This window comes from Brevibacillus nigriterrae, from assembly GCF_049846925.1.
Lineage (GTDB): Bacteria > Bacillota > Bacilli > Brevibacillales > Brevibacillaceae > Brevibacillus_H.
This window is the reverse complement of record NZ_JBNCMT010000026.1, coordinates 1-82,323: the sequence shown is the minus strand read 5'-3', so window position 1 is coordinate 82,323 and position 82,323 is coordinate 1. Positions and strand designations below refer to the sequence as shown.

General features: G+C 44.0%; 66 protein-coding genes, 8 tRNA genes, 4 pseudogenes, 2 riboswitches and 1 other annotated feature. Of the genes and pseudogenes, 61 read left to right on the top strand and 17 right to left on the bottom strand.

Annotated elements, in window-relative coordinates; translation table 11 throughout:
- Positions 1–20: 20 nt before the first annotated feature.
- The 9 genes from ACPW7N_RS18620 to ACPW7N_RS18580 all read left to right on the top strand — a co-directional run bounded on the left by ACPW7N_RS18620 (position 21) and on the right by ACPW7N_RS18580 (position 2,510).
- Positions 21–97 (top strand) — tRNA-Asp (locus ACPW7N_RS18620).
- Positions 98–150: 53 nt separating this feature from the next.
- A tRNA-Phe gene (locus tag ACPW7N_RS18615) sits at positions 151–226 on the top strand.
- A gap of 11 nt (positions 227–237) precedes the next feature.
- A tRNA-Trp gene (locus tag ACPW7N_RS18610) sits at positions 238–311 on the top strand.
- Positions 312–329: 18 nt separating this feature from the next.
- Positions 330–405, top strand: a tRNA-His gene (locus ACPW7N_RS18605).
- Positions 406–418: 13 nt separating this feature from the next.
- Positions 419–493, top strand: a tRNA-Gln gene (locus ACPW7N_RS18600).
- A 3-nt stretch (positions 494–496) separates the two neighbouring features.
- Positions 497–572: transfer RNA gene (locus ACPW7N_RS18595), tRNA-Gly, on the top strand.
- Between the two features lie 37 nt (positions 573–609).
- Positions 610–683 (top strand) — tRNA-Cys (locus ACPW7N_RS18590).
- 272 nt (positions 684–955) lie between these two features.
- Positions 956–1,038, top strand: a tRNA-Leu gene (locus tag ACPW7N_RS18585).
- A gap of 161 nt (positions 1,039–1,199) precedes the next feature.
- Positions 1,200–2,510 (top strand): purine/pyrimidine permease, encoded by a 1,311-nt coding sequence (locus ACPW7N_RS18580; protein ID WP_425652599.1) that lies wholly within the window; start codon positions 1,200–1,202, stop codon positions 2,508–2,510.
- 74 nt (positions 2,511–2,584) lie between these two features.
- Here ACPW7N_RS18580 and ACPW7N_RS18575 read toward each other — a convergent pair whose 3' ends face one another.
- Positions 2,585–3,259: a B3/B4 domain-containing protein gene (locus tag ACPW7N_RS18575; protein ID WP_425652598.1), complete on the bottom strand. Its 675-nt coding sequence runs from the start codon at positions 3,257–3,259 to the stop codon at positions 2,585–2,587.
- Positions 3,260–3,386: 127 nt separating this feature from the next.
- Between ACPW7N_RS18575 and rnhA the strand changes: the two genes are divergently transcribed.
- The 8 genes from rnhA (at position 3,387) to yhbH (ending at position 11,610) form a co-directional block, all read left to right on the top strand.
- Complete coding sequence (rnhA, locus tag ACPW7N_RS18570) at positions 3,387–3,821, top strand: ribonuclease HI (protein WP_425652597.1); 435 nt, start codon at positions 3,387–3,389, stop codon at positions 3,819–3,821.
- Positions 3,818–4,978, top strand: coding sequence for a tRNA epoxyqueuosine(34) reductase QueG (gene queG, locus ACPW7N_RS18565; protein ID WP_425652596.1), 1,161 nt, complete (start codon positions 3,818–3,820; stop codon positions 4,976–4,978). Before rnhA ends, queG begins: the two co-directional genes overlap by 4 nt.
- The gene (locus tag ACPW7N_RS18560) at positions 4,978–5,520 is read left to right on the top strand and encodes a methylated-DNA--[protein]-cysteine S-methyltransferase (protein ID WP_425652595.1); all 543 of its coding nucleotides are present in this window, start codon (positions 4,978–4,980) and stop codon (positions 5,518–5,520) included. The genes queG and ACPW7N_RS18560 overlap by 1 nt, the downstream gene beginning before the upstream one ends.
- Positions 5,521–5,635: 115 nt before the next feature.
- Positions 5,636–6,706 (top strand): amidase domain-containing protein, encoded by a 1,071-nt coding sequence (locus ACPW7N_RS18555; RefSeq protein WP_425652594.1) that lies wholly within the window; start codon positions 5,636–5,638, stop codon positions 6,704–6,706.
- A gap of 128 nt (positions 6,707–6,834) precedes the next feature.
- Positions 6,835–7,302: a tRNA (uridine(34)/cytosine(34)/5-carboxymethylaminomethyluridine(34)-2'-O)-methyltransferase TrmL gene (trmL, locus tag ACPW7N_RS18550; protein WP_425652593.1), complete on the top strand. Its 468-nt coding sequence runs from the start codon at positions 6,835–6,837 to the stop codon at positions 7,300–7,302.
- A 76-nt stretch (positions 7,303–7,378) separates the two neighbouring features.
- Entirely contained in the window at positions 7,379–8,101 is a 723-nt protein-coding gene (locus ACPW7N_RS18545; RefSeq protein ID WP_425652604.1) for an HAD family hydrolase, read from the top strand.
- A 437-nt stretch (positions 8,102–8,538) separates the two neighbouring features.
- The gene (locus tag ACPW7N_RS18540; protein WP_425652592.1) at positions 8,539–10,437 is read left to right on the top strand and encodes a PrkA family serine protein kinase; all 1,899 of its coding nucleotides are present in this window, start codon (positions 8,539–8,541) and stop codon (positions 10,435–10,437) included.
- Between the two features lie 15 nt (positions 10,438–10,452).
- The gene (gene yhbH, locus ACPW7N_RS18535) at positions 10,453–11,610 is read left to right on the top strand and encodes a sporulation protein YhbH (RefSeq protein WP_425652591.1); all 1,158 of its coding nucleotides are present in this window, start codon (positions 10,453–10,455) and stop codon (positions 11,608–11,610) included.
- 461 nt (positions 11,611–12,071) lie between these two features.
- Here yhbH and ACPW7N_RS18530 read toward each other — a convergent pair whose 3' ends face one another.
- The gene (locus tag ACPW7N_RS18530) at positions 12,072–12,425 is read right to left on the bottom strand and encodes a hypothetical protein (RefSeq protein WP_425652590.1); all 354 of its coding nucleotides are present in this window, start codon (positions 12,423–12,425) and stop codon (positions 12,072–12,074) included.
- 374 nt (positions 12,426–12,799) lie between these two features.
- On the opposite strand from ACPW7N_RS18530, the pseudogene ACPW7N_RS18525 reads away from it, so the two are divergent.
- A pseudogene (locus tag ACPW7N_RS18525) lies at positions 12,800–12,949 on the top strand (sporulation protein YhbH); the annotation flags it as partial.
- A gap of 217 nt (positions 12,950–13,166) precedes the next feature.
- Here ACPW7N_RS18525 and ACPW7N_RS18520 read toward each other — a convergent pair.
- On the bottom strand, positions 13,167–13,934 hold the full coding sequence (locus ACPW7N_RS18520) for a hypothetical protein (protein WP_425652589.1): 768 nt from the start codon (positions 13,932–13,934) through the stop codon (positions 13,167–13,169).
- Between the two features lie 701 nt (positions 13,935–14,635).
- On the opposite strand from ACPW7N_RS18520, the gene ACPW7N_RS18515 reads away from it, so the two are divergent.
- From ACPW7N_RS18515 to ACPW7N_RS18450, 14 genes are all read left to right on the top strand, one after another.
- The gene (locus tag ACPW7N_RS18515) at positions 14,636–16,897 is read left to right on the top strand and encodes an RCC1 domain-containing protein (protein WP_425652588.1); all 2,262 of its coding nucleotides are present in this window, start codon (positions 14,636–14,638) and stop codon (positions 16,895–16,897) included.
- Positions 16,898–17,028: 131 nt separating this feature from the next.
- Positions 17,029–17,595 (top strand): hypothetical protein, encoded by a 567-nt coding sequence (locus ACPW7N_RS18510; protein WP_425652587.1) that lies wholly within the window; start codon positions 17,029–17,031, stop codon positions 17,593–17,595.
- Between the two features lie 11 nt (positions 17,596–17,606).
- Positions 17,607–21,047, top strand: a complete 3,441-nt coding sequence (locus ACPW7N_RS18505; RefSeq protein WP_425652586.1) for a pre-peptidase C-terminal domain-containing protein — start codon at positions 17,607–17,609, stop codon at positions 21,045–21,047.
- 301 nt (positions 21,048–21,348) lie between these two features.
- On the top strand, positions 21,349–22,119 hold the full coding sequence (locus ACPW7N_RS18500) for a DUF4097 family beta strand repeat-containing protein (RefSeq protein ID WP_425652585.1): 771 nt from the start codon (positions 21,349–21,351) through the stop codon (positions 22,117–22,119).
- Positions 22,120–22,459: 340 nt separating this feature from the next.
- A complete protein-coding gene (locus ACPW7N_RS18495; RefSeq protein ID WP_425652584.1) occupies positions 22,460–22,786 on the top strand; it encodes a Gmad2 immunoglobulin-like domain-containing protein in 327 nt (108 codons plus the stop codon).
- A 217-nt stretch (positions 22,787–23,003) separates the two neighbouring features.
- The gene (locus ACPW7N_RS18490; protein WP_425652583.1) at positions 23,004–26,600 is read left to right on the top strand and encodes a bifunctional 2',3'-cyclic-nucleotide 2'-phosphodiesterase/3'-nucleotidase; all 3,597 of its coding nucleotides are present in this window, start codon (positions 23,004–23,006) and stop codon (positions 26,598–26,600) included.
- 218 nt (positions 26,601–26,818) lie between these two features.
- Positions 26,819–27,610 carry a pirin family protein gene (locus tag ACPW7N_RS18485; RefSeq protein ID WP_425652582.1) on the top strand — a complete coding sequence of 264 codons (792 nt, stop codon included), beginning with the start codon at positions 26,819–26,821 and terminating at the stop codon, positions 27,608–27,610.
- A gap of 114 nt (positions 27,611–27,724) precedes the next feature.
- Entirely contained in the window at positions 27,725–28,141 is a 417-nt protein-coding gene (locus ACPW7N_RS18480; RefSeq protein WP_425652581.1) for an Rrf2 family transcriptional regulator, read from the top strand.
- A gap of 96 nt (positions 28,142–28,237) precedes the next feature.
- On the top strand, positions 28,238–29,101 hold the full coding sequence (locus ACPW7N_RS18475; protein WP_425652580.1) for an SDR family oxidoreductase: 864 nt from the start codon (positions 28,238–28,240) through the stop codon (positions 29,099–29,101).
- Positions 29,102–29,305: 204 nt separating this feature from the next.
- Positions 29,306–31,891 (top strand): Ig-like domain-containing protein, encoded by a 2,586-nt coding sequence (locus ACPW7N_RS18470; protein ID WP_425652579.1) that lies wholly within the window; start codon positions 29,306–29,308, stop codon positions 31,889–31,891.
- Positions 31,892–32,009: 118 nt separating this feature from the next.
- Entirely contained in the window at positions 32,010–32,531 is a 522-nt protein-coding gene (locus ACPW7N_RS18465; RefSeq protein ID WP_425652578.1) for an RNA polymerase sigma factor, read from the top strand.
- Entirely contained in the window at positions 32,500–33,531 is a 1,032-nt protein-coding gene (locus tag ACPW7N_RS18460; protein ID WP_425652577.1) for a DUF4179 domain-containing protein, read from the top strand. The genes ACPW7N_RS18465 and ACPW7N_RS18460 overlap by 32 nt, the downstream gene beginning before the upstream one ends.
- 376 nt (positions 33,532–33,907) lie before the next feature.
- On the top strand, positions 33,908–35,158 hold the full coding sequence (locus tag ACPW7N_RS18455) for an MFS transporter (RefSeq protein WP_425652576.1): 1,251 nt from the start codon (positions 33,908–33,910) through the stop codon (positions 35,156–35,158).
- A gap of 133 nt (positions 35,159–35,291) precedes the next feature.
- Positions 35,292–36,077, top strand: coding sequence for a sterol desaturase family protein (locus ACPW7N_RS18450; RefSeq protein ID WP_425652575.1), 786 nt, complete (start codon positions 35,292–35,294; stop codon positions 36,075–36,077).
- A gap of 83 nt (positions 36,078–36,160) precedes the next feature.
- Here the strand turns inward: ACPW7N_RS18450 and ACPW7N_RS18445 are convergent, their stop codons facing one another.
- Positions 36,161–36,841: a response regulator gene (locus ACPW7N_RS18445; RefSeq protein WP_425652603.1), complete on the bottom strand. Its 681-nt coding sequence runs from the start codon at positions 36,839–36,841 to the stop codon at positions 36,161–36,163.
- A complete protein-coding gene (locus tag ACPW7N_RS18440; protein WP_425652574.1) occupies positions 36,841–38,043 on the bottom strand; it encodes a sensor histidine kinase in 1,203 nt (400 codons plus the stop codon). The genes ACPW7N_RS18445 and ACPW7N_RS18440 overlap by 1 nt, the downstream gene beginning before the upstream one ends.
- A 192-nt stretch (positions 38,044–38,235) precedes the next feature.
- On the opposite strand from ACPW7N_RS18440, the gene ACPW7N_RS18435 reads away from it, so the two are divergent.
- The 3 genes from ACPW7N_RS18435 to ACPW7N_RS18425 are packed head-to-tail and all read left to right on the top strand — an operon-like array spanning position 38,236 to position 43,050.
- On the top strand, positions 38,236–38,652 hold the full coding sequence (locus tag ACPW7N_RS18435) for a MarR family transcriptional regulator (protein ID WP_425652573.1): 417 nt from the start codon (positions 38,236–38,238) through the stop codon (positions 38,650–38,652).
- Positions 38,653–38,672: 20 nt separating this feature from the next.
- Entirely contained in the window at positions 38,673–41,810 is a 3,138-nt protein-coding gene (locus ACPW7N_RS18430) for an efflux RND transporter permease subunit (RefSeq protein ID WP_425652602.1), read from the top strand.
- Positions 41,811–41,823: 13 nt separating this feature from the next.
- On the top strand, positions 41,824–43,050 hold the full coding sequence (locus tag ACPW7N_RS18425; RefSeq protein WP_425652572.1) for an efflux RND transporter periplasmic adaptor subunit: 1,227 nt from the start codon (positions 41,824–41,826) through the stop codon (positions 43,048–43,050).
- 102 nt (positions 43,051–43,152) lie between these two features.
- Here ACPW7N_RS18425 and ACPW7N_RS18420 read toward each other — a convergent pair whose 3' ends face one another.
- Complete coding sequence (locus tag ACPW7N_RS18420) at positions 43,153–44,436, bottom strand: adenylosuccinate synthase (RefSeq protein WP_425652571.1); 1,284 nt, start codon at positions 44,434–44,436, stop codon at positions 43,153–43,155.
- A 113-nt stretch (positions 44,437–44,549) separates the two neighbouring features.
- Between ACPW7N_RS18420 and ACPW7N_RS18415 the strand changes: the two genes are divergently transcribed.
- The 9 genes and pseudogenes from ACPW7N_RS18415 (at position 44,550) to ACPW7N_RS18375 (ending at position 54,492) form a co-directional block, all read left to right on the top strand.
- Positions 44,550–45,428: a LysR family transcriptional regulator gene (locus ACPW7N_RS18415; protein WP_425652570.1), complete on the top strand. Its 879-nt coding sequence runs from the start codon at positions 44,550–44,552 to the stop codon at positions 45,426–45,428.
- Between the two features lie 195 nt (positions 45,429–45,623).
- On the top strand, positions 45,624–46,706 hold the full coding sequence (locus ACPW7N_RS18410) for a putative 2-aminoethylphosphonate ABC transporter substrate-binding protein (protein ID WP_425652569.1): 1,083 nt from the start codon (positions 45,624–45,626) through the stop codon (positions 46,704–46,706).
- 29 nt (positions 46,707–46,735) lie between these two features.
- Positions 46,736–47,782, top strand: a complete 1,047-nt coding sequence (locus ACPW7N_RS18405) for an ABC transporter ATP-binding protein (protein WP_425652568.1) — start codon at positions 46,736–46,738, stop codon at positions 47,780–47,782.
- Between the two features lie 15 nt (positions 47,783–47,797).
- Positions 47,798–49,468, top strand: a complete 1,671-nt coding sequence (locus ACPW7N_RS18400) for a putative 2-aminoethylphosphonate ABC transporter permease subunit (RefSeq protein ID WP_425652567.1) — start codon at positions 47,798–47,800, stop codon at positions 49,466–49,468.
- 22 nt (positions 49,469–49,490) lie between these two features.
- Positions 49,491–50,270, top strand: a pseudogene (phnX, locus tag ACPW7N_RS18395) (phosphonoacetaldehyde hydrolase); the annotation flags it as partial.
- Positions 50,265–51,407: a 2-aminoethylphosphonate--pyruvate transaminase gene (gene phnW / locus ACPW7N_RS18390; protein WP_425652601.1), complete on the top strand. Its 1,143-nt coding sequence runs from the start codon at positions 50,265–50,267 to the stop codon at positions 51,405–51,407. The pseudogene phnX and the gene phnW, both read left to right, overlap by 6 nt.
- 6 nt (positions 51,408–51,413) lie before the next feature.
- Entirely contained in the window at positions 51,414–52,577 is a 1,164-nt protein-coding gene (locus ACPW7N_RS18385) for a saccharopine dehydrogenase family protein (RefSeq protein ID WP_425652566.1), read from the top strand.
- 18 nt (positions 52,578–52,595) lie between these two features.
- Entirely contained in the window at positions 52,596–53,381 is a 786-nt protein-coding gene (locus ACPW7N_RS18380) for a DeoR/GlpR family DNA-binding transcription regulator (protein WP_425652565.1), read from the top strand.
- A gap of 232 nt (positions 53,382–53,613) precedes the next feature.
- Complete coding sequence (locus ACPW7N_RS18375; RefSeq protein WP_425652564.1) at positions 53,614–54,492, top strand: GNAT family N-acetyltransferase; 879 nt, start codon at positions 53,614–53,616, stop codon at positions 54,490–54,492.
- Between the two features lie 76 nt (positions 54,493–54,568).
- On the opposite strand, the gene ACPW7N_RS18370 is transcribed toward ACPW7N_RS18375, so the two are convergent.
- Positions 54,569–55,240 carry an MBL fold metallo-hydrolase gene (locus ACPW7N_RS18370; protein WP_425652563.1) on the bottom strand — a complete coding sequence of 224 codons (672 nt, stop codon included), beginning with the start codon at positions 55,238–55,240 and terminating at the stop codon, positions 54,569–54,571.
- Between the two features lie 219 nt (positions 55,241–55,459).
- On the bottom strand, positions 55,460–56,572 hold the full coding sequence (locus tag ACPW7N_RS18365) for a deoxyribonuclease IV (RefSeq protein ID WP_425652562.1): 1,113 nt from the start codon (positions 56,570–56,572) through the stop codon (positions 55,460–55,462).
- A 187-nt stretch (positions 56,573–56,759) separates the two neighbouring features.
- Between ACPW7N_RS18365 and ACPW7N_RS18360 the strand changes: the two genes are divergently transcribed.
- Positions 56,760–57,278, top strand: coding sequence for a methylated-DNA--[protein]-cysteine S-methyltransferase (locus ACPW7N_RS18360; protein ID WP_425652561.1), 519 nt, complete (start codon positions 56,760–56,762; stop codon positions 57,276–57,278).
- A 110-nt stretch (positions 57,279–57,388) separates the two neighbouring features.
- On the opposite strand, the gene ACPW7N_RS18355 is transcribed toward ACPW7N_RS18360, so the two are convergent.
- Together ACPW7N_RS18355 and ACPW7N_RS18350 are read right to left on the bottom strand one after the other, a co-directional pair.
- On the bottom strand, positions 57,389–57,586 hold the full coding sequence (locus ACPW7N_RS18355; protein WP_425652560.1) for a hypothetical protein: 198 nt from the start codon (positions 57,584–57,586) through the stop codon (positions 57,389–57,391).
- Positions 57,587–57,607: 21 nt separating this feature from the next.
- Positions 57,608–57,982 carry a Na-translocating system protein MpsC family protein gene (locus tag ACPW7N_RS18350; protein WP_425652559.1) on the bottom strand — a complete coding sequence of 125 codons (375 nt, stop codon included), beginning with the start codon at positions 57,980–57,982 and terminating at the stop codon, positions 57,608–57,610.
- 139 nt (positions 57,983–58,121) lie between these two features.
- Positions 58,122–58,267: riboswitch (cyclic di-AMP (ydaO/yuaA leader) on the bottom strand.
- Between the two features lie 232 nt (positions 58,268–58,499).
- Positions 58,500–58,646: riboswitch (cyclic di-AMP (ydaO/yuaA leader) on the top strand.
- Between the two features lie 541 nt (positions 58,647–59,187).
- On the opposite strand from ACPW7N_RS18350, the gene ACPW7N_RS18345 reads away from it, so the two are divergent.
- The 5 genes from ACPW7N_RS18345 to ACPW7N_RS18325 are packed head-to-tail and all read left to right on the top strand — an operon-like array spanning position 59,188 to position 65,991.
- Positions 59,188–59,265, top strand: a complete 78-nt coding sequence (locus ACPW7N_RS18345; RefSeq protein WP_425652600.1) for a potassium-transporting ATPase subunit F — start codon at positions 59,188–59,190, stop codon at positions 59,263–59,265.
- Positions 59,266–59,299: 34 nt separating this feature from the next.
- On the top strand, positions 59,300–60,973 hold the full coding sequence (gene kdpA / locus ACPW7N_RS18340; protein ID WP_425652558.1) for a potassium-transporting ATPase subunit KdpA: 1,674 nt from the start codon (positions 59,300–59,302) through the stop codon (positions 60,971–60,973).
- A 25-nt stretch (positions 60,974–60,998) separates the two neighbouring features.
- Positions 60,999–63,038 carry a potassium-transporting ATPase subunit KdpB gene (gene kdpB, locus ACPW7N_RS18335; RefSeq protein WP_425652557.1) on the top strand — a complete coding sequence of 680 codons (2,040 nt, stop codon included), beginning with the start codon at positions 60,999–61,001 and terminating at the stop codon, positions 63,036–63,038.
- 35 nt (positions 63,039–63,073) lie between these two features.
- Positions 63,074–63,631 carry a potassium-transporting ATPase subunit KdpC gene (gene kdpC / locus ACPW7N_RS18330; protein WP_425652556.1) on the top strand — a complete coding sequence of 186 codons (558 nt, stop codon included), beginning with the start codon at positions 63,074–63,076 and terminating at the stop codon, positions 63,629–63,631.
- Between the two features lie 32 nt (positions 63,632–63,663).
- Positions 63,664–65,991 carry a universal stress protein gene (locus ACPW7N_RS18325; RefSeq protein WP_425652555.1) on the top strand — a complete coding sequence of 776 codons (2,328 nt, stop codon included), beginning with the start codon at positions 63,664–63,666 and terminating at the stop codon, positions 65,989–65,991.
- 83 nt (positions 65,992–66,074) lie between these two features.
- Here the strand turns inward: ACPW7N_RS18325 and ACPW7N_RS18320 are convergent, their stop codons facing one another.
- Positions 66,075–66,812: a YheC/YheD family protein gene (locus ACPW7N_RS18320; protein ID WP_425652554.1), complete on the bottom strand. Its 738-nt coding sequence runs from the start codon at positions 66,810–66,812 to the stop codon at positions 66,075–66,077.
- A 56-nt stretch (positions 66,813–66,868) separates the two neighbouring features.
- A complete protein-coding gene (locus ACPW7N_RS18315) occupies positions 66,869–68,551 on the bottom strand; it encodes a GMC family oxidoreductase (protein WP_425652553.1) in 1,683 nt (560 codons plus the stop codon).
- Between the two features lie 192 nt (positions 68,552–68,743).
- On the opposite strand from ACPW7N_RS18315, the gene ACPW7N_RS18310 reads away from it, so the two are divergent.
- The 3 genes and pseudogenes from ACPW7N_RS18310 to ACPW7N_RS18300 all read left to right on the top strand — a co-directional run bounded on the left by ACPW7N_RS18310 (position 68,744) and on the right by ACPW7N_RS18300 (position 71,391).
- Entirely contained in the window at positions 68,744–69,913 is a 1,170-nt protein-coding gene (locus ACPW7N_RS18310; RefSeq protein WP_425652552.1) for a GNAT family N-acetyltransferase, read from the top strand.
- Positions 69,914–70,055: 142 nt separating this feature from the next.
- Positions 70,056–70,247 (top strand): annotated as a pseudogene (locus tag ACPW7N_RS18305) (zinc ribbon domain-containing protein); the annotation flags it as partial.
- 527 nt (positions 70,248–70,774) lie between these two features.
- Positions 70,775–71,032 (top strand) — a binding site (T-box leader).
- Between the two features lie 107 nt (positions 71,033–71,139).
- Entirely contained in the window at positions 71,140–71,391 is a 252-nt protein-coding gene (locus tag ACPW7N_RS18300; RefSeq protein WP_425652551.1) for an ACT domain-containing protein, read from the top strand.
- Positions 71,392–71,488: 97 nt separating this feature from the next.
- Here ACPW7N_RS18300 and cynS read toward each other — a convergent pair whose 3' ends face one another.
- The 4 genes from cynS to ACPW7N_RS18280 all read right to left on the bottom strand — a co-directional run bounded on the left by cynS (position 71,489) and on the right by ACPW7N_RS18280 (position 74,453).
- Complete coding sequence (gene cynS / locus ACPW7N_RS18295; protein ID WP_425652550.1) at positions 71,489–71,932, bottom strand: cyanase; 444 nt, start codon at positions 71,930–71,932, stop codon at positions 71,489–71,491.
- A gap of 160 nt (positions 71,933–72,092) precedes the next feature.
- Entirely contained in the window at positions 72,093–73,403 is a 1,311-nt protein-coding gene (locus ACPW7N_RS18290; RefSeq protein WP_425652549.1) for an MFS transporter, read from the bottom strand.
- 45 nt (positions 73,404–73,448) lie between these two features.
- Positions 73,449–73,769, bottom strand: coding sequence for a DsrE/DsrF/TusD sulfur relay family protein (locus ACPW7N_RS18285; protein WP_425652548.1), 321 nt, complete (start codon positions 73,767–73,769; stop codon positions 73,449–73,451).
- 24 nt (positions 73,770–73,793) lie between these two features.
- Positions 73,794–74,453 (bottom strand): ArsR/SmtB family transcription factor, encoded by a 660-nt coding sequence (locus ACPW7N_RS18280; protein WP_425652547.1) that lies wholly within the window; start codon positions 74,451–74,453, stop codon positions 73,794–73,796.
- A 305-nt stretch (positions 74,454–74,758) separates the two neighbouring features.
- Between ACPW7N_RS18280 and ACPW7N_RS18275 the strand changes: the two genes are divergently transcribed.
- Positions 74,759–74,965 carry a heavy-metal-associated domain-containing protein gene (locus tag ACPW7N_RS18275; RefSeq protein ID WP_425652546.1) on the top strand — a complete coding sequence of 69 codons (207 nt, stop codon included), beginning with the start codon at positions 74,759–74,761 and terminating at the stop codon, positions 74,963–74,965.
- A 114-nt stretch (positions 74,966–75,079) separates the two neighbouring features.
- On the opposite strand, the gene ACPW7N_RS18270 is transcribed toward ACPW7N_RS18275, so the two are convergent.
- Positions 75,080–75,220, bottom strand: coding sequence for a DUF4023 family protein (locus tag ACPW7N_RS18270; RefSeq protein WP_425652545.1), 141 nt, complete (start codon positions 75,218–75,220; stop codon positions 75,080–75,082).
- 301 nt (positions 75,221–75,521) lie between these two features.
- On the opposite strand from ACPW7N_RS18270, the pseudogene ACPW7N_RS18265 reads away from it, so the two are divergent.
- The 7 genes and pseudogenes from ACPW7N_RS18265 to ACPW7N_RS18235 form a co-directional block, all read left to right on the top strand.
- A pseudogene (locus ACPW7N_RS18265) lies at positions 75,522–75,859 on the top strand (EamA family transporter); the annotation flags it as partial.
- A 118-nt stretch (positions 75,860–75,977) separates the two neighbouring features.
- Complete coding sequence (locus ACPW7N_RS18260; RefSeq protein WP_425652544.1) at positions 75,978–76,970, top strand: ABC transporter substrate binding protein; 993 nt, start codon at positions 75,978–75,980, stop codon at positions 76,968–76,970.
- Between the two features lie 254 nt (positions 76,971–77,224).
- On the top strand, positions 77,225–77,782 hold the full coding sequence (locus ACPW7N_RS18255) for a GNAT family N-acetyltransferase (RefSeq protein ID WP_425652543.1): 558 nt from the start codon (positions 77,225–77,227) through the stop codon (positions 77,780–77,782).
- A 182-nt stretch (positions 77,783–77,964) separates the two neighbouring features.
- Positions 77,965–78,975, top strand: coding sequence for an ABC transporter substrate-binding protein (locus ACPW7N_RS18250; protein WP_425652542.1), 1,011 nt, complete (start codon positions 77,965–77,967; stop codon positions 78,973–78,975).
- Positions 78,976–79,027: 52 nt separating this feature from the next.
- Positions 79,028–79,957, top strand: coding sequence for an ABC transporter permease (locus ACPW7N_RS18245; protein WP_425652541.1), 930 nt, complete (start codon positions 79,028–79,030; stop codon positions 79,955–79,957).
- Positions 79,950–80,747, top strand: coding sequence for an ABC transporter ATP-binding protein (locus ACPW7N_RS18240; protein WP_425652540.1), 798 nt, complete (start codon positions 79,950–79,952; stop codon positions 80,745–80,747). The genes ACPW7N_RS18245 and ACPW7N_RS18240 overlap by 8 nt, the downstream gene beginning before the upstream one ends.
- A 146-nt stretch (positions 80,748–80,893) precedes the next feature.
- Positions 80,894–82,138 (top strand): GGDEF domain-containing protein, encoded by a 1,245-nt coding sequence (locus ACPW7N_RS18235; protein WP_425652539.1) that lies wholly within the window; start codon positions 80,894–80,896, stop codon positions 82,136–82,138.
- Positions 82,139–82,323: the final 185 nt, after the last annotated feature.

The window sequence follows — 82,323 nt, the reverse complement described above, 5'->3', positions numbered from 1 at the left end:
ATTACCTGCAATTACATAATGGAGCTGTGGTGAAGTTGGAGTTCACGCCGGTCTGTCACACCGGAGGTCGCGGGTTCGAGTCCCGTCAGCTCCGCCATTATTTTACATAACGGGCGGTTTTTTACCCGGGATTTTTAATTTATACACTGTGGCTCGGTAGCTCAGTCGGTAGAGCAGAGGACTGAAAATCCTCGTGTCGGCGGTTCGATTCCGTCCCGAGCCACCACTTAATTACATAGGGGCATAGTTTAAAGGTAGAACGAAGGTCTCCAAAACCTTTGGTGTGGGTTCAATTCCTACTGCCCCTGCCAGTCAATAGTTAAAGCATGGCGGTCGTGGCGAAGGGGTTAACGCACCGGATTGTGGCTCCGGCACTCGTGGGTTCAAGTCCCATCGATCGCCCCATTTACTATGCTGATGGGATATAGCCAAGCGGTAAGGCAACGGACTTTGACTCCGTCATTCCTAGGTTCGAATCCTAGTATCCCAGCCATTTGCGGACGTAGCTCAATTGGTAGAGCGTCGCCTTGCCAAGGCGAAGGTTGCGGGTTCGAGACCCGTCGTCCGCTCCATTTAATATTAGCTTGATCTCTTTCCTTAAATAAATATGGAGGTATAGCCAAGCGGTAAGGCACGGGTCTGCAAAACCTTCACCCCCGGTTCAAATCCGGGTACCTCCTCCATTGAAAACTAGACCAGATTATGCTGGTTTTTTATTTTTTTACGTCTATTTTTCTTATCACATACATATATCTTTTGATGGGTGTATGTGAAACAAAAAAGAGACACTAATAATTAGTGTCTATGGAAGGGAAAGGTACGTAAGAAACAGAGTGGTAACTACTAGTTAAGGTACGCAAATTTTCAAAATTGTATACATGCTTTAATTTAAAAAAACACTTGATGTATATTGTAATATATGCTATATTTATTTATGTAATCGTCATTGAGACAAGCCGGTATGGCGGAATTGGCAGACGCGCGCGACTCAAAATCGTGAGGGAAACCGTGGGGGTTCAAGTCCCTCTACCGGCACCATACTTCATTAATAATGAAAACAAGCGTTTTTCGTTCATAATAGCGAAGAGCGCTTTTTTTATTTTACTTGATATACCGATTTAATATAGTTTTTGTTACATAAAGTATGTAATAATGGTGATAAAAAATATTTGATTAGTGGTGTAGGAGAGTGAAACTGGATGAAATACGGGCTTTATCAGAAGCCACCACTTGGGATTACTTTTATGACAGCCTTACAGTGGACGATAGTGACACTGTCTAGTACGATAGTTGTTCCAATTGTAATCGGTGATGTGTATGGACTTACTCCAGAACAAACAGGTTTTTTTATGCAACAAACCATTTTCTATGTGGGATTAGCATCTTTATTGCAGGTCTTGTGGGGGCATCATTATCCAATGATGGATGGACCAGCCGGCTTATGGTGGGGAGTTTACATCATTTTGGCTCAAATTGGGATCAGCTTAGGCCAGGACCCCTTTCACATAGGGCAATCGTTTCAATTGGGGCTCCTGATTGCAGGAGGTATTTTTATTATTTTGGGTATGACCAAGTTGATCGGGAAAATTCAGCGTTGGTTTACCCCAATTGTCACGGGAACCTACATGACGTTACTCGCTATCTCGCTGTGTAGTACGTTTATTAAAGGGATGCTTGGGATTGGTTATCATCATTCCGTGCAGGTGGAACCGACTGTTGCTATTGCTTCGTTCGTCATTGTTGTATTGGTTCTTATCTTTATGAAGACCCCGGCGATTTCCAGCTTTGCTGTACTTATCGGAATGATCATTGGCTGGATCGGCTATGCGATACTCGGCTGGGCAGATCAGGTCAAGGCGTCAGAGCAGCTTTTTGTATGGCCTTCGCTTTTATTCTGGGGGCCGCTGCGTTGGGATGGAGGAATTATCTTAACGAGTGTTTTGACCAGTTTTGTATTGCTGACAAATTTAATCACCAGTATGGTCGTTGTTGGTCGAGTGGTCCAAAAAGAAGCGGATAGTAAGCAGTTAGACCGTGGTGGATTATTTACAGGTGTTTCTCATATCATTTCAGGGGCATCTGGGGTTGTGGGAATGATTCCGTTGTCATTGGCAGCTGCGGTTATTGAGACTACAAAAATTGCTTCCCGTAGGCCTTTTATCATCTCCATGTGTGCCATCATGATCATTGGTGTTCTTCCTCCCGTTTCTTCGTTTCTTGCTGCAATGCCAACCCCTGTTGCGTATGCAGCAATGTTTGTTGCCTATACTCAGTTGCTTGGCTTTGGCTTGAAAGACTTCTCTAAAATTCCGTTGGATGAACGGGCGATCACCGTCATTGGCAGCTCGCTATTGGTTGGAATTGGGGTCATGTTCGTGCCAGTCGATGCGTGGAGAAGCTTGCACCCGTTATTAAGCTACTTGTTAGGAAACGGGTTGTTATTGGGCGTGTTGCTTGCCCTATTTCTGGATAACGTTGTTTTTAAGCAGAAAGAGCAGAAAATACAATAATGAACAAACAAACGGCTCTCCGATGGAAGGGCCGTTTCGTCATTTGGTAAGCATAATGTTTTTGCTAGAAAAGTTTATGTATGGGCAACCAGTTTGGTAAGAACAACTTCTCCCCCATTAATTTCAGTAAACATCCGTGCGCTCGATCCAAGGATGGTTTCCTTTTGATTGAGCGGGAGGGTAGGGTGGAAGAATATCACTTGCATGAGATTGGTAGCGGATTCAGTAACCATCGTTCGAGTGGAGTCAACAATCGGGCTGCCAAAAGCACCGGTATCATCCGCAAGAAGCAGCTTACCGTTCATACCTACCTCACGACCATTGATTCCAGCATATTGATCAGCTTCCTGACCAAGCCTGCAAACAACAGATCCAGATATTTTACTCATATCATAAATTCCATATGGCAATGCATGTGTTACAGATAAAAAGTTGTTCACATCCACAGCGGAATTAACCCAATGTAGCGTGTTTCCCTGAAGGATTCGGCGGAGCAACGCTTCCGAGGATGGGCGATACCGGGAAGGATCGATACCTAGTGACTTGAATGCCGCCCGCCATTGAGATACTCCTTCGATGCTGGTAATATCGGACACGTTTTTTTCAAGCCGCAGTGTTTCAAAAAACAGGTTGATGCGACCTTGCAACATTTTCGGAGATTCAGAGACAGATGTATCAGCGTACTGGATCATCCCGAGTGAAAAACCGGGAATCCGATCAAGAACAGAACGATCAATGAGAAGATTCATAGCCACACTCCTTTACGAGATCAAAATGGGAGATTTTAAGATAGTATAGCACAAAAGGAAACGAAATTTTTTTGTGAAACATTCTATCCTTCGGTACAATAGAGGTAAGTATTCAAGGAGGCTGTTTATGAAGGATGTAACGATATATACAGATGGTGCATGTTCTGGAAACCCTGGCCCTGGTGGATGGGGGGCCGTGTTATTTTTTGGTGAGCATAAGAAAGAGATGTCAGGCGCAGAAGATCCTACTACGAACAATCGAATGGAACTTACCGCAGCAATAGAGGCTTTGAAGGTGCTGAAGGAACCGTGCCGAGTCAAGCTTTATAGTGATAGTGCCTATCTGGTGAACTGTTTTCAACAAGGCTGGTATAAAGGATGGTTGAAAAACGGCTGGCGTAATAGCAAGAAGCAGCCGGTAGAGAATCAGGATCTGTGGAAAGAAATTTTACGATTAATGGAGATTCATCAGGTTGAGTATATCAAGGTGAAAGGGCATGCAGATAACGAGTGGAACAATCGTTGTGACGAACTTGCGACAGGAGCGATTAACAGATCGTGAGCAATTCAGCGTATTGGGAGCAAACAAAACAGGCGATTATTGAACATGCCAGCCGAATCGGAATTGATAAAATTGGTTTTGCATCGGCGGAGCCCTTTGTCGTACTAAAGGAGCGACTTTACAAGCATCGTGAAAAAGGGTATGAATCAGGCTTCGAAGAAAAGGACATTGAGAAGCGAGTAGATCCTGGGAAGCTGTTGGAAGGTGCTCAATCACTCATTGCAATTGCAATTGCCTATCCTTACAAGCTTCCTAATCCGCCCAAGTCGTCAGAAGGTGCATACAGGGGAATCATTAGCCGCTCTGCATGGGGGATAGATTACCACCATGTGTTGCGAGATAAATTAAATCAGTTGAAAGAGTTTATTCAAGAACTTATACCTGAAGCAAAAATAGAATCGATGGTCGATACAGGGGCCCTCTCTGATCGGGCAGTCGCTGAGCGGGCTGGTCTAGGTTGGATTGGCAAGAACTGCGCCTTGATCACGCCAGAATTTGGTTCGTGGGTTTATTTAGGTGAGCTGATTACGGACTTGCCTTTTCCACCGGACTCTCCAATGGAAGAGCAATGTGGAGATTGTACGCTTTGTCTGGAAGCCTGTCCTACAAGTGCCTTGGTTCAAGGCGGCCAATTGGATTCGAAAAAATGTGTTGCCTATCTGACACAGGTAAAAGATTTCATCCCTGATGAATACCGCAACAAAATCGGTAATCGTCTATATGGCTGTGATACCTGTCAAACGATCTGTCCGAAGAATAAAGGAAAAAACTTTACCCACCAGCATGATCTGCAGCCTGAACCTGAATTGGTTAAGCCACTGCTCACTTCTCTTCTCACGATCGGAAACAAGGAATTTAAAGATACATTTGGGATAACAGCTAGCGCGTGGAGAGGGAAGAAGCCGATTCAGCGCAACGCCCTGCTTGCCCTCGCACACTTCAAGGATCAAAGCGCTGTACCCGATTTAGTTAAAGTCCTGAATCATGATACTCGTCCGGTCATGCGAGGGACTGCTGCTTGGGCCCTTGGAAAAATTGGCGGCGAGGAAGCGAAGATGGCATTGCTAAAAGCACAGCAAACAGAGGAAACACCTGAAGTTTTGTCAGAGATAGAAAAGGGGCTTAGCATGTTGAAGGTAAGGGAGGAGAACGAATAATGGCGACTGAAACACTCTATTACTCCATGATGGATTCACCGATTGGACCTTTGCTTCTTGCTTCAACGAAAAAAGGACTGTGTAATATTGAGTTTGGACCTGAAGATGAAGCGGTGGCGGCACTCCAGCGCTGGAGCCGTAAATGGGGAATTGACGGGGGAAAACCCATTGCAGATGACACTAAGCTTGCTGAAGTGAAAAACCAGTTAACAGAGTATTTTACAGGGCAAAGAAAGTCGTTTACAATTCCTTTCGATTTGTATGGAACCCCGTTCCAAAAGATTGTTTGGCAAAAGCTGTTGGACATCCCATTCGGTGAAGTATGGAGTTATAAAGATGTAGCTATTGCGATTGGAGCAAGTAAGGCCGTACGAGCAATTGGAGGCGCAAACAATCGCAATCCGATTCCGGTAATCATTCCGTGCCATCGGGTTGTTGGTTCAAACGGTGCACTGGTTGGATATGGTGGCGGAATGTCTATCAAAGAAACACTTCTAACCCTTGAAGGTGTATATGATCCAATAAGCAAAAGTATCGTGTAATTTTGCATCATGAAGCAGAAAAGCTCCCGCATATAATGTCTATAGTGAGCAGACATTTTAACTTGTCGACTTTTGCTTGTACTGGCAAAGGAAGCTCATGGTGCGGGGGTGTGCTGTGAAACATTCATGGGTTGATTATGTGAAGGAGTATTTCCACAAGCTTAACCAGACATATGTCGATGGCAGGCTGGACAGAGTTGTCAGTTTTTTTGCAGACGACAGAACGATTGCACAAGAATTGGATCGATGGTCAAGAGAACGGGAACAGGCATTTCAACGGCAAATAATGCCAGTCGCTTCAAAACTGCAGGTGACTCCCATTCATTACGTAGTTAATCAGGAGAATGAGATTGATGCCACTTTTCTCATTCATCAACAAATGTACTATCGCCAAGGAGACCAGACTTTCCTACAAGAAAACCAGCGGATGCAGCCTGTCCGGATGAAGCAGGACAAATATGGATGGGCTTTTGTGAAACCGTGGGGTTGGTATTTTCATAGCGAGAATTTGCGGGAACAGGCTGAAGACGATGACGATCGTGTTGGAAATGAACTCGATGACGATGCAGGAGAGATACAAGAAGAAATTTCGCAACCTGTGATGGTGAGCCCGGAGATTCCCAACCAGTCCAATTCCGATGATCCGTCTGATGGGAAGGTAATTCCTGTTGCTACACGTCCTCCCTATAACCGATACAAGGCCGTTCAATACGCTGAAGAGCATTGGAACAACTATAACCCTGCTTATCAAAAGTTTGAAAATGATTGTACCAGCTTTGTATCCCAATGCCTGTATGCTGGCGGCATCCCGATGATCTTTACCAAGAACAGAGGGCAGGGCTGGTGGTACAAGGGATCAAACTGGAGCTATAGCTGGGCTGTTGCCCATAGCCTGTACCTGCTGCTCAAGTCGGGGAAGGCTCCTTTTTATACTACACAGGCTTCCTACCCTCAGGAGTTGGAGATTGGCGACGTGATATGCTACGATTTTAATGGTGATGGCAGATTTCAGCACAATACATTTGTCGTTGCCAAAGATTTTTGGGGAATGCCCTTGGTAAATGCACATACTACAGATAGCTATCACCGCTATTGGGAATATCGTGATTCAAGTGCATATACTCCACAAATCAAGTACGCATTTTTTCGCATCTACGGCGATCAGCCACCGGATTTCTTTTTCTAATGGCCAGTTCCTCGGAGCTGGTTTTTTCTTCTCTTGATAAAATATTTCTCGATCTTCCAAAGACTCGGCAATGTTCATTTTATCTACTATAATAAGGTAGTTGAGTAAGCAGGAAGGGAATTTGTTCAATGCCATTACATATTGTGCTACATGAACCGCTTATACCCGCAAATACAGGAAATATTGCACGAACCTGTGCAGCTACAGGGACGCACTTGCACTTGATCCATCCATTGGGATTCTCGACAGATGATCGGTACTTGAAGCGTGCTGGCCTTGATTATTGGCATGCGGTGAACATCCATCATTATGATAGTTTCGAGCATTTCGCAGCAGAGAATCAAAATGGTGGGAATTATTATTTTGTGGAGACTTCCGGCAGCAAGCTTTATTCTGATGTAACTTTTCAGGATGGGGATTACATCGTGCTTGGCAAAGAGACGTCAGGCTTGCCACAAGAATTAACGCAACAATACCCGGATCACATCATCCGCATTCCGATGGGTGGGGCAACACGTTCCATCAACTTATCGAACTGTGCAGCGATTGTTGTTTTCGAAGGGCTTCGCCAGATCGGATTCCCCGGTTTGGACTGAGGATAAAGACGGACAAGCCTTGTGAAGTTGAGCATGGCAATTGCAATGGTAAAGAGAAAGAAGAGGTGTATGGATGATGAAACCAACTACTATTTTGTTTGATCTGGATGGTACGTTGCTGGGAATGAGAACAGAGGAATTTGTTCATAGCTACATGGGCGAAATCGGGAAATTTCTCGGAGGCCGTGAAGACACAAAGTTGATTCTTAAGTCCATTTTGGATGCAACGAAAGCGATGATCATGAGTCAGGATTCTCACAAGACCAATGAACAGGTATTTGAAGAGCATTTTCTCCAGCTAACAGGACTGCCAAAGGAAGAGATCTGGCCGATTTTTGATCGCTTTTACGAAGAGGTTTTCCCGTCTTTGTCCAAGCTCACGTACCCTTCGCCACTTGCCAAAAAGGTAGTGGATGCAGTGAAGGAACAAGGCTATAAGGTTGCTGTTGCGACAAACCCAGTGTTTCCGAAAAGTGCTATTATGAATCGATTGGCCTGGATTGAAATGGATGCGAGTGAATTCGAACTTGTCACTGTCTATGAAGAGTCGCATCACACCAAGCCAAACCTTGCGTATTTTCAAGAGATCTGTGAGAAACTGGGAGTTTCACCGTCTGAGTGCATCATGATCGGAAACCATATGCAAGAAGACATGGTAGCAAGTAAATTGGGGATGAAAACGTATCTGGTCACGGATTACATGGAAAACCGTGGGGAGCCTGTTTATCCGGTTGATCAGGAGGGAAGTCTCGAAGAGTTGTACCAGCAGATCGTCAATCGAAGTGGACTTTTTTCATAGGTAAAATAATAAAAGGCGTTCACCTAAGCAGTTGCTATGGCGAATGCCTTTTGTATTATAAATTCCAAGTTTTGTCCTCGTTGTATCCAGCAGTTAGGATGGCAAACAGGAAACAGCCAAACACTAACGCAACGATAAATGTACCCATTACGGATAACCCCTTTCGCTACATATTACCCTCATTATAAACTAGTCTCTCCTGTTTGAAAACATAGTATCCTCTTTTATTCCTGTGTCTGAAATGTGTACAAATTGTGTCTAGGAAGGAGCTGGTACTTTTCAAATAATTGGAGCAACATGTTTACTCCCCTCGCATAATAATGGAAAAAAGGGGGAATACCCCACCATCCTTTTTACGAATGCTGGTTCGTTCCAAGTCATATACATGGAAGTACATTGTTGAACGAATGAAAAGATGGGCGAGAGGAGTGACATGCATGGATATTTTAAGACGTATCGCCGAGTACAGGGCCCGTGAGGAAAAATTGACGTGGAGAGGCACGTTTGCCGAATATCTCGAACTTGTTCGCAAAAATCCTGCCATTGCACAAACCGCACATTCACGTGTGTATAACATGATTAAATCAGCAGGGATTGAAGAAAATGAAGATGGCACCCGTTCCTATAAATTTTTTAGCCGTGAAATTTATGGCTTGGACCGGGCTGTTGAGCGCCTAGTTGAGGAGTATTTTCACTCTGCTGCCAGACGTCTTGATGTTCGCAAACGAATCTTGCTGTTGATGGGGCCGGTCAGTGGCGGTAAATCGACGATTGTCACAATACTGAAGCGAGGATTGGAAGACTATTCAAGAACAGACGATGGTGCAATCTATGCCTTAGATGGTTGCCCGATGCATGAAGAGCCCTTGCACCTTGTACCACGGGAGTTGCGTCCAGAGCTGGAAGCTGAGTTTGGCATAAAAATCGAGGGAGAACTGACTCCTTATAACCGCATGAGATTGGAAAAAGAGTATGGTGGGCGAATTGAAGACTTCCCCGTACAGCGTGTACTTTTTTCTGAAGCGCAAAGGGTGGGGATTGGAACCTTTAGTCCATCCGATCCAAAATCTCAAGATATTGCAGACTTAACAGGAAGTATCGACTTCTCCACAATCACCAAATATGGCTCAGAGTCAGACCCACGAGCATACCGATTCGATGGGGAATTAAATAAGGCGAACCGTGGATTAATGGAGTTTCAGGAGATGTTGAAGTGCGATGAAAAATTCCTGTGGCATCTCTTGTCTCTTACTCAGGAAGGAAACTTCAAAGCGGGCCGGTTTGCATTAATTTCCGCAGATGAGCTGATTGTTGCGCATACCAATGAAGCCGAGTATAAATCCTTTATCGCCAACAAGAAGAACGAAGCCCTTCAGTCCCGGATTATCGTGATGCCTGTCCCCTATAATTTAAAGGTAAGTGACGAAGAGAAAATTTATTCCAAATTAATTAAACAATCTGATCTGGGGCATGTTCATATTGCACCACATGCATTACGTGCGGCAGCGATTTTCTCCATTTTGACCCGCCTCAAGGAATCCAAGAAACAAGGGGCGGACCTGCTGAAAAAGATGCGCCTGTACGACGGTGAAATCATTGAAGGATTCAAGGGAGCGGATATTGAAGAACTTCGCAATGAGCACGTGGATGAAGGAATGTCGGGAATCGATCCGCGCCATGTCATTAACCGCATCTCCAGTGCGCTAATTCGCAGAGATACCGAGTGCATTAATGCGTTGGATATTTTACGAGCGCTCAAAGACGGTCTGGATGTACATCCTTCTATTACGAAGGAACAGCGTGATCGCTACCTCAATTTCATCTCGCTTGCCCGCAAAGAATATGATGAGCTTGCCAAAAAAGAAGTACAAAAAGCTTTCGTCTACAGCTACGAAGAGTCTGCCAAGACCATGATGGATAACTACCTGGACAACGTAGAGGCTTATTGCAACATGCATAAAATGCGTGACCCGATTACTGGCGAAGAGATGGATCCAGATGAGCGTCTCATGCGCTCCATCGAAGAACAAATCGGCATTTCTGAGAATGCGAAGCGTGCTTTCCGTGAAGAGATCCTCATTCGTATTTCTGCATATGCACGCAAAGGAAAACGATTTGATTACAGCACGCATGACCGCCTGCGTGAAGCGATTGAGAAAAAGCTGTTTGCAGACCTCAAGGATGTCGTCAAAATTACGACATCGACCAAAACACCGGATGAGCACCAGCTCAAGAAAATAAATCAGGTGACCAAACGATTAATTGAAGAGCATAATTACTGCCCGATTTGTGCAAATGAACTGCTCCGTTATGTGGGAAGTTTGTTGAATCGTTAAAAGGGGGGACTTTCTATGGAGGATTCGTCATCATTTGTCGTCTCCAAAGAAGATTGGTCACTCCACCGCAAAGGGCATCAGGATCAAAACCGCCATCAGGAAAAGGTGAAGGAAGCCATCAAAAAAAACCTGCCCGATCTGGTAAGTGAGGAAAGCATCATCATGTCAAATGGGCGTGAAGTCGTGAAAATCCCGATACGTTCACTTGATGAGTATCGCTTTCGATATAACTTTCAGAAAGGTCAGCATGGCGGGCAAGGAAAGGGCAACTCGAAGGTAGGCGATGTGATTGCCAAAGATGGGGACCCTCAACAAGGCCCAGGCAAAGGCCAAGGGGCAGGGGATCAGCCCGGTCAAGATTACTTCGAGGTAGAAATCAGTGTGGAAGAACTGCAAGAGATGCTTTTTGCGGAGTTGGAGCTGCCCAATCTGCAACAAAAAGACGAGACGCACATTGTTGTGGAAGACACAAGATTTAACGATATTCGAAAAAAAGGATTAATGGGCAACATCGACAAAAAACGAACGCTTCTCCAGGCGATTCGCCGCAATGCGCTGGAAGGCTACAGTGAATTGGAGTTAGGAATTTCCAATGAGGATTTGCGATTCAAGACCTGGGAGGATATCATCAAACCACACTCCAATGCGGTCATCATTGCGATGATGGACACTTCGGGCTCGATGGGAGTTTTTGAGAAATATATCGCCCGCAGCTTCTTCTTCTGGATGCTGCGGTTCCTCCGTACCAAGTATGAGAAGGTGGAAATGGTCTTCATCGCCCATCATACAGAGGCGAAGGAAGTCACTGAAGAACAATTTTTCTCCAAAGGGGAAAGCGGGGGAACGATTTGCTCATCCGCCTATCGCAAAGCACTGGAGATTATTGATCAGCGTTATCCACCATCTCAGTACAACATTTATCCGTTCCACTTTTCAGACGGGGATAACCTCACCTCAGACAATGAACGCTGCGTGAAGCTGGTCAAGGATTTGATGGAGCGCTGCAATATGTTTGGGTATGGGGAGGTTAATCAGTACAACCGCCACAGCACCCTGATGAGCGCCTACCGTCATGTCAAAGAGCCAAAGTTTATGCATTGCGTGATCCGTGAGAAGGGTGAGGTGTATAAGGCGCTGAGAGCGTTTTTTGGGAAGAAGGAAGCAGTGACGTAGGGTTAGGGATAGGGCGCGAAGTGATGAAGTTTGTAAAAAGTAATGCAATGCTAGTTACGAATTGAATCTAGGGTAAATACCAGGTCGCTTTATCGAAAAGATGAGGCGACTTTTTCTTTATTTAAGTGGAGAAGTTATTGAAGTAATGGCAGGATACCAAGAAGAACGCAAGTAAGCCTGCTCGACAGGGAGTGTGGTTTTACGGTAGAACAGATTAATTTCTAAGAAGTCTAAAGCATTAAACCATAAATCTTCAAGGTGAGATATTATGAAAATTATTTTCATAAAATGGCGATATTCCTAATAAGCATATTTTTGATAATATTTGTGGAAGATTCTTTCGTCCTCAACGGACTTTTTCATCAACGTGAAAATCCGCCGCGCCGAGGCGGGCGGATTTTCGAACGAGCCGATTGGCATCTTTCAGAACAAGGCAGAATAGTTGCCGCTGCTCATCAATCTTAACATGTCTGGCAATCTCTCACACAAACTTCAGTCATGACGACAACGTCGCAGCAGTCGCCGAATACGCATTTGATCAGAGCACACTTTAATTTGTCTTTCTTGTAGAACTTGACAACTTCGCAGCTTGGGGGGAGAAGTGAATTAAGCAATTTTTTTTGTTCGCACCGGATCGCTCGGGCAACCAATGCGGCGGCTTTAGCGTTTCTCAGACTGTTAAAGAAAGGTGCCAACACCTGACCCGATTCCTGGATTCCCTTCACGGCTCCATTATTGTTATTCTTCCGGCGGCGGTTGCTACGAACGACCTTGGAGTTTTTCACTTTAACTTTCAGTTTGGGGTTCGCTGACATACAAATTCCTCCTTCCTCACTTGAGGTAATATACTCTATGAAAAGGAATGATAGCTCGTATGGACAAATAAGCCCCGCAAGATGCGCAATTTTTACCGGACAGGCCGCCTAAGGAGATGAAGTCTGAAATCAACGTAGCTCTATCCACTAAAGTAGCTGAGCATAACAAAGAAACCATCGAATGACGGCCTTATCCCCTATTATCAAAAATGAAGCCGGTTACACCTTAGCGTGGTGAAAGCCGGTTATTTTTATGGACAAAACTTTTAACCGCAAGTAATGCAAAAGTTATTGAACTAATGGAAATCTATAGCTGAACAAACGAAACCTAGAGACTGTCATCGAATAAAGCACAAATCCGTATATATCCTCGAGAGGTCAACCAGTACAACCGCCACAGCACCCTGATGAGCGCCTACCGTCATGTCAAAGAGCAGAAGTTTATGCACTGCGTGATCCGGGAGAAGGGTGAGGTGTATAAGGCGCTCAGGACGTTTTTTGGGAAGAAGGAAGCGGTGACGTAACGAGATGTAAGGTCGCTTGAAGACCAATAAATGATGGGTAACTGGAGTCGCTTTGTCGTAAAGACGGAGCGGCTTTTTCTTTTGTACATATATTTTACTGGATGCTAGCAAGTAGTTTGTTATTTTCAAATAGATAGGTTTTGTGCAAAAGGGCGTTATTGAGCTAACGGGCAACTTCATAGAGGCATCTTTCTTCAATGAAGACAAAAAATTCTTGTCAGTTCACTTTTGCCGCTGCAGAGGAGGTAATTGACTTTTTGCTTTCTAAGCGAATATCTCCCATTTTTTCAAAAACTTCTTCTACGTCATAATTTTCATTGGAGATTTCCTTGACAATTCCAATATCTTTATGTAGATAGTACTTATAGGTAATTGCGGCATTTCCTTCAATTTCATAAATACTCTCAACGACTAAGCATTTTTCAAATGTGCGCTCAACTGTCTTCACGTCCTCGAAACCCTTTGCTATAAGTTTTTGCTGACCTTCATTAGCGCTCTCTCTTATAATATACTCTTTGTTCAATTCCATTTTTCCCAAAAGAAATGGGTAAGGCATCTCTTCCCAATAGGTTTGATCATTGCTTATCGAGCCTCGGTACAGGATGTCGTTGTTTTCATTCATCGCATACAAATCGGTATTTTCTTCCTTTCCTCCGTCATCCCGAACCTTCGATTTTTTGATGGCATAAACCTCAGTACCATCAATGATTTTATTCCCAAGATGCGAAACAACATATTGCAAATTACTATTGTTATCTTTAACCGTATAAGTGACATTCTTGTCCAACGCCAGATAGTCTACAGTATTTACAGTATGATCCGGGACAACAGCACTCTCTTCTTTCTTCTCTTGAATCGGTTGCTGCATCGGTGTAACATTCTCTTTATTTTCCACCTTCTGTACCGTTTGCTCAGCATCGGTATTCTGACTGCATCCGTACAGTAACGTTAGCAAAAAAAGTGATGTCATAATAGATTTCTTCACTGGAACCCCCTGTTATTTCAGCTAATCGGTCATACATAAAAGCTGTTCTTGCTTGATTCCATTCATTTGTTTCATCCATCAATCAATCTGTATCTCTCCCAAGAAATTACAGTAGTATAGTACCATACACAACATTCTTTTTCTATCAGGACCTAGAGCGAGACACAATTGTGGAGAATTGTGAAATTGGGCATGAAACCACGTGCAAATGACAGATAGGTATAACGGTAAAGTGCCACTCGGTTATAAAGTGGTGCATGATCCAAATAATCCATGGACTGATTCCAGTTTAGAAATAGTACAGGACGAAGCATTACTTTTTTATATACTGAAACTCAAAATTTCGTAGTCTACCGTCACGTGAAAGAGCCGAAGTTTAGCACTGCGTCATCCGGGAAAAGGGTGAGGTGTATAGGGCGCTGCGGACGTTCTTTGTGGAAGAAGGAAGTGGGAACGTAAAAAAAGCTAGCAATGTTCGTATCGGTTGGTTCGATTTCAGAGTCGCTTTGTCGCAAATTGACAGGGCGACTTTTTGTTACGATCTAATCTCAAAAAAGTATACCAAAAGGTATACGAAAGGATAATATGAGCTTTCGATTTTATTTGATAACGTACTAATTGTTGGGAATATTTTTTATCAACTTATCCGAAACAACTGAGTCAGTAGGGTGAAAAAGCACAAAAAAGGAGAATGTGAAGAAATGAAACGTTTGAAAAATTGGGTATTGTCGTTAGCGGTGGCAGCAACGGTATTGCCATCGTCGCTAGCGAGTGCGGCTACCATCGAAGATATTGAATCTCCAGATATTAAAGCGGGTCCAACTCATAGTATCGCACGTAAATGGGATGGTACGGTCTGGACATGGGGGTATAATTTCGTAGGTCAGCTGGGAGATGGGACCACGAACAGCAGTAGTAGTCCTGTTAAAGTGGATGGACTTTCCAAAATTTTGAAGGTTGCAGCAGGATATATGCATTCGATGGCGCTGAAGGAAGACGGATCGGTATGGGCTTGGGGCTGGAATGAATACGGACAGCTTGGAAATGGCACCAATTTGAATCAAACAGAACCTGCCAAAGTACAATATCTCGAGGATGTAGTAGCTATTGAAGGCGGTTATTATCACAGCATAGCTTCAACCAAGGACGGGGAGGTTTATACCTGGGGCCGAAACGATTCCTGGCAGCTAGGACCGAATACAGCATCTACTATTATCCTTCCTTATCGTGTAGAGGGGATTGATAAAGTAGCAGATGTAGGAGCAGGTCTAAATTTTTCTGTTGCATTGAAAAAGAACGGTACCGTCTGGACATGGGGAAGTAATGGCGACGGTCAGTTAGGCGATGGAACCTATTACTCATCTAATGGGGTTCCTGTTCAAGCAACTGGGCTCGAGGATGTAACTGACATTGCTACTGGTGATCGACATATTGTTGCATTGACCGATGACGGAACCGTCTGGGCATGGGGAAGAAATACAGATGGTCAGCTAGGGGACGGATCGGCTAACGCTTCAAACAAGCCGATCAAAGTTCCTGGTATGACTGATGTTGTAGCGATTGGCGCAGGCACTGACTTCAGTTTGGCATTGAAAAAGGACGGAACCGTGTGGGGGTGGGGTTCCAACTATAAGGGACAATTAGGTGGATTTAATCCGAATCCGTACCGATCGCCTATCCAGATTACTAGTCTGGACGGATCAGGCTCCCAACCTAGGGTGGTTGCTCTGACAGGTGGAGAGCACCATACCTTGGTAATTAAAGATGACGGAAGTGCGTGGTCCCTCGGTATCAATATCTATGGACAATTAGGAGATGGAACGACAACAGACTCCTATAAACCGGTGAAAGTAAAGCGAGTATTTGGAAATAATGCCCATCTGAAGTCTCTAAACTTGACAGCTGGTAGCTTAAAACCTGGTTTTAACAGAAAGAATACAGATTACACGGCAACAGTAGATCCATCCGTAGCAAATATTGCCCTAACACCAACGGCATACGAAAACTCCGCGAAAATACTCGTTTCTGTAAATAACGTCACGGAACAAGTTACAAGCGGTCATGCAACCGATCCTCATGCTCTTGTCAATGGTACGAATGCTGCGGTCATTGAAGTGAGGACAGATGATGCATTCAAAATCTATAAAGTAACCATCAAGCGTGAAGCTGGTAATCAAGTTCCTGTGGAAGAAATTACTTTGGATCAAAGCGAGCTGGAGATGCAGCTTGACAGCGACCCGGTAGCACTCAAAGCAACGATTAAACCGACGAATGCGACAAACAAAAATGTCATCTGGAGCAGCAGCAATCCGAAAGTCGTAGAAGTAGATCAGAATGGTCTTGTTACCTCACTAGATTTGGGCGAGTCCACCATTCGTGTTACAACTGAAGATGGCGAAAAATCAGCAGAATGTCTTGTCATCGTGAAGGAAGAGGATGAAGAACCAAGTATCGTAGAACTTGAGGTTTCCGAAGAAGTGGTTTTGCTGAAACCTTCGAAAACCAAAAGCATCAAAGTGTACGCAATCGATAGTAATGGGGAGAAAATGGAGATCACTCGTGATAAAGATACCACCTACACTTCCTCCGAAGCCTCCATCGCCAAAGCAACGAAAGGGTTGATCCGTGCCGGCAACAAACAGGGAACCGCAGATATCACTGTATCGTATCAAGATATCAGCACGACCATTCAGGTAATTGTGACAAAGGCAAGTGTAACGAAATTGAATCCCTCGGAATCCAAGGTAACGATGAAGAAGGGGGAAGAGAAAGAGATTACGCTAACGGCAACCTTGTCAGACAAAACAGAAGTCGATGTCACTTCTCTTGCAACTTGGACATCAAGCAACAAAAAGGTTGTTACAGTAGAGGATGGAAAACTGAAAGCACTCAGCAAGGGGAAAACAGTCATCAAGGCTACATTGGAAGGAAAAACAACACAAATTTCAGTTACTGTAAAATAGGCAAAGATTAGTTGTTCCAGCGAGGATGTAATCCACGCTGGAACTTTTTTTATTTTTGTGAATCGCACGACAGAATCTGGATGTCGGGGGTGATACGATTTTGAAGAAATCTTTCGAAGGAGTGAATGTTCATGATGAAAACAGCAGGAAGATGGCTGGCAACTCTGGCACTGGTAGTCATCGCCGCCTATGGACTGCCAGCTTATGCGGACGGCTCAGGAGATAAACCTGTCTATACTCATAAACGGAGTACGTACAAGTATCAAGTGCCTAACAGAGAGAGTGTACCGGCGATTGGTCAACACAATAGTCACTATGTGCTTGCCTGTGAAGGGGAGGGCTTGTCGATTGGAGAGTGGAAACTGTACGGAAATCCTGACTATCCGGGCAATGCGTATTACATGGTGCAAGTCTCCTATAAAAGGGGCGTTATGTTTGAAAACGGCTATAACCGAAATTATAATGTCTTGGATTTTCAGCCGGATTACTACGAGACAACGAGTGGCGAGTTCTTTGTGAAATATGAAGATCGAAACAGGGTTCAGCTGTGTGCACAGTACGACTTGATGGCCATTCATGAAGCAGAAGAGACCTATCGCGACGGCGAACTGATCTACTCGGCCGGTGCTCCACGAGCCATTTACTTTTTGGCTGAAGGCGGAGGCAAAGCCATAAGAACCATCATAACGGACAATTAAGGGGGACCATGATGTTAAAAAAGAAAATAAGCGCACTGTTGGCAGGAGTATGCATGCTTACTTCATCAATCATTCCTGTCCAGGTTGCGGTTGCGGGTACTTGTGGTGAATGGGTTGTGAGATGTCATCCAGGCAGTATCACAGTAAATGGCGTAGGCATTGATACTGCCAAAGTGTATGTGAAAAAGGACAACGACGATTCGACGACGTATACGATGACCTATTCGTATGGAGAATTTCGATATGAATTGCCGGATGGCCATTATCGAGCGGTTGATTTTCATGATTACTTGACCAATCAATACGGTTTTTTTAATTCCGAATTTGACGTCATTGATGGTGTTATTTATGAGAGTGACCCTGTCGCAACGACTACATTTGAAAGCACGAAAAAAAAGATGGCTCTCCGCGCGTCAGGCATGTCAGCAGATGAAGTAACAGAGCAGAAAATAGATGAAGTTTCACAAGAACCCATCTTTACGGCAGATGTGGCACTTACAGCGGAAAAAGTGGCACCAGGAAAAACACTCAAAGTTGAGTCCAGCATCACGGTGAATACGAGAATCAAGGCAATCGTTGAAGTGAACATTGTTCAGCCTGACCTCACCAAAGTGAAAGCGGGGGAAGTCATCCACTCTTTTAAAGAGGGTAAGCCCAAGACAATTACGATTCCCTATACCGTTCCACAGGATGCTGTCGCCGGAACCTACAAAGTAGAGGTAAGCATTCTTCATCCTGACCGGAGCAAAACGTATCTGGTGAATGATGACAGCCAGTTTGCTGTCGAGGATGGCACAGCTCCGCATACGTACAAAAGCCGCATGATCCTGGAGGAAACCACTGTACATCCTGGTGAAGTATTGGGGCTAACGGCGGAAGTAACCAGCCCGGAAAGTGCAAAACGGTTAATTGTCGTAGAAATCAATGACCCGAACGGGAAACGAGTTGAGCAGTTTAAACATGATTCTGTCAAGCTGAAAGCCGGAGAGCCGACCCTTCTGCCAATGAAGTGGAACGTGCCCGCTGATGCGCAGAAAGGAACCTACTCGATCAGTATCGGGGTGCTTGGAACGAAGGATAAGATTTATGATTGGAATGACAATGGCGGGAAGTTTACTGTCACTCCTATAGAGGATAAATTTGAGCCAAATAACGATTCTGACAGAGCGACAACATTTACCACGGATTCGCTTGAGGCAACGATCCATGAAGCAACAGACGTAGACTACTATCGGATTGAGGTTGAGAAATTATCGGATGTTGATCTTACGCTGAGCCAGATTCCAACGGATACCGATTACAATTTGGAACTGTTGAATGAAAGCCTGCAAACCGTAGCAACGGCTTCATCAACAGGAACTGAGGATGAAAGCATCACGAAGCGACTGGAAGCAGGTTCATACTACCTCAAAGTCGTTTCTGCATCTGGTTATTCTGCATCGAATGTTTATCAATTGGGTAAACAAATCACTGCCGTCACATCTGGCAATCCATTTGACAAAGCAATCCCTATCGCTATGAGAAGTCCAGTATTTGGAGCCATCGAATCAACAGATCAGGTGAATTTGTACCGTTTGGATATTGCGACGGCCGGTTCAGCCGTAGTGTTGGCAGATACCCTTCCTGTGGATCCAAGTCAAAGTGAACCGCTCCCGGGCAAACTTTATACCTTTCAATTATTAGACGAAGAGGGGAAATCCATCGGAAATGAGTTTCCAGGCGACCCTTCTCACGCAACAGTAGTTGGCAATGTAACGCCGGGAACCTATTATGTCCGTGTAACGGGCACGAGCTTGTTTGACCCGCGCTTTCGATACAAGCTCGTCGTGGATGGTTCCGCGACCTCAGTCGTAAAAGACAGCTTTGAAAATAATGATAAACCGGACGAAGCAAAACAGCTGGATGATACAAGCGTATCGGCCAACCTGCATTCCACTGCAGATATCGATTACTTCACCTTTGATGTGTCCGATAGATCCAATGTAATTGTTACGTTAACCAATATCCCGACCGGCCAGGATTATACTCTCGAAATTCTGGACAGTAATCTCGCAACGGTCGAACAAAAAACAACCAGCGGAAACGCGAATGAAAATTTCCAACGAATCCTTGAAGCAGGAAAGTACTACGCAAAAGTAACATCGGCATCAGGAGCGTCTTCAACGGCTTTTTACAATCTCCGTAAATATGTACTGCCACCTGAAAGTACCGAAGTAGCAAATGGCAGTCTGGCCAAAGCCATTCCTTTATATTTGGGGCATAAGGTGAATGGTGCAATCGAGAATGTCGGTGAGCAAAATTATTACAAGCTCCAAATCGGAAAAAGCGGAAACCTGGTTATAAATATTTCAACTGAGAATAGTGGGATGTCTTCCTTCGCCGTAATGCCAGGCAGCTTGTATCAAATGGCGCTACTGGATGGAAACGGCAGTGTCCTGGCTACCTCCACGAGCAACAGTGTAGATAATTCCGTGATTATGTCCAGTGTGACACCGGGCTTGTACTACGTCCTTGTCGAGGGGACGGATGTCATGAACCCGCTCACCAAGTACCGCTTGATTGCTAATGGAACGACTTCCACGTCTGGCCCAGATGCCTATGAAAGCAATGACCAGCCAACTTCAGCAACGCTATTCTCTGACACAGAGTTGTATGCGAATATCCATGACAGCAGCGATGTTGACTATTACACCTTCACTTTGACGGAAAAATCAAACGTGAATCTTATCCTAAGCGACATTCCAGCAGGCGCAGATTATAACATTCAGGTGCTAGACGCCAATCTGAACGTGATTGAGTCGACGTCCATGACAGGCAATACGAATGAGACTTTTACAAAAAAGCTGTCTCCTGGAACCTATTACGTGAAAGTATATCCAGTAACCGGATACTCCGATATCAACCCGTACAAATTAAGCAAAACGATCAATAAGGCAATCGGTTTGGATTTAGTGGCGATCCCGGATGATGTTGTGGCAAAAGTTGTCAAGGGAGGGAACCCTGTTCCGGATGGCGCGATATTCGTAAAGAGTGCGTCTGGTGAGGTTACTATTGGAGAAGTTATTCGTGGTGTAGCTGTAGTAAAAGGATTGTCACAAGGAACGTATGATGTGGTTGCCTATCGGGAGCCGCCTCATTCGAAAGAGACAAGGTTAAATCAGTCATTTACCGTATCGGTGGATGAAAAAGCATCCATTGTCGTTGAACTGCCGCAAGAGAACGTGAAAGGGTTGGTGTCGATTAACGGAGTGAACCTGAGCAAGGGGAAGATCATCTTCGAGACAGGCCAATGGACAGCAATAGAGAATGGTTCTTTTTCTGCTTATCTGCCGCCGGGAGATTACCAGAACATAACCATTTTGAACACATCCACCAATATGCTGGATAACATTTCGGAGGTTTTTACAGTAGAGCCGAACCAAACGACTGAACTTGACATCCAGCTTCCATAAAAAAAGATACACACTGCATAGAGAAACAAAATAAACCGGTGTTATGATGCGGAATGCTTAGTCGCTTTGTCTAAAAAGACAGGGCGGCTTTTTTCTTTTACAATACGCATATCCGCCTTTAGACTGAAATAAAAAACATTTTCCCGCCCGATGCGTAAAAAATTTACAAAAAGTATAATCAGGCTACCGACTCAAGAAATGGAGAGAATCGAATATGTTTAGAAAGCTCATAGGAGTAGGTTTGATTGTTTTTGGAATCATTCTATTTGTGGGAGTATTAGCGAAGGATCGGGTTGAGGAAATGGATTCACTGCCTGCTGTTGATGTAAGTGAAGAAAGGGTGTTAAACGGAAAGGAGATTGATCAGATTCAAGTGAAGACCGAAGTTGCTTCGATCAAGATTAGCGAAAGCAGTGACGAGCAAATCCATGTTCTTTTGGATGGAACGATGGATGAGAAAAGCAAAGAGAAGTACAGATTTTCCGTGGAGTCGCATGGAAATCAGGCGGAAATCAAATTCGATATGAGTGAGAACAATAAATTTGGGTTTTCCTTCTTTGAAAATAACCCTTTTGACACGGAATTGATCATTAGCTTGCCGGAAAAAACTTTCAATAAGATAGATATTCATAGCGACGTAGGCAAAATAGAAATGGAAACCATCCGTGCGGAAGAGCTAGTAGTGGGTACTAATGTTGGGAACATTGCCCTCGAGGAGTATATTGGGAAGCAGGCAGAACTTAAAACAGACATCGGTTCCATAGAAATTAATAATGCGATTGGGAAAATGAACATCGAGACAAATACAGGCAAGGTCTATCTTGGTATGGATAAAATTGATGAGGATATCAATATTAAAAGCGATACAGGTAAGGTAGAAGTGGTTGTTGAAAACAAACCTGATTCTTTAGCACTTGATTTAAAATCTGAAATTGGTAAAGTTACTGCAGACACTGAGGGTATAAGCATTGAGGAACAAATGGATAGCGAAATAGTTGGAAGATTAGGTTCCGGAGGGCCAAAAGTGAAGGTTAGAACGGATGTTGGATCGATTGAATTTATTACTCAATAGAACGCAAAACAAACCCGACCTGTTGCTAAGGTACGGGTTTGTTTAGTTGTTTAGGGTTAGCTTAGGCGTTAATCACGTTAACAGATGAACTCGGCATAGGATGGGGAGAAACCTACTTGATGAGGAGTTGCATTCCAATGCCGATTTCACGAGGCACCCATTTACTGTATACCGTCCGCCCGGGTGACAGTCTGTATACGATTGCTGAACAACTGGGCACCAACGTACCGTCATTGGTACAGATAAACTCGTTATATCCTCCATTTGCGGAGCCCGACCGAATCTTTCCCGGGCAAGTATTGCTGGCAAGACTGCCAGGTATGGCGGAGGAAAGCTCCGTTTGGTCGTTCCCCTTCCTTCCTCGACCAATATCGTCGGGTTCCAGCCTTTGCCGGGAACGAGGATTGCCCCAGGACAACAATTATCGGGTAGTGCCCGTGCATTTGAAGCGACGATCAATTATCAAATTCGAGACACGATGGGGCGTACTGTTACACAAGAACGGGCTGCAACGGCTTCAGAAGGCGCTCCAGCATTCGGACGATTCGACGTACAACTTCCATTTGATCAAACCCCCACTACCAAAAACGGCATACTGATGGTGTACACACGCAGCGCACGCGATGGCAGTATTCAAGATTTAGTGGAGGTTCCCGTCGCTTTTTAATAGCAAAAGTATTGCTCTCTCGGATGGTATATCGGGGGAGTTTTTTCATTTGATGATACCAGACAGGCAGCTTTTTTTATGAATTCACACATTTTTACTGAATTATCTAAATAAAACATTCATATTACATTAACTATTAACTGTTAATCTAGAAAATGGCAGGGACAAGTGATGGATTTGCGACTCTGCCAAATTTATGTAAAAGGGTGATATGTTAATGAAAAAGCGAGGTAAAGTGTCGATACATAAAATCTTATCAACGACACTGGCTGTAAGTCTTCTCTCAACTCCCCTGTTTTCAAGTCCCATCAATGCAGATCAACAATCTTCGGACAGCACCAATCATTCTTCTGAAGAGACCGATTCTGAATATTCCAAAGTTAATCTCCGTATCATGGAAACGACTGATATACATACCAATTTATTAAACTTTGATTACTACAAAAATACGGTTTCTGAAAAGGTAGGATTAGCCAAAACGGCAACCCTAGTGAAACAAGCTCGAAAAGAAGTGAAAAATAGCGTACTGGTCGATAATGGCGATTTAATCCAAGGAACTCCACTCGGAACATATAAGGCCAAAATTGATGAATTGCGAAACAAGGAGGTTCATCCAGCGATTAAAGCAATGAATCTGATGAAATATGATGTGGCAACATTAGGAAACCATGAGTTTAATTACGGCCTCGATTATTTGGATGAAGTGTATGATGATGCGAAATTCCCGTTTGTAAATGCGAATGTATACGTAGATGATCACGACAAAAATTCAAAGAATGATAAAAATATGTATACTCCATATCTAATTGTTACGAAAGAAGTTGTTGATGAAGAGGGGAAGAAGCAGGAAATTAAGATTGGCTATATCGGTTTTGTGCCACCTCAAATCAACGAATGGGATAAGGCTCATCTCGATGGAAAAGTGATCACCAAGAACATTGTGGAAACAGCAAAAAAATATGTGCCTGAAATGCGAAAAAAAGGGGCAGACATCGTAATTGCTCTTGCCCATTCTGGCTTTAATGGAAATAAATCCAATACAGAAGATACCATTTATGCACTAAGTAAAGTAAAGGGTATTGATGCGATCACATTCTCCCATACGCATAAAGTATTCCCTGCGAAAACAGAGGGAGCGCTTGATAGTTTGTTTCTTGGGCCTGATAAGAAGCCTTTGCCTGGTGTGAATAACGATAAAGGAACCATTAATGGCGTTCCTGCCGTGCAAGCCGGATATGGCGGCGGGTCACTTGGAATAATCGATTTGACGATTGAAAAAACGAAAGGAAAGTGGAAGGTTACAAAATCGCAATCATCTACTCGTGAAGTTTGGGAAACTGATCCTAAGGATCCTAAAAAAATCATCAGCACCGTGAAACCAGACAGCGCCATTGTGAAGGCAATTAAAAAGGATCATGAAGGAACGATTTCCTATGTGAATACGCCAATTGGCACAACAACAGACGATATTCACAGCTATTTTGCTTTAGTACAGGATGATCCTTCCATTCAGGTGGTTACAAACGCCCAGAAATGGTATGTAGAAAAGTATGTAGAAATGAACAAGCCAGAATATGATGATTTGCCGATATTATCTGTTGGCGCACCTTTCAAAGCTGGTCGCAACGGCGTAGAGGAGTACACCGAAATTAAAGAGGGAGACTTAACCATACGCAGCGCTGGTGATTTGTATCTTTATGACAACACGCTGAAAGCCATTAAGGTGAAGGGCAGTGTAGTCAAGGAATGGATCGAAATGTCCGCAGGAAAATTCAATCAAATTGACGTTAACTCTACGGAAGATCAGCCGTTACTAGACCCATCTTTCCAGGTATTTAACTTTGATGTGATTGATGGCGTAGAATATCAGATTGATGTCACCCAACCGGCCAAGTACGATCCGACGGGCAAAGAAATCAATCCTGACAGCAGCCGTGTGGTGAATCTGACTTACAATGGGGAGCCAGTTGATCCCGATCAGGACTTTATCGTTGTAACGAACAACTATCGTGCAGGTGGCGGCGGTAACTTCCCAGGCGTGAAGGGAAGCGAATTAGTTGTTGATTCGGCTGATGAGAACCGTCAAATTTTAATGGATTATATTTCTGAAATGAAAGAGATCGTACCTACTGCTGATGATAACTGGTCAATCGCACCAATTGATCAGCCTGTAAAAGTAACCTTTACCTCATCTCCAAAGGCTGAGTCCTATATCGAAGAAGGAAGTAACATTACGTTTACAAATGAGCTGGATGACAAAGGCTTCGGTATTTTCAACATTAATCTGGGATCTAAATCAAACGAGCCGAAAGAAAACGTAAAAGTGCAACTATTAGGCTTGAATGATTTGCATGGGCAGCTTGATACAGACACGAAGGTGGGTACTGAAATAGCGGGAAGCATGGAGTATACAGCTTCTGCGATGAAACAACGAGAAGCGCAAAATCCAAATACACTACTTGTACACGCAGGCGACATGATTGGAGGCAGTCCATTAATTTCTGCGACATTCCAGGATGAACCGACAGTAGAAGTGATGGAAGCAATGGGTTTTGATGTGGGAGCCCTCGGAAATCATGAATTTGATGAAGGGATTGCTGAGATTCATCGAATGATCGATGGTGGAGATCATCCAAAGGGTACAAAAGGCTATAATGGTATGAATTTTCCGATCGTTGCAGCAAATGCATTCGATACGGCAACGGGAGAGCTAATTACCAAGCCATTTGTCGTTAAAAAGATTGGCGGTAAAAAGATTGGCTTTATCGGGGTTCTTACCCAAGAAACGCCAAATATGATCGTCAGAAAAGGAAATGAAACACTTCAAGTCACTGACGAAGTCGATGCGATTAATAAATACTCAGCAGAATTAAAGGAGCAAGGGATCAAGGCAATTGTTGTACTTGCCCACAACCCTACTATACAAACCGGTAAGGCTGATTTATACGATGCAACGGATATTGCCGAGAGAGTGGATGATGAGGTTGACGTAATCTTTGCCGCTCACAATCATGTTTTTGTGAATAAAGAAGTAGACAATAAATTGATTGTTCAAGCCTATTCATATGGTTCTGCCTTCTCCGATGTAGATCTTGAACTCGATAGGGTGACGGGGGATATCGTTAAAAAGCAAGCTGAGGTAGTAACTGTGTATCAAAAAGATTTCTCACCAGATCCTGCAGTTTCGAAAATCATGAAAAAGTACGAAGATTTGATTGCACCAATCAAGGCTGAAGTTGTGGGAGTATCCTCTACAGCATTAGCGAAAGGATATCCGTCTGCATTGGAAACAATCGGTGACAATGCACTGGGGAATTTAATTGCAGATGGTATGAAAAAGGCAATGAATACTGATTTTGCTCTCATGAACGGTGGGGGTGTTCGTGCCGACCTGCCAGCGGGAAATGTAACATTTGGTGATTTGTTTGCCATTCAACCATTCGGAAATGTACTAAATAAAGTGAAGCTCAGTGGTCAAGACTTGGAAACGGTATTAAATAACCAGATTACGGACAGAGGTCTCGACTTCCATGTTGCCGGATTCAAATACACGTATACCTACGACAGCACGGCAAAGACAGGTAAAGTGGTAGACATCTTTTTACCCGATGGAAGCAAAATTGATAAAAACAAAGAATATACCGTGGTTGTAAATAACTATATGTATGGCAATGCGAAGTATGGAATCGGAGCTCTCGCAATGGATCTAGAGGTTGGTCCAGAGGACTTGGCAGCAACTGTTGAGTATGTAAAATCACTGCAAAATCCATTTCATTATCAAGCAGAAGGCCGTATTCAAAAAGTAAACCCATAGCAGGTTCTTCATAGTCGCTTTGTCTTAATGGCAAGGCGGCTTTTTAATGTGAAAGAACCGAAGTTTATGTATTGTGTCATCCGGGAAAAGGGTGAAGTATATAAAGTGCTGAGGTCTTTCTTTGTGACGAAGGAAGTGGTAGTGTATTGAAAAATTGGAGATATTATCTGTGACAGGCCAAGTTCGCGTCTATTTTTTAAAATGAAAGGATGATGTTGGTGTCTATCCGTATTTTTTCAACAGATCAACAGGTATCGGGAGGATTTGACGAAGGGAAACTTGTTGAACAAAAACCGATTGGATTTCCAGGTGAAGGATCAGCCGTAGAACGGGTTGGAACCCTGTTTTATTGGGCGTGGTTTACGGCAAAACAAGACGCTTATCTCCCTTTTCATCCTCATCGAGGTTTCGAAATTATTTCATACCTTCTAAAGGGAAAAGTAGACCACCAAGATACGCTTGGAAATGAGAAAACCCTCACAACTGGAGGTTTGCAGGTCATGCAAACGGGTAGCGGAGTTCAACACTCCGAGAAATATAAAGAAGGAACTTCCGGATTTCAAATTTGGTTTGAGCCATTTATGGGTGAATCCAACTACGCTCCCCCCACCTATGCAGATTATGAGGATCACGAACTTCCCATTGTAACCAAAGATGGTTTTACCGTTAAAACCATCCTGGGTGAGAATTCTCCTGTTCATTTAGTGGCCGACTCCAAAATGTGGGATGTTACAGTCTCCGCTGGACAACAGTTTGAACAGGATATTCCCAAAGGTTATTCTTTAGCTGGGCTTGTTGTGGAAGGGCAATCCCATTGGCATTTCGAATCTGAAACAAGACTGGTAAACACAAAAGAATTTGTGGTATGCGAAGCTTCAACAATCAGTTCTTTGAAAATCGAAGCAGGTGCCAATCAGGATACTCGTTTAATCCTCATTCAGGTGCCAAGTGTACTTCCTTATCCTTCGTATAAAGAGGTTAAGATCAGAGCAAAAGTAAAAAAGGAATGAGTCAAGAGTGAGTATGATCGAATGACTCGACTCTTTGGTAAAAGGTCTTCAAGTATACGATATTGACAAAACACTTTGGTGTAACTATAATGGTTACAACGGTGGTGATACTAATTGAAGCAAATCAGTACGCGCTTTTCCATTGCTGTGCATACTCTTTCTCTAATCGCAGCCATTCCCAATGAATGCACCGGTGACTTCATCGCAAGCAGTGTTAATACGAATCCAGTAATTATCCGGAGAATTATGGGGATGTTAAAGAAGGCGGGATTAGTAGATGTTCGTCCTGGGGTAGGGGGCGCTTCTTTGCTTAAAGATCCTGACCAGATTACACTCCTTGATATTTATCGGGCTGTGAATGCGACAGAGGAAAACCAACTGTTTCGCATACACGAAAAGCCTAATCTTAATTGTCCAGTCGGGCGAAATATCGAGATGGCCCTTCAAGTGGAATTGAGAGATGCTCAACTTGCGATGGAACAAAGACTTGCACAGACTACGTTAGGCCACCTCACCGGAAAGTTCAAATAAATAATAGCTCATCACAGAGCTTTTATTTTTGATCACGTTGTAACTTATGTTGTTATAACAATTAATATTACAACTAAAATAATGGAGGAATTGACAATGAAAATGCTAGTTACTGGCGCAACAGGAAAACTGGGAACAAAAGTGGTAGAAACGCTATTGAAAACTGTACCTGCGAGCCAGCTTGCTGTAAGTGTACGCAATCCGGAGAAAGCGGAGGGTCTTCGGGCTCGGGGAGTCGAGGTTCGTCAGGGAGACTTTGACCGTCCAGAAACCTTGGATGCTGCCTTTGCCGGGATTGACCGAATTTTGATTATTTCTGCGGACGGGGATAATGAGACCAGAATTCGTCAGCATACAAATGCCGTAGAAGCCGCAGCACGAGCAAATGTAGGATTTATCGCTTATACTAGTTTGGCAAATGCAATAGATAGCAAAATGTTCCTTGCTTCACCGCACCAAGAGACGGAAAAAGCCATTCTGAAAACAGGTATTCCATACTCATTCCTCCGTAATAACTGGTACCTGGAAAACGAGATTCCGAGTATTCAAGGCGTGCTGGCAGGAGCACCTTGGGTGACGTCTGCGGGATCTGGAAAGGTCGGTTGGGCGCTGCAGCAAGAATATGCGGAAGCGGCAGCAGCCGTACTGGCAGGAAGCGGACATGAGAATACGACTTACGAATTGTCTGGAAAACTGCTAACACAGGAAGAATTTGCATCAGCACTCGGATCTGTGTTTGGGAGAGAAGTGCCTGTGCAACAGGTCGATGATCCTACCTATGCAGACATTATGAAAGGTGCAGGAGTGCCAGAATTCATCATTCCGTTTCTTGTAGGGATTCAGGAAGGCATTCGAGAAGGCGCTTTGGAGATTGAAAGCAACGATTTCGAAAAGCTGCTCGGTCGACCAGTAACACCAATTAATAACGCCTTACGTCAACTTGTTGGTGGTATCTCCTAAATTTAATAAGAAAAGCAACTGTACCGACCTTTCTGCAAGCCGAGAGAGGTCGGTTTTTTTGTGTGTATATGTGTGAACATTTATTTAGTTTTATATTTATTATCTAATCTTTGGCATTTTCTTAACCGATATAAGAAAATGTGAGTATTTTCCATTATAGTTGCAGATTTGCCTCAATAACATTGAGAGGGTGGTTTGGAGAAAATGTATTACAGGCTGAAAAAATTAAATTCAATGTTGTTAATTGTTATTCTATTATTTATTAGTGTTGGTAACCAAAGGGTGATTGCCGCTGGTGAAATTTCCAACCTAATTTTAACTAAGAATAGTGTCTCACTGGAGGTCGGAGATACACAGGCTCTTACAGCAACAGCCATCTATGTAAATGGATCAACAGAAGATGCAACGATCAAAACTGTTTGGACCTCAGGAAGCGAAGCAGTTGCCAGTGTTTATGCGGGTACGATTACCGCTAAGTCGGAAGGTACTGCCGTGATCACAGCTACCTACTTGGGTAAGACCGTTGTAGTGAATGTTACAGTCCATAAGAAAGTGAGGGCTTTAAATAAAGATAAGCAATCACTTAATATACGAACAGGGGCACAAGATCAAATTCAATTAACTGCCTACTACACGGATGGTACAAGTGAAAATGTTACAAATAAAGCGGAGTGGACAATCGATAACTATTCCATAGCAACCGTAATGAATGGATTAGTTGTTGGACAGTCTTCGGGTACTACTACAGTATCAGCTAAATATGGAAGTCAAACCATCACGGTACCGGTTACTGTAGAAATGGTAAGGAGATTGGATATCGATAAATCTCAGATTTCTTTATTTGTTCAAGGAACAGAGACAGTGAAACTAACGGCGACGCTCCCGGATGGTACAACAGAAGACGTTACGAGTAAGGCAGTGTGGACTACCGATAAAGAAGGAGTCGCTGATGCAATAAAAGGGGTCATTAAGGCTTACGGTACAGGTCAGGCGATTATTACAGCAAGCTACGGTGGAAAAACCGCTACGATCAAGGTAGAGGTTGAGATCGCACGAAAGCTTGAAGTTGATAAACCTAGTGTTTTCATGAGAGTCAACACTAGTGAGCAACTTCAACTAAAAGCAACTTATGCAGATGGAACGTCTGAAGTCATTACTGACAAAGCAGAATGGACTTCAAGCAAGGAATCGGTTGCGTTTGTAAATAAAGGGAAAGTAAGTGCGTATTCTCCAGGTGAGGCGGAAATTAAAGCGACTTACGGAAATACAACGATTACGATCCCGGTAGATGTTGAAGTGGCAAGAAAGCTTGAACTGAATGTTCAAAGTCTTTCTATGCGTACAGGCACTTCTGAACAGGTAAAGGTAACGGCTACTTATGCCAATGGTCAAACAGAAGATGTAACGGACAAGGCCGAATGGAAATCAAATGACGAAACGGTAGCATTTGTATCCAAAGGGAAAATAACAGCTTACTCAACAGGTGAAGCGATCATTACGGCAAAGTATGGAGAAAAGACGGTTACAACCACGGTTGACGTAGATATTCCAACTAAAATTGAAGCAGATAAAACGAAAGTTTCTTTACAAATAGGTGAATCAGAGAAACTCAAATTACTCGCATATTTTGGAGAACGAAAAGAAGACATCACTGAGAAAGCAGAATGGACTTCTGGTTCAATTGAGATTGCAGAAATAAAAAATGGGGTTATTACAGCAGTAGGTACTGGTTCAACAACAATTACCGCTAAATTTGGTAGACGCACTGTTGTAGTACCAGTAACGGTCGGAGTCGTTCAAAGTCTTGTACTAGATGAAAAAAAGCTGGTCCTGAAGAATGGGGCTACTAAAAAACTGAAACTTACAGCTACCTATACGGATGGATTAACGAAGGATGTATCTGAGCTTGCTTCATGGCAAACCCAACAAGAAGGAGTTGCCTCGGTTTCTCTAGGGACAGTTACTGCAAATGGAACGGGAAAAACAAACATAACAGCTACGTTTGAAGGAAAAAGTGTATCTATTCCTGTAGAAGTTGGGTTAGCACAATCCATTACTGCCAATTTTAGAAATGTAGTGTTAGGGGTAAGTGAATCCAAACAAATTTTACTCACGGCGGTCGATTCAGAAAATGCTTCCAAAGATGTTACAAATGAAGCAGAATGGATTTCGAGTAATAATGCGATTGTTGCCGTATCCAAAGGAAACATTACCGGTTATGCCAATGGACGTGTGACTGTAACAGCGAAATATGGTGGACAAGCGGTATCTATTCCGGTAGAGGTAGGTATTATTCAAAGACTGGAAGCTTCTACTCGATTCCTTAGTATTAAAACAGGCCAAAAAGTACAAGTTACTGTGAATGCAGTGCTAACAGATGGAACAACCAGAGACGTGACAAGTGCAGCGGAATGGAAACCAGTTGGTTATAAAATTGCAGATGTTCAAAAAGGTCTTGTCACAGGGGTGGGTAATGGAAAGACCACAATTTATGCGAGTTATGGTGGAAAAAATCTTGCCATTCCTGTTGAAGTAGATGTTTTGAAGTATTTAAAAACGGACGTTGTAAAAATAGAGATGAAAAAGGGAGAGACCAGGAAGGTAACTGCAACTGCCACTTACATAGATGGATCTGAAGCTAATGTGACGGTAGCAGGAATATGGTCATCTTCTCGGATTTTGATTGCTGATGCGAAGGATGGAATCATCAGAGCCAATGAGTACGGTACAGCCACTATTACAGTGAATTTTGCAGGAAAAAAAGCTACTGTTCTAGTAGTTGTTCGATAATGTAGAAATGGTAGGGCGCTTTGTCGGTAAGACGGGGCGGCCTATTTCTTTTTCGGAAAAATGGGAACCTGGTTCTAGTTTTCTGCATAATACAGGCGAAAGGAAGGTGAGGAATGAGTTGGACCGTGTAAAACAACTGGAAATGTGGATGGATTTGTACACTCAGCGTCTCATTCGCCTTGCGTATACATACGTCCGTGAGTGGACAACTGCAGAGGATCGGGTACAAGATACGTTTGTCAAGGTGTATGAAAAAATGGATCAATTCAAGGAAGAGCGTGACCCTTTCCCTTGGCTTGCGAAAATTGTAATTAACGAATGTAGAATGGCGCAAAGGAGGGGGTGGAGGGAAATCATAACCGCCATTTTGCCTGAGCGGAATGAAATTAGTTCGGAAGATTCCTTCTTCGTAAAGGAGTCACATCATCAAATGTACGATGCTGTCCTTAAACTGGCAGAACCCTACCGTACTCCCGTCATTCTGTTTTATTTTGAGGAATTATCGTTACGGCAAATTTCTGAGGTCCTTGAAATAAGCGAAGGAACTGTCAAGTCTAGGCTATCACGAGGAAGAGAGCGATTAAGGAAAGTGTGGGAGGCGAAGTATCATGAGTGTGGAAAAGCACATCAAGGCTGCTAAAGATTGTCATGAGAACCATACTGTTAATCTAGATGACTTTAAAAAGCGAGTGTTCCAACAATTGGAGAAACAAACTCCCATCACATATAGGAGAAGAGCGACATTTAGAAAACTGGGTGTGCTGATAACCGCAACCGCAGTGTCGCTAGGGCTGGTAATCGGAGTCGGTGTGACATCACCCAGTTTTGCCGATACGTTAAAGCAGATTCCTCTCATTCAAACGGTATTTGATATTGCTGGTGATGATGGACTGAAAAGGGCACAAGAGAAAGGGTTAGTCACTGATGTGCAGAAAGTAGCAACTGACAAGGATATTACGGTTACGATCACGGAAGTTTTTTATGACGGTGCACAAATTTCTGTAGGATACATTCTGGAATCTCCGGATAAATTACCTGATTTGGTTCGTCTGACAAAAGAAATTAAAATAAACGGAATCCTGCCTGAGAGCTGGGGAGCTGGCGGTTCGAGCCATCGTCTGGATGACCATCGCACTGTAGGGGTTATTAACTTTAAAACAAGTGATGATTTACCCGGTCAACTAACGTTTGATCTATCGATTACTGAGATTGGGGATCAAAAGGGAGAATGGTTCTTTTCCTTCCCGGTGGTGAAGAATGATACAACCAATAAGCAACTGATGCCAATGATAACAAAAACGTATGAAGACACCACTGTGGTACTGGAAAAGATTACATTCACAGTAAATTCAACTGAATTAGTTGGGCAATTAATCCAACCACCAAAAAGATCCGATTCGACGGTATTTGAATTACTTGATGAAAAGGGGAATCAAATCGGGCTTCTAAGTTCATTCGCTGAGGAAAGAGAAGCTGATGGGGAGCAAGAAACGATTCATTGGAAAGCGATTTACCAACCGGTTAAGGAATTACCAAAAACATTAACGGTACGTCCGATTACCAGAGACCAAGAAAATCTTTCGCTAGAGACAGGTAAAGGGCTAGAGTTGACTGTACCGATAGAAAACAAATTCCAGTGAAGCATATTCTGAGGAGTAGTAATGTTGTAACGAATAGGAAATCGTGTTAAAATGTGTCTTAACTTTCTTTGAACGGAGGGATTACCTGTGGCATCCATCAGAATCCGATACAATGCTTTGTGCTGCTAACAATTGAATAGCGCTCAAGGCTCTGCATGTGAGCAGAGTAATCGGGATTGGTCTGCCTATTTTCAGGTAACTCATTTAGTCATAGGCTGAGAAAGACAGAGAGGGACAAATCTACCCTCTTTTTTCCTGTGAAAAACGTCTCGACGTTTTGGTCTCCATACCGTTTACTCTCAAACACAGGTAGTTCGCCTGTGTTTATTTGTCTTTTGAAAAAACAAATACCTGGAATAGAAAGGTCGTGAATAAAATGGACGCTACAACTAATCAGGTAAAGGAAAATTGGAAAAAGAATATTATTCTCTTTTTAAGTAGTCAGACGATATCCTTGTTTGGCTCATCTTTGGTGCAATATGCGATTATGTGGTACGTCACGCTCACTACGCAGTCAGGTGTGATGATGACAGTGTTTATCATTTGTGGTTTCATCCCCACCTTTATTTTATCGCCCATTGCGGGAGTGTGGGCGGATCGCTACGACCGAAAGAAGCTAATAATTTTGGCTGATGCATTAATTGCTATCGCAACACTAATCCTCGCCATTGTATTTTTAATGGGATATGAAGCCATTTGGTTATTCTTTGTCATGGCTGCCATTCGTGCGATCGGGACAGGAATTCAAACCCCAGCCGTCGGGGCTATTTTGCCGCAAATCGTGCCAGAGGATAAACTTACAAAAGTAAATGGAACGAATGGAAGTCTGCAAGCGCTCATTATGTTCGTTTCTCCTATGGTTAGCGCAGCACTTTTAACCATGTCTACCATTGAGATGATCTTCTTTATCGATGTCATAACAGCAGCGATTGCGATCGTGACGTTAATCGCATTTTTAAATATTCCCGTACATGAAAAAGCATCCGAAAAACAAACAACAAGTTATTTCAATGATTTAAAACAAGGGATAACCTATATTAAAAGCCAAGATTTCCTGAAGATATTCTTTCTGTATTTTGGGATTTTCTTTATCCTGATCGCACCTGCTGCTTTCTTAACACCACTGCAAGTTACTCGCAGTTTCGGCAATGAGGTTTGGCGATTAACAGCGATTGAAATCACTTTTTCGGTTGGGATGATGGCAGGCGGAGCAATCATTGCTTCTTGGGGAGGCTTTGCAAACAAAGTTTATACGATGACATTCGCAAGTCTGATCATGGGAGCTTGTACGTTTGCACTTGGACTTGTTCCTGTCTTTTGGATTTATTTGGTTTTCATGACTGTATTCGGAGTGGCGATACCCCTCTTTAATACGCCAACAACTGTTTTGTTACAGGAAAAGGTAGAAAGTAATTATTTGGGGAGAGTTTTTGGTGTATTTGGGATGATCTCGACTTCGATGATGCCGATTGGGATGCTCATTTTTGGCCCGATTGCCGATGTGATCAGAATCGAATGGCTGCTGGTAGGAACAGGGGTACTCATGTTAATACTGAGTGTTTTAATGGGTCGTAACAAAGTGTTGGTTGAAGCAGGAAAGCAAGCATCGAAGGAACCTGCTGGTTGAAAAAAGTGGAAGATACCCAGGGGAAACCTAACTTAGGTTAGGTACTATCCAAAGTGATTTTTGCTATCCTTTCCTTAAAGATGGTTCTATCGCAATTCAGAGTGTTGATAGGACCTAAAAGGGGATGAAGGACATGCAAGACTATATTAATATGTATAAGGAACCATTGTTTTGGTATTTTCCGATAGCAACTGCTCTGATCAGTATGATTGCTTTCTCGCTGGTCTCCATCCCTTTGACATGGATTGCCTATAAACAACCGCGGTGGGCAGAGAAATATCGCATTCAGGAGAAGGTGGGACAGAGCGCGAGAATTATTATGCCTTCCATCCGTTACTATACTGTCAATGGACTGATTTTTTTTACGCTGCTGGTTTTATCCTGGCCTCTGCTTCGAATGACATCAGTACATATGGGACCGATTCCGCCTTGGTATGTGATTTTGCTTCAAGTTTTGTTCTTTATTTACTTTGAGGATTTTTTGTTTTATCTGCTTCACCGTGCCTTGCATACAAGGTTTTTATTCAAACATGTTCATTCCGTCCATCACCGGGTAACTGTTCCTTGGGCAATCACGGGTAACTATATGCATCCGGTTGAATTTATTCTGATAGCCACCTGTGTTCTTGCAGGTCCTGTTCTATTGGGTTCGCATGTGGTTACGATTTGGATTTGGATCGTTTTTCGTCAGTGGCTTGCAGCCAATGAGCATTGTGGATACGAGTTCCCCTGGAATCCGAACCGCATTTTCCCTTTTTATGATGGGGTAGCCTATCACGATTACCATCATTCAAAAAATAAGGGGAATTATGCCGCATTCACCGGATTGTGGGATCGAGTTTTCAATACGATGTCTCCGGGATTTCATGAACACCTGGAACGTAGGAACCGAAAGGCCGAAACGGAACTGACTCGGTAGGAACTTAACAAAAAGAGAAATAAAAAGTCGCTTTGTCGTTACTACACAGACAGAGCGACTTTTTGATGATAGGCTGTTTCCTATCAATCCACCAATTTATGTCGAAGGGCTAATGCGACCGCTTGAGTCCGGTCGTCTACCCCCATTTTTTGCAAAATTCGATGTACGTGTGTCTTCACTGTTCCTTCGGAGATAAACAGGTTTTGGGCAATTTGGTCGTTTCGGTATCCATAGGTCAATTGCTGAAGTACGTCCCGTTCCCGATCAGTCAATTCTTCCAGGAGTGAAAATGTCCCGGCCGGTTGAACGGGCTTCCCCTGATCTTTCAATACCTCAGCCAACGCTTTGGCTGCCGTTACTGTGTGGAACAGGGCTTCGCCTTGGTAGGCACCTCGAATCAGTTCAAGCATCTCTTGAGAATCAGCGTCTTTGAGCATATATCCTACCGCACCCGCTCGGATTCCCTCTACCACATAGTTTTTCACGTCAAAGGTAGTGAGAATGAGCACCTTTATATTTGGTTGATGTGACAGGATCATGCGAGTTGCTTCAATTCCGGAGACTTTGGGCATTTGCACGTCCATAAGCACAACATCCGGGCGAAGTCTTTTGACGACTTCTACTGCTTCTTCCCCATCTGCGGCTTCTCCGATGACCTCCATATCAGGCTGCATCTGAATGACATAACCTAGTCCTTGGCGAATCATGGTCTGATCATCCACGAGTACAACACGAATTTTTGGGGTATCGTTCGGATCCGTCATCATGTAGACATTCCTTTCTCGTCATGATTTTGGTAAGGTACGTTGATATCAATTTGGAAACCATTGGGCTCCCGAATCGTACAGGTAAGTGTGCCATGAATTGACTGAACACGTTCTTTCATCCCTTTTATTCCAAATCCAGGGGTAAATGGATTGTCGGATGTAAAGGTTCCATTATCCCAAATGGAGAGTAAAAGGCTTTCATCGATAACTTTTATCTTCACATTCATGAGTGTCGCATCAGAGTGTCTCAGCGTGTTGGTTACGGCTTCTTGCAAGACACGATAAAACACGAGTAAAACCTCTTTCTCGATGTGGATCTCTGTTTCCGCCTCAAAATTGATCGACAACCCCGTATTGTTCGATGTTTGCGAGAGAAAGGCACGTAGCGTAGTATGACCGATCGATGAACTGTCAATCGCCAGTGTATGTACAGAGTTGCGAATCTCATCCAAGCTGTGTTTTGCCACAGAGAGCATGTCTTTGACTGCTTTTTCGGCCAGGGGAGGTCCATCTTCTTTTAACATGTATTGAAGTGCCCGAAGCTGGACAATCAGGGAAGTCAGACTGTGGCCCAGTGCATCATGCATGTCACGAGCGATTCTCGTCCGCTCTTGCAAAACGATTACTTGCATCGTATTTACAGCACCTTCCTGAATCTCATCATGGGCAAGCTGCAACTCATTATGTGCTTTTTGCAATTGTTCCAGGTGCAATTGATTGGTTCGATAGGCTTCGCTTTGTACACGGTATCCACGAGCTCCTGCAAAGCAACCAATAAAGGTAAGTATAAAAGAAATAGAGCTGTGGACCGGAATGGAATCCAGTGAAAAGGCACGAGCCGCTGACATCAAACCGAAAAAGGAAGCCAGGATCATGCCCTGCTTGTCTTCCATTTTCCCTCCCATAAAAACAGCAAGCGGCAGCATCATACCAAATGCTTCTTCGCCACCGACTAGAGGCCCCTTTAGTAATATTAGGATACCAAAGAAAAACACACTGACAAAAGTGCGTCTCGAAGTCAGAAAATGATTGGGTACCCAGAACAGAACCAAAAGAAAAATCGAGAGAAATGCAGTTGCCGAAAATTGTAAGGGTGTTTCCATCGTATAAGAAGTAGGGAGGACCACCAGTACGGTCAGAATCAAAAACCAAATACTCAGGAATCGCTTTTGTAGTGCATGTAAAGTCAGTTTAAACAAAGCGGAACCCTTCCTTCCCTCTTCCAAGTGAACATCTCTAATTCCATTCTATCACGTGGTGTCATCTATCTGTAGATAGAGGGAGCGGCTGGCAAAATCAATCATCTGGTGGATTTGATTTTTTGGTCTGAATCGGTAAAATTAGGCAAGTAAAATGGATAAGTTTGCTTGCAAGAGCAAAGGGAGGTAATCATGAAAGAACTGATTGAACTGGCCAAACTTCTCAAGGAAGTAAGTGCCTTGTTTTCAGCGATTTCTGACGAAGAGCTCTCCACGCAGGAAGTGAATTGGCAACAGGTTCTCATCCTGGAGCAAGTCAGACAGGAACGGAAGACAATGGGGGAAATCAGTAAAGTTGTTGGACTTTCCTACAGTACCATTTCAGGACTGGTTCATCGATTGGAGAAGAAACAGCTTGTTATCCGGTCACGTGATCTCAATGACAAGCGTATTGTCTGGGTCTCTCCGTCGCAGCGTCTTGGTGAACTGGGAAGTGCAAACAAAAGCAATTTAGACGAGGAGAGCTTACAGCCGCAAATGGCTGACATGATCTCGTCGCTTCACATGCTTCTTGACAAGTATGCAGAGAAAAAAAGGGCAACAAGTTGATTTTGGAGAGGTGAGTGGATTTGAATATTTCGGGATTCTCGATTAAGCGCCCCGTAACCGTAATCATGTTAACACTGGCATTACTGATTTTTGGCGTCGTTTCTGTGCCAAGGCTGGCTATAGAATTGATGCCTGATATGGAGTTTCCGGTTGCGGTCGTTGTTACTTCCTATAATGGTGCATCTCCAACGGAAGTAGAAAAACTGGTCACAAAACCAGTTGAAAGTGCGATTGCTACGGTATCCAATATTGACAGCATTTCATCTGTTTCGATGCAGGGTGCATCACAGGTAATCGTGATGTTTAACTGGGGAACGGATCTCGACCAGGCTACCCTGGATATGCGAGAGAAAGTGGATCAGATAAAAGCGGCTCTGCCTGATGATGCGAATTCGCCTCGGGTTATGCGCTTTGACCCGAACAGCCAACCGATCATCTACTATTCATTGTCCGGTAAAGAAGACGTCAACCGGATGAAAGAGGTAGCGGAGGACATGATTCAAACCCGGTTGGAGCGGATTGAAGGGGTTGCCGCAGTTTCCATTAACGGCGGGCGAGAGCGTGTGGTTGATGTAACACTTGACCCGGCCAAGATGGCAGCGTATGGACTTACCATTGAACAGGTACAGCAAGCGATCAGCAGCAGCAATCAGTCAGCGTCCACCGGAGCTGTGCGTGAAGGCGACAAAAAAGTCAACATTCGTGTGGAAGGTGAGTTTGTCGAAGTCAGCAAAATTGGCCTGACACCCATTTCGATTGGAACGGGCTCCATCCGCTTAAAGGATATCGGAACTGTTGAGGATTCCTTGGAAGATATCACATCGATGAACTACCTGGATGGTACACAGAGCGTCTTCTTTACCATTACCAAGGCCTCCGGCGGTAATACCATTGAAGTTGCCGATGCGGTGAAAAAAGAAATTGAGAAGATTAAACCGCAGTTGCCAAGCACGATGACCCTTACGGAAGCAATTGATACTTCCATCTATATCAAGGACTCCATTTATACGACGGCAGAACACGCGCTGTTGGGCGGATTTTTCGGTATTTTGCTGTTATTCTTCTTCTTAGGAAGCTTTTCGTCAATGATTATCGCTATTATCGTATTGCCCGTGTCGATCATGGCAACGTTTGTGTTGATGTACATGACCGGTCAAACGATAAACCTGATTTCCTTATCCGGTTTGACATTGGGATTAGGATCGCTGGTTGACTTTGCGGTCGTTATTCTGGAAAACATTTTCCGCCAGCGGGAACAGGGCAAAGGAATGGTTCAGGCAGCATTGGACGGCTCCAAGCAGGTAGGTACGGCCGTTATGGCATCTGCACTTGCCCAGATTTGCGTATTTGCACCGATTGCGCTAACCGAGGGGATTGCCTCTGAGCTGTTCGGACCATTAGCGTTGACAGTTGTGTACTCCCATATCGCAGCGTTGGTGTTCTCCATTATTCTGGTTCCAATGCTAAGCTCTCGTATCTTGAAAAAGGTGCCAAATCATGCGCAAAATGTGAATTACCGTGGATTCAACCCTGTAATCTGGTTCAACATCGGGTTTCACAAGGTGGAAAACGGCTACCGCAGATTGTTGAAGTGGGCGCTGGGACACCGTAAATCCGTTTCTGCTATTGCTATTCTCATGATTGTCGGCTCTCTTGCACTGACTCCCATGATCGGGGCTGAGTTTTTCCCAGCCAGTGATGAAGGTTCGGTCAGTATTTCGATCAAGATGCCGAGTGGTACTGTTGTCGAGGAAACAGACAAGGTCATGCAGGAGATTCAAGGTATTGTTTCCAAGCTGCCTGAACTGAAATTGACAGCGACCATGATCGGAAGTGACGGCTCTCCAATAGCGGCAGCAGCTTCATCGAATAAAGCGACGATGTACGTCGTGTTAGTGGATGTACTCGAGCGTACCCGCAGCAGTCATGAAATTGCACAGGATTTGCGCAAGCAGTTGGAGGCTGTTGCTGGGCCTGAGATCACTGTGAGTGCTTCCCAAGGATTCTCAACCGGTTCTCCGGTGGATATTACCCTTCGTGGAGACGATCTGGAAGTATTGAAAGAGATCGGTTCAATTATTAAAGAAGAAGTGAAGAGTGTACAAGGCACAGCCAACGTAAAGAACAGCTTGGAAGAGAGCCAGCAAGAATACGAAATAAGTGTTGATGCGGAAAAAGCAAGCCTGAACGGTTTGTCGACTGGTCAGATCATCTCCGCCGTTCGTACGGCATTTAACGGTCAGACCGTGACAAAATACCGCACAGGTGATGATGAGGTTGACGTGAACATTACACTTCCGGAGGAATTCCGTAATGATGTGAACTATCTGAGCAATCTCCGAATAACAGGGCCGGGTGGAACGCAAATCGCCCTGTCTACCGTAGCAAAAGTGGAAAAAGTGGATGTTCCACTGGCGATCAACCGTTCTGAACAGTCTCGGGAAGTGAAGATCACAGCCGATCTGGATGGACGTGATCTCAACTCCGTTATTTCGGAAATCAAGTTAAAACTGGACCAGTTGACATTGCCTGATGGATACAACCTGCAATTTGGCGGTCAGAGCGAAGATATGGCTGAATCCTTTATGAGCCTGGGGCTAGCCATCATTCTGGCGATTATTCTGGTATACATGGTTATGGCTTCACAGTTTGAATCGTTCTACAGTCCGTTTATTATTATGTTTGCCCTTCCGCCAACTCTTCCAGGAGTGTTGATCGGTTTGGCGGCAACAGGTACTACCCTGAGCGTTGCGGTATTAATCGGTTATATCTTGCTGGTCGGTCTTGTCATGAACAACTCGATCGTATTGATTGACTACATTAATCAACTGCGAAAAGATGGAAAAACCGCAAAAGAAGCCATCCTGCTCGCAGGTCCGATCCGTCTGCGTCCGATTCTCATGACGACACTGACGACCATACTGTCTATTGGTCCACTTGCGTTTGCATCAGGATCAGGTACAGAGTTTCAAAAGCCAATGGGTGTAACGGTTATCTTCGGTTTAAGTTTGTCGACGCTGGTTACGCTCGTCCTGGTTCCGGTTGTTTATTCCTGGTTTGATGACCTGGGTACAAAACGTCGGATGAAACGCGAGAAAAAGAAACAAGCGAAGTTGCTGAAACAACAACAGAAGAATGTTCCTGCCCTGGAATCGTAAACGGAGGGAGAATATGAGAGTGAAAAAACAACATCTAATTCTAGCATTGTCTTCAGTGCTGCTGCTGTCAGCGTGCTCGCAGGGAGCGCCGGAACCTACTGCGGCGGTAACTGAAAAAATAACACCAGTCCAAGTAGAAACAGCCAAGCTTGGTTCAGTCTCCATTGATGCCGGATTTTCTGCGAAGCTGGCTCCAAGCCAGAGTGTGCAAGTAAGCCCAAAAGTGACGGGTAAAATCACTTCTTTGCCAATCAAGTTGGGTCAACCTGTTCAACAAGGAGCAGTATTGTTCCGTATCGACGAGCAGGATTTGGCGAACGGTGTGAAACAGGCAGAAGCTTCTCTGCAACTGGCGCAAGCCAACCTGCGAATGTCAGGCAATAACTCCAGCAGTGGACTGGAGCAGGCGAAAAACGGCCTGAAGCAAGCCGAGGTGGCCCTGAAAGATGCCCAATTAAATCAGAGCCGCATGCAGCAATTGTTTACAGAAGGAGCGATCTCTACCCAGCAGTTGGAGCAAGCTAACACCCAATTGACAGGTGCGCAGACAGCTTACAACAATGCAAAGGAAGCTTTGCAAACGGCCCAACAAATGACGAGTATCCAAGTATCGGAAGCATCAGTGAAACAAGCCTCAGTCAGCTTGGAAAATGCAAGAACCCAGTTGAACAATTCAGTGGTTACGGCTCCGATCAGCGGATATGTTTCCAGTGTTACGGGTGAAATCGGTCAGTTCGCTTCACCGCAAGCACCTGTACTCACGATTGTTAACACCAATCCACTGCTTGTTAAAGCCAATATATCTGAAAATGACATTACAAAAGTAAAAGTAGGTACTAATGTTACGGTTGAAATTAGCTCACTGAAAAAAGAGCTGAATGCCAAAGTAACAGCGGTAAGTCCTGTAATGGACTCGATGCTGAAAGCTTACCCGATTGAGATCTCAATCCCTAATCCGTCCAATGAATTGAAGTCGGATATGGTGGTTAATGTGAAATTCAACTTCCAATCGGCTGCAGAGAAGAAACCGGTTATTTCCCGCAAAGCGATCTTTGAACGGGAAGGCAAACAGTACGTGTACGTGATTGAAAACAACGTGGCCAAACAGGTTGAAGTAACCATTGGTCAGGGCTCTAGCGATCAGGTTGAGATTGTCTCCGGTGTAAAAGATGGAGCGCAAATCGTTGTTAAAGGCCAAACGCTATTGAAAGATGGCGGCAAGGTGAAAATTCAGAAGTAAGCAGATTCTCCTGTATAAAAGAAATATCGACGTAAAAAATAAGGCCGCTATGTCTATATAGACAAGCGGCTTTATTAAATTCTGCAAACTCATGATTGATATTTAGTAGCGTTCAATTACCTGCTCTCGTCTTGGGCCAACAGAAATGGTGGAGATTTTCACTCCAATAGCTGATTCCACAAAATTTACGTATTGCTTTGCCATTTCAGGCAATTGCTCAAAATGTGTAATCTGTGAAATATCACACTTCCAACCGCTTAAATACTTCAGAATGGGTTTTGCAGAGTACAGCTCTGATGTTACTGGAAATCGATCAACGATTTCTCCGTTACTTAATTCATATCCAACACATACCGGAATTTCATCGAGATAGCCAAGCACATCGAGATTTGTTAATGCCACATTTGTTGCGCCTTGTATCATACAGCCATATCGAGTAGCAACAGCGTCAAACCATCCCATTCGACGAGGTCTGCCAGTCGTTGCACCATATTCACCTGCATCACCGCCACGACGTCGAAGCTCATCAGCTTCTTCCCCATCGATTTCTGATACAAATGGTCCCGCACCGACACAACTGGAGTACGCTTTTACAACTGCCAATATCTGAGTGATAGCATAAGGGGGCAGGCCAGCACCAACAGAGGCATAACCTGCAAGCGTCGATGACGAGGTAGAGAATGGATAAATTCCATGATCCGGATCTCTTAACGCTCCTAGCTGTCCTTCTAGCAAAATCACTTCTTTATTCGTATAAGCATCATGCAGCAAAACGGAAGTGTCAGTGATAAACGGTTTTAAACGATCTGCAAGCTGGCCTAGCTGAGTAAGCATCTCTTCCATGTTGATCGGCTGGCGGCCATAGTGATGTTCGAGCAAAATGTTTTTGGCTGCCATCAATTGTTCAACACGTTGTCGAAGTCGTTGCTGGTCGAACAAATCGGAAACCTGTATTCCAAGCTTTGCATACTTATCTGCGTAAAAAGGAGCAATTCCACGTTTGGTTGAGCCGAATCCCTTTGCGCCAAGTCGATTCTCTTCCAGTTCATCCAGCAGCCTGTGGATCGGAAGTACGAGCTGTGTTCGTGTAGAAATCAGAAGTTTGGGCTTAGGTACACCCCGATCAGCCAATTCTTGCAATTCTTTAAAAAAACTTTCCACATCAAGCGCCGTTCCTGGGCCAATGATATTTGTAACATCAGGGTAAAAGACCCCAGAAGGCAACATATGCAATGAGAATTTCCCATAATGGTTTATGATCGTATGCCCAGCGTTACTCCCGCCTTGAAAGCGCACCACTATCGAAGAGTTTGCTGCTAATACATCCGTCATTTTTCCCTTGCCTTCATCTCCCCAATTTGCCCCCACAATCGCCGTCACAGTCATATTACTTTGCCTCCCAGTCTTGTATTACTTTCTGTAGCTAATTATAATAGCAGATAAACCTATCAGAAAAATTGATATTTCTAATAATGGTCATAAGGTGTGGTTATATAAAAATGGATGTTAACCTGGAGTGGTATCGAGTCTTTTACTGGACGGCGAAGTTGGGAAGTTTATCGAGGGCAGCAGAGCGACTCCACATTTCACAACCGGCTGTGAGTCAGACCATCAAGCTGCTTGAAACAAAGCTTGAAGGGCAGTTATTTTTTCGTACGTCCAAAGGCGTTACGCTAACCGTCGAGGGCGAAGTTTTATTTCGTTATGTTGAGCAGGCGTTTAGTTTTGTGGAAATCGGTGAGAAAAAGATTGCGGAGATGCATAATTTACTCAGCGGAGAAATTAATATTGGAGCGAGTGATACCCTTTGCAAGCACTATTTGCTGCCGTATTTAGAAATGTTTCATAAACAATTTCCGAAAGTCAGGATACGCATTACAAACCGAACTACACCAGAAACAATTTCGTTACTAAAAGAGGGTAAAATAGACTTTGGAATCGTCAGTTTGCCCATTGTGGACAAGCAGATTGCCATTCGTCAAAGCTTGCCTCTTGAGGATTGCCTCGTCGGTGGCAAAGCATTTGCTGGTTTGGTTGATCTCCCATTACCACTTGAAAAGCTAAATGATTTTCCTTTGTTGGTACTTGAAAAGGGGAGCAATTCCAGAGATTTTCTAGATGAGTTTACATCTCAAAACAAAATTCAATTAAACCCTGAGTTTGAGCTAGGGAGTATTGATTTACTGGCGCAGTTTGCACGTAGTGGTTTCGGTCTCGCTTTTGTCATCCGTGATTCGGTGGCGAATGATCTTGCTTCTGGCGAGCTTTTCGAAATTCCGTTAGATATTCCTTTGCCCACTCGACATATCGGGATAGCAACGCTGCGTGGAGTCCCCTTATCTGCGGCAACGAAATCCTTTCTAGCTTTACTGCCCTAATGAATTTACCAATTGCTCGTGGGTTGCTTTGTCGTAAATGACAAGGCGGCTTTTTATTTGTGATAAAAACCAACTAAAAACAACTAAACAAAGTTAAACACCCAAAATTAACATGTTATTAATATTGAATTAACATAGCTACCGTATAGTTGGACGTAACAAATACTAGTTCTATGTACAAAGGAGAATGAACTCATGAACAAGTGGTTTCGTCCGTTCCTCGCCTCTGCACTGCTCGTATCCATTCTGACTGGCTGTGGTCAATCGCAACAAGCGACTCCGACAAATGGCTCCGAATCTCAACCAGCCGCCAACTCAGGGTCTCCATCTGAACTGACCGTCTACACCGCTTTGGAGGATGATCAGATCAAAACGTATCTAGAGTCTTTCAAACAAGCCAATCCATCGATCAAGCTGAATATTGTCCGAGATTCAACTGGAATTATTACGGCAAAGCTCCTCGCCGAAAAAGAGAACCCACAAGCAGACGTGGTTTGGGGCGTAGCGGCGACCAGTCTTCTGGTATTGGACCAGAATAACTTGCTGGAAGGGTATTCTCCAAAAGGAATTGAACGTGTTTCACCTGAGTTCAAGGATAATCAGGAACCAGCTCATTGGGTAGGTATCGATGCCTGGGAAACCGCATTTATTGCCAATACAGTGGAATTAGAAAAGAAAAAACTGCCTGTTCCGCAAAGTTACGAAGATTTGATCAAGCCTGAATACAAGGGAATGATCGTCATGCCTAATCCTTCTTCATCAGGTACAGGGTTATTGACAGTCAACGGCTTGAATCAGTTGATGGGTGAAGCGGACGCCTGGAAGTATATGGACAAGCTTCATGAAAACATCGCTCTTTACACGCATTCCGGTTCCAAGCCGGCAAAAATGGCTGCAGCAGGGGAGTATCCAATCGGAATCTCCTTCGGTTACCGAGGCATTACGGAAAAAAAGAAGGGCGCACCTGTAGAAGTGATTTTCCCGAAAGAAGGCTCCGGTTGGGATGTAGAAGCTAACGCCCTGATGAAAAAACCGCAGATCAAGCCAGAAGCCAAGCTGTTCCTTGATTGGGCGATTTCGGATGAAGTGGTGAAAGAGTATAACAAGAATTTCGCCATCGTCAGTATTAAGCAGGAAGGCAACGTTATCCCGGAAGGCTATACAAAAAATCCGATGGAGCAATTAATCAAGCTCGATTTGGGTCAGGCAGCAAAAAAACGTGATCAGGTCCTAAAGGAATGGGATAAACGATACAGCACGAAATCAGAACCCAAATAACACATACTGTTTCCAGGGGATGTGAAAACATGAATCATGAAGCATATCTTTCTGTGCAGGGAATATCCAAACAATTTGGCACTTTCACTGCCTTGAAAGACATCCATATTGACATCCGCAAAAATGAATTTGTTTGTCTACTGGGTCCGAGTGGCTGCGGTAAAACTACGTTACTGCGTATCTTGTCCGGTCTGGAGAAGCCGACTAGCGGCAAGCTGTTTGCAAACGGCAGAGAGATTACCTCTCTGCCTCCTGCGAAACGAAATGCAGGAATGATGTTCCAATCCTATGCACTTTTTCCCAATCTGACCGCTTCGCAAAATATTGCCTACGGCTTGAAGCAGAAAAAGTGGAGCAAGCGTGAGATAGATGAGAAGGTGCATGAAGTACTGGATATGGTGGATCTGGTCAAGGTGTATGACAAGTATCCGGCCCAGCTTTCTGGCGGACAACAGCAACGCATTGCATTGGCGAGGGCCATTGCCCTGTCTCCCGATTTTTTGTTGCTGGATGAACCGTTGTCAGCTTTGGATGCCAAGGTAAGGCTGAAGCTTCGACGGGAGATACGCCGCCTTCACGAACAACTGGGTATGACCACGGTGATGGTGACACATGATCAGGATGAGGCACTGGCCATGGCCGATCAGATTGTAGTAATGAATAACGCGGAGATTGTACAGAAAGGACGTCCCGAAGAGATCTACGAACAACCGAGTAGCCCATTTGTGGCTGATTTTATTGGGGCATTCAATTTTTTTAGTGCGGATCAGTTTGATGGCTTTACCCAAGAGAAAAGCTCATTGTACGGAATTCGACCGGAGCATGTGAGGGTATTGGAGGCGGACAGCGAGGTTGGTTTGCAGGCAGTCGTGGCAGATATGGAATTTCGCGGGCCATTTTATCGAGTGATGTTGCAGGTAATCAACGAAAAGAGTGAGCTGACAGATCGGTACATGACCATTGATATGCCTGTTCAACAATCGAAGCATTTGAAGATTGGCAAGGAGAGCAGACTTTCCTTCGAGCTGCCGATTGACAAGATGGTCCAGTTCAACCGAACAGCTGCCGCACTATAACAGGGAGCTACACACATGATGTTAACTAGAATTCTGTTAGTTGGAATTATCGCTTCACTGGCTGCAAGCGTCCTTTTGCCTCTGATCCTCCTGTTTAGAAAAGCGTTCGAGGATCAGGACGGCCGGTTTGCCGGGATCACCCATTTCATTCAGTATTTCTCTACGCCTGCATTATCGGAGTCGATTTTCAACACGCTATTTGTCTCATTTACGACAACTCTTATTTCTGTTTCACTTGCTTTTCTTTTTGCCTATGCGATGAAACGGACGATGATCAAGGGGAAAACTTTTTTTCAGCAAGTGGCGCTTTTGCCTTTGTTTGCCCCAACCATGATGCATGGTATTGCGCTCACCTACTTGTTTGGCAACCAAGGAATGGTAACCACCGGATTGTTTGGACTGTTGCCATCGGGCTTCACCATCGAGCTGTATGGTCCAATCGGTATCATTATGGCGGAGGTGATCTATACCTTTCCCCAAGCGTACCTGATACTGGCTGTTTCGTTTATGATGGCGGATTACAATCTGTACGAAGCGGCAAAAGTTCTGGGGGCAAGCAGACTTCGCACATTTTTGACGGTTACGATTCCCAATGTCAAATACGGTTTAATCAGTGCATTATTTGTTTGCTTCACCCTGAGCTTCACGGATTTTGGAGCGCCCAAGGTGGTGGGAGGACAATTCAATGTGCTGGCTACCGACATTTATAAACAGGTGATCGGTCAGCAAAACATGACGATGGGAGCTGTGGTTGGTTTACTGTTAACCATTCCGGCGATTCTGGCATTCATTGTGGATCGGCTGATTGAACGAAAGCAAAGCTCAACGATAACGGCAAAATCAAAGCCCTATCAAATCACCCCAAGTCGGGGAAGGGATCTCTTCTATTTTGTTTTCTGCTCAGGAATATCACTTGCCATTCTGTTCCTGATTGGCTCCGTTCTGTTTGCGGCACTGGTCAAGGTATGGCCGTATGATCTGACTTTGACCCTGAACCATTTCGATTTCTCCCAAGTAGCGGGAGACGGAACCGAACCTTTGGTCAACAGTATCCTTGTCGCCTTGATCACGGCGGTCATCGGCACGGTAGTTACATTTGTCAGTGCCTATCTGATTGAAAAAATGAATGTTATGAAAGGCATGCGACAGATTGCCTATTTCCTTTCGATTCTGCCGCTAGCCTTGCCCGGATTGGTGATCGGGCTATCCTACGTCTTCTTTTTCAACAAGCCTGGCAATCCCTTGAACATCCTGTACGGAACCATCTGGATTCTCGTTCTGGCCAATATTGTACACTTCTTTTCTGTTTCTTTTATCACCGCAACCAGTGCACTGAAAAGACTTGACAAGGAAGTGGAGATGGTCTCTCAGTCGCTGGGAGTTCCGCTGTACAAGACCTTTTTTCGGGTGACGGTACCGATGTCGCTTCCGGCCATTTTGGAAATAGCAGTCTATTACTTTATCAATTCTATGGTTACGATCTCGGCGGTAGTGTTTCTCTATGCGCCTGATCTGAAGCTGGCTTCCGTGGCCATCGTGAACATGGATGACGCAGGAGATATCGCTCCTGCAGCAGCAATGTCCATTCTGATTGTAGCGATCAATCTGACAGTACGTGGCTTGTTTGAGCTGTCTACCCGTGTCGTTCGCAAACGCCTGGAAGTCTGGCAAAAACCATCAACTTAAAAAGAGAAAGGTGAGAAACATCATGATCAAGGCAGTCATCTTTGACTGGGCGGGAACAACCATTGATTACGGATGCTTTGCTCCGCTTGCAGTTTTTTTGGAAGTGTTTCGAAAACGTGGCATTGAAATAACCCATGAAGAGGCAAGAGCGCCAATGGGCTTATTGAAGCGGGATCATATACAGGCGATTCTGCGGATGAAGAGAGTATCCCGATTATGGCAGGAAACATACGGCAAGGAACCGGATGAGGCGGATGTAGATACGCTTTATGCGGATTTCGAACCGTTGATGTTCAGTGTGCTGCGAGATTATTCAGAACCGATTTCAGGTGTGACGGAAATGGTGGACAGGCTCAGGGCAGACGGAATACGCATTGGCTCCACGACAGGGTATACCCGAGAGATGATGACTATCGTTGCCGAAGAAGCCAAAAAGCGTGGCTATGCTCCCGATTCACTGGTGACACCGAGTGAAGTTCCTGCAGGGCGCCCGTATCCCTGGATGATTTATCAAAATGCGATCAATCTGGGAATGGTCTCCCTACACGAGATTGTCAAGGTTGGGGATACGGTGAGCGATATACAAGAGGGTGTTCAGGCAGGTGTTTGGTCGGTAGGTGTGATCAAGGGAGGGAGTCAGTTAGGTCTCTCCCAGCAGGAAGTGGAATCACTCACTCCTGAAGCACTTCATTCACGAATGGAAGAGGTGCGTCGTGTGTTTAAGGCAGAAGGTGCTCACTACGTACTAGAGAGTATTAGCGAACTGCCTGTGATACTGGAGCAGATTGGCAAGCGACTGGAAAATGGAGAACGTCCTGTTGCTCCGTATGCGCCTGAAAAACCGTACTTGCTCTTAACACCTGGACCACTAACAACCTCCGCAACCGTCAAAGAGGCGATGCTCCGAGACTGGTGCACGTGGGACAAGGATTACAATCAATTGGTTCAATCGATCCGTGAAAAGCTGGTCACATTGGCGACAAGAGAGCAGGATGCCTATACGACTGTTTTGATGCAGGGAAGCGGAACGTTCGCAGTCGAGTCGGTGATAGGAACTGTAGTACCGAAAGATGGAAAACTGGCGGTCATTACAAACGGAGCATATGGCAATCGAATGGTGCAAATGGCCGTGATAAATGGAATCGAGACAGTCGTACTTGACTGCGGGGAAGTGGGGAAAGTAGACGTCAAACAGCTAGATGAGGTACTCCAGCAAGATTTGGCAATTACTCATGTGGCAGTGGTTCACTGTGAAACGACGACAGGTATGCTGAATCCGATAGCTGAAATCGGACGGGTAGTCAAGCAATATGGAAAGGTGTTTATCGTAGATGCGATGAGCAGTTTTGGCGGAATTGCCTTTGATATAGCAGAATGGCAGATTGATTTTCTGATTAGCAGTGCCAACAAGTGCATTCAGGGTGTTCCTGGCTTCGGCTTTATTATTGCAAGACGTGAGGAACTGGAGAAATGTATGGGACAGGCACGCTCACTATCACTGGATTTGTATGACCAATGGAAGACAATGGAAGAACAAGGCGGGAAGTGGCGTTTCACCTCTCCAACTCATGTGGTCAAGGCATTTTATCAGGCACTACTTGAGCTGGAGGCGGAAGGTGGCATTCGTGCAAGACAAAAACGGTACGAGACGAATCAACGAGTGCTGACAGAGGGGATGAAAAGAAACGGCTTCACTCCACTGCTGGGGGATGATTGCCAGTCACCGATCATCACGTCCTTTCATTATCCTGAAGACGGGTCATTCTCTTTTAAGGAATTCTATGAGAGCTTGAAGAAGGCTGGTTTTGTCATCTATCCTGGCAAAATTACTTCTGCTGATACGTTCCGGATTGGCAACATCGGCGAGGTACAACCAGAGGATATGGAGCGATTGGTGCAGGCGATTGAACAGAGAGTAACCATTTCAGCAAAGGGGTAAGAACAGATGAAGATCTTTTGTTTGGGCGGAGCAGGAAACATTTGTCGGGAGGCAGTACTTGATCTTGTTTTGCACTCTGACTTCGACACGATTACGATCGGTGATTTTAATGAAGAAGAGGGGCAAAGACTGGTCAAATCCATAAATGACCCTCGTGTGGACTTCGTGAAGGTGAACGTTATGGACCATGATGCCACAGTGGAACAGATGAAAGGCTATGACATTGTAATGGATGGGACAACGATTACATTAAACGGACTTTCCACAGCTTGCATTGCGGAAGCTGGCTGTCACGGTGTGAATTTGAACGGCTTTGGTGACGAGGATGACTCCCATGAAGTATTCAGAAAAAATGGGAAGACCTGCGTACCTGGCTTTGGAATGACCCCTGGTGTCACCCAAATGATGGCAATGCATGCAGCCAATCAACTGGATGAAGTGGATACGATTCGTGTCAGTCACGGCGCTTTTCGCCCGATTGCCTTTTCCAAATCGATCACGGAAACAACTACCTATGAATATGATCCAGAGCTTCCAGGCCGGGTCGTCTATGAAAATGGAGAGTTCGTACAGGTGCCTCCGTTTGCGAGACCGCGTGACATTCAATTGCCGGAACCATACGGTGATACAGTCCAATACATTATTCCCCATGCAGAAACTCGCACGCTCGCCAAGGCATTGGCCCACAAGAATGTCAAGCTGATCGAGGTTCGAGGGACCTGGCCGCAGAAAAACATGCAGCTCGTTCGGGCCCTTTACGATTGGGGCTTCCTGCGAAATGACAAAATCGTGGTAAATGGTGCAGAAGTTGGGATTCTTGATTGTATCGCCCAATATCTCTATAATTCGAAAGAAGGAAAAGAAACGGAACTGTATGGATACTCACTACACGTAGAGGTTACGGGTAGTAAGGATGGTCGCAAGATGATGCATACCCTGACCCATACTCATCCTGCTTCCGACGGTTCTGTACCAGATTGGGAACAATTACGTGCTTACACCCGAAATGTAGGCATTCCAATGGCAATTGCCGCCGTGCAAATCGCCAAAGGAAACAGTAAAGCAACCGGAGTGATTACACCCGAAGAAGCTTTTGAACCGACCGTTATTTTTCAGGAATTGGCAAAGAGAAATATCTTTGTCCATGAAGATATCAAGCCGATGGAGTAAAAGAGGAGTGGTTGCTTCGTGTCATTAATCGGCGAAGAGCGTAAAACTTACATTTTGGAGCTGCTCTATTCAGCAGGAAAAGTGCGAACCAACGATCTGGTGGAAAAACTGCAAGTGTCGTCCGAGACGATCAGACGCTATCTCGAAGAGTTGGAGTATGAGAACAAGTGCAAGCGTGTTTACGGTGGAGCGGTGAAAATCAATCTTGACCGGGAGGAACCGTCGCTGTATACACGGGAGATTCTCAGGGCGGAGGAAAAAAAACACATCGGTCGAATGGCCGCTACGCAAGTGCAAAATGGAGATATCATCCTTATTGATGACGGAACGACGTCACTCCAAATGATTCATTTCCTCGGCAGCAAAAAGAACCTGACGATTCTCACCAATTCAGTTACCGGACTTACCTTGCTCGTCGATAGCATCAACAAGGGACTGCTTGACACAGAAGTTTTTTTCATTGGAGGTAAGGTTCAGTCGAAGCACTATCGGGTTGTCGGTTCCGTGGCAATGCAAATGATGGAGAGCTTCAATGTGGACAAGGCATTCATCTCCATTGACGGAATGTTGCTGAATAAAGGAATTACCAGCTTTGACGAAGAACGGGCTCTGCTGGCTAGGAAGTTCATTGAGCATGCCAGCCAAAGTATCGTATTAACCGACCATTCCAAACTAGGAACCAGTCATCTATACAAAATTGCCGATCTCAAGGAGATTGACATCATCATCAGCGATGTATCCGCTCCGAAGGACTGGGTGGACGAGTTGAAAACAAAGGATATTGAGTGGCTAGTGGCAGAATAGGCTGTCAAAGAAAAAGTGCTCAGCAAAAGAAATAGTCTATAACAGAACAGTTGAAAGAGGCAGTCCGTTTATAGTACGGATTGCCTCTTTTGTATTTGGCTCTTTGAATGATTCTAGGTGGGAAATTTTGTTTACATGTAGAGTTGCTAGCGAGTATACTCCTTCTAATGCAGTTAAGGGATCAAACCTGAGTGCCGTAAACAAGGGGACATGTAAAGGGGGACGGAGCAAGATGCAGGAGAAGTTCCAGTTTATCAAAGGGTTTCACAATAATGAGGGGTATCGTCAAAGCTTTAATCAACTGGCTCAAAGTACCTTTGGGATCAATTTTGAAACATGGTGCCAAAACGGGTTTTGGACAGATAAGTATGTTCCTTTTTCCTACGCAGATGGTGACTCTATAATCGCAAACGTGTCTGTAAATAAGATTGACCTCATCATTCAAGATGAGATGATAAGGGCGCTGCAAATCGGAACTGTGATGACTCATCCGGATTATCGGAACCAGGGGCTTTCAAGAAGCTTGATGAATCGGGTATTGGAAGAATATGAAGGTACATACGATCTGATGTATTTGTTTGCGAATCAGAGTGTTGTGGAGTTTTATCCGAAGTTTGGCTTTCAGCGAGTAAATGAGTGTCAGTATTCACTAGACTTTGCAGGAAGCGGGAGTCGTAGCGGATCTAGCAGAAAGCTGGATGGAGGTAATAGCGAAGATATACGTTTTATCTATGAGTTTGCTGCTCGAAGAATTCCGGTTTCCCGAGTGTTTGGGGCGATCAATACGGCTGAATTGCTGATGTTTTATTCCATTTATGTTTTCAGTCAAGATATCTACTATCTCGAACAAGAGGATGTGATTGTTCTCTACAAACAGGATGAGAAGCAACTCGACCTGTTTGACGTGATCAGTTGCAAAGAAGTAGAGTGGGACCGAGTGCTGGGCAAAATAGCACCAGAGGGAACGAGCGAAATAGTATTTCACTTTACCCCAGACCTCGATCTACCGCACCTTCAAAAACAAACGGGAAGTGAAATTCTGTTTGTAAAAGGGGAAGCTGTTACGAAGCTGCCAGCGTATTTCAAGCATCCGTTAACTGCTCAGGCCTAAAAAAAGTAGAAAGGGTTGCCTTGTTTGCAAGAACAGGGCGACCCTTTGACATATTCAATATAGACGGCTGAAATGATCAGCCTTTTTTTACGATATCCTCGAGCCGTTCTTTAATGTTCTCTGTACAAACGCCCCCGTGATAGGTAATGACCGTATCAATCTCCAAATCTAGCAGTTTGGCAACTGATTGGTATGCCGTGGCTTTGTCAGGCGTAAAGTTGGGATCAAATGACTGGAGTTCGCCATCTTGTGAAGTCAGGGCATCTCCTGAAATTAGTGTCTTGCTTGGCAGATGGTACAAGGATATATGGTCTGGTGAGTGACCCGGCGTATAAATGACCTGAATGCCACCACAGTAAGGGAGGATATCTCCGTCCTGAAGAGCCTGATTGACTTTGACATAAGGAGCGATTGCACCACTTTTAATTAATGGGATTTCTCCGGCAAGGTAGGGTACGGCAACTTCATGAGCAAGTACATGAATCTTGCCTTCCGAGGCCGCGATGATGTCCGGTAAACTGCCAATGTGATCCCGGTCTTGGTGGGTAATGATAATTTTGGTTATTTTCTCGAAAGGGATAGATTCCTGTTCGAGTACCGTGCGGATTAAATCTAATTGCCCAGGGATACCAGTATCTACGAGGACGACTTCGTTCTCATCCCACAGCAATGCTGCATGAACCACAAATAGATTTTCGTTGATGTTCATCTCTAATCGTAAGGCCTTGATCCCATTCTGTGCCGTCAAATTCAACAACTCCTGACCTTGATAGATTTCCTATCTAGTCTAATTGGCTAAAAATGGCAGGAACACCTCTAATGAAGGGCTAGTAGTTGGCCAATCGATAGGAATCAAAGCTGATTTATTTTTCATTTGCAGCGAAATGATAGAATGACCTTGTACCGCTTCATTTGACATTCTTCAAATAAACGGCACAAGGTCATTGACCAGTAGAGCTAGTGTATTTTAGTGCTTGCCTGCCAGCCAGGCAATGAGACGGTGATTGATCTCTTCCTCGCTCTGCTCTTCGAATAGCCCGGCTTTTTTAACCAAATCGTACAGGCGCTCCAGTGGTTCCCGAGCGTCTGCTTTTTTTGCTTTCGGGTCGTTTTTGAGCAGATGCCACGTGTTAACGACAAACTCCCGTCGGTCGATCTCTTGTTTGTGAAAGAACGACTCTAACAGCTCTACGTGGTTCAGGAAATCCTGACCGAAACGGCTTTCTACATTCCCTCGCAGCAAGGCAATTTCAACCTCGTACATAGGACGCTCCTTGCCTTTCTCTTTTCCGATCCACGGTGTTTCCAGAACAAGCGGCAAGTGGCGAATTTTTTCGTGGTGCACAATATATTTCATTGCATCGAAACCGATCAGCCCGGCACCGATTGGTGAATGGCGGTCCTTGTGAGTGCCACAGAAACTCTTGCTGTCATTGAGGTGGACAACGGTGAGGCGATCGAGACCAATGATCCTGTCAAACTGATCGATCACACCGTCAAAATCATTGACGATATCATAGCCTGCATCATGTATATGGCAGGTATCCATACAAACACGAAGCCTGCTATTGTCTTTCACTTTTTCCATTATCGCTGCGATTTCCTCGAAGCTGCGGCCGATTTCTGTTCCTTTGCCAGCCATTGTCTCCAGGGCGATATTGACATTCGTATCTTTGACGCCATCCAAAACCTCGTTCAGCCCTTCTGCAATACGGGCCACTCCGAATTCAGCATCTTTGTCAGTGAAGGCACCAGGGTGCAGCACGATATTTTTCACACCGAGGTAGTCTGTTCGCCGAATTTCTTCTTGCAGAAAGCGAACGGCAATCTCATACGTTTCTTCTTTGTAGGAGCCCAAATTAACGATATAGGGAGCATGTACGACGATTTCGCTCATTCCGTGCTTGTCCATCACAGCTTTGCCTTCATTCACGAATTGATCTTCGATTGGTTTACGCCGTGTATTTTGCGGGGCACCCGTATATATCATGAAAGTTGTCGAGCCGTAGCTGGCAGCTTCTTCAGCCGCATTCAACAGCCCTTTTCCAGAGAATGATACATGTGATCCGATTTTTAACATGGAAAAGAAACCTCCTTCATCATTTTGAAAGATCAATATCTCTTAACTAAAAAGTAACGTAAGACTTTTAATTCGTCCACTTGGAAAACAGTTTGCAGTTTCGCTATCTTGCTTTTCCATTCGCAAATGAGTACAGATCAAGATGAACAGAGGTATACTGGAAAAAAATAAGTGGAGGTTCGATCTGATGATAGCGCAAATATACTGGACATTGTTGAACCATGAAAATTGGAATATGTACATTGCTGCAACGTCAAGTGGGCTTTGTTATGTAGGGTCTCCGAATCAACCATTGGAAGAATTGATAGATTGGGTAGCCTCCCGTTTCTCGGGGAGCCAGATTGTTCAGGATGATGCCACATTACAACCCTATGTGACAGAACTAAATGAGTATTTTCAAGGAAAACGCAAGGAATTTACGATCCCGTTTGATTATCGGGGCACACCGTTTCAAGTTGTTGTCTGGAAAGCACTGTGCGAAATTCCTTATGGACAAACCAAGTCATATACAGACATTGCAGAAATGATTCAAAAACCATCATCCGTTCGTGCAGTTGGGGCGGCAATCGGAGCGAATCCGGTATTAATCACCATACCATGTCATCGGGTGATTGGCAAAAACGGCGCACTCACTGGCTATCGGGGCGGTTTGGAAATGAAGGGTAAGCTTCTTCAGCTGGAAAACGAAAACAAGGGTTATGCATAAGCGTCGACAAAACAAAAAGTCTCTTCGCAGGCATGCCATATACCCCTCTCTGGAATATTTTTGTCAATAGAGAAGGATATATGTGCTTTTGCCTGGAAGAGCGGGCTTGCTTACTGCGTTATACTGATCTGTTTAATCGTAATGTCTGTTATCAGTTTAATATGACCGTCTTTCATCTTTAACTCCGCCATCGTGAAATCAGGGCTTGCCCAGATGATCGTGCCAACGAATTTCTCTGATTTTTTTGTATTGACGACAACTTGTTTCCCCACGGCTTCTTTTATCTGGCTATGAATATTTAATAGCAAGTTGGCTCCCTCCAACAGTTTCTATGAGTGAAATAATCGCTCTACATCTTTATCCATAATAAACACTTCAATTCGTTCTCCCATTTTGGTGCTGATGTCACTATGACTCGAGAGAACTTTGCACCCGGTGAATTGTTCCACGATCCCTTCGAATTGCTGGCTGTACATTTCACGTAATACCTGGCGCATTTTTTTAACGAGCTTTCTTCCTGTTTCATTGGTAACCAGATGCTTTTCTTCAACGGTCAGTACACCCTTGAAGCGCAAGATCACCATATCACCTACGATATAGGTTTTGGCTTCCTGTGGTCCTCGTCCAATCAGATCACGTTGAAATTTGATAAAGGCTTCACTTAAATCAGCTTCCAATTTCTTTTTGGCCGATTGTTTGTTCATGCTTCCCTCCATTTAGTGAACAACTGGCATGTACTTCAGTAAAACATCAAGAAAAAAGCCACAAAGAAGAGAGATCTCTTCTCGTGGCTTTGCAGGCAACACGAAACACACCTACTAAAAAAGGTGTCTGTGGAAAGGATCCTCCTCTCTACACGCTTACGAGGTTAGCTGACGGATTCGGACGTGAGAGTCGCCCTACTCAGTATCTGAGATTCACCCCTGGGACTAAAAAAGTCCAATTTGGTTCCCCCGCTCTTCACTTTGAAGACTAAGCGATCTAAGAATGATATGAAATTATCGTTGCGTTATGTATATTACTCCGATAAATGGAGCTTGTAAAGATGGTCTTTTTAAAGAAATAAAAAAAGGAGAAATCGAGAGAACAAACTAGCAAGACTAAGAAATCAGGAGATTCATCCGCTTTCATTCGCAAAAAATAGAGCGATTTGGCAGAAATTTGACAAAAACGACCATTAACAAGCAGAAAAACCAGACGTATAATAAGCGTCAAACGATAATTGCAAATCGGCCTAGTCCCGGGGCACTCGGGAACGGAGGAACCAATCTTTTGGGGTTAATCTTGCACAATTGTGTGAGAAGGATGAGAAAGCTCTTTCGCCATCCTACCCGTCAGCTAACTTCGTCGGCTAAAGCGAAGGAGGTCACAAGACCGCCTGAATCGAGAAGGTCTTTTTTTGCTGCAGTTTTCGTGGCAAGATGTCCCTTTTCGAGCTGAATTTGTAGGTCTTTTTTTCGTGAAAAACGTCTAGACGTTTTTCATAAAAGTCGATAAGACCGCTTGCGGGCAACAAAACGGTCATGACCGTTTTGTTTGGGTGAAAAGAATAACAACTGATCCTGGAACTAGTACAGGGAGACGGAACGCAAAGAGGGCACATCGTGCTGGCTGGGCGTTAGGTAGACCAATGAGTGCTTTTTCTCCGACAGTTGAACCAACGTAATGGATTGCCTTAGTAGGAAGACAGCTTCTTCCGGCCAGGGTTCTCATCTGCGTTGCTTCAATTCGGGGTAAGAGTAGGCATTGGTCTATTTTTTTACACAAAAAACACCGCGTAGGTGGGGAACAAAGGAGGATTTGCAGTGGATTTCATATCGATTGGGTTAATTTTGTTATCATTTCTGCTGTTTTACGGCACGATTGTTTTTTTTGACAAAGTAATCAGTGAACAGGGAGGTAAAGACAGATGATCATCTTGCTGATTCTGGTAATTGGGGTAGCCTTGTATCTTGGTCACGCTTTACTATACCCGGAAAAGTACTAAGGACGCAGTTTATTGACTGTGAGGAGGAAATATTGTGGACTTTATTCAAATAGCCGTCGTTTTAGGTCTGGTCATTCTGTTTGCCATACCAATGGGGCGTTATATTGTTCGAGCTTTTTCACTTGAGACAACTGGTCTGGACCGAATGTTTGGCGGTTTCGAGAAAGGAATTTATGCATTGTCTGGTATTCAGGCAAAAGATATGACCTGGAAGGAATATGCCAAAGCACTGCTGCTGGTAAACCTGGTCATGGGATTGCTTGCTTACCTTCTTCTTCGTTTGCAAGGGATTTTACCGTTTAATCCAAATGGAATCACCGCAATGGAACAATTCCTGTCATTCAATACGGCTACAAGCTTTTTAACCAATACCAACCTTCAACATTACAGTGGGGAGACAGGATTATCTTACTTGTCTCAAATGGTTGTCATTATGTATCTCATGTTTACGACACCTGCTACGGGGCTTGTTGCAGCCATTGCTTTTATGCGTGGTGTGACGGGACAGAGAAGCTTGGGGAACTTTTATGTAGACCTGGTGCGAGCTCACACTCGTATTCTGCTTCCGCTTTCTGTTATCGTGGGGCTGCTTCTCGTATCGCAAGGGGTGCCGCAAACCCTTCAACCAACTGCCGTTGCGACAACTTTGCAAGGAGCAGAGCAGCAAATCGCACGAGGTCCCGTCGCTGCGCTTGAATCAATTAAACATATAGGAACCAATGGTGGCGGACATTTTGGAGTAAACTCGGCTCATCCGTTTGAAAATCCCAATGGGTTCACAAATATTCTTGAAATCATCTCGATGTTCCTGATTCCGACTGCCTTGCCTTTTGCATTTGGATTCATGGCTCAAAGCCGCAAACAAGGCTTCATCATTTTTGCAGCAATGGGCTTGATGTTCCTCGGTTTCCTCGGGCTTGCCTACTTCAACGAGCTGAACGGAAATCCAGCGTTAGCCCAGACAGGCTTGTCACAAGAGATGGGCAGTATGGAAGGAAAAGAAGTCAGATTTGGAATTGCCCAAAGTGCCTTGTTTACTGCAGTTACAACGGCTGCTACTACCGGTACGGTGAACAACATGCATGATACCTTGACGCCATTGGGAGGTCTAGTACCACTGGCTCAAATGATGCTTAACTGCGTTTTCGGTGGAGACGGGGTTGGAACGATGAATATCCTGATGTACGCCATTCTCGCCGTATTTCTGGCTGGTTTGATGGTTGGACGCACACCTGAATTCCTCGGACGCAAGATTGAGGGCAAGGAAATGAAGCTGATCGCCATTACGATTCTCGTGCATCCGTTGATCATCCTGTTGCCTTCAGCGATTGCACTGGCTACAGAGATGGGGACAGCAGCGATTTCAAATCCGGGCTTCCATGGAATTACACAGGTGGTTTACGAATTCACATCATCTGCAGCCAACAACGGTTCCGGGTTTGAAGGTTTGGGTGACAACACACCGTTTTGGAACATTTCAACAGGACTGGTCATGCTCTTTGGGCGTTACCTCTCGATTATTGCCTTGTTGGCAGTTGCTGGTTCACTTTTGGCGAAAACTCCAGTACCTGAGACATTGGGCACTTTCCGAACAGACAACAGTGTATTCATGGTCATTCTGCTCGCTACTGTTCTGATTGTTGGGGCATTGACGTTCTTCCCCGTTATTGCTTTGGGTCCGATCGCAGAATGGCTGTCTATTCGTTAAATATTGAGATAAAGGAGAAATACAAATGACTGCACCAGTAAAAGCTGAGAGTCAAAATGATATATATAAACAGGCGTTTATTGAATCGTTCAAAAAAATGAATCCACGCCTGATGGCGAAGAACCCCGTGATGTTCGTAGTAGAGATCGGGTTTGTCGTGACACTGCTGCTGACGTTTTTTCCAACGATATTCGGCGGGGAATCCTCCGTATTTTACAACGGCATTGTTAGCTTGATCCTGTTTGTCACGATCCTGTTTGCCAATTTTGCGGAAGCGTTGGCGGAAGGCAGAGGGAAAGCGCAAGCAGCAAGTTTGAAGAAAACAAAACAGGATACAAAAGCACGGATTTTGCAAAAAGATGGTTCAGTAAAGCTTGTCAATTCGACTGATTTACGCAAAGGAAATATTGTGATCGTTGAAGCCAATGAATTAATTCCTGGTGACGGGGAAATCATCGCAGGGGTTGCTTCAGTCGATGAATCGGCAATAACCGGGGAGTCTGCTCCCGTCATTAAAGAAGCGGGTGGTGACTTCAGTTCCGTCACAGGTGGTACCCGCGTCATCAGTGATACAATCAAAATTCGCATTACGGCTGATCCCGGTGAATCTTTTCTGGATCGCATGATCAATCTCGTAGAAGGAGCCAAACGTCAAAAAACACCAAATGAAATTGCACTAAACACACTGTTGGTTTCTCTGACGCTGATCTTCCTGATCGTGTGTGCGACTCTACCACCGATTGCTGGTTACGTAAATGCGTCCGTTCCCGTAGCAACGCTAATAGCTCTCTTGGTTTGTTTGATTCCAACAACAATTGGAGGACTTCTCTCCGCAATCGGCATCGCCGGGATGGACCGAGTAACTCAGTTTAATGTAATTGCCATGTCGGGGAAAGCTGTAGAGGCTTCGGGGGATATCAATACTATTATTCTCGACAAAACCGGAACGATCACTCACGGGAACCGGATGGCAGCAGTATTCGCGCCAGTAAACCGTGTGTCCCAGGAACTCTTAAATAAAGTAGCAGCACAAAGCTCGATCTATGATGAAACTCCTGAGGGAAGGTCCATTATTGAACTCGCCAAAAAGCAGGGAGTAGCCCAAAAGGATTTGGAATTGGTGGGTTCGGAGGGCGTTGAGTTCAAAGCAGAAACTCGCATGAGCGGAACCAATCTGGCGGACGGTACAGAAATTCGTAAAGGTGCGGTAGATTCGATCAAGCAGTATGTAACAGATCGGGGAGGCATCATTCCGGCTGATTTGGATGAAAAATCGGATACGATTGCCAGAGAAGGTGGTACTCCATTGGCGGTCGCACTAGGTAAGCAGCTTCTTGGGTTGATCTATCTAAAAGATACGGTGAAACCCGGAATGAAGGAGCGCTTCGAGGAATTACGCAAAATGGGTATCCGTACCGTTATGTGTACAGGGGATAATCCGCTTACGGCAGCAACGATCGCCAGAGAAGCAGGTGTAGATGATTTCGTAGCGGAAGCCAAACCGGAAGACAAAATTGCGCTGATTCGCAAGGAACAATCAGAAGGTAAGCTGGTAGCAATGACAGGTGACGGGACAAATGACGCTCCTGCTCTGGCTCAGGCAGACGTTGGCTTGGCAATGAACAGCGGTACGATTGCAGCGAAAGAAGCGGCCAACATGGTTGACCTTGATTCTGATCCGACAAAAATTATTGAAGTAGTAGCCATCGGCAAACAGTTATTGATGACACGTGGAGCTTTAACAACGTTTTCGATTGCAAACGACGTGGCGAAGTACTTTGCGATTATTCCAGCGATGTTTATGCTGGCGATCCCGCAAATGGAAGCACTCAACATCATGAATCTGGCAACTCCACAAAGTGCCATCCTCTCTGCTCTGATCTTTAACGCCATCATCATCCCTGCCTTGATTCCACTGGCAATGAAGGGTGTCAAATACAAACCGATGAGTGCAACGAAGCTGCTCTCAAGGAATCTCTTCATCTACGGACTTGGCGGAGTAATTGTCCCGTTCATTGGGATCAAGGTGATTGACATGGCGCTTGAACTTGTAAACCTTGTTTAAATAAATTTATGCTTAGAAAGCAAAGGTGAATTCTGATGATAAAAAGTATACGTATCAGTCTTGTGCTCTTGCTGCTGTGCGGCCTTGCCTATCCGCTTGCTATGACTGGTATTGCCCAGGTTCTCATGCCAGCGAAAGCGAATGGCAGTCTGATCACAGATTCGCAAGGCATCATAGTTGGCTCCACACTGATTGGTCAAACATTCACGGACCCGAAATATTTTAGCGGTCGTATTTCTTCTATAGAATATAATGCAGCCAGTTCCGGTTCCGGAAACTATGCTCCGTCCAATGCAGCAATGATCGAGCGTACGCAAAAGGATATCGAAGCGTTCCTTGCTGCTAATCCTGGTGTGAAGCGAGAGGACATCCCGGCTGATTTGTTGACAAACTCCGGCTCGGGTCTTGATCCGCATATTTCGCCTGAGGCTGCCAAAATCCAGGTGCCTCGCATTGCCGCTGCCAGAGGAATCGATGCTGCCAAGATCAACGCACTTGTTGAGGCAACCACTGAGGGACCAGACATTGGCCTGTTCGGTGATCCTCGTGTGAACGTCTTGAAGTTAAATCTGGCACTGGACCAGTTGAAGTAAATGAGTGGGTTTGAGAAAAGAAGGTGATACGCGTGGCAGAACAGTTCCGACGAAAAACGCCGGAAGAGATTTTAGCTTCTATTTCGAAAATGCATCGAGGTCGCCTCAAAATTATTCTGGGAGCGGTCAGTGGTTCCGGCAAGACATACAATCTGCTGTTGGAGGGGCAAACACTTAAAAAGAAAGCCATCGATGTCGTGATCGGTGTGCGCGCAACAGATCGCCAGTCTACATTGGAACAAAAGGGGGATTTGGAAGAAATTCCTGTGATTGAGTGGCAATCCAACGGCGAGAAGCAGCAAGACCTGGATGTAGCAGCAATTCTCGCACGTGATCCAGAGGTGGTATTAGTTGACGCACTCGCCCATCGCAATCGTCTCGGTGCACCACGTCCTACCCGATATGATGATGTGAAATATTTGCTGAATAACAACATCAGTGTCATAACGACGGTAAACATATATGAACTGTCAGGCATGAAAGAATTGGCGGAAAAACTGATTGGGACAGAAGTAAAAGTGGATGTATGTGTCCCAGAGGATACGCTCGAAATGGCTGACGAGATGAAATTGCTGGATGTGACACCAGAAGCCATACTCAAGCGTTTGCAAGAAGGGATGATTGACAAATCCAATGAAGAAAAACGAGGTCGGGATAAATTGTTTCAACGACACAATCTCGCTGTTTTGCGAGAGCTGGCGTTACGATTTGTCGCAGGAGGAGTAAACGACGATCTCGATGACTACCGGGAGAAGCACGGGCTAGTTGGCCCATCTGGAGCAGCGGAGGTTGTACTCGTACTCGTTACCTATCATTGGAATGGTTCCTTGCTTGTGCGCAGGGGGCAACAAATCGCCAGAAGACTTGGCAGTGAATTGCTTGTTGTTTCCTTTCAATCCCCAAACAAATCACTAGGCAAGGAAGAAGCTGCTTTTAAACGTTCAATCAGCAAGCTGGTAGAAAAAGTAGGAGGACAATTTGAAGAACAGCCCTTAATGTCTATGAAAGAGATTGCCAAGGAAATCGTCAAATACGCCACCGAAAACAATGTAACTCGCATTATCATGGGACAGACGAAACGCACTCGCTGGGAGGAAATATGGTACGGCTCCATTGTCCAGAAGATTCTTCGTCAAACAAAAAACGTTGATGTTTTCATCGTGGCAGACCGTTCGGAGCGAGATGGCGAGAGGGTGTTGCCCACCAGACAACGGCGAAAAGAAATATCGAATCCATTTCGCCGTTTGTCGAAAGTGGAGCAGGAGCAACAAATCAGTAAAATCAGAAAAGGGTCAATCAAAGTCTACATCGGGGCTGCACCGGGAGTAGGCAAGACCTATACGATGTTGCGTGAAGCGAATTTATTGAAGAAAAAAGGAATTGATGTCGTAATTGGTTTATTGGAGACCCATGGACGGAAGGAAACGGAAGAACAAATTGGTGAGGTTGAAATCATCTCTCGTCAACGAATAAATTACAAAAATGTCACATTAGAAGAGATGGATACGAACCGCATTATCGCAAGAAATCCAGAAGTTGTACTCATTGACGAGTTGGCACACACCAATGTTCCTGGCAGTAAAAATCAGAAACGGTACGAGGATGTAAAAGAAATACTTGATGCGGGAATTTCGGTTATTTCCACGATGAATATTCAGCATTTGGAGAGTCTCAACGACTCCGTCGAGCAAATAACGGGTGTTCGGGTGAGAGAGACAGTGCCGGATTATGTGATCCATGAAGCTGATGAGGTCGAGCTGATCGATATTTCTCCCAAAGCGCTGCGTACCCGCATGAGGGAAGGCAATATTTACCGAATGGATAAAGTAGAACAATCTCTGAACAACTTTTTCAAAACCCCAAACTTGATTGCTTTACGTGAGCTAGCCCTCCGTGAAATAGCGGACGATGTTGATGAACGACTGGAAGCATGGGAGCGAAATCGCACGTTGCGAGGACCCTGGCGTCAGGAAGAAGTGATTTTTGTTTGCGTCAATCTAGGGCAGGACAGTGAAAGGCTGATCCGACGAGGATTTCGTATTTCGTATCGCTTAAAAGCTTCCTGGTACGCTGTGTATGTAAAGGATCATGAACGGTTAACGGTAGAAGAAGAGCAACAGTTGGCAAAAGCAAAGGCGTTAACAGAAAGATTGGGTGGAACGTTCGATATGTATGAAGCTTCTGGCAGAAGGCAAATCTTTTTGGAACTGGCGAAACAAATGAATCAAAAGAAAGCCACCCAAGTAATTATCGGGCATTCGGCCAGAACCCGTTGGGATGAAGTCTACAAAGGCTCAGTTGTTCAGCAATTGCTACGAGTGACGAGGCATCTGGATGTTTTGGTTGTAGCAGATCAATAGAATGAGTGGGAGAAGGGGGAGAATTGTAACGGGAAATCTGGCAACACCCAAATGCCAAGATTTCCCGAATTCACAAGAGCAAATTATGTTTGATCCATCCTTTTGTTTTTTAATAACACAAAGGGATGCATGCTTGGTTTAAAGTTCGCCTCAATAATCCAGAGCTTGGCGTAATGATCAATGCCAATATCAAAGCCAATTTTGTTCTGAGAAGGATAATAATCGCCTATCTGTTTTGCTGCCAATAAACAGAGGTTTGATATCTTTTGAACAATTTTTTGCGTGGGAGCGGGTTTCATTAGTGATTGTTCAATTGCCTGGTCAACTGGAAGTACCGTTCTCGATACGTTTGTAACTACATAGCCATCTTCAGCTACTATCGCCACCATTCCTGTTACTTTCCAAGGCAGTTGGTTTTTTCTTCTTACCATGACTCTAACATCCATCGGCCTCTGTTCAATTTCAGCCAATGCGATACGGCGTTGTACCAAATAGTTTTGGGAACAAGTCATAAGTTTCAGTTGATTGAATGTTGCTTTCCTGCCGCCCATAATAAATTTTCTGTCCTCATTTTGTATCAAAAAAAGACCTTCATCCAGTAAGGTAACTTGAATTACGCCATTACCTTGTTTTCCGCTAAAAGGCTTCAAAATGACGGTTCCGTATTTCTTAAGAAAGGTCCAAAATGTCTTATGAGATAATTTTTGTGTCTCTGGTAAAAAACGATCAAGCTTTTTCATGTCTTTCAGAAGCGTATAATTTTCCCACTTGTTATAAGAAAGTACTTTTTTTTGAGTTATTTTTTTGAGGATTTTTACCACCCACCAACCATTTCACTGTAACGATTTAGGCAAAAGCGGTATATGATAGCTTATGATCATAATCCTCTTTTCAAGAATCGAACGGCATTTAAACCGATCATCTGAGCAGGGATGGATGTATTGCCATCTGGTAAAATAGGTGCAATAGAAAGATCTGCGACTTTTAAATTTTTGGTACCAAATACATTCAGGTACCCATCGACAACTCCTTCTCGAATACTTCTTGCCATTTTACATTGACCTCCGTAATGGGCAAAGTTTGAATAAGTGGCCCTGGCATAATCAGCAAGTAAGTTCCGCTTTTCTTCTTCGTTCCTGAGATTGAATATACTTTCAGGAGGGTAAACTACGTTATATTTCCCGTCTGGGTCCAGTTCCCAAGCCCTTTTCATAATTTTGAAAGATTTAATATATTGATCCACTATGAAATTCAAGTCATTTGGATTTGCTAACGGATTAAATTGAATGGAAGGGTAGGCTTCCGGATCGCTATGTGCGACCGTAACTGTACCTTTACTTCTTGGGTTAAGATCAGCAATGATCACACTCATAATATTGCTCGGTTTTGCAGGATTAAATTGCCAATGATTAACCAACACATCTTGGATGGGGAGAAAAGAGGGGAGTGGAAACCCAAATAATTGAAGGCGACGACCGGGTTTTTTATCTTTTTTTATTGCACCAAACGTGATTGGCTGATCAGGGTCAGCAGCCAATACCTGCAGCAGTCGGGTTGTTTCTACTTCTACACCCATCCCGACATAAAATTGCGTTTGTAGATTGTGACCTACATTTGGACTATCTACTAAGGTTGAAATCCCTGCTGCAGCCAAGTCAGACGGTCTGCCAATTCCGGATCGCTGTAATATGACCGACGAGAAAATACCAGCAGAAAGGATAACTCCTTTTCGCGCATATGCTTTTTGTGACACGCCATTCCTTACATATTCAACACCTGTGGCAACCTTTTTCCACTTTTTTTGTTTAAACAAAATTTTATTCACTGTTGTTTTGGCGAAGATGGACAGCTTTCGTTGTCCAACCCCAAACTCATCCGGGTGAAACTCATTTCCTTGTGTGACTATTTTTCTGTTTAAATATCCTGTTGCCGTAGATGAACGAATGAACTTTTGACCAAGTTGTTGTTGGGTAAATTGCACTTTGTAAGACGTAGCATTTTCAATTCCCGTATTATAGTCTTCGACAATCGGGATATCCAAAACTTCTGATGTTGCATTGACCAACGTGTAGATAAGTCCTCCGTTGGGAATGATTTGTTGTCTGACAAAAATTGGTCCATTTGTTCCCCGTTCGCTCGGGTTTTGTGTCTTTCCTGTGTAGGTTTCATTATATTTGAATAATGGTCGAACACTCTCGTAACTCCATTGCTTTCCTGCGAGTCTTGCCCACTCATCATACAGGTTACGACTTCCGCGTATTGCTGTCATAAAGCTATGCTGAGAGCTTCCCCCAATGGCTCTTCCACCCCATAATTTAAGCTGCCGTCCAATCATATTCTCTATTTGGGAAAGAGCGATATAAGACAACTTATTATCGTTTGCTAATTGGTCTGCTCTTGCAATAGAACCACTTCTATTTGGCATATTGGTTCCAGCTTCCAGGACAAGCACGGACGTTTTATTATCATCTGTTAATTTTTTGGCGATAACCCCACCTGCAGTTCCCGCACCAATCACAATATAATCAAAGGTATGATCAGAAGGTGGTCTAATTCCCATTCACTTCACTCCTATCCTTAGTCATATAGCAATAGTCCAATATATTCATTAGAAAAATACATGTTCCATAGCCTGTCTAGGCAGGTTCATTATCAATAAAAAAGTGGTAAAATTATCCTTGATTCAATAACCTATCAGCCTCTAACAGATAGACAAAAATACAAATAGGGGGAGGGATCTACGATAGCTACCTTGAGAAAATTGACTGAGCATGACTTTGACCAAAGTTTGGCACTTTCTCAATATGCCTTCCAATATGTGATTCCCGAGGATGACAAGGAACGGCGCAAAGAAATGATGAGACAACAGGAAATCTGGGGGGAGTTTGAAGGGGATGAGCTCATCTCTAAGACAAATTTACTCGACCATCAGGTATTCATCGGTGAAAAAACCTTTTCTATGGGTGGAGTGGCAGGAGTTGCAACCTGGCCAGAGCATCGGCGGAAAGGATCAGTTGGCAGACTGTTGAAACACTCACTTAGCATGATGAAGGAAAGATCACAGGTAATCAGTTACCTCCATCCCTTTGATTTTCACTTTTATCGTCGCTTTGGGTGGGAACTAGCTTTTTCGAACAAGAAATATTCTTTCGAAAAAAAGGATCTCATCCAGCTTCCTCATTCGTCAGGAAAAGTAGTACGTGTCAATCACAAAGAGAAACTTGATGAACTCAATCGTGTTTATGAGACGTATTTCACCAGGTACAGTGGAATGCTCAAACGTTCTGAATACTGGTGGAACAATCACGTCTGCACCAAAGGCATCGTAACAGCAGTTTACTATGACCAAACGGGTGAGCCAGCGGGGTATATCCTCTACAAAGTAAGTGATCGACTGCTAGACGTAGAAGAAATTGTGACAATCAACCATGAGGCACTTAGAGGGCTATGGAATTTTATCTGCCAGCACGATTCGATGGTAGATAAAGTGAAGATGGTCGTGCCTCAGGATGACCAACTGCCATTTCTTTTACATAATCCGAGGGTTCAACAGGAGATCGTTGCGTATTTCATGGCCAGGATTGTTGATGTGGAAGCATTCTTGAAGCAGTATCCATTCAAGCGGGAACAAAATGAATCCATCCTGCTGTATGTAACAGATGAGGTTGCCACTTGGAATAACGGAACCTATACGATCTCAAAAGATAGTGTGCAGTTCGAACCAATGACAGAAGAGGGTGTGAAGGTGACATCTTCTCAAGGCGTTTTTACAGATATTCAGACACTGACCGCACTGTTACTAGGCTATCAAACTGCAACATTCCTCTATCAAAGTGGCAAACTGACTGGCGATGAACAGGAAGTGACAAAGCTGGATCGTATGATCACTGCAAAGCCAACCTGTTTCTACGATTTCTTCTAGCCAAAATAATTCAACATAATTGTGCCTTTTGTGAATATTCATGAAAAAATAGTGCAGGATACCCCCTCACTTCAGTGACGGGGAGGAATGTGCTTCGGACAAGGATGGGCATCAGCCCGTTCAGTTGTCCGACCTTCCATCTGTGATTGCCGTTGATCCAAAATATACTTCTCAAACATGCCCAAAATGCGGTCATACGAACAGAGCAAATCGTAATAAAAAAAAGCATACGTTCTGCTGTAAAAACTGCTCTTATCAATCGAATGATGATCGAATTGGAGCCATAAATCTTCAACGAAAAGGAATCGAGTACATCGTTGAAGTGACTGCATAGGTATGACCTGTGTGGTTGGGTAGCCGTCAATCTGCCCTGATGTATCAACACGTTTTCGAACGTCAAATGGTAGGAGTTTCGTCATGAAACGCTCGGACTACTGGTTAGATACAAGCTTGTCAATTTATTGACGAGTCATTGACACAGAATTGTATTGACAGAGAAAACCAAGGTTCCCTATAATACTCGTAACCAAACAGAATGATATATTAGCGTTGACAAGGACAAGTAGAAGTGAGCCCTGATGTCAGAGAGCCGTCCCGTGTGCTGTGAGGAAGGTCGTCATCTCCCTTTGAATATCCCCTTCGAGCTTTGCTTGTGAAATGGAGCGACCCGTTCCTGAGTAAGAAGCGACGAATTCATCCCCGATAACGGATGGAAGTCAGAGCCATCACATTGACTTCATGAGACTGTCTGTTTTGCAGACGGAAAAGCTGAGTGGTACCGCGATACTCTCGCCTCGGCCTTATCGACAAACGTCGTGTAAGGAGAAGCGAGAGTTTTTTATTTTTGTCATTCATTGATAACGCATGGCTATGACAAGGACGAGTAAAAGCTGGCTCTGATGTCAGAGAGCTGTCCCGTGTGCTGAAAGGACAGTCGTCATCCTGCTTTGAATATCACCTTGGAGCTCTGTTTCTGAAAACTGGCCAACCAAGTCAAGTAAGAAACGGCGGATGTTCCCGTTAACGAACAAAGGTCATCGATTATAAAGACCTGATAAGTCTGTTTTTCGTGAGAAGACAGAAAAACTGAGTGGTAACGCGAATTAGCTCGCCTCAGTATCCCGAAAAAGGTGCATTTTTCAATGCGCTGTCAAGGATACAGGGCGAGTTTTTCATTTGTGCAAGAATCAAACCAACTATGTAGATGCGAAAAGGAGGAATTATAAATGAAAGCAAATGCTACCTTCCAGATCAATAACGGTTCAGATGTGTTGCTGCGAGTGATTACGATCTTTACCCGGTATGAATCGTATATTGAAGCATGCAGCGTTGTCCCTGACCAAACCGATGAAACCGCAACTTTGTCCATCCGCTTTCAATGTGATCCGGCAAAGTACACGCTATTGTTGAAGCAGGTGGAAAAGCTGATTGATGTAATAGAAACGGTTGAGGTGGTTAACCTCGCTGATTTGCAATAAATTGATCATGGCGCTTTTTTTGGCGTAATCATTTGTTGACGAAGAATGTGCAACCCCCTTGGAAATTTTCCAAGGGGGTTGTTTTTTGATTTCAATATTACCACTTTTTGTACGGCAAGAACTTACCGTTTAATGTTACTTGAACACGATCTCCATTCGGGTCTGCCACACGTTGAATGTCCATGTTGAAATCAATTGCAGACATAATGCCATCGCCAAATTTCTCATGAATAATGTCTTTGATCGCAGGACCATTGACCAGGAGAATTTCGTAAAAACGGTAGAGAACTGGGTCGGATGGCGGCATCTGAACCGTTGCTCCACGGTAAGGAACGACAGTCAAAGCGTCTACTACATCCTCGTTCAAATCCAGGACAGAACCAACTTTTTGCGCTTCTTCCAGAGAAAGTGTACCTTGTCCTAATAATGCGGTTGCTACCCAAGTTTCCGAACGTCCTACTGCATTAGCAATATCAATCCACTTCAAGCCTAATTTTCTTTTCGCTTCCACAATTACTTTTGTCGCTTGATCTCTTTCCATCGGTGTCTCTTCCTCTCTTTTGCCATTGTGTTATACAGCGATTATAGCTCATTGAAAGCGGTTCCATAGGCTTTCTCCATATTATTCACAATTTATTCACAAGAGGATAACCGTTTACTTGTTTTTTCCGAGAAAATAGAGTTTTAGACTAAGAACGGTATTATAGCGGTATGTTTTCTGTTCGATTGATTTTACGATTGCTGTGATACCATATGCCTACTGGTATCAATAGAAGTGAAAGGAATCCTCCGACGAGGGAGAGTGTTGCATAACTGGAATTAGCTACAACCATTCCCGAAAGTGCTCCACCCGATGCGCCCGCTAAAGCAATTGAAACATCAATTGTTCCTTGCATTTTTGCACGAGACGAAAGATCAGTCGAGTCTACAATGAGAGCGGTCCCACTAATCAACCCAAAGTTCCAGCCAAGTCCGAGCAAAGCGAGAGCGAAGGTGAGTCCCAACATGGAATCAGCAGGTGCAAAGGCTGCTACAATTCCTGCAGCAAGTAAAGTACCACCAGCAGCAAACGACATTGCAATGCGACCTATTTTGTCAACAAGAATGCCTGTCACAAAGGAAGGGAGGTACATCGAGCCAATATGAATGCCTATCACTAATCCGACATCACCCAAACTATGACCGTGATGCTTCATGTGTATTGGCGTCATTGTCATAATTGCGACCATTACGATTTGGGTTAAGATCATTACGGTGGCTCCGACAATGATTCCTCGGTTGTTTATTGATAGTGAGATTGTTTTAACGTCTGAAGTGTTGCTCTTATCTTTCTGAATCGCGGCAATAGCATTTGCGACAACGAATGGATCCGGACGGAGTAATCCCCAAAAGACCAGACCGGCAAAGATGTAGGCTGCCGCAGCTAGTATGAAAGGTCCGGCAAGCGCAGGGACACCGAGTGACAAAGCGAAATTGCCCATTACACCAACCAAGTTTGGGCCTGCAACGGCACCGAGTGTAGTAGAAACCATTGCAATACTGACTGCTGTTGCCCGTTGTGTTGGCTTTGCTAGATCGGTACCTGCATAACGTGCTTGTAAATTTGTTGCTGTGCCTGCACCATAAATAAACAGTGAAGCGAGCAGAAGTACAATGCTATGACTAATAGCTGCAAATACGACCCCTATTGCGCCAATACCACCTACAATAAATCCTGCAGCGAGCCCCAAACGACGTCCGTAACGCTGAGAAAGACGCCCAACAAGGAATGCAGCCAACGCAGAACCAAGCGTGAACAACCCGGCAGGAATGCCTGCAAAACTTTCTGTGCCCAACATGTCCTGAGCAAGGAGTGCTCCGACAGTAACACCTGCAGCTAATCCTGCACCACTAAAAATTTGTGATAGGACAACGATTAGCAACGTTCGTTTATATAGCCGGTTCTGCATTTCTGGAGAATCGATGTAAATTTGCACATGCTTTTCATTTATTTTACGGGGTTCATGCGACATCGCTCAGAACCACCTTTCTAATCATGTTTGTTAGATAAGCTTTTTTTAAAAAGTTACCATTTTATCTGCCCATTCCACGAGGTCAACGCAATCATTCATCGTTGAAATCGGGCAAGATGTTTGGTCCTCTAATTTTCTAGATGTAAGGCAAGTTCCACACGCGTATAGAACTCCATTTCGATTAATAAATTTTTGCATCTCTTCATGTACATTGAACTTTAGATCTCGAATTTCTTCGCATTCCACAGCTTCACCCATGAGGAATACTTTAACCTCATGTTGCCGTGCTAGCGATGTATTAGCGAAACGAAAGGCATTCCAAGCTTTTTCAGGCTCTTTTGTCTCCAAAATAATACCCAACTTCATAGAGTAATACCTCCTTCATTTTGATCAATGTGTACTACCAACATAATGATGCCATTCGTGCACGCCCTCTTCTAACCGAGAAGCTCTGATCCCTTTCGTTCTCAAAATTTCAACAGCTTCAGCCGACATAAGACAATATGGACCACGGCAGTAAGCTACAATCTCCTTATTTGCTGGCAAGGATGCAAGATGCAACTCCAATTCTTCAATAGGAATAGAAATAGCGCCAGGAATATGTGCCATTTCGTACTCTTCCCTCGGCCTTACATCTAACAACAAAACTTCACCTTTCTCCATCCGTTCCAGTAGATCTTCCAACGTAATTGGTTCCATACTTTCGTCATATTGCAGAAATTCATTCTTTATTCGCTGAATCTCGACCAATTGATTTTCACTCAAACGATGTAAAGACACCATAAAATTAGCAACGGATAAATCGGTAAGCTCATAAATTACAAAATTCCCCTTTTTAGTGAATCGGACCAACCTTGAATCATGCAACGTTTGCAAATGCTGCGATACGTTGGCAACACTCATGCCAGTAATCTTTGCTAGCTGGTCAACAGATTTAGGACCTTGAGCCAGTAAATCCATGAGTTCCAAACGCTTCGGACTTGAAAGGCATTTGCCAATGCGAGCATATTCCTGATAAAGTTGGTCTTTCCATTTTCGTTCCAGGTTCATTATCGCAGTCACCTCAACAATTCAATTGATTTATTGAATTGGTTGTATTTTATATCTACATTCTGCAAGTGTCAAATCATTTTGAATTAGAAAATAGGTTAAAACATTTGTAAAAACCACTTTACATAGGGTATGGGGGTATAGTATTATAATGAGCAAGAAGGCGAAAAAAATAAGGAGGTTATTCAAGATATTATTTTTTAACTAAAGATATACTATACGTAGGTATTCTATATGCTGAAATTTTATACAAAACAGACAAAAGAAAATCTAAAACGTACAGCTTAAAAAAAGGGAGAGAAAAAATGATGAAAAAACAAACATTGGTTATCGAGGGAATGACTTGTGGTGGATGTGCAAACAAGGTAAAAGGTGCGTTGGAAGGTTTGGGAGTGAAAATTGAAGGCATTAATGTTTCAAAAAGAACGGTAGATGTCGAGTATGACGAATCTGCAGTCAGTTTTGGTCAAATACAGGAAACAATTGAGCAAAAAGGCTATAAAGCAATGTAAGTTCTTTAGGCCGAGGAAACGTCGAACAGTATACGATGAGAACAAATTAGCACCGATCGCATCAGCGAAAGGTGCTATTCCTGCGTTGGTCAGCAGTTTGGGGGAACCATACTGTTAGTTGTGAATATTGTCATGACTCGGCAGGCGTTTACTATGTCTGACATCGTGATGCTGTCTTTTGCTTTTCTCATTTTTTCTTTGCGCTTCCTTAATTTTGGCAACGAACTCGCTAGTGCTCTGCGTGGTAAAGTCCATGGTATTGTCCCTTCCTTAGGCGATTGGATGTAATTTGTTATCACATATCTATTGTTGCCAAAAAAACCGGATTTATCATTTCATCATCGATTGAAAGGTATTGTATCCTCCCTATATTCGTTTACATACGACTGAATGTAAGTAACAAACTTTCTCGATGCAGGAGAAATGGTTTTAAAGGATGTAGCTGCAATGCCAATGGAGCGATAATGGTCTCCTTCCAGGCTAAGAATGCGGACATTGTCCGGGACACGATACAAGACCATTTCAGGAATGGAGCATGGGGGCTTTTGTTTTCAATTTTTGGGAAACACCTCAACTGCCAAGTACAATGGAGAGTTGGGTCGCTGTTTTGGGCTTGGGTGTCCTTTGCAGTGCGGTTGGTTTCATCGTACAAACGACTGCCCAACAATATACGACTCCCACCCAACCGGTTTACTATTTTCATTAAAACCTGTTTTTGCGGCCGTTTTTGCCTTTGCTTTTGCAGGTGAGATACTCACAGGAAGAGGATACTTTGGAGCGGCGCTGGTTTTGTTCGGGGTAGTAACCGCCGAACTAGATGTTAAAAAGCTTTTAACTAGAAAAGGATACAAGAAAAACAATGTAGGATCTGAAATTAATTTGCCGCAAGAATAAATTGTTATGTCAAAGTTTGAACAAAAAAGTAATGCAAATAAAAAATTGTGCTATAATTAAAAACTAGTTGAGAGTAGTTTAGTTATTTAGTACAGAAAAGCAGAGGAGAAGAGAAAAGATGAGAAAAAGCACAGGATTGTTTTTGTCGTTAGCATTGGCAGTTGTTTTAGGTGGATGTGGGACATCATCCAAGGAACCTGTAACCACTGGAGCAGAGAAGAGCATGAAAATTGGTATCACCCAGTTTGTCGAACACCCTGCACTTGATACCATTCAAAAAGGTATTGTTGACGGGTTAGCGGAATCAGGCTATCAAGACGGGAAAAACCTGGCGATTGATTTCCAAAATGCGCATGGAGAAATGAATAATACAATTTCAATTGCGCAGAAATTTGCTGGCGATCAAAAAGATATGGTCATTGCGATTACTACACCATCTTCGCAGGCAGTAGCCAAAACCATTCAAGACGTTCCGGTTATTTTCAGTACAGTAACTGATCCGATCTCAGCCCAACTAGTGAATTCTCTGGACAAGCCTGACAAAAACGTGACAGGTACCTCTGATAAGGTATCCATGGGAAGACAGTTGGAACTCATCCAAAAATTTATGCCTGCTATTAAAAAAATTGGTGTACTCTATACCACATCAGAAGTAAATTCTGAAGTTCAGGTGAAAGAGCTGGAAGAGGCAGCACAAGCCAAAGGAATTGAAGTTGTGCGTTCTGGAATTTCCAGCATTACCGAGATACAGCTAGGAACACAGACATTGGTTGATCAAGTGGAAGCGATTCTGATTCCGATTGATAATTCGGTTGTTTCATCGTTTGACGGTGTACTCATGGTAGCTGAAAAGGCAAAAATCCCTGTATTTGCATCCGATATTGATACGGTAAAACGTGGTGCAGTTGCAACATACGGTATTGACTACTACAAAATGGGGAAACAGACAGGACAGATGGCTGCTCGCGTTTTGAAAGGTCAAAAGGTAGCTGATACCCCAGTGGAAGTATCAAAGGAAACCGATTTAATCATCAATGAAAAAGCTGCTGGCACATTTGGACTGCAGATTTCTGACGAGCTGAAAAAGGAAGCAAAGGAAATTGTGAAGTAAGCCAGCCGAAGTGAGTGAATATCAATGTAAGCCATAACCCGAATGATGGATTCGAAGATGAGTCCGTTTTTCGGGTTTTTTAGTTTATGTAAGAAGACTTGTTTGAATTTTTACTAATGTTTAAATTTGACGAATAGTTTTTCGTATTATAGAATTACAAAAGGTAATATAAGGAAGGGGAATCACTTTATGCCAACAACCTTGTAATGCACTATCGCAACCTATCTAATAATTACGAACGTAAGGTGATAGATGTGAGTTCGCAAACAAAACAATTTCCAACGATTGAAACAGAACGTCTGGTATTGAGAGAGATTTCTGTAGACGATGCCAGTGATCTATATGCTTATTACTCCGATCGTGAAGTTACAAAATATCTCGATTGGTTCGGACCAGAGTCGGAAGAACATGCTGTAAAAATCATTAACTACTGGAGCGAACAATTTCAGGAAGATACCTTCATGCGCTTTGGAATTACGTTAAAAGGTGAAAATAAAATTATAGGGACGATCCCGATCAACCCTGTACGAGGACCTTTTCGCTGGAGGCTGCCCGTTGTACTGGGCTATGAATTGTCACAGGATTACTGGAACCAGGGAATCATGACAGAAGCATTGAAGGCTGTCATTACCTATACTTTTGAGACGTTGGGCAATCACAGAATGATCGCAGAGGTTATCCCTGAAAATACGGCATCATTGAAAGTGCTAGAAAAACTGGGCTTTCAGCAAGAAGGCTTGTTGCGACAGCATTTATGGCATGATGGCACAAAGACCTGGCATGATGTCATCACTCTGGCGTTATTAAAATAAATATGGGTACCCGAATGAAGAATGGTTTCAAAGCCCTTCGTTCGGGTTATTCTATCAACGGGAAGCTGATTTTGTTTGTGAATAAAGTTCAGAATATTTTTAAAACTAACAAAACAGCGTTCTTTGTGATAAAATGCAAACAATCTGAAAAAGAAGGTTACGTACTGGGAGGGGTTTTTTCAATGAAAAGAATAGCAGCTTTTTTATTTACTTCTTTGCTTTTATTCGTCACAGCGTGTGGGCAGCAAAGTGAGAAAGCGCAACCAGCAGCAGCTCCTGCCGATTCTGGCGCAGCGAAACAAGTAAAGGTAGGAATCGTTCAGATTGTGGAGCATCCTGCGTTGGATGCAGCACGTGAAGGCTTTATTGCTCAAATGGCGAAGAACGGATATGAAAAAGATAAAAACATTGTGTTTGATCTCCAATCGGCACAAGGCAACATGGATACGGCGATCTCCATCGCCCAAAAATTCCAAGGTGACAAAGTCGATTTAATCTTGGCAATTGCGACACCAACTGCTCAAGCAGCGGCACAGACAACCAAAGATATTCCGGTTCTCTTCACGGCTGTTACCGATCCGGTTGCAGCACAGCTTGTACAATCAATGGACAAACCAGGCAGCAATCTGACAGGTACTACGGATATGAATCCAGTAGAAGAGCAGTTAGCTCTGCTCAAGGAAATTAAACCGGAAGCAAAATCAATCGGTATCATTTATAATTCAGGGGAAGTTAACTCCAAGGTACAAATTGATGCGGCAAAAGCAGTATCCAGCAAAGTGGGTCTGACCATTGAAGAAGCGGCCATTACCAGCCCAACAGAAGTAAAGCAGGCTGCAGAGTCAATGATCGGTAAAGTAGATGCGATTTATGTACCGACAGATAACATGGTAGTTTCCTCTATCTCGGCTATACTATCAGTAGCAGAGGCACAAAAAATCCCGGTTATTGCAGCGGAAGAGAACTCTGTGAAAAGTGGTGCGATTGCAACTTACGGTATTGACTACACCAAATTGGGTGAACAAACGGCTGACATGGCTGCCAAAGTATTAAAAGGTGAAGTGAAGCCGGCTGATCTTGCTGTAGAGAAACAGTCCGACATGAAGCTTACTGTCAATGTGATTGCAGCAGAGAAAATGGGCGTGAAACTGCCTCAAGCATTAATCGACCGTGCGGATGAGGTAATTAAATAAGGGATTGCCAAAGGCTTGGCAAACGCCAAGTTTTCTAACAGAGGAGGAGCAAATGGGTATCGCAATGAACGGAGCTGTTGAACAAGGATTATTATTTGCAATCATGGCTCTCGGTGTATATTTGACGTTTCGAATTTTGAACTTTCCTGACTTGACAGTTGATGGCAGCTTTGCGCTTGGAGGCGCAATTGGAGCAAAGCTGATCATTGATGGGGTTAGTCCCGTTCTTGCCACTCTTGCTGCATTGGTAGTTGGTGCACTGGCTGGTGCATTTACAGGAATTTTGAGTACAAAAGGAAAAATAAACGGCTTGCTCGCAGGGATTTTGACGATGATTGCTTTATATTCGATTAACCTGCGAATCATGGATCGGGCAAATTTGCCATTGCTGCGTGAAGAAACACTGTATACGTTTGTTCAAGACCTGGGATTTCCGGATTTGGCAATTGGCGGAGTCACGATCCTCTCAGGCGTTGCGATTATTTTTCTGATCCTTGTCATTGTTATTAAATTCTTGATTGACTGGTTCTTGCATACGGATGTGGGACTGGATCTTCGGGCAACTGGCGACAACTCCACCATGATTCGAAGCTTTGGTGCCAATACGGATCGCACGACGATTATTGGCTTGAGTCTCTCCAACGGGCTTGTGGCAGTTTCCGGTGCATTGGTCGCTCAGTATCAAGGTTTTGCTGATGTTGGAATGGGTATTGGGATGATCGTCATCGGTTTGGCTTCCGTCATTGTCGGAGAAGTGTTGTTTGGACATGCGACGATTATGCGTGCAACCATTGCAGTTATTTTAGGTTCGGTTGTGTATCGCCTGGTCATCGCACTGGCTTTGCGTGCGGGCCTCAATCCTTCCGATATGAAGCTCATTACGGCATTTATCGTAATCGTTGCTTTGACCCTGCCGAATGTGATGAAAGGCGTATGGAGCAAGACGAATAAAACAACACGGGAGGGGAAGAACGATGCTTAACATCTCCCAGGTCAGAAAAGTATTTAATGAAGGAACAATAAACGAAAAAGTTGCATTGAAAACGGTCAATCTTCGTTTGGCACCCGGTGATTTTGTAACTGTGATCGGTGGTAATGGAGCGGGGAAGTCTACCTTGATGAACATCATTTCCGGGGGGCTGTTCCCGGATCAAGGCAAGATTACCATCGATGGGGAAGATGTGACCAGACTGGCTGAGTATCAACGAGCAACTTATATTGGTCGTGTGTTTCAGGACCCGATGGCAGGCACATCACCGAATATGACGATTGAGGAAAATCTGGCGATCGCTTATTCCAGGGGTAAACGCCGCACGCTCTCCCTAGGCGTAACTTCGAAAAAGCGTGAGCTGTTCCGTGAAAAACTGAAAATGCTGGATCAGGGATTGGAAAATCGTCTGAAGACCAAAGTTGGTTTCCTCTCAGGTGGACAAAGGCAAGCGCTCAGTCTGCTCATGGCAACCTTCACTAGTCCCAAAATCCTGCTGTTGGATGAGCATACGGCAGCGCTAGATCCCAAAAGAGCGCAACTCATCGTGGATTTGACGTTGAAAATCGTCGGGCAAGAAAAGTTGACTACACTCATGGTCACTCATAACATGGACCAGGCTCTGAACATGGGGAATCGCCTTCTGATGATGCATGAAGGGCAGATCATTCTAGATATTCCTCAAGAAAGGAAAAAGCAGATGACCGCAAAAGATCTGCTGCGTGCATTTGAAGAAGCTCGAGGCGGAGAAGCATTTGTGGAGGATCGTTATATTTTGAGTTAATATAATAGTAATAGTGCGGAGGCGCTTTGTTGAAACTGGACAGGGCGCTTTTCTTTTTCAAATGTGTTTTTCTTTATTTAGTTGTGTTTTTCCTGAAACAAAAAAGGGTAAACATACGTAATACTTTGGGAGGGAGAAACACGGGGATGTTCGGAGAAAGAGTATTTATCTTTGTACTATTTATTGTCTCATTCTTTGTAGCTATCGATGCAGATCACTCCGTTGCAGAGAGTCAACTATACCTGAAGGCTTTTGGCGTGTATTTGTTCTTCTCCTGTCTCTATCATCATTTACGATTGAACAGAAAACAGGGTACGGTGACCGTAGATTATGGGATCAATTACAGCATGTCTTTCGGGTTATTTGCGGGTCCTTTCGGTGTATTTCTATTTGAATCCGCCTACCGTTTCCTTGTTTTTATTTATAAGAAAATAACCAAGACCGACGATCCAGATGAATGGGTGCATACCTTTTACAATATCGGCTCATTTGCGCTTCAATCCTCTGTAGCCTATTACTTGTATGTATACTTCTCGGAAATGTTTCAGGGTATTCCATTTGGTTTTTGGATGCTGATGCTTCTGTTAACCTTGATTTCAGGAATGTTATCAGACTTCTTTTTAACAACTGTCTTTTACCTGTTGGGTGAAATTAAGACAAAAAAAGAAATATTAGACTTTCTCAAACAAAGAAACTTGCTGGATGTGGCGAAAACCTCCTTCTCCAATGGCCTGTTGTTTTTGTTCCTGCAAGAAGAGAGATGGGAAGTCCTGATTAGTCTGTTCATACTAAACTATCTGGTTAGTCGTTCCTTTTTGGTTAAATCGCAACATATCCAAAACAAAATCGAACGGGATAAATATGAGCAAATGGCGTATACCGACTTTTTGACGGGCATTTTCAACAGGGCCTATATGGATAAAAAGATGACGGAGCTGAATCAGTCAAAAGAGCGTATCGGCATCGTCGTATCTGATATTGATACGTTCAAACGAATTAATGATACCTTTAGTCACTCAGTTGGAGATCAGGTCATTCAACATTTTGCTTCTACGCTAAAAAAGCATTTGCATACCGATGATATACTCATCAGAAGTGGTGGAGAAGAGTTTACGGTTTTTCTCAGAAACAGGGATTTTGCTCAATGTGTCGATTTAATAGAGACGATACGCCAGGAAGTAGACAAGAGCTGGATTGAAATTCAGTTCAAGGAATCAGTGATGTCCATTAGTTATACCGCTTCGTTTGGGCTATATTTTTTCGAAGTCAGTGAACAGGAATCGATGGAACAGGGCTATGTATACGCCGACCAATTGTTGTACCAATCGAAACAGCAAGGCAGAAACAGAGTCAGTGCAGTGAATGAGCAGACTAACTCGAATGGACGATAGACAGAGGGGGCCAGTGTGCTTCCTTTTCTTGATGTATCAGAAAGATTATGTGCTTTAATGAGTTAAAGTGCATAATCTTTTCCATTTGCGTTAGCCAACAAGAAAACCAGCTAATGTTTGTCAATCCTTTGTTCTAGGTAATTCATAAATTTCTTGGTATACTAAATTAGGGTATAGCAAAAAAC

What these genes read in the sequence shown, in the direction of transcription:
- yhbH (WP_425652591.1), top strand. Translation starts at nt 10,453, where the DNA reads ATGGAGGATTCGTCATCATTTGTCGTCTCCAAAGAAGATTGGTCACTC.
- ACPW7N_RS18245 (WP_425652541.1), top strand. Translation starts at nt 79,028, where the DNA reads ATGGGTATCGCAATGAACGGAGCTGTTGAACAAGGATTATTATTTGCA.
- ACPW7N_RS18545 (WP_425652604.1), top strand. Translation starts at nt 7,379, where the DNA reads ATGAAACCAACTACTATTTTGTTTGATCTGGATGGTACGTTGCTGGGA.
- ACPW7N_RS18455 (WP_425652576.1), top strand. Translation starts at nt 33,908, where the DNA reads ATGGACGCTACAACTAATCAGGTAAAGGAAAATTGGAAAAAGAATATT.
- ACPW7N_RS18405 (WP_425652568.1), top strand. Translation starts at nt 46,736, where the DNA reads ATGAATCATGAAGCATATCTTTCTGTGCAGGGAATATCCAAACAATTT.
- ACPW7N_RS18300 (WP_425652551.1), top strand. Translation starts at nt 71,140, where the DNA reads ATGAAAGCAAATGCTACCTTCCAGATCAATAACGGTTCAGATGTGTTG.
- ACPW7N_RS18350 (WP_425652559.1), bottom strand. Translation starts at nt 57,982, where the DNA reads ATGAACAAACAATCGGCCAAAAAGAAATTGGAAGCTGATTTAAGTGAA.
- ACPW7N_RS18375 (WP_425652564.1), top strand. Translation starts at nt 53,614, where the DNA reads ATGCAGGAGAAGTTCCAGTTTATCAAAGGGTTTCACAATAATGAGGGG.
- ACPW7N_RS18515 (WP_425652588.1), top strand. Translation starts at nt 14,636, where the DNA reads ATGAAACGTTTGAAAAATTGGGTATTGTCGTTAGCGGTGGCAGCAACG.
- ACPW7N_RS18500 (WP_425652585.1), top strand. Translation starts at nt 21,349, where the DNA reads ATGGATTCACTGCCTGCTGTTGATGTAAGTGAAGAAAGGGTGTTAAAC.
- ACPW7N_RS18420 (WP_425652571.1), bottom strand. Translation starts at nt 44,436, where the DNA reads ATGACTGTGACGGCGATTGTGGGGGCAAATTGGGGAGATGAAGGCAAG.
- ACPW7N_RS18235 (WP_425652539.1), top strand. Translation starts at nt 80,894, where the DNA reads ATGTTCGGAGAAAGAGTATTTATCTTTGTACTATTTATTGTCTCATTC.
- ACPW7N_RS18385 (WP_425652566.1), top strand. Translation starts at nt 51,414, where the DNA reads ATGAAGATCTTTTGTTTGGGCGGAGCAGGAAACATTTGTCGGGAGGCA.
- ACPW7N_RS18250 (WP_425652542.1), top strand. Translation starts at nt 77,965, where the DNA reads ATGAAAAGAATAGCAGCTTTTTTATTTACTTCTTTGCTTTTATTCGTC.
- ACPW7N_RS18415 (WP_425652570.1), top strand. Translation starts at nt 44,550, where the DNA reads ATGGATGTTAACCTGGAGTGGTATCGAGTCTTTTACTGGACGGCGAAG.
- ACPW7N_RS18540 (WP_425652592.1), top strand. Translation starts at nt 8,539, where the DNA reads ATGGATATTTTAAGACGTATCGCCGAGTACAGGGCCCGTGAGGAAAAA.
- ACPW7N_RS18275 (WP_425652546.1), top strand. Translation starts at nt 74,759, where the DNA reads ATGATGAAAAAACAAACATTGGTTATCGAGGGAATGACTTGTGGTGGA.
- ACPW7N_RS18270 (WP_425652545.1), bottom strand. Translation starts at nt 75,220, where the DNA reads ATGGACTTTACCACGCAGAGCACTAGCGAGTTCGTTGCCAAAATTAAG.
- ACPW7N_RS18400 (WP_425652567.1), top strand. Translation starts at nt 47,798, where the DNA reads ATGATGTTAACTAGAATTCTGTTAGTTGGAATTATCGCTTCACTGGCT.
- ACPW7N_RS18290 (WP_425652549.1), bottom strand. Translation starts at nt 73,403, where the DNA reads ATGTCGCATGAACCCCGTAAAATAAATGAAAAGCATGTGCAAATTTAC.
- ACPW7N_RS18470 (WP_425652579.1), top strand. Translation starts at nt 29,306, where the DNA reads ATGTATTACAGGCTGAAAAAATTAAATTCAATGTTGTTAATTGTTATT.
- ACPW7N_RS18425 (WP_425652572.1), top strand. Translation starts at nt 41,824, where the DNA reads ATGAGAGTGAAAAAACAACATCTAATTCTAGCATTGTCTTCAGTGCTG.
- kdpB (WP_425652557.1), top strand. Translation starts at nt 60,999, where the DNA reads ATGACTGCACCAGTAAAAGCTGAGAGTCAAAATGATATATATAAACAG.
- ACPW7N_RS18510 (WP_425652587.1), top strand. Translation starts at nt 17,029, where the DNA reads ATGATGAAAACAGCAGGAAGATGGCTGGCAACTCTGGCACTGGTAGTC.
- ACPW7N_RS18260 (WP_425652544.1), top strand. Translation starts at nt 75,978, where the DNA reads ATGAGAAAAAGCACAGGATTGTTTTTGTCGTTAGCATTGGCAGTTGTT.
- ACPW7N_RS18505 (WP_425652586.1), top strand. Translation starts at nt 17,607, where the DNA reads ATGTTAAAAAAGAAAATAAGCGCACTGTTGGCAGGAGTATGCATGCTT.
- ACPW7N_RS18460 (WP_425652577.1), top strand. Translation starts at nt 32,500, where the DNA reads ATGAGTGTGGAAAAGCACATCAAGGCTGCTAAAGATTGTCATGAGAAC.
- ACPW7N_RS18315 (WP_425652553.1), bottom strand. Translation starts at nt 68,551, where the DNA reads ATGGGAATTAGACCACCTTCTGATCATACCTTTGATTATATTGTGATT.
- ACPW7N_RS18575 (WP_425652598.1), bottom strand. Translation starts at nt 3,259, where the DNA reads ATGAATCTTCTCATTGATCGTTCTGTTCTTGATCGGATTCCCGGTTTT.
- ACPW7N_RS18435 (WP_425652573.1), top strand. Translation starts at nt 38,236, where the DNA reads ATGAAAGAACTGATTGAACTGGCCAAACTTCTCAAGGAAGTAAGTGCC.
- ACPW7N_RS18285 (WP_425652548.1), bottom strand. Translation starts at nt 73,769, where the DNA reads ATGAAGTTGGGTATTATTTTGGAGACAAAAGAGCCTGAAAAAGCTTGG.
- ACPW7N_RS18580 (WP_425652599.1), top strand. Translation starts at nt 1,200, where the DNA reads ATGAAATACGGGCTTTATCAGAAGCCACCACTTGGGATTACTTTTATG.
- ACPW7N_RS18445 (WP_425652603.1), bottom strand. Translation starts at nt 36,841, where the DNA reads ATGACGGATCCGAACGATACCCCAAAAATTCGTGTTGTACTCGTGGAT.
- ACPW7N_RS18365 (WP_425652562.1), bottom strand. Translation starts at nt 56,572, where the DNA reads ATGTTAAAAATCGGATCACATGTATCATTCTCTGGAAAAGGGCTGTTG.
- cynS (WP_425652550.1), bottom strand. Translation starts at nt 71,932, where the DNA reads ATGGAAAGAGATCAAGCGACAAAAGTAATTGTGGAAGCGAAAAGAAAA.
- rnhA (WP_425652597.1), top strand. Translation starts at nt 3,387, where the DNA reads ATGAAGGATGTAACGATATATACAGATGGTGCATGTTCTGGAAACCCT.
- ACPW7N_RS18345 (WP_425652600.1), top strand. Translation starts at nt 59,188, where the DNA reads ATGATCATCTTGCTGATTCTGGTAATTGGGGTAGCCTTGTATCTTGGT.
- ACPW7N_RS18410 (WP_425652569.1), top strand. Translation starts at nt 45,624, where the DNA reads ATGAACAAGTGGTTTCGTCCGTTCCTCGCCTCTGCACTGCTCGTATCC.
- trmL (WP_425652593.1), top strand. Translation starts at nt 6,835, where the DNA reads ATGCCATTACATATTGTGCTACATGAACCGCTTATACCCGCAAATACA.
- ACPW7N_RS18490 (WP_425652583.1), top strand. Translation starts at nt 23,004, where the DNA reads ATGAAAAAGCGAGGTAAAGTGTCGATACATAAAATCTTATCAACGACA.
- ACPW7N_RS18280 (WP_425652547.1), bottom strand. Translation starts at nt 74,453, where the DNA reads ATGAACCTGGAACGAAAATGGAAAGACCAACTTTATCAGGAATATGCT.
- ACPW7N_RS18560 (WP_425652595.1), top strand. Translation starts at nt 4,978, where the DNA reads ATGGCGACTGAAACACTCTATTACTCCATGATGGATTCACCGATTGGA.
- ACPW7N_RS18530 (WP_425652590.1), bottom strand. Translation starts at nt 12,425, where the DNA reads ATGTCAGCGAACCCCAAACTGAAAGTTAAAGTGAAAAACTCCAAGGTC.
- ACPW7N_RS18475 (WP_425652580.1), top strand. Translation starts at nt 28,238, where the DNA reads ATGAAAATGCTAGTTACTGGCGCAACAGGAAAACTGGGAACAAAAGTG.
- ACPW7N_RS18240 (WP_425652540.1), top strand. Translation starts at nt 79,950, where the DNA reads ATGCTTAACATCTCCCAGGTCAGAAAAGTATTTAATGAAGGAACAATA.
- ACPW7N_RS18360 (WP_425652561.1), top strand. Translation starts at nt 56,760, where the DNA reads ATGATAGCGCAAATATACTGGACATTGTTGAACCATGAAAATTGGAAT.
- ACPW7N_RS18450 (WP_425652575.1), top strand. Translation starts at nt 35,292, where the DNA reads ATGCAAGACTATATTAATATGTATAAGGAACCATTGTTTTGGTATTTT.
- kdpC (WP_425652556.1), top strand. Translation starts at nt 63,074, where the DNA reads ATGATAAAAAGTATACGTATCAGTCTTGTGCTCTTGCTGCTGTGCGGC.